At 68.8% G+C, this 109,957-nt stretch carries 112 protein-coding genes and 1 pseudogene (2 of these 113 running past the window's edge); 59 read left to right on the top strand and 54 right to left on the bottom strand.

Annotation, left to right across the window (positions count from 1 at the left end; genetic code table 11):
- From AC1DYP_RS03525 to AC1DYP_RS03505, 5 genes are all read left to right on the top strand, one after another.
- Nucleotides 1-90 carry the 3' end of a DUF4160 domain-containing protein gene (locus AC1DYP_RS03525; RefSeq protein WP_477045160.1) on the top strand. 150 nt of this gene lie to the left of the window's left edge, so 90 of the gene's 240 nt are visible here — the last part of the coding sequence; its start codon lies beyond the left edge, outside the window; it ends in the stop codon at nt 88-90.
- Nucleotides 83-490: a DUF2442 domain-containing protein gene (locus AC1DYP_RS03520; RefSeq protein WP_477045159.1), complete on the top strand. Its 408-nt coding sequence runs from the start codon at nt 83-85 to the stop codon at nt 488-490. The genes AC1DYP_RS03525 and AC1DYP_RS03520 overlap by 8 nt, the downstream gene beginning before the upstream one ends.
- Before the next feature lie 61 nt (nt 491-551).
- Nucleotides 552-1,592: an alpha/beta fold hydrolase gene (locus AC1DYP_RS03515; RefSeq protein WP_477045158.1), complete on the top strand. Its 1,041-nt coding sequence runs from the start codon at nt 552-554 to the stop codon at nt 1,590-1,592.
- A gap of 176 nt (nt 1,593-1,768) precedes the next feature.
- On the top strand, nt 1,769-4,441 hold the full coding sequence (gene topA / locus AC1DYP_RS03510; protein WP_477045157.1) for a type I DNA topoisomerase: 2,673 nt from the start codon (nt 1,769-1,771) through the stop codon (nt 4,439-4,441).
- Nucleotides 4,442-4,472: 31 nt separating this feature from the next.
- Nucleotides 4,473-4,835, top strand: coding sequence for a hypothetical protein (locus AC1DYP_RS03505; protein WP_477045156.1), 363 nt, complete (start codon nt 4,473-4,475; stop codon nt 4,833-4,835).
- Nucleotides 4,836-4,841: 6 nt separating this feature from the next.
- On the opposite strand, the gene AC1DYP_RS03500 is transcribed toward AC1DYP_RS03505, so the two are convergent.
- On the bottom strand, nt 4,842-5,192 hold the full coding sequence (locus tag AC1DYP_RS03500; protein ID WP_477045155.1) for an AraC family ligand binding domain-containing protein: 351 nt from the start codon (nt 5,190-5,192) through the stop codon (nt 4,842-4,844).
- Between the two features lie 181 nt (nt 5,193-5,373).
- Between AC1DYP_RS03500 and rnr the strand changes: the two genes are divergently transcribed.
- A complete protein-coding gene (rnr, locus tag AC1DYP_RS03495) occupies nt 5,374-7,707 on the top strand; it encodes a ribonuclease R (RefSeq protein WP_477045154.1) in 2,334 nt (777 codons plus the stop codon).
- Nucleotides 7,708-7,739: 32 nt separating this feature from the next.
- Here the strand turns inward: rnr and AC1DYP_RS03490 are convergent, their stop codons facing one another.
- Nucleotides 7,740-8,786, bottom strand: a complete 1,047-nt coding sequence (locus tag AC1DYP_RS03490) for an SGNH/GDSL hydrolase family protein (RefSeq protein WP_477045153.1) — start codon at nt 8,784-8,786, stop codon at nt 7,740-7,742.
- A gap of 27 nt (nt 8,787-8,813) precedes the next feature.
- A complete protein-coding gene (locus tag AC1DYP_RS03485; RefSeq protein ID WP_477045165.1) occupies nt 8,814-10,109 on the bottom strand; it encodes an amidohydrolase in 1,296 nt (431 codons plus the stop codon).
- Between the two features lie 172 nt (nt 10,110-10,281).
- On the opposite strand from AC1DYP_RS03485, the gene AC1DYP_RS03480 reads away from it, so the two are divergent.
- From AC1DYP_RS03480 to AC1DYP_RS03465, 4 genes are all read left to right on the top strand, one after another.
- Complete coding sequence (locus AC1DYP_RS03480; protein WP_477045152.1) at nt 10,282-11,010, top strand: NUDIX hydrolase; 729 nt, start codon at nt 10,282-10,284, stop codon at nt 11,008-11,010.
- A gap of 126 nt (nt 11,011-11,136) precedes the next feature.
- On the top strand, nt 11,137-11,583 hold the full coding sequence (locus AC1DYP_RS03475; RefSeq protein WP_477045151.1) for a DUF6265 family protein: 447 nt from the start codon (nt 11,137-11,139) through the stop codon (nt 11,581-11,583).
- Nucleotides 11,584-11,664: 81 nt separating this feature from the next.
- Nucleotides 11,665-11,832 carry a 50S ribosomal protein L33 gene (rpmG, locus tag AC1DYP_RS03470; protein WP_007673017.1) on the top strand — a complete coding sequence of 56 codons (168 nt, stop codon included), beginning with the start codon at nt 11,665-11,667 and terminating at the stop codon, nt 11,830-11,832.
- A 104-nt stretch (nt 11,833-11,936) separates the two neighbouring features.
- Entirely contained in the window at nt 11,937-12,716 is a 780-nt protein-coding gene (locus AC1DYP_RS03465; protein ID WP_477045150.1) for a glutaminyl-peptide cyclotransferase, read from the top strand.
- 88 nt (nt 12,717-12,804) lie between these two features.
- On the opposite strand, the gene AC1DYP_RS03460 is transcribed toward AC1DYP_RS03465, so the two are convergent.
- Together AC1DYP_RS03460 and AC1DYP_RS03455 are read right to left on the bottom strand one after the other, a co-directional pair.
- A complete protein-coding gene (locus tag AC1DYP_RS03460; RefSeq protein WP_477045149.1) occupies nt 12,805-14,169 on the bottom strand; it encodes a PleD family two-component system response regulator in 1,365 nt (454 codons plus the stop codon).
- 4 nt (nt 14,170-14,173) lie between these two features.
- Nucleotides 14,174-14,542, bottom strand: coding sequence for a response regulator (locus AC1DYP_RS03455; protein ID WP_028040271.1), 369 nt, complete (start codon nt 14,540-14,542; stop codon nt 14,174-14,176).
- A 122-nt stretch (nt 14,543-14,664) separates the two neighbouring features.
- Between AC1DYP_RS03455 and AC1DYP_RS03450 the strand changes: the two genes are divergently transcribed.
- Together AC1DYP_RS03450 and AC1DYP_RS03445 are read left to right on the top strand one after the other, a co-directional pair.
- Nucleotides 14,665-15,312 carry a hypothetical protein gene (locus AC1DYP_RS03450; RefSeq protein WP_477045148.1) on the top strand — a complete coding sequence of 216 codons (648 nt, stop codon included), beginning with the start codon at nt 14,665-14,667 and terminating at the stop codon, nt 15,310-15,312.
- A 178-nt stretch (nt 15,313-15,490) separates the two neighbouring features.
- Nucleotides 15,491-16,747, top strand: coding sequence for a DNA polymerase IV (locus AC1DYP_RS03445; RefSeq protein WP_477045147.1), 1,257 nt, complete (start codon nt 15,491-15,493; stop codon nt 16,745-16,747).
- A gap of 29 nt (nt 16,748-16,776) precedes the next feature.
- On the opposite strand, the gene rodA is transcribed toward AC1DYP_RS03445, so the two are convergent.
- The 7 genes from rodA to AC1DYP_RS03410 all read right to left on the bottom strand — a co-directional run bounded on the left by rodA (nt 16,777) and on the right by AC1DYP_RS03410 (nt 24,720).
- Nucleotides 16,777-17,934 (bottom strand): rod shape-determining protein RodA, encoded by a 1,158-nt coding sequence (gene rodA, locus AC1DYP_RS03440; protein WP_477045146.1) that lies wholly within the window; start codon nt 17,932-17,934, stop codon nt 16,777-16,779.
- Entirely contained in the window at nt 17,931-19,979 is a 2,049-nt protein-coding gene (mrdA, locus tag AC1DYP_RS03435; protein ID WP_477045145.1) for a penicillin-binding protein 2, read from the bottom strand. Before mrdA ends, rodA begins: the two co-directional genes overlap by 4 nt.
- Nucleotides 19,980-19,983: 4 nt before the next feature.
- On the bottom strand, nt 19,984-20,493 hold the full coding sequence (locus AC1DYP_RS03430) for a hypothetical protein (RefSeq protein WP_477033604.1): 510 nt from the start codon (nt 20,491-20,493) through the stop codon (nt 19,984-19,986).
- A 1-nt stretch (nt 20,494) separates the two neighbouring features.
- Complete coding sequence (gene mreC / locus AC1DYP_RS03425) at nt 20,495-21,583, bottom strand: rod shape-determining protein MreC (RefSeq protein WP_477045144.1); 1,089 nt, start codon at nt 21,581-21,583, stop codon at nt 20,495-20,497.
- A gap of 48 nt (nt 21,584-21,631) precedes the next feature.
- Nucleotides 21,632-22,675, bottom strand: a complete 1,044-nt coding sequence (locus AC1DYP_RS03420) for a rod shape-determining protein (RefSeq protein ID WP_004623009.1) — start codon at nt 22,673-22,675, stop codon at nt 21,632-21,634.
- A gap of 373 nt (nt 22,676-23,048) precedes the next feature.
- Nucleotides 23,049-23,945, bottom strand: coding sequence for an EamA family transporter (locus AC1DYP_RS03415; protein ID WP_477045143.1), 897 nt, complete (start codon nt 23,943-23,945; stop codon nt 23,049-23,051).
- A 151-nt stretch (nt 23,946-24,096) separates the two neighbouring features.
- Nucleotides 24,097-24,720: an FkbM family methyltransferase gene (locus AC1DYP_RS03410; protein ID WP_477045142.1), complete on the bottom strand. Its 624-nt coding sequence runs from the start codon at nt 24,718-24,720 to the stop codon at nt 24,097-24,099.
- Nucleotides 24,721-25,144: 424 nt separating this feature from the next.
- On the opposite strand from AC1DYP_RS03410, the gene AC1DYP_RS03405 reads away from it, so the two are divergent.
- The gene (locus AC1DYP_RS03405; RefSeq protein WP_477045141.1) at nt 25,145-25,618 is read left to right on the top strand and encodes a hypothetical protein; all 474 of its coding nucleotides are present in this window, start codon (nt 25,145-25,147) and stop codon (nt 25,616-25,618) included.
- Here the strand turns inward: AC1DYP_RS03405 and AC1DYP_RS03400 are convergent.
- On the bottom strand, nt 25,615-27,192 hold the full coding sequence (locus tag AC1DYP_RS03400; RefSeq protein WP_477045140.1) for a 2-isopropylmalate synthase: 1,578 nt from the start codon (nt 27,190-27,192) through the stop codon (nt 25,615-25,617). The two genes, AC1DYP_RS03405 and AC1DYP_RS03400, sit on opposite strands and share 4 nt — an antisense overlap.
- A 343-nt stretch (nt 27,193-27,535) precedes the next feature.
- On the bottom strand, nt 27,536-28,246 hold the full coding sequence (locus AC1DYP_RS03395; RefSeq protein WP_477045139.1) for a TVP38/TMEM64 family protein: 711 nt from the start codon (nt 28,244-28,246) through the stop codon (nt 27,536-27,538).
- 244 nt (nt 28,247-28,490) lie between these two features.
- On the opposite strand from AC1DYP_RS03395, the gene AC1DYP_RS03390 reads away from it, so the two are divergent.
- The 3 genes from AC1DYP_RS03390 to AC1DYP_RS03380 all read left to right on the top strand — a co-directional run bounded on the left by AC1DYP_RS03390 (nt 28,491) and on the right by AC1DYP_RS03380 (nt 30,607).
- On the top strand, nt 28,491-29,156 hold the full coding sequence (locus AC1DYP_RS03390) for an AAA family ATPase (protein ID WP_477033611.1): 666 nt from the start codon (nt 28,491-28,493) through the stop codon (nt 29,154-29,156).
- A gap of 193 nt (nt 29,157-29,349) precedes the next feature.
- Complete coding sequence (locus AC1DYP_RS03385; RefSeq protein ID WP_477045138.1) at nt 29,350-30,006, top strand: AAA family ATPase; 657 nt, start codon at nt 29,350-29,352, stop codon at nt 30,004-30,006.
- A 61-nt stretch (nt 30,007-30,067) separates the two neighbouring features.
- Nucleotides 30,068-30,607 carry an NADPH-dependent FMN reductase gene (locus AC1DYP_RS03380; protein ID WP_477033613.1) on the top strand — a complete coding sequence of 180 codons (540 nt, stop codon included), beginning with the start codon at nt 30,068-30,070 and terminating at the stop codon, nt 30,605-30,607.
- On the opposite strand, the gene AC1DYP_RS03375 is transcribed toward AC1DYP_RS03380, so the two are convergent.
- Together AC1DYP_RS03375 and AC1DYP_RS03370 are read right to left on the bottom strand one after the other, a co-directional pair.
- Nucleotides 30,604-31,011 carry a hypothetical protein gene (locus AC1DYP_RS03375; RefSeq protein WP_477045137.1) on the bottom strand — a complete coding sequence of 136 codons (408 nt, stop codon included), beginning with the start codon at nt 31,009-31,011 and terminating at the stop codon, nt 30,604-30,606. The genes AC1DYP_RS03380 and AC1DYP_RS03375 overlap by 4 nt on opposite strands.
- 45 nt (nt 31,012-31,056) lie before the next feature.
- Nucleotides 31,057-31,644 carry a hypothetical protein gene (locus tag AC1DYP_RS03370; RefSeq protein WP_477045136.1) on the bottom strand — a complete coding sequence of 196 codons (588 nt, stop codon included), beginning with the start codon at nt 31,642-31,644 and terminating at the stop codon, nt 31,057-31,059.
- A 259-nt stretch (nt 31,645-31,903) separates the two neighbouring features.
- Here AC1DYP_RS03370 and AC1DYP_RS03365 point away from each other — a divergent pair, with 259 nt between their 5' ends.
- From AC1DYP_RS03365 to AC1DYP_RS03330, 8 genes are all read left to right on the top strand, one after another.
- On the top strand, nt 31,904-33,106 hold the full coding sequence (locus tag AC1DYP_RS03365; protein ID WP_477045135.1) for a pyridoxal phosphate-dependent aminotransferase: 1,203 nt from the start codon (nt 31,904-31,906) through the stop codon (nt 33,104-33,106).
- A 117-nt stretch (nt 33,107-33,223) separates the two neighbouring features.
- A complete protein-coding gene (locus AC1DYP_RS03360; RefSeq protein ID WP_477033617.1) occupies nt 33,224-33,364 on the top strand; it encodes a hypothetical protein in 141 nt (46 codons plus the stop codon).
- Nucleotides 33,365-33,374: 10 nt separating this feature from the next.
- Nucleotides 33,375-33,635 carry a hypothetical protein gene (locus AC1DYP_RS03355; RefSeq protein ID WP_477033618.1) on the top strand — a complete coding sequence of 87 codons (261 nt, stop codon included), beginning with the start codon at nt 33,375-33,377 and terminating at the stop codon, nt 33,633-33,635.
- A gap of 74 nt (nt 33,636-33,709) precedes the next feature.
- Entirely contained in the window at nt 33,710-33,895 is a 186-nt protein-coding gene (locus tag AC1DYP_RS03350; protein ID WP_477045134.1) for a hypothetical protein, read from the top strand.
- A gap of 78 nt (nt 33,896-33,973) precedes the next feature.
- Complete coding sequence (locus tag AC1DYP_RS03345; protein WP_477045133.1) at nt 33,974-35,047, top strand: sensor histidine kinase; 1,074 nt, start codon at nt 33,974-33,976, stop codon at nt 35,045-35,047.
- 96 nt (nt 35,048-35,143) lie between these two features.
- Nucleotides 35,144-35,722 carry a CAP domain-containing protein gene (locus AC1DYP_RS03340; protein ID WP_477045132.1) on the top strand — a complete coding sequence of 193 codons (579 nt, stop codon included), beginning with the start codon at nt 35,144-35,146 and terminating at the stop codon, nt 35,720-35,722.
- A gap of 169 nt (nt 35,723-35,891) precedes the next feature.
- The gene (locus AC1DYP_RS03335; RefSeq protein WP_477045131.1) at nt 35,892-36,482 is read left to right on the top strand and encodes a hypothetical protein; all 591 of its coding nucleotides are present in this window, start codon (nt 35,892-35,894) and stop codon (nt 36,480-36,482) included.
- A 10-nt stretch (nt 36,483-36,492) separates the two neighbouring features.
- Entirely contained in the window at nt 36,493-38,013 is a 1,521-nt protein-coding gene (locus AC1DYP_RS03330; RefSeq protein ID WP_477045130.1) for a PepSY-associated TM helix domain-containing protein, read from the top strand.
- Here AC1DYP_RS03330 and AC1DYP_RS03325 read toward each other — a convergent pair.
- Both AC1DYP_RS03325 and AC1DYP_RS03320 read right to left on the bottom strand, forming a co-directional pair.
- Entirely contained in the window at nt 38,010-38,651 is a 642-nt protein-coding gene (locus AC1DYP_RS03325; RefSeq protein WP_477045129.1) for a glutathione S-transferase family protein, read from the bottom strand. The genes AC1DYP_RS03330 and AC1DYP_RS03325 overlap by 4 nt on opposite strands.
- 108 nt (nt 38,652-38,759) lie before the next feature.
- Nucleotides 38,760-38,996, bottom strand: coding sequence for a DUF2171 domain-containing protein (locus tag AC1DYP_RS03320; RefSeq protein WP_035081512.1), 237 nt, complete (start codon nt 38,994-38,996; stop codon nt 38,760-38,762).
- A 187-nt stretch (nt 38,997-39,183) separates the two neighbouring features.
- On the opposite strand from AC1DYP_RS03320, the gene AC1DYP_RS03315 reads away from it, so the two are divergent.
- The gene (locus tag AC1DYP_RS03315) at nt 39,184-40,188 is read left to right on the top strand and encodes a DUF6807 family protein (RefSeq protein WP_477045128.1); all 1,005 of its coding nucleotides are present in this window, start codon (nt 39,184-39,186) and stop codon (nt 40,186-40,188) included.
- A 3-nt stretch (nt 40,189-40,191) separates the two neighbouring features.
- The gene (locus tag AC1DYP_RS03310) at nt 40,192-40,368 is read left to right on the top strand and encodes a DUF4169 family protein (protein ID WP_477033626.1); all 177 of its coding nucleotides are present in this window, start codon (nt 40,192-40,194) and stop codon (nt 40,366-40,368) included.
- A gap of 13 nt (nt 40,369-40,381) precedes the next feature.
- Here the strand turns inward: AC1DYP_RS03310 and AC1DYP_RS03305 are convergent, their stop codons facing one another.
- Nucleotides 40,382-40,543, bottom strand: a complete 162-nt coding sequence (locus AC1DYP_RS03305) for a hypothetical protein (protein ID WP_477045127.1) — start codon at nt 40,541-40,543, stop codon at nt 40,382-40,384.
- A 95-nt stretch (nt 40,544-40,638) separates the two neighbouring features.
- Here AC1DYP_RS03305 and AC1DYP_RS03300 point away from each other — a divergent pair, with 95 nt between their 5' ends.
- A complete protein-coding gene (locus AC1DYP_RS03300) occupies nt 40,639-41,556 on the top strand; it encodes a LysR substrate-binding domain-containing protein (RefSeq protein ID WP_477045126.1) in 918 nt (305 codons plus the stop codon).
- A 6-nt stretch (nt 41,557-41,562) separates the two neighbouring features.
- On the opposite strand, the gene modA is transcribed toward AC1DYP_RS03300, so the two are convergent.
- The 3 genes from modA to AC1DYP_RS03285 form a co-directional block, all read right to left on the bottom strand.
- Complete coding sequence (modA, locus tag AC1DYP_RS03295) at nt 41,563-42,327, bottom strand: molybdate ABC transporter substrate-binding protein (RefSeq protein WP_477045125.1); 765 nt, start codon at nt 42,325-42,327, stop codon at nt 41,563-41,565.
- 93 nt (nt 42,328-42,420) lie between these two features.
- On the bottom strand, nt 42,421-42,813 hold the full coding sequence (locus AC1DYP_RS03290) for a nuclear transport factor 2 family protein (RefSeq protein ID WP_477045124.1): 393 nt from the start codon (nt 42,811-42,813) through the stop codon (nt 42,421-42,423).
- Nucleotides 42,810-43,544, bottom strand: a complete 735-nt coding sequence (locus AC1DYP_RS03285) for a Coq4 family protein (protein WP_477045123.1) — start codon at nt 43,542-43,544, stop codon at nt 42,810-42,812. The genes AC1DYP_RS03290 and AC1DYP_RS03285 overlap by 4 nt, the downstream gene beginning before the upstream one ends.
- 177 nt (nt 43,545-43,721) lie before the next feature.
- On the opposite strand from AC1DYP_RS03285, the gene AC1DYP_RS03280 reads away from it, so the two are divergent.
- Entirely contained in the window at nt 43,722-43,949 is a 228-nt protein-coding gene (locus tag AC1DYP_RS03280) for a ribbon-helix-helix domain-containing protein (RefSeq protein WP_477045122.1), read from the top strand.
- 13 nt (nt 43,950-43,962) lie between these two features.
- Here the strand turns inward: AC1DYP_RS03280 and AC1DYP_RS03275 are convergent, their stop codons facing one another.
- The 3 genes from AC1DYP_RS03275 to AC1DYP_RS03265 form a co-directional block, all read right to left on the bottom strand.
- Complete coding sequence (locus AC1DYP_RS03275; protein WP_477045121.1) at nt 43,963-44,439, bottom strand: DUF1801 domain-containing protein; 477 nt, start codon at nt 44,437-44,439, stop codon at nt 43,963-43,965.
- Nucleotides 44,440-44,613: 174 nt separating this feature from the next.
- A complete protein-coding gene (locus AC1DYP_RS03270; protein ID WP_477033634.1) occupies nt 44,614-44,850 on the bottom strand; it encodes a hypothetical protein in 237 nt (78 codons plus the stop codon).
- An 11-nt stretch (nt 44,851-44,861) separates the two neighbouring features.
- Entirely contained in the window at nt 44,862-45,062 is a 201-nt protein-coding gene (locus tag AC1DYP_RS03265; protein ID WP_477045120.1) for a hypothetical protein, read from the bottom strand.
- Nucleotides 45,063-45,186: 124 nt separating this feature from the next.
- On the opposite strand from AC1DYP_RS03265, the gene AC1DYP_RS03260 reads away from it, so the two are divergent.
- The 4 genes from AC1DYP_RS03260 to AC1DYP_RS03245 all read left to right on the top strand — a co-directional run bounded on the left by AC1DYP_RS03260 (nt 45,187) and on the right by AC1DYP_RS03245 (nt 49,916).
- Nucleotides 45,187-47,604: an ATP-dependent helicase gene (locus tag AC1DYP_RS03260; protein WP_477045119.1), complete on the top strand. Its 2,418-nt coding sequence runs from the start codon at nt 45,187-45,189 to the stop codon at nt 47,602-47,604.
- Nucleotides 47,605-47,689: 85 nt separating this feature from the next.
- Nucleotides 47,690-48,127: a hypothetical protein gene (locus AC1DYP_RS03255; protein WP_477045118.1), complete on the top strand. Its 438-nt coding sequence runs from the start codon at nt 47,690-47,692 to the stop codon at nt 48,125-48,127.
- Between the two features lie 110 nt (nt 48,128-48,237).
- On the top strand, nt 48,238-48,987 hold the full coding sequence (locus tag AC1DYP_RS03250) for a DNA polymerase III subunit epsilon (RefSeq protein WP_477045117.1): 750 nt from the start codon (nt 48,238-48,240) through the stop codon (nt 48,985-48,987).
- An 89-nt stretch (nt 48,988-49,076) separates the two neighbouring features.
- Nucleotides 49,077-49,916, top strand: a complete 840-nt coding sequence (locus AC1DYP_RS03245) for an AraC family transcriptional regulator (RefSeq protein ID WP_477045116.1) — start codon at nt 49,077-49,079, stop codon at nt 49,914-49,916.
- Here AC1DYP_RS03245 and AC1DYP_RS03240 read toward each other — a convergent pair.
- The 5 genes from AC1DYP_RS03240 to AC1DYP_RS03220 form a co-directional block, all read right to left on the bottom strand.
- On the bottom strand, nt 49,906-50,460 hold the full coding sequence (locus tag AC1DYP_RS03240) for a sugar O-acetyltransferase (RefSeq protein ID WP_477045115.1): 555 nt from the start codon (nt 50,458-50,460) through the stop codon (nt 49,906-49,908). The two genes, AC1DYP_RS03245 and AC1DYP_RS03240, sit on opposite strands and share 11 nt — an antisense overlap.
- A gap of 61 nt (nt 50,461-50,521) precedes the next feature.
- Nucleotides 50,522-50,788 carry a helix-turn-helix domain-containing protein gene (locus tag AC1DYP_RS03235; protein WP_477033641.1) on the bottom strand — a complete coding sequence of 89 codons (267 nt, stop codon included), beginning with the start codon at nt 50,786-50,788 and terminating at the stop codon, nt 50,522-50,524.
- Between the two features lie 93 nt (nt 50,789-50,881).
- On the bottom strand, nt 50,882-51,352 hold the full coding sequence (locus AC1DYP_RS03230) for a hypothetical protein (protein ID WP_477045114.1): 471 nt from the start codon (nt 51,350-51,352) through the stop codon (nt 50,882-50,884).
- Between the two features lie 93 nt (nt 51,353-51,445).
- Entirely contained in the window at nt 51,446-54,262 is a 2,817-nt protein-coding gene (locus tag AC1DYP_RS03225; protein WP_477045113.1) for an ATP-dependent DNA helicase, read from the bottom strand.
- Nucleotides 54,263-54,316: 54 nt separating this feature from the next.
- Complete coding sequence (locus tag AC1DYP_RS03220; protein WP_477045112.1) at nt 54,317-55,240, bottom strand: tetratricopeptide repeat protein; 924 nt, start codon at nt 55,238-55,240, stop codon at nt 54,317-54,319.
- Nucleotides 55,241-55,401: 161 nt separating this feature from the next.
- Between AC1DYP_RS03220 and AC1DYP_RS03215 the strand changes: the two genes are divergently transcribed.
- From AC1DYP_RS03215 to AC1DYP_RS03205, 3 genes are read left to right on the top strand one after another with little or no spacing between them, the layout of a single operon-like run.
- On the top strand, nt 55,402-57,972 hold the full coding sequence (locus AC1DYP_RS03215; RefSeq protein WP_477045111.1) for a ligase-associated DNA damage response DEXH box helicase: 2,571 nt from the start codon (nt 55,402-55,404) through the stop codon (nt 57,970-57,972).
- 52 nt (nt 57,973-58,024) lie between these two features.
- A complete protein-coding gene (gene pdeM / locus AC1DYP_RS03210) occupies nt 58,025-58,729 on the top strand; it encodes a ligase-associated DNA damage response endonuclease PdeM (RefSeq protein ID WP_477045164.1) in 705 nt (234 codons plus the stop codon).
- Between the two features lie 58 nt (nt 58,730-58,787).
- Nucleotides 58,788-59,285, top strand: coding sequence for a hypothetical protein (locus AC1DYP_RS03205; RefSeq protein WP_477033646.1), 498 nt, complete (start codon nt 58,788-58,790; stop codon nt 59,283-59,285).
- Nucleotides 59,286-59,291: 6 nt separating this feature from the next.
- On the opposite strand, the gene AC1DYP_RS03200 is transcribed toward AC1DYP_RS03205, so the two are convergent.
- A complete protein-coding gene (locus AC1DYP_RS03200) occupies nt 59,292-59,771 on the bottom strand; it encodes a DUF3429 domain-containing protein (RefSeq protein WP_477045110.1) in 480 nt (159 codons plus the stop codon).
- Nucleotides 59,772-59,962: 191 nt separating this feature from the next.
- The gene (locus AC1DYP_RS03195) at nt 59,963-62,947 is read right to left on the bottom strand and encodes a peptidoglycan-binding protein (protein ID WP_477045109.1); all 2,985 of its coding nucleotides are present in this window, start codon (nt 62,945-62,947) and stop codon (nt 59,963-59,965) included.
- A 213-nt stretch (nt 62,948-63,160) separates the two neighbouring features.
- Between AC1DYP_RS03195 and AC1DYP_RS03190 the strand changes: the two genes are divergently transcribed.
- The gene (locus AC1DYP_RS03190) at nt 63,161-63,373 is read left to right on the top strand and encodes a hypothetical protein (protein ID WP_477045108.1); all 213 of its coding nucleotides are present in this window, start codon (nt 63,161-63,163) and stop codon (nt 63,371-63,373) included.
- On the opposite strand, the gene AC1DYP_RS03185 is transcribed toward AC1DYP_RS03190, so the two are convergent.
- Nucleotides 63,333-65,006 (bottom strand): phosphatidylglycerol lysyltransferase domain-containing protein, encoded by a 1,674-nt coding sequence (locus tag AC1DYP_RS03185; protein ID WP_477045107.1) that lies wholly within the window; start codon nt 65,004-65,006, stop codon nt 63,333-63,335. The genes AC1DYP_RS03190 and AC1DYP_RS03185 overlap by 41 nt on opposite strands.
- A gap of 194 nt (nt 65,007-65,200) precedes the next feature.
- Here AC1DYP_RS03185 and AC1DYP_RS03180 point away from each other — a divergent pair, with 194 nt between their 5' ends.
- The 6 genes from AC1DYP_RS03180 (at nt 65,201) to AC1DYP_RS03155 (ending at nt 70,184) form a co-directional block, all read left to right on the top strand.
- Complete coding sequence (locus AC1DYP_RS03180; RefSeq protein ID WP_477045106.1) at nt 65,201-66,406, top strand: acyl-CoA dehydrogenase family protein; 1,206 nt, start codon at nt 65,201-65,203, stop codon at nt 66,404-66,406.
- A gap of 15 nt (nt 66,407-66,421) precedes the next feature.
- Nucleotides 66,422-67,033: a DsbA family protein gene (locus tag AC1DYP_RS03175; RefSeq protein WP_477045105.1), complete on the top strand. Its 612-nt coding sequence runs from the start codon at nt 66,422-66,424 to the stop codon at nt 67,031-67,033.
- 1 nt (nt 67,034) lies between these two features.
- The gene (locus AC1DYP_RS03170; RefSeq protein WP_477045104.1) at nt 67,035-68,183 is read left to right on the top strand and encodes an acyl-CoA dehydrogenase family protein; all 1,149 of its coding nucleotides are present in this window, start codon (nt 67,035-67,037) and stop codon (nt 68,181-68,183) included.
- A gap of 198 nt (nt 68,184-68,381) precedes the next feature.
- Nucleotides 68,382-68,882 (top strand): pyridoxamine 5'-phosphate oxidase family protein, encoded by a 501-nt coding sequence (locus tag AC1DYP_RS03165; RefSeq protein WP_477045103.1) that lies wholly within the window; start codon nt 68,382-68,384, stop codon nt 68,880-68,882.
- Between the two features lie 262 nt (nt 68,883-69,144).
- A complete protein-coding gene (locus AC1DYP_RS03160; protein ID WP_477045102.1) occupies nt 69,145-69,840 on the top strand; it encodes a Crp/Fnr family transcriptional regulator in 696 nt (231 codons plus the stop codon).
- A 41-nt stretch (nt 69,841-69,881) separates the two neighbouring features.
- Nucleotides 69,882-70,184 (top strand): antibiotic biosynthesis monooxygenase, encoded by a 303-nt coding sequence (locus AC1DYP_RS03155; protein ID WP_477045101.1) that lies wholly within the window; start codon nt 69,882-69,884, stop codon nt 70,182-70,184.
- Here the strand turns inward: AC1DYP_RS03155 and pyk are convergent, their stop codons facing one another.
- The 7 genes from pyk to AC1DYP_RS03120 all read right to left on the bottom strand — a co-directional run bounded on the left by pyk (nt 70,185) and on the right by AC1DYP_RS03120 (nt 78,570).
- On the bottom strand, nt 70,185-71,615 hold the full coding sequence (gene pyk, locus AC1DYP_RS03150) for a pyruvate kinase (RefSeq protein WP_477045100.1): 1,431 nt from the start codon (nt 71,613-71,615) through the stop codon (nt 70,185-70,187).
- Between the two features lie 256 nt (nt 71,616-71,871).
- A complete protein-coding gene (locus AC1DYP_RS03145; RefSeq protein WP_477045099.1) occupies nt 71,872-72,891 on the bottom strand; it encodes a LacI family DNA-binding transcriptional regulator in 1,020 nt (339 codons plus the stop codon).
- Between the two features lie 133 nt (nt 72,892-73,024).
- Nucleotides 73,025-74,014 carry a glucokinase gene (gene glk / locus AC1DYP_RS03140; RefSeq protein ID WP_477045098.1) on the bottom strand — a complete coding sequence of 330 codons (990 nt, stop codon included), beginning with the start codon at nt 74,012-74,014 and terminating at the stop codon, nt 73,025-73,027.
- 12 nt (nt 74,015-74,026) lie between these two features.
- Entirely contained in the window at nt 74,027-75,838 is a 1,812-nt protein-coding gene (gene edd / locus AC1DYP_RS03135) for a phosphogluconate dehydratase (RefSeq protein WP_477045097.1), read from the bottom strand.
- 4 nt (nt 75,839-75,842) lie between these two features.
- Nucleotides 75,843-76,535: a 6-phosphogluconolactonase gene (gene pgl / locus AC1DYP_RS03130; RefSeq protein WP_477045096.1), complete on the bottom strand. Its 693-nt coding sequence runs from the start codon at nt 76,533-76,535 to the stop codon at nt 75,843-75,845.
- A 10-nt stretch (nt 76,536-76,545) separates the two neighbouring features.
- A complete protein-coding gene (gene zwf, locus AC1DYP_RS03125) occupies nt 76,546-78,009 on the bottom strand; it encodes a glucose-6-phosphate dehydrogenase (RefSeq protein ID WP_477033662.1) in 1,464 nt (487 codons plus the stop codon).
- A gap of 258 nt (nt 78,010-78,267) precedes the next feature.
- On the bottom strand, nt 78,268-78,570 hold the full coding sequence (locus tag AC1DYP_RS03120; RefSeq protein WP_477045095.1) for a hypothetical protein: 303 nt from the start codon (nt 78,568-78,570) through the stop codon (nt 78,268-78,270).
- 174 nt (nt 78,571-78,744) lie between these two features.
- Between AC1DYP_RS03120 and AC1DYP_RS03115 the strand changes: the two genes are divergently transcribed.
- The gene (locus AC1DYP_RS03115; RefSeq protein WP_477045094.1) at nt 78,745-79,620 is read left to right on the top strand and encodes a sigma-70 family RNA polymerase sigma factor; all 876 of its coding nucleotides are present in this window, start codon (nt 78,745-78,747) and stop codon (nt 79,618-79,620) included.
- 81 nt (nt 79,621-79,701) lie between these two features.
- On the opposite strand, the gene AC1DYP_RS03110 is transcribed toward AC1DYP_RS03115, so the two are convergent.
- The 5 genes from AC1DYP_RS03110 to fliL are packed head-to-tail and all read right to left on the bottom strand — an operon-like array spanning nt 79,702 to nt 85,768.
- On the bottom strand, nt 79,702-82,626 hold the full coding sequence (locus AC1DYP_RS03110) for a tetratricopeptide repeat protein (protein ID WP_477045093.1): 2,925 nt from the start codon (nt 82,624-82,626) through the stop codon (nt 79,702-79,704).
- A gap of 21 nt (nt 82,627-82,647) precedes the next feature.
- Entirely contained in the window at nt 82,648-83,415 is a 768-nt protein-coding gene (locus tag AC1DYP_RS03105) for a MotE family protein (RefSeq protein ID WP_477045092.1), read from the bottom strand.
- Nucleotides 83,412-84,008: a DUF6468 domain-containing protein gene (locus tag AC1DYP_RS03100; RefSeq protein WP_477045091.1), complete on the bottom strand. Its 597-nt coding sequence runs from the start codon at nt 84,006-84,008 to the stop codon at nt 83,412-83,414. Before AC1DYP_RS03100 ends, AC1DYP_RS03105 begins: the two co-directional genes overlap by 4 nt.
- Nucleotides 84,005-85,129 (bottom strand): flagellar motor switch protein FliM, encoded by a 1,125-nt coding sequence (gene fliM / locus AC1DYP_RS03095; protein WP_477045090.1) that lies wholly within the window; start codon nt 85,127-85,129, stop codon nt 84,005-84,007. Before fliM ends, AC1DYP_RS03100 begins: the two co-directional genes overlap by 4 nt.
- 27 nt (nt 85,130-85,156) lie before the next feature.
- Entirely contained in the window at nt 85,157-85,768 is a 612-nt protein-coding gene (gene fliL, locus AC1DYP_RS03090; protein ID WP_477045089.1) for a flagellar basal body-associated protein FliL, read from the bottom strand.
- A 224-nt stretch (nt 85,769-85,992) separates the two neighbouring features.
- Here fliL and flgF point away from each other — a divergent pair, with 224 nt between their 5' ends.
- The 6 genes and pseudogenes from flgF to AC1DYP_RS03060 all read left to right on the top strand — a co-directional run.
- Nucleotides 85,993-86,730, top strand: coding sequence for a flagellar basal-body rod protein FlgF (flgF, locus tag AC1DYP_RS03085; protein WP_477033670.1), 738 nt, complete (start codon nt 85,993-85,995; stop codon nt 86,728-86,730).
- A 12-nt stretch (nt 86,731-86,742) separates the two neighbouring features.
- Entirely contained in the window at nt 86,743-87,531 is a 789-nt protein-coding gene (flgG, locus tag AC1DYP_RS03080; RefSeq protein ID WP_477033671.1) for a flagellar basal-body rod protein FlgG, read from the top strand.
- Nucleotides 87,532-87,535: 4 nt separating this feature from the next.
- A complete protein-coding gene (gene flgA / locus AC1DYP_RS03075; protein WP_477045088.1) occupies nt 87,536-88,279 on the top strand; it encodes a flagellar basal body P-ring formation chaperone FlgA in 744 nt (247 codons plus the stop codon).
- A 14-nt stretch (nt 88,280-88,293) separates the two neighbouring features.
- A complete protein-coding gene (flgH, locus tag AC1DYP_RS03070) occupies nt 88,294-89,010 on the top strand; it encodes a flagellar basal body L-ring protein FlgH (protein WP_477045087.1) in 717 nt (238 codons plus the stop codon).
- Nucleotides 89,011-89,128: 118 nt separating this feature from the next.
- Nucleotides 89,129-89,638, top strand: coding sequence for a hypothetical protein (locus tag AC1DYP_RS03065; RefSeq protein WP_477045086.1), 510 nt, complete (start codon nt 89,129-89,131; stop codon nt 89,636-89,638).
- Nucleotides 89,639-89,644: 6 nt separating this feature from the next.
- A pseudogene (locus AC1DYP_RS03060) lies at nt 89,645-89,748 on the top strand (hypothetical protein); the annotation flags it as partial.
- 13 nt (nt 89,749-89,761) lie between these two features.
- Here the strand turns inward: AC1DYP_RS03060 and AC1DYP_RS03055 are convergent.
- Together AC1DYP_RS03055 and manD are read right to left on the bottom strand one after the other, a co-directional pair.
- Complete coding sequence (locus tag AC1DYP_RS03055) at nt 89,762-91,651, bottom strand: hypothetical protein (RefSeq protein WP_477045085.1); 1,890 nt, start codon at nt 91,649-91,651, stop codon at nt 89,762-89,764.
- 187 nt (nt 91,652-91,838) lie between these two features.
- Nucleotides 91,839-93,050: a D-mannonate dehydratase ManD gene (gene manD / locus AC1DYP_RS03050; RefSeq protein WP_477045084.1), complete on the bottom strand. Its 1,212-nt coding sequence runs from the start codon at nt 93,048-93,050 to the stop codon at nt 91,839-91,841.
- A gap of 146 nt (nt 93,051-93,196) precedes the next feature.
- On the opposite strand from manD, the gene AC1DYP_RS03045 reads away from it, so the two are divergent.
- The 4 genes from AC1DYP_RS03045 to AC1DYP_RS03030 all read left to right on the top strand — a co-directional run bounded on the left by AC1DYP_RS03045 (nt 93,197) and on the right by AC1DYP_RS03030 (nt 97,341).
- A complete protein-coding gene (locus tag AC1DYP_RS03045) occupies nt 93,197-93,958 on the top strand; it encodes a FadR/GntR family transcriptional regulator (RefSeq protein WP_477045083.1) in 762 nt (253 codons plus the stop codon).
- Between the two features lie 318 nt (nt 93,959-94,276).
- A complete protein-coding gene (locus AC1DYP_RS03040; RefSeq protein WP_477045082.1) occupies nt 94,277-95,437 on the top strand; it encodes a glycoside hydrolase family 88/105 protein in 1,161 nt (386 codons plus the stop codon).
- A 33-nt stretch (nt 95,438-95,470) separates the two neighbouring features.
- The gene (gene trxC, locus AC1DYP_RS03035; RefSeq protein WP_477045081.1) at nt 95,471-95,911 is read left to right on the top strand and encodes a thioredoxin TrxC; all 441 of its coding nucleotides are present in this window, start codon (nt 95,471-95,473) and stop codon (nt 95,909-95,911) included.
- Nucleotides 95,912-95,982: 71 nt separating this feature from the next.
- Nucleotides 95,983-97,341: a PQQ-dependent sugar dehydrogenase gene (locus AC1DYP_RS03030; protein WP_477045080.1), complete on the top strand. Its 1,359-nt coding sequence runs from the start codon at nt 95,983-95,985 to the stop codon at nt 97,339-97,341.
- Here AC1DYP_RS03030 and AC1DYP_RS03025 read toward each other — a convergent pair.
- Nucleotides 97,338-98,702: a dicarboxylate/amino acid:cation symporter gene (locus AC1DYP_RS03025; RefSeq protein WP_477045079.1), complete on the bottom strand. Its 1,365-nt coding sequence runs from the start codon at nt 98,700-98,702 to the stop codon at nt 97,338-97,340. The genes AC1DYP_RS03030 and AC1DYP_RS03025 overlap by 4 nt on opposite strands.
- 536 nt (nt 98,703-99,238) lie before the next feature.
- Here AC1DYP_RS03025 and AC1DYP_RS03020 point away from each other — a divergent pair.
- Entirely contained in the window at nt 99,239-99,496 is a 258-nt protein-coding gene (locus AC1DYP_RS03020; RefSeq protein WP_028040338.1) for a GlsB/YeaQ/YmgE family stress response membrane protein, read from the top strand.
- A gap of 86 nt (nt 99,497-99,582) precedes the next feature.
- Here the strand turns inward: AC1DYP_RS03020 and AC1DYP_RS03015 are convergent, their stop codons facing one another.
- The 3 genes from AC1DYP_RS03015 to AC1DYP_RS03005 form a co-directional block, all read right to left on the bottom strand.
- The gene (locus tag AC1DYP_RS03015) at nt 99,583-100,095 is read right to left on the bottom strand and encodes a CinA family protein (RefSeq protein ID WP_477045078.1); all 513 of its coding nucleotides are present in this window, start codon (nt 100,093-100,095) and stop codon (nt 99,583-99,585) included.
- A 47-nt stretch (nt 100,096-100,142) separates the two neighbouring features.
- A complete protein-coding gene (locus AC1DYP_RS03010; protein ID WP_477045077.1) occupies nt 100,143-100,694 on the bottom strand; it encodes a hemerythrin domain-containing protein in 552 nt (183 codons plus the stop codon).
- A gap of 222 nt (nt 100,695-100,916) precedes the next feature.
- Nucleotides 100,917-102,335, bottom strand: a complete 1,419-nt coding sequence (locus AC1DYP_RS03005) for an MFS transporter (protein WP_477045076.1) — start codon at nt 102,333-102,335, stop codon at nt 100,917-100,919.
- 185 nt (nt 102,336-102,520) lie between these two features.
- Between AC1DYP_RS03005 and AC1DYP_RS03000 the strand changes: the two genes are divergently transcribed.
- Entirely contained in the window at nt 102,521-102,700 is a 180-nt protein-coding gene (locus AC1DYP_RS03000) for a hypothetical protein (protein ID WP_477033685.1), read from the top strand.
- Here AC1DYP_RS03000 and AC1DYP_RS02995 read toward each other — a convergent pair.
- The 3 genes from AC1DYP_RS02995 to AC1DYP_RS02985 all read right to left on the bottom strand — a co-directional run bounded on the left by AC1DYP_RS02995 (nt 102,697) and on the right by AC1DYP_RS02985 (nt 106,821).
- The gene (locus tag AC1DYP_RS02995; RefSeq protein WP_477045075.1) at nt 102,697-104,052 is read right to left on the bottom strand and encodes an FAD-dependent oxidoreductase; all 1,356 of its coding nucleotides are present in this window, start codon (nt 104,050-104,052) and stop codon (nt 102,697-102,699) included. The two genes, AC1DYP_RS03000 and AC1DYP_RS02995, sit on opposite strands and share 4 nt — an antisense overlap.
- 118 nt (nt 104,053-104,170) lie before the next feature.
- A complete protein-coding gene (locus AC1DYP_RS02990) occupies nt 104,171-106,354 on the bottom strand; it encodes a xanthine dehydrogenase family protein molybdopterin-binding subunit (RefSeq protein WP_477045074.1) in 2,184 nt (727 codons plus the stop codon).
- A gap of 2 nt (nt 106,355-106,356) precedes the next feature.
- Nucleotides 106,357-106,821: a (2Fe-2S)-binding protein gene (locus tag AC1DYP_RS02985; protein WP_477045073.1), complete on the bottom strand. Its 465-nt coding sequence runs from the start codon at nt 106,819-106,821 to the stop codon at nt 106,357-106,359.
- Between the two features lie 209 nt (nt 106,822-107,030).
- Between AC1DYP_RS02985 and AC1DYP_RS02980 the strand changes: the two genes are divergently transcribed.
- From AC1DYP_RS02980 to AC1DYP_RS02965, 4 genes are all read left to right on the top strand, one after another.
- On the top strand, nt 107,031-107,675 hold the full coding sequence (locus AC1DYP_RS02980; RefSeq protein WP_477045072.1) for a DUF47 domain-containing protein: 645 nt from the start codon (nt 107,031-107,033) through the stop codon (nt 107,673-107,675).
- Nucleotides 107,675-108,676 carry an inorganic phosphate transporter gene (locus tag AC1DYP_RS02975; protein ID WP_477033690.1) on the top strand — a complete coding sequence of 334 codons (1,002 nt, stop codon included), beginning with the start codon at nt 107,675-107,677 and terminating at the stop codon, nt 108,674-108,676. The genes AC1DYP_RS02980 and AC1DYP_RS02975 overlap by 1 nt, the downstream gene beginning before the upstream one ends.
- Nucleotides 108,673-109,245 carry an NUDIX hydrolase gene (locus AC1DYP_RS02970; protein ID WP_477045071.1) on the top strand — a complete coding sequence of 191 codons (573 nt, stop codon included), beginning with the start codon at nt 108,673-108,675 and terminating at the stop codon, nt 109,243-109,245. The genes AC1DYP_RS02975 and AC1DYP_RS02970 overlap by 4 nt, the downstream gene beginning before the upstream one ends.
- Nucleotides 109,246-109,331: 86 nt before the next feature.
- Nucleotides 109,332-109,957, top strand: partial view of an endonuclease III domain-containing protein gene (locus AC1DYP_RS02965; protein ID WP_477045070.1) — the 5' portion only. It continues 103 nt past the right edge of the window; 626 of the gene's 729 nt are visible here — the first part of the coding sequence; the start codon lies at nt 109,332-109,334; its stop codon lies beyond the right edge, outside the window.

Raw genomic sequence — 109,957 nt, 5'->3', positions numbered from 1 at the left:
ATGACCCGCGCCGACATCCGGCGCGCGATGGCCATCGTGACGGAACAACGCGATCGCCTGTTGGCGAGATGGAACGAGATCCATGGCTGAAATCACCGACGCCGAGATCGACAGAGCTGGCCGGCTGGGGACCGCGTTGTCCAAGAGCGAACCCAGGGCCGCCTCTGCTCGCTACGATCGGGCGACAGGGCGTATCCAGGTGGAACTGAAGAACGGGTCTGCGTTCGCCTTTCCCGCGCGCCAGGGCCAAGGCTTGGAGAACGCCACCGAAGAGGAGCTGGCGCAGGTCGTCGTCCGTGGTTCCGGCTACGGTCTGCATTGGGAGGCGCTGGACGTCGATCTGTCGATCCCCGGCCTTGCCGCGGGCATCTTCGGAACCAGGGCGCATATGGCGCGGCTGGCTGGCCAGGCCACCTCCCCCGCCAAGTCCGCCGCCGCCCGCGCCAACGGGGCCAAGGGCGGACGCCCACGCAAGACGGCGGGCGTCTGAACGCAGGCTTGACCGCGTCTCCATTCAACTACAACGTTGAATTGATTTCGGGGGAAGCGGCATGCGGCGTCTTGGACTGGTCTCGGCCCTGGCGTTGATCGCGCTGACGTCCTACGCCGCCGCCCAACCGGCGAGCAGGCCCTCTCCCAAGTCTCTAGGCCCCGACTTCTACGCCGCCACGCATCAGGCGGTGGAGGTCGAGCCAGGCCGTCACCTCAACCTCGTCTGCCTGGGCCAGGGCGCCCCGACCGTGATCCTCGAAGCCGGCATGGGCGATGACAGCCTGGCCTGGCGCAGGGTCCACGCCAGCCTCGCGACGATCACCCGCACTTGCGCCTACGACCGCGCGGGCTACGGGCTCAGCGACGCGGCGCGGCGGGCCTCGGACGCCGACAACACCGCGGCCGACCTGGCCCTGCTGCTCGACAAGGCGCCGATCCAGGGACGGGTCGTGATCGTCGCCCATTCGCTGGGCGGCCTCTACGCCACCCATTTCACCAACCTGCATCCGGGCCGGGTGGCCGGTCTGGTGCTGCTGGACCCGTCCCAACCCGGCGACGGCCGGGCCTATGGTTCGCTCTGGGATGCGGGTCGCAAGGCCTACGAGAAATCGCTCGCCGACAGCGAGACCTGCCTGGCCACCGCGCGCAAGGCCGACCTGACGCCGGCCAACAATCCCGCCGACTGCCTGGAGGATCCGCCCGGCCGCGACCCCGTCTTCCACGACGAGCTGAACCGGCGCTGGGGCAAGGCCAACTATATCGCCGCCAACATCTCGGAAATGCGCAGCATGCTGGCCGACGCCAACGGCGACAGCGTCGACGCCCGCCAGGCCGGGCCCAGGCAACGCGACTTCGGCGCCCTGCCGCTGGTCGTGCTGGTGTCCGACCCCGCCAAGCCGCCCAGCCCGCCTCCCGGCTGGGACGAAGGCACGGCGATCAAGCACCGCCTGAACCGCGAACTGGCGGCGCGTTCGACCCAGGGCGAGTTCCGACTGGTCCCGGGCTCCAGACATTATATCCAGGACGACGCGTCCCAGGTGGTGGTCGAAGCCGTCCGATCGGTGGTCGAAGCGGCCCGCGAGACGTCGCCGAAGCCCTAGGCGCCTGGACCCGGCGCGGGGCGAAATATTCCTCTCTCTATAGAGAGAGCCGGGAACCAAATGCGCCGTCCGCCACGGCCGCCGTTGACAGACCCCTGGCGCCGCCCCCACTTTCCGGCCCTCGTCGCCCTGGTTCGCCTGGGGGACGCACCCAATTCCCAGGCATCAAGGTCCTAATGATCGTCGTCGTCGTCGAGAGCCCGGCCAAGGCCAAGACCATCAACAAGTACCTCGGGTCCGGCTATACGGTTCTCGCCTCGTACGGCCACATCCGCGATCTGCCCTCGAAGGACGGTTCCGTCGAACCCGACAACGACTTCGCCATGAGCTGGGAAGTCGACGCCAAGGCCGCCAAGCGGATCGGCGACATCGTCGACGCCATGAAGGGCGCCGACGGCGTGATCCTGGCCACCGACCCCGACCGCGAAGGGGAGGCCATCAGCTGGCACGTGCTGGAGGTGCTGCAGAAGAAGAAGGCGATCAAGGACAAGACCGTCCAGCGCGTCACCTTCAACGCCATCACCAAGGCCTCGGTGCTCGAGGCCATGGCCCATCCGCGCGACATCGACATGGAGCTGGTCGAGGCCTATCTGGCCCGCCGCGCCCTGGACTATCTGGTCGGCTTCACCCTCTCGCCCGTCCTGTGGCGCAAGCTGCCGGGCAGCCGCTCGGCCGGCCGCGTGCAGTCGGTCTGCCTGCGCCTGATCGTCGACCGCGAGCTGGAGATCGAGCGCTTCAAGACCCAGGAATACTGGACCGTCGAGGCCGACGTCACGGCCGGCGCCGAGCCGTTCCTGGCCCGCCTGGTCAAGCACGAGAACAAGAAGCTCACCAAGTTCGACCTGGGCAACGAGGGTTCGGCCCTGGCCGCGCGGGCCGCCGTCCAGAAGGCGACCTTCAAGGTCGCCGCCGTCGAGAAGAAGCCCGGCAAGCGCTCGCCCGCCCCGCCCTTCACCACCTCGACCCTGCAGCAGGAAGCCTCGCGCAAGCTGGGCTTTTCCGCCCAGCGCACCATGCAGGCCGCCCAGAAGCTGTACGAAGGCATCGACATCGGCGGCGAGACCGTCGGCCTGATCACCTACATGCGGACCGACGGCGTGTCGGTCGAGCCGGAAGGCATCGCCGAGGCGCGCAGCGTGATCGGCAACGTCTACGGCGCGCCCTACGTCCCCGAGACCCCGCGCTACTACAAGGCCAAGGCCAAGAACGCCCAGGAGGCCCACGAAGCCATCCGTCCGACCAGCCTGGGCCGCAATCCCGGCTCGCTGCGCCTGGAGCCGGACCTGGGCCGCCTGTACGAGCTGATCTGGAAGCGGATGATCGCCTCGCAGATGGAGAGCGCCCGCATCGAGCGCACCACCGTCGACCTGGAGAGCGCCGACGGCCAGACCGGCATGCGCGCCACGGGCCAGGTCGTGCTCTTCCCCGGCTATCTGGCCGTCTACGAGGAAGGCCGCGACGACGAGGGCGACGAGGACAGCGCCCGCCTGCCGATGATCGAGGAAGGCGCCGCCGCCAAGGTGCTGGACGCCCGCGCCGACCAGCACTTCACCGAACCGCCCCCGCGCTATTCGGAAGCCAGCCTCGTCAAGAAGATGGAAGAGCTGGGCATCGGCCGCCCGTCGACCTACGCCTCGGTCCTGACCGTGCTGCGCGACCGCGCCTACGTGAAGATGGAGAAGCAGCGCTTCATCCCCGAGGACAAGGGCCGCCTGGTCACCGCGTTCCTGGAGCAGTTCTTCCGCCGCTACGTGGAGTACGACTTCACCGCCGCCCTGGAAGAGCAGCTGGACCTGGTGTCGGACGGCAAGCTGGACTGGAAACAGTTCCTGCGCGACTTCTGGAAGGACTTCGCGGCCGCGGTCGGCGAGATCGCCGAGCTGCGCACCACCAACGTCCTGGACGCCCTCAACGAGTCGCTGGGCCCGCACATCTTCCCGGACAAGGGCGACGGCTCCAATCCGCGTCTGTGCCCAACCTGCGGCACGGGCATGCTGTCGCTGAAGGTCGGCAAGTTCGGCGCCTTCATCGGCTGTTCGAACTATCCCGAATGCCGCTTCACCCGCCAGCTGGCCACCAGCGAGGGCGAAGGCGAAGCCGAGGCCGCCGACAAGGAGCTGGGGATCAACCCGGCGACCGGCCGCGCGGTGTGGCTGAAGAACGGCCGCTTCGGTCCCTATGTCGAGGAACTGGCGGCGGCCGACAGCGGCGACAAGCCCAAACGCTCCAGCCTGCCCAAGGGCTGGGTGGCGGCGGCGGTCGATCTGGAAAAGGCCCTGCGCCTGCTGTCCCTGCCCCGCGAGGTCGGCGCCCACCCGGACGACGGCAAGACCATCACCGCGGGCCTGGGCCGCTTCGGGCCGTTCGTGCTGCACGACGGCACCTACGCCAACCTCGAGAATCCGGAAGACGTCTTCGACATCGGCCTGAACCGCGCGGTGGCCCTGCTGGCCGACAAGCGGGCCGGCGGCGGGCGTCCGCAGCGCGGCCAGGCGGCGGCGCTGGCGGAACTGGGCAACCACCCCGAAGACGGCAAGCCGATCCGCGTGCTGTCGGGGCGCTTCGGCCCCTACATCAAGCACGGCGACACCAACGCCAACGTGCCCAAGGGCGCCGATCCGGCGGCCCTGACCCTGGAAGAAGCGGTGGCCCTGATCGCCGACCGCGTCGCCAAGGGCGGCGGCGGCAAGAAGCCGGCGAAGAAGGCGGCTCCCAAGAAAGCCCCGGCCAAGGCGAAGGCCGCGGCCGACGGCGCGGCTCCGGCGAAGAAGGCTCCGGCCAAGAAGCCGGCCGCCAAGAAACCGGCGGCGAAAAAGCCCGCCGCCAAGAAGGCCAAAGCCGAGGCGTGACGCGCCTCGGCGGTGGAGTTAGGCTAGGGTCATGACGACGCTCGAACGCCCTCTTCCGCTGCCTGTCGTGGTCGTGATCCTGTCGGCGATCAGCGTCGGCGGCTTCGCGTTCGGGCTCAAGAACGCCTTGGTGAAGACCGACCGGCAGGCGGTCTCGACCGCGCCGCTGGCCGAGGTGTCGGGCGTGCCGGTGCGCGACGCCGCCCCGATGGTCGCCGAGGTCGCCCCGCCCCCGCCGGTCGAGGCCCCCAAGCCCAAGCCGGTCGAAGAGGTCGAGGCGCAGCCCGCCGAGGAGGCCCCGGTCGTCGAGGCCCCGCCCGTCCCGACCGAGCCCGAAAAGAAGCCCGAACCGCCGCCGCAACCCACGCCGCAGCGGATCGAGGACCTGTACTAGGGCGACCTAAGCCTTCGCGGCTCGCCAATGGGGGTAGGTGACATAGGCGGTCAGCGCCCCATCCTCGTGCGAGCGGATGGTCACGGCCTCCCCCTTGGGCATGTAGACGATCTCGCCGGGGCCGGCGGTGAGCGTCTCCGCGCCCGTCGAAACCGACACCCGCCCCTCCAGGACGATCATGACGTCGTCGACGGCCATTGTCTCGGCGAGGCTCTGGTTCGGCGCGTACCGCCCGTAGCCGACGGTGATCGGGCCGCCGTGCCGTTCGTCGACCAGATTGCTGACGAAGATGTCGGCCTGCTGCCCCGGGGAGCGCTCCATCGGCGCGTCTTCGAGCGTGAACCTGCGGACCTTCATGGTCTTGCTCCCTGCGGATGCGGAGGGCCGCCCGGAAATCCCGGGCGCCTGGACGAAGTACACGCGGTCGGCCGGGAAGTTCCCGCCACAACCGGCCGAACCTTCAGCCACGGCCAGCGATCAGGGGCGGATTGTCCATTTCCCTTTCCCTTCGCCCCCCTCGCCGCGTTAGACGAGGAGCATGGCTAAACCGCGCTCGCCCAAGTCGTCCAAGTTCCCCGCCGCCTCGAAAGGCGTGAAGGCGCCCAAGCCGCCCGCGGGGCTGCCGGATCGCGAGACGCTGATCGCCTTCCTTCGCGACGCCGGCGAGAGCGGCAAAGCCGACATCGCCCGCCATTTCGGCCTGAAGGGCGCGGACCGTCGGGCCCTGCGCGAGATGCTGCGCGCCCTGGAAGCCGATGGCAGCCTGGGCAAGCGCGGCCGCCGGGGCTTCGCCGAAGCCGGTTCCCTGCCCCCGGTCGGGGTGGTGGACGTGGTCGAGCGCGACGCCGACGGCGACCTCTATGTCCGCCTGACCAAGGGCGGCGAGGACCTGCCGCAGGTGCGCCTGGCCCCGGGCAAGGGCGACGCCGCGGCCGGCGGCGCGCCGGGCATGGGCGACCGCCTGCTGGTCCGCTTCGAGCAACTGGAGAGCGGCGAGACCGAGGCCCGCCTGATTAAGCGCCTGGGCCAGAGCGCCCACAAGGTGCTGGGCGTCATCCGCAAGCATCGCCGCGAGACCCGCGTCGAGCCGGTCGATCGCAAGTCCAAGGAAAGCCTGCTGCTCAACGAGCAGGAGGCCAAGGACCTGAAGGACGGCGACCTGGTCCTGGCCCAGGTCGGCACGGCCTCGGCCCGCTACGGCCCCAAGTTCGGCAAGGTGCTGGAGGTGGTCGGCAGCGAGGACGATCCGCGCGCCGCCTCGCTGATCGCCATCCACAGCCACGGCATCCCGACCGGCTTCTCCGAAGAGGCCGAGGCGGAAGCCGCCGCCGCCAAGCCGCCGACGCTGGAAGGGCGGGATGACCTGCGCGACCTGCCGTTCGTGACCATCGACCCGGTGGACGCCCGCGACCACGACGACGCCGTCTACGCCCATCCCGATCCGGAACCCGGCAATGTGGGCGGCTGGGTGGTCTGGGTGGCGATCGCCGACGTCGCCGCCTATGTGCGCCCCGGCTCGGCCCTGGACCGCGACGCCCGCGAGAAGGGCAACAGCGTCTACTTCCCCGACCGGGTGGAGCCGATGCTGCCCGAGACCCTGTCCAACGGCCTGTGCAGCCTGCGCGAAGGCGAGAACCGCGCCACCCTGGCCGTGCGGATGGTGTTCGACGCTCAGGGCCGCAAGAAGAGCCACAAGTTCGTGCGCGGCCTGATGCGCAGCGCCGCCAAGCTGTCGTACGAGCAAGCCCAGGCCGCCATCGACGGCGTGGCTCCGCCCGACGGCCAGGACGCCGACAAGGCCGGCCCGCTGCTGGACCCGATCCTGCGCCCGCTGTGGGCCGCCTTCCGCCTGATGGGCAAGGGCCGCGAGCAGCGCTCGCCCCTGGCCATCGAGAGCGACGAGCGCCGCATCATCATCCGCGAGGGCGAGATCCAGTCGATCACCCGCCGCGCCAGCCTCGAGGCCCACAAGCTGATCGAGGAGATGATGATCCAGGCCAACGTCTCGGCCGCCGAGAGCCTGGAAGCCAAGCGCACGCCGCTGATCTACCGGGTGCACGACACGCCCAGCCAGGAAAAGGTCATGAGCCTGACCGAGTTCCTGCAGACGCTGGAGGTGAAGTGGTCGAAGGGCGAGGCCCCGACCACGGCGCGCTTCAACAAGCTGCTGGACGACACCCGCGAGAGCCCGCACGCGGCGATCATCAACGAGGTGGTCCTGCGCACCCAGATGCAGGCCCACTATTCCAGCGACAACCTGGGCCACTTCGGCCTGAACCTGGCCCGCTACGCCCACTTCACCAGCCCGATCCGCCGCTACGCCGACCTGATCGTGCACCGGGCGCTGATCCGGGCGCTGAACCTGGGCGACGACGGCCTGACCGACCAGGACATCAGCCAGATCAAGGACACCGCCGAGGTCATCACCCACGCCGAGCGCCGGGCCATGGCCGCCGAGCGCGACGCCACCGACCGCTACATCGCCGCCTTCCTGGCCGACCGGGTGGGCGCGACCTTCACCGGGCGGATCACGGGGGTCACGCGCTTTGGCCTGTTCGTGAAGCTGGACGAGACGGGCGCCGACGGCCTGGTGCCGGTCTCGACCCTGGGCGAGGAATATTTCGTCCACGACGACCGCATGCACGCCCTGGTCGGCGAGCGCACGGGCAAGCGCTTCCCGCTGGGCCTGGCGGTCGAGGTGAAGCTGCGTGAGGCCACGCCGGTGACCGGCGGGCTGTTGTTCGAGATGCTGACGGATGCGCTGCCGGTGGATCCGAAAGCTCCACGGCCGCGGCTGGGCATCCGGGGCAAGCCCGCCATCAAGCCGCGCGGCGGGCTGCCGAAGGGCGTGCGGCGCGGGAAGCGGCGGTAGGCTTAGAAACCCTCTCCCGTGGGAGAGGGTGATCAGGGCAGAACCGTCTTCGCCGCCGCCTCAAGCCGATCCGCCATCATCCGCTGATCCGCGATCGACGGGTGCCAGTCGCAGGCGCCCAGGTCCATGCCGGTGATCCGCACCGGGGTCGCCAGGCCCGGCGTCTCGGCGTCGACCGCTTTGACCACTTCATCGACATCGGCCGCGAAGCTGTCGCCCGCGATCAGCAGGAAGCGGGCCTGGGGCTGGCGCTTGGCCAGGTCCCGAACGAAACCGGCATAGGCCCGGCGATAGTCGGCGTGCAGGGCCGCCTCGTCGGCCCAGGCCTCGCCCGGCGCCACAGGCGTGGAGAAGTCGTTGGTGCCCAGGCCGATGACGATCAGGTCGGGTCGCCAGGAGTCCGCCGGATCCACGCTGGGCGCGGCCTGGCCGGGGATCATGCGCGAATAGAGCACCGGCAAGGTCTGGCCCGGCGCGCCGCCGCCGTAGTTGCGCACCACGCCCCGCCCGGAGAAGGCGACGATCCGGTAGTCGGCGTCCAGCCGCCCCGCCAGGGTCGGTCCGAAGGTCAGGCTGGTGTCGGTCAGGTCGTGGATCTCGGCCTGGGTGCAGGTGCGCTTGGTCGCGCGCACGCCATAGCCGACCGTGTGGGAGTCGCCGATGAACTCGATCCTGCGCGGACGGCTGGGCGGCGGAAGGGCCTGGCCGCCCCTGCCGACGGTGAAGCCCAGGAACCGCGCCGAGCCGGTCTGGCTCTCGGTCAGCTTGTCCACCCGCACGACATGCTCGCCCGGGCCCAGGTCGTCGAAACTCATGTGCGTGACGCCGGGCAGGTCCAGCTGGGTGCGGATCTTGTCGTCGATGCTGACCGCCAGATGCTCAAGCTGCGGATCGACCGCCACCTCGACCGCCCGCCCGGTGAAGCGCCCCTCGAAATAGACGCCGGGCCAGCCGAACGCGTAGCCCCCGTCGGGCAGAGCCACCGTCCGGCCGCCGATATTGGGCGTCAGGGCGGTCTGGGCCGCCGCCGGGCTCGACAGGGTCAGGGCCGCGACGGCGGCTAGAAACAGGGATCGCAAACGGGCCTCCTTCGACGCGGCGGAGCGCTACTTCTTGGCCAGATAATCCAGCGCCAGCAGCACCTCGGCCTTCACGCCGGTCTCCAGCACCGCCTCATCGATGTCGAAATAGGGCGAGTGGTTGGCCGGGGCCGTGGCGGCGGGCACGCTGGCCGGACGGCCGCCCAGCTGGATGAACACCGCCGGGACCTTCTCGCCGTAGCGCGAGAAGTCCTCGGCCCCGGTGACCAAGGCCGCCTGGTCGTCGACCTTGCCGGGCGAGGCCTGCTCCAGCACGGGCTTGACCCAGGCCGACAGGGCCGCGTCGTTGCGGGTGACCGGATAGGGCTGGGTGAACACCGCCTGGGCCCTGGCGCCGTAGCGGTCGCCGATGGCGGCCACGGTCTTCTGGACCTTGTCGATGACGTCGGTCCGGCGCTCGGCGTTGAAGGTGCGCAGGGTGCCGGTCATGGTCAGGTCTTCGGGGATGATGTTGTTGCGCACCCCCATGTTGATGGTCGCCACGGTCAGGACGGTGGGCGAGGCGCCGACGTCGATCTGGCGGGCCGACAGCTGGTTGAAGGCCTGGACGATGTCTGCCGCGACGCTGGCCATGTCGACGCCCGCCCAGGGCCGCGCCCCGTGGGTCTGCTTGCCCTTGACCGTGATCGTCAGACGGTCGGAGCCCGCATAGAAGCCGCCGGCCCGGTAGTTCAGGGCGTGGGCGTCGCCGGGGCCGATGTGCAGGCCGAAGATGGCGTCGACCTTGGGGCGGTCCAGGGCGCCGTCGCGGATCATCAGGCCCGCCCCGCCCTCCTCGCCGGCCTGGGAGCCCTCCTCGGCCGGCTGGAACAGCACCACGACCGTGCCGGGGATGTCGGCCTTCATGCCGGCCAGCACCGTCGCCGCGCCCAGCAGCATGGCCACGTGGGTGTCGTGGCCGCAGGCGTGCATGACCGGCAGGGTCCGCCCCTCCCACTGGGCGGTGACCTTGGAGGCGAACGGCAGGCCGGTCTTCTCCTCGACCGGCAGGGCGTCCATGTCGGCGCGCAGGGCCACGACCTTGCCGGGCTTGCCGCCCTTCAGCACCCCGACCACGCCGGTGCGGCCGACGCCCTCGCGGACCTCGAAGCCCAGGGCGCGCAGCTCCTTGGCCACGAGGGCGGCCGTGCGGACCTCCTGGTTGCCCAGTTCGGGATGCTGGTGGATGTCGCGCCGCCAGGCCACGACCTTGGGCTGGACGGCCTTGGCGGCGGCCTGGACCTGGGCGGCGGAAGGCGCGGCGAAGGCCGGTGCGCTAGCCAATCCGATGGCCAGCGCCAACGCCGAAACCCTTGCGAACATGGCCATCCCTCAATCCCCGAAATCCCTGGGCGGAGCTTGGACTGGGTTGGGGACACGCCGCAAGGGCATGTCCCCGTCGCGAGCTAGGGACATGCCCTCGCGGCGTGTCCCCAAACACTGTTGCCCCTACGGACGGATGGCGCTGACGTGAGTCGGGTCTAAGCTCGCGTCCATGGACGAGCCGATCGACGCCAAATTCGACACCCGCAACGACGGCGACGTCCGCGATCTAGGCGCCGGCGCGCTGAAGCCCCGCCATGCCGCCACCCTGATCGTCGTGCGTGACGACGGTCCCAAGCCCCAATTGCTGATGGGTCGCCGCAACCGGGGCCTGGCCTTCATGGCCGACAAGTGGGTGTTTCCCGGCGGCCGGGTCGACCGCGGCGACTACCTCGCGCCCTCGGCCAGCGAACTGGCGCCCGAGACCGCCGTGCGCCTGGCCCTGGAGCCGCGCCACGCCAATCCCCCTCGCCTGGCCCGCGCCCTGGCCCTGGCGGCGGTGCGCGAGACCTTCGAGGAGACCGGCCTGCTGCTGGCCCGGAAAGCGCCCGAGCGGCCCGGCGCGGGCGCCTGGCGGCCGTTCCTGGCCCAGGGCGCCCTGCCCGATCTGGCGCCGCTGGCCTTTGTGGCCCGGGCGATCACTCCGCCCTACCGCACCCGCCGCTTCGACGCCCGGTTCTTCATGGCCCCCGCCTCGGCCCTGCTGAGCCTGGAGCGCCAGCCCGACTGCGGCGAGCTGGACGAGATCGGCTGGTTCGACTTCGACGCCGCCCGCGAACTGGACCTGCCCAACATCACCCGCTTCGTCGTCCACGAGGTGGCCCAGCGCCTGGCCGACCCCGGACGCCCCGCGCCGTTCATGCGCTTCCTGCGCGGGGCGCGGCAGTTGAGTTATCTGTAGAGCGCCGTGGGACCGCCCTCGTCCTTCGACAGGCTCAGGATGAGGGCTATTGTTACGCTGAGCCAGCATTCGAAATCCTCATCCTGAGCCTGTCGAAGGACGAGGATTTCGCCACACGAGGTCGCCATGCTCGCCCTGATCCTCGCCGCCCAACTCGCCGGCCCGCCCGCCACCATAGACCGGATGGCCTGGCTGAAGGGCTGCTGGATCCAGACCAAGCCCAACGGCGTGGTCGAGGAGCTGTGGATGGGTCCCGGCGGCGGCGTGATGCTGGGCATGGGCCGCACCGTGCGCGACGGCAAGCTGCGCGACCATGAGTTCGTCCGCATCGTCGAGGCCGACGGCTCCCTGGCCTATGTCGCCGAACCTTCGGGCCAGGCCAAGGCCAGGTTCCCGCTCAAGAGCCTGACCGCCGACGAGGCGGTGTTCGAGGATCCGGCCCACGACTTTCCCCAGCGGGTGATCTATCGCCGAGTCGGACCCGACGCCGTGACCGGCCGGATCGAGGGCCAAATCGGCGGCCAGGCCAGGAGCGTCGATTTCCCCTACAAACGATGCGAGACCGGCAATTGACTTTGCGCCGCCGGTGAGTATGTTCCGCGCCTCTTATTTCGACCGCGTAGGGACCTGCGCGACCATCGCAGGGATTCGACCATGGCCAAACCGGCTTCCATCAAGATCCGCCTGAACTCGACGGCGGACACCGGCTTCTTCTACGTGACCAAGAAGAACGCCCGCACCAAGACCGAAAAGATGGTGCTGAAGAAGTACGATCCGGTCATCCGCAAGCACGTCGAATTCAAGGAAGGCAAGATCAAGTAGGTCTTGCCGCCCTTATCGATATGACAAGACGCCCGGCTGCGAAGCCGGGCGTTTTTCGTTTGGGGCGTCTTGTTTTCGCCGCCGAGGAAAGGCCTAGCTGGGCCATGCGCCGACTCCCGCTTCCGTCCCTCTGGCTGGCCTTGATTCTGTTGCTGGGCCTCGGTTTGCCGCTGGCCCAGGTTCAAGCCGCCATGCCGGTCTACGGCTATGAGGTGGTGCGCACCTACCCCCACGATCCCAACGCCTTCACCGAGGGCCTCTTCCTGCGCGACGGCTTCCTGTACGAGAGCACGGGGCTGGAGGGCGCCTCGTCGATCCGCAAGATCGTTCTGGAGACCGGCGCCGTCGAGAACGAGCGCTCGATCTCCAGCCAGTATTTCGGCGAGGGCATCATCGACTGGAAGGACCGGCTGATCCAGCTGACCTGGAAGACCCAGATCGGCTTCGTCTACGGCGTCGACGACTTCGAGACGCGCGGCGAGTTCAGCTATGCCGGCGAAGGCTGGGCCCTGACCCGCGACGACAAGCGCCTGATCATGAGCGACGGAACGTCGCGCCTGCGGTTCCTGGACCCCGAGACCCTGAAGGAGATCGGCGGGATCACCGTCACCGACGAAGGCAAGCCGGTGGACCAGCTGAACGAGCTGGAATGGGTCAAGGGCGAGATCCTGGCCAATATCTGGCAGACCGACCGCATCGCCCGCATCGACCCGGCCACGGGCAAGGTGAAGGGCTGGATCGACCTGACGGGGCTGCTGCCCGAGGCCGACCGCGACCGCGCCGACGTGCTGAACGGCATCGCCTACGACGCCAAGGCGGATCGGCTGATCGTGACGGGCAAGCTGTGGCCGCGGCTTTATGAGATCAGGCTAGTGAAGCGCTGAGCCGGGGACATGCCCTTGGGCGTGTCCCCATCGCTAGTCGCGGTGTCTGAAATTGGGGACACGCCCAAGGGCATGTCCCCGGCCGTAGTTAGGCCGCCTTGCCCACCACGGCGTTGCGGCCGGACTTCTTGGCCTCGTACACCGCCTCGTCGGCCCGTTTCATCAGGGTCTCGGGGGTGTCGTTGGGGCCGCTGGTGGCCGAGACGCCGATCGAGATGGTCACGGTCAGCAGCTCGCTGCCCTGGGCCACGCGGAACGGCGAGCCGGAGACGTGCATGCGGATCCGCTCGGCGATGCGCAGGGCGTCGACCAGCTGGGTGTCGGGCATGATCACCGTGAACTCCTCGCCGCCGTAGCGGCAAGGCAGGTCGATGGCGCGGACGTTCGAGGCCAGGCGCAGGGCGAACTCGCGCAGCACCTCGTCGCCGACGTCGTGACCGAAGCCGTCGTTGATCTTCTTGAAGTGGTCGATGTCGATCAGCAGGGCCGCGACCGGATCGCCGCCTAGCGCCGCGCGCTTGACCAGCGAGTCCAGCTGGCCGGCCATGTAGCGGCGGTTGTGCAGGCCGGTGAGCTGGTCGGTGACCGCCAGCTCCAGGCTGTGGTCGAGGTTCTGGCGCAGGTAGTCGGTGTAGCGCTTGCGCTGGATCTGGGTCTTGACCCGGGCCGACAGCTCCTGCGGATCGATCGGCCGCGGCAGGATGTCGTTGATGCCGATCTCCAGCGCCTTGACCAGGCGCTGGCGCTCGTCGGGATCGACCATGGCCAGGATCGGCAGGTGGCGGGTGCGCTCGTCCGACCGCAGCGAGGCGGCGAAGCGCAGGCCGTCGAAGCTCTTGGCGGCGGCGTTGATGATCACCAGGTCGACCGGTCCACCGGCGCTGATCTGGGCCTTCACGGGATCGGATTCGATGACCGGGCGATGCTCGATCGCCAGTTCGGCGGCGACGCGCTGGGCCTGGCGTTCGTTGTCGTCGACCACCAGCACCCGGCCGCCCAGGCCGTCCAGGCGCGAGGCGGCGCCGGCGATCACGCCCATGCGGCGGCCGGAGGCCTCGCGTTGGCGCAGCTCGTCGATCACCAGCTTGAAGCGGGTCAGGCTGCGCACGCGGGCGAACAGCATGACGTCGTCGATCGGCTTGGTCAGGAAGTCCGAGGCGCCGGCCTCCAGGCCCTGGATGCGGTCGGCGCGGCCGTCCAGCGCCGTGACCAGCACGATGGGGATATGGCGGGTGGTCGGGTCTTCCTTGAGCTTCTTGCAGACGGTGAAGCCGTCCATGCCGGGCATCATCACGTCCAGCAGGATCACGTCGGGCAGCTCGCTCGCCGCCAGGGTCAGGGCGGTGGGGCCGTCATAGGCGACCGAAACTTGATAGTACTCAGCCGACAGCTTGGCCTCGAGCAGGCGGACATTGGCCTCGATGTCGTCGACGACCAGGATGCGCGCGCTCACGGGCCTACCTCTCCAGCAACCGGGTAATGGTGTCGAGGAAGTGGGACACCGAGATGGGCTTGGAGATATAGGCCTCGCAGCCGCCCTCGCGAATGCGCTCCTCGTCGCCCTTCATGGCGAATGCCGTAACGGCGACGACGGGGATATGTGACAGATCGTCATCCTCCTTGAGCCACTTGGTGACTTCGAGGCCGGAGATCTCGGGCAGTTGGATGTCCATCAGGATCAGGTCGGGGCGATGCTCACGGGCGATCGACAGAGCCTGCAAGCCCTCGCGGGTTTGCAGGATCTCGTAACCCTGGGCTTCGAGCAGGTCATGAAAGAGTTTCATGTTCAGCTCGTTATCCTCGACGATGAGGACCTTCTTCGTCATCCTGACCCCGACCATTCCGGTCCGTGGCGATGCGTGAGGGATTCGCGTCGCTTCTGGATTCCAGATCGCACGAATATCCTTAAGCCCGCGCTAATCGCGTTTACCTCGACCTATCGTAGATCATGGAACCCTGTTTCTCCGACCTCCAAGCCTGCACCGTGCGCCCAGATACGCCGCTGGTCATCGTCGATGTGGACGAGGTCCTCGCGCGCTTCATGCATGGCTTCGGAACGTTCATCGGACGCCACGGATTCGAGCTGCGATTCGATCGCTACGCCCTGTTCCAGAACATCTATCGCCCCGGCGAGACCGAACACCTGGACCTGATCGCCGGGCGGGCGCTGTTCAACGACTTCTTCCGCGACGGGGCCGACGACCTGCTGCCGGCCGAGGGCGCGGCCGACGCCCTGGCCGACCTCTCGACCCGCGCCGACGTGGTGATCCTGACCAACGCCCCCGAGCACGGCCGCCAGTCCCGGGCCCGTTGGTTGAAGACCCACGGCTTCGACTATCCGCTGGTGATCAACAGCGGCCCCAAGGGCCCGTCGGCGGCCGACCTGTCCCAGCGCACGGCCTCGCCGTCGGTGTTCATCGACGACCTGCTGCCGCAGCTTGAGTCGGTGGCGGAAAGCGCGCCGTGGGTGAACCGCTTCCAGATGGTGGCCGACGAACGCCTGCGCCCCCTCGCGCCGGGCGATCCCGAGCGGCATCCCAGGTTCGACCTATGGCCGGACCTGAAGACGGCCATCGAACGCAAGCTGTTCCCATGAAGGCCAGGGCTGTCGCCTATAGCCCAAAACGGTTGTCATCCCGGACGAGCGCGCAGCGCGGAGATCCGGGACCGACGCGTGAACGCGTGCGCTTCCGGCGGTCCCGGATCTGCGCTTCGCTTGTCCGGGATGACAGCCGTTTTGGAGGCGATCGTCCGGGCGTGAAGGCCCCCTTCCTATGAAGGCCCTCTGCCGCGACTGCCTGGCGACGGGCGAGGCCAAGGTCTCGCGCTGCCCGTCCTGTGGGTCGCCCCGGGTGATCTTCCACGAAGAGCTGGGCCAGCTCAGCATGGCCCACATGGACTGCGACGCCTTCTACGCCTCGGTCGAGAAGCGCGACGACCCGACCCTGCGCGACAAGCCGGTGATCGTCGGCGGCGGCAAGCGGGGGGTGGTGACGACGGCCTGCTACATCGCCCGCATGAGCGGGCCGCGCTCGGCCATGCCGATGTACAAGGCGCTGAAGCTGTGCCCCGAGGCCGTGGTCATCAAGCCCAACTTCGCCAAGTACAAGCACGAGAGCCGGCGGATCATGGCCAAGCTGGAGGCCCTGACGCCCCTGGTGCAGCCGCTGTCGCTGGACGAGGCCTGGATCGACCTGTCGGGCACCGAGCGCCTGCACGGCGCCCCGCCGGCGGTGATGCTGGCCCGCGTGCAGAAGGAGATCGAGGCCGAGGTCCAGATCACCGTCTCGATCGGCCTGGCGCCCAACAAGTTCCTGGCCAAGATCGCCTCCGAGCTGGACAAGCCGCGCGGCTTCTCGGTGATCGGGGCGACGGGGATCGCCGAGTTCCTGGCCCCCAGGCCGGTGTCGATCCTGCCCGGCGTCGGCCCGGCCACCGTCACGACCTTGGCCTCGGAGGGCCTGCGCACGGTCGGCGACATCGCCAACGCCGACCTCAAATGGCTGGTCAAGGTCCTGGGCTCCAGCGGCCTGCGGCTGCATCACCTGGCCAACGGCCGCGACACCCGGCTGGTCGATCCCGATCAGGAGCGCAAGACGATCAGCGCCGAGACCACGTTCAACGACGACCTCTACAAGCGCGAGGAGCTCGAGGACGAGCTGTGGCCGCTGTGCGAGAAGGTCGCCCGCCAGGCCCGGGCCGGCGGGGTGGCGGGCCGGGTGGCGACGCTGAAGCTGCGCACGCCCGACTTCAAGATCCATACCCGCCGCCGCACCCTGCCCGTCCCGATCCAGACCGCCCGCACCCTGTTCCAGGTGGCGCGCGAACTGCTGGCGGCCGAGCCCGGCGGTCTGCACTACCGCCTGATCGGCGCGGGCCTGACCGACTTCGTCCCCGCCGAGGGCGCGGCCGACGACTTCTTCGCCGGCGACGAGCGCAAGGCGCTGAAGAGCGAGACGGTGATCGACGGACTGCGGGGGAAGTATGGGGCGGGAGCTGTGGTGACCGGGCGGGCGCTGAAGGGGAAGTAGGTGAGGCGACCACTTGCCCCCACTAGCCCCTACATCAGCGAACCCTTGCCGCTGGTGACTTCCGTATAGCGGTGCACCCTCACCGCCTGCACCAGCCCGAACCCGATCATGACCGTCAGCATGACGGTGCCGCCGTACGACAGCATCGGCATGGGCACGCCCACCACCGGAGCCATGCCCATGACCATCGCGCCGTTGATCAGCACGTAGAGGGCGAAGGTGGCGGTGACCCCAGCCGCCGACAGGCGTCCGAAGTGGCTGTGGCTGATCGAGGCGATGCGCAGGGCCATGAAGATCGCCACGCCGTACAGGAACAGCACGCTGAAGCAGCCGATGAAGCCGAACTCCTCGGCCAGGGTGGCGAAGATGAAGTCGGTCTGCTTCTCGGGCAGGAAGTTCAGCTGGCTCTGCGACCCCAGGCCGAAGCCCTTGCCCATCAGCCCGCCCGAGCCCAGGGCGATCTTCGACTGCATGATGTGGTAGCCGTTGCCCGACGGGTCCTTCTCCGGGTCCATGAAGGTCAGGATCCGGTTGCGTTGGTAGTCGTGCAGCACGAAGAAGATGAACGGCGGCAGGGCGGCCAGGCCGGCCACGATCCCGCCGATGATCAGCCGCAGCGACAGGCCGGCCAGCACCATGATCGACAGGCCCGGCAGGGCGATCAGCACGGCGGTGCCCAGGTCGGGCTGGTGGGCGACCAGCAAGGTCGGCGCGCCGATCAGGGCCAGCGGGATCAGCAGCTTCCAGGACAGCCGGGCGCTGTCGGCCGACAGGCCGTGATAGTAGCGGGCCAGGGCCAGGACGACGCCGATCTTCATGATCTCGGACGGCTGGAAGCGCAGTGGCCCGATGGCCAGCCAGCGCTGGGCCCCCAGCGACACGTCGCCGACCGCCTCCACCGCCACCAGCAGCAGCAGGGCCACGCCATAGACGGGATAGGCCATGGTGAACCAGACCCGCAGGTCGATCATCGCCAGGGCGATCATCATCACGAAATAGATGCCGAAGCGCAGCAGGTGCTTGTCGGCCCACGGCTCCCACGAGGCGCCGGCGATCGAGAACAGCATCAGGGCCCCGGTGCCGGCGATCAGGCACAGGACCAGACACAAGGTCCAGTCGATCTCCATGAACTTGATGATCGGCCGGTCGCGTTCGCCAGGCCGGCTGAGGCCGCCGCTGAGGGTCATCGGGGAGCTCCAGGAGCGGGAGACGCGGGAACAATGGGAGTCGTGGCGGCGGGAGCCGGGGGCGGCGCGCCCACGGTCGGATCTTCGGGCGCGGCGCCCTCGACCGAACCATCAGGCGTGGTCTCGACCGGTTCTTCGGGCAAAGGCATGGGCCGTTCGATGCGGGCGCGGACCTCGGGGTCCTTCAGCAGCGCCACGCGCATCACCTCGCGGGCCCGCGGGGCGCCGGCGGTGGCGCCGCCCAGGCCCCCGTGCTCGATGATGACCGCCACGGCGTAGCGCGGATCGTCATAGGGCGCGAAAGCCACGAACAGGTTGTGGTCCTTCAGCCGCCAGGCGACGCTGGTGCTCTTGCGGTTGGCGACATTGTCGTAGCTGCGCACCTGGGCCGTGCCGGTCTTGCCGGCCATCTTGACGTCGCCCAGGCCCAGCTGGCTCTGGCGGTAGGCGGTGCCGCGCACGTCGTTGGCCACCGCCTCCATGCCGCCGCGCACATAGGTCAGGTGCTCTTGGCTGAACGGCAGGTCGGGCACGGCGGCGCCGCTGGGCTGCTCGACGCCGCCGACCGACTTGATCAGGCGCGGATTGAGCGCCTTCTTGCCGTTGGCCAGGCGGGCGGTCATCACCGCCAGCTGCAGGGCGTTGACGCTCAGGGCCCCCTGCCCGATCCCGTAGCTGGGGGTCTCGCCCGGAAACCAGATCTGGTTGGCGGGATTCTTCTTGAAGGCCCGCTTCTTCCACGCCCGGTCCGGCACCAGGCCCTTCTTCTGGCCGGGAATGCCGATGTCGAAGGTCTCGCCGAAGCCCATCGCCCGGGCCGCGGCGGCGATCGCGTCGGGACCGATCTTCAGCGATGTCTGGTAGAAGTAGATGTCGCAGGAATTCTTGATGGCCTCGTGCAGGTTCTGCGAGCCGTGGCCGCCCTTCTCCCAGCACCGCCAGGTCCGCCCGCCGTAATACCAGCTGCCGCCGCAGTTCACGCGGACCTCGGGATCGATCCCGGCGGTCAGGGCGGCCAGGCCGACGGTGGGCTTGAAGGTCGAACCGGGCGGGAAGTTGCCGCTCAGCGCCTTGTCCAGCAGCGGCTTGCGCTCGTACTCGGCCAGCGCCTTGTACTCCGGGCCCGACAGGCCCTTCACGAAGCGGTTGGCGTCGAAGCTGGGGGCCGAGACCATGGCCAGCAGGTCGCCGTTGCGGATGTCCATCACGACGATGGCGCCGCTTTCGTCGCCCATCACTTCCAGGGCGCGGTTCTGGATGTCGGCGTCCAGCGTCAGACGCACTTCCTTGCCCGGGGTCGGCGGGATGTCGCCCTCGGGGTCCAGGCGCACGGTGCGGCCCTGGGCGTCGACCTCGGCCTTGGTGGCGCCGGGACGGCCGCGCAGCTCGCGGTCCAGGGCCTTTTCCACACCCTGCTTGCCGATCCGGAAGCCGGGATGGTGCAGCAGGTCCTGGTCGGGCTCGTCCTTGGCCTTCTCCAGGTCGCGGTCGGAAACCTTGGCGACGTAGCCGATCACATGGGCGAACGCCCCGCCGAACGGATAGACCCGCACCTCGCCCATGTCCGCCGTGACGCCCGGCAGCTCGGGCGCGCGGATGTTGACCCGTGAGAACTCCTCCCAGGTCATGTCCTCCATCACCGCCACCGGCGCCTTGCGGGGCGCGCGGGCGATGTCCTTGATCAGACGGGCGCGGCGCGTGCCGTCGATCGGCACCAGCAGGGCCAAGTCGTCCAGGGCGGCCTCGACGTCGAAGTCCTTGGATTCCTTGGTGATCATCAGCCGAAAGTTCGGCCGATTGGAGGCCAGGGCCACGCCGTTGCGGTCCAGGATCAGGCCACGCGGCGGCGGCGTCAGGCGGTAGTTGAACTGGTTGCCGGCCGAAAGCTTCTGGTAGCGCCGGGCCTCGACCAGTTGCAGCTGGGCCAGGCGTCCGCCCAGGGCCAGCAGGCCGCCGCCGGCCAGACCGCCCATCAGGAACGCGCGGCGGTGGAACACCCCCTGCCGCTCGTTGACCTCGAAGAAGAAGATTGACGGTTCGCTCATGGCGTCACCGGAACCGAACGTCCGCGTCCTCGAACCGGTCGATCAGCCGGTGGGCGAACGGGAACAACAGGGCCGTGACCAGGAACTGCCAGAAGACGGCCAGCAGGCTGGGCATGGCGAGGCTGTCCAGCATGCTGAACAGGAAGCCGGCGGCCATGGCCACGGCGCTGACCCCGGCGAACCAGGCCCACATCATCGGCCGGCTCTGGCCGGTCATCATGTTGCGGCCGGCCAAGGCGGTGGCGTAGGCGACCAGCAGCGACAGGCCCCACAGGCCGGTCGGCCCGCCCCAGAACATGTCCAGGAACAGGCCCAGCAGCAGCAGGGCGAACGGCGCCAGGATCGACGGCCGGATCAGGGCCCAGGCGAAGGCCGGGACCATGGCGAACACCGGCTCGGGCAGCTGCAGGCCGTAGATGCGGATCGGCGCGGCGAAGGCGATAGTCGCCAGCACGCAGAACAGCGCGGGTACGCCCAGCCAGCGGCCGGGATGCAGAGGCCGCGCGCCGCCCATCCTAGATCCCCCCGCCGGTCGGCTGACCGGCCGTCGGCGCGGAAGTCGCGGGCCTGGGCGGAGTCGGAGCCGCGGGCTTGGGAGCCGGCGTCGTGGGCGGCGGCTTGGCGGCGGCCGGCGGTGGCGTGGCGCCCGTCTGGGCCGGCGGCTTGGGCGCGGTGGCGGCGGGACCCAGGATCGAGACGTCGGGGTCCTCGGTCGTCACCGGCGGCAGGCTGCGGGTCAGCAGGGCCTTCTGGTCGGCCAGCTGCGAGAAGTCCTTGAACAGCAGGATGCGGACATAGTCGATGGCGCTGTCGTCGGCGAACAGCACCACGCGCCAGCGACCGTCCAGGCCCTTGACCGCCGCGCCCACCGGCAGGCCGCGCGGCACCACGCCGCCGTCGCCCGAGGTGACAACCCGGTCGCCCTCCTTGATCGGATCGACGCCGCGCAGGTATTCCAGCTTCGGATTGGGGCCGCCGTCGCCGGTCAGGATGGCGCGGGCGTTGGTGCGATCGATCATCACCGGCGTGCGCGAGGCGATGTCGGTCAGCAGCAGCACCCGGCTGGCCCCGTGGGCCACGCCGACCACCCGGCCGACCAGGCCGCGCTCGTTCATGACCGGATTGCCGACCACCACGCCCTTTTCCGCGCCGGCGTCGGCCAGGCGGGTGTTGGCGAAGGGGCCGCGGGTGTCGCTGACGACGCGGGCGGCGACCATCGGGATCGGGGGATCGGTGCGCAGGCCCAGCAGCGTGCGGTAGCTCTGGTTCTTATCCACCTCGGCCAGGTACTGGTCGCGATAGCCGCGCATCTCCTTCAGCTCGGCCTTCAGCCGGCGGTTCTCGGACGCGGTGAAGAAATAGCTGCTGATGAAGTCGACGCCCAGGCCGGTCCACCGCCCCGGGGCGGCGATCACGCCGCTGACCGGCTTGGACACCGTGTCGACCGTCTGGCGGGTGACGCCGTAGGCCTGCTGCTGAAGGGTCTCGCGACGATCGGCCAGCAGGAACGCCACCGCGATCACGATCGCGACGATCAACGCCACGGCCGCGGTCCAGGTAAGCGGCACTTTCAGGTCGCCGAGCGGACCTTCGCGAAAGGGCACGTACTAGTTCTCCCGACGCCCCCCGCGGCGTCCGACTTAGATTGGCGCCTAGGCGAGAGTCGATTCAAGGACGCCCTTCATCCACTTGGGATGCTCGAGCACCTTGCCGCAGCCCAGGGCCACGCATGACAGCGGATCGTCGGCCACGGTGACCGGCAGGCCGGTGTGATCGCGGATCTCGGCGTCCAGGCCGCGCAGCAGCGCGCCGCCGCCGGTCAGCATGATGCCCTTGTCGGCGATGTCCGACGCCAGTTCCGGCGGGGTGGCTTCCAGGGCCACCTTCACGGCTTCGACGATCTGCCCGACCGGTTCGGCCAGGGCGTCGGCGGCCTGCTTTTCGCTGATGCGGACTTCGCGCGGCACGCCCTGCATCAGGTCGCGGCCCTTGACGTCGATCGACAGGCCTTCGCCGTCGGCCGGCGCGCGGGCGGTGCCGATTTCCTTCTTGATGCGCTCGGCGGTGGTTTCGCCGATCAGCAGATTATGGTGGCGACGCATGTAGCTAATGATCGCCTCGTCCATCTTGTCGCCGCCGACGCGGACCGAGCGCGAATAGACGATGCCCGACAGCGACAGCACGGCCACCTCGGTGGTGCCGCCGCCGATGTCGACGACCATCGAACCGGTCGGCTCGTGGATCGGCAGGCCGGCGCCGATCGCGGCGGCCATCGGCTCGTCGATCAGGCCCACGCGGCGGGCCGAGGCGTTCAGGCAGCTGTCGTTGATGGCGCGGCGTTCCACGGCGGTGGCGCCCGACGGCACGCAGACGATGACCTTGGGGTTCACGAAGCCCTTGCGGTTGTGAACCTTGCGGATGAAGTACTTGATCATCTCTTCGGCGACTTCGAAGTCGGCGATGACCCCGTCTCGCATCGGGCGGATGGCTTCCATGTGGCCCGGCGTGCGGCCCAGCATCTGCTTGGCTTCGATCCCCACCGCGTGGACGATCTTGCGGCCGCCGACATTGCGCAGCGCGACCACCGACGGCTCGTTCAAGACGATGCCCTTGCCCTTCATGTAGATGAGGGTGTTGGCGGTGCCCAGGTCGATGGCGATGTCGTTGGAGATGACGCCGAAAAGGGAAGAAAACATTGAAAGCCCTGACTGAGGGGATAAGGGGCGAAGGCGATTGGGTCTTCAGAAAGAGAAGATGGCGGGTATGCGAAACGGAGCCATTTGCGCCGCCGAAGCGGCGAAGGCGAAGGGTAAAGATGGCTCCTACTTCAATTCCAAAGGAGGACAACATGATTCCCGCGAAATGCGGGGTTATGTCCCATTAGACGAGCGCCTGCCGCACGACGGGAGCGCTGGCCCCTGCCGCGCCGTCGTCTGACTGCCACAAAGCTGCCGACGAAGCCCGTTTGCCCTGCGAAAGCGTTGATTTCAAGGTCTATTACAGACCCCGGATCACCTGTTTTCGCAGAACGGCGGCGCGGGGGGTTTCATCTTAGAAACATGGCGTTTTCTAGCCGAGCGCCGCCATGGCGACTCCGGCCGCCGCGATCAGGCCGAAGATCACTTGCACGGGGGTCAAGCGTTCCGCGAACAGACGGCGTCCGACCAGGGCGGCGATCGGCGCCTCGACCACTCCCACCGCCCTCACCTGCCCGGCCGGAGCCAGGGCCAGGGCGATGAACCAGCCGGCCGAGGCCGCCGCCCCCCAGAACCCAGCCCCCAGCGACGGCCGCCAGGCCCGCGCCACGGCGACCAGGGCGGCGCGATTGGTGATCGCCAGGAACAGGCCCAGGGCCAGGGTCTGGGCGATCTGGACGGTCATCAGCGTGACCACCGCGGCGAAGATCGGGTGGTTGGGCTCCAGCGCGTGGCCCGCTTGCCGGAAAGCGTTGAGGCAGAAGCCGAACGCCAGGCCCGACAGCAGGGCGTAGACCGCGCCGCTGACCGGCTGCTGGCCCGACGCTCCCGTGCGCGGCCAGGTGACCACCAGCAGCGCCACGCTGGTCACGGCCACGCCCGCCCACCCGACCGAGCTCAGCCGCTCGCCATAGACCAGCAGGCCCAGCAGGGCGGCCAGGGGGATCGAGCTCTGCTGGACCGCCGTGGCCACCGCGAAGCCCGCGCGGCGCATGGCCACCAGGAGAGCGGCCGTGGCGGCGATCTGGCTGGCCCCACCCAGCAAGGCCGCCGCCCAGAAGGCCGGCGTCGCGTGCGGCTGCTCGCCCCGCGTCAGGGCCAAGGCGACGCCGACGAACACCGCGGTGAACGGCAGGCCGAACAGGAACCGCACCAAGGTCGCGCCCCACGGACCGGTCCCGCCGCCGTTGCCGTCCATGATCGAGCGCTGGGCGGCGTTGCGGGCGACCTGGGCGAACGAGGCGGCGATGGTGATGGGAATCCAGATCATGACTGTACTCGTAGCGACGAACAGGCCCGCGCCCAATCCAGGGTCGCTCGCCAGGTCGGTATGGGGATTGGGGACGCGCCGTCGGAACGTCGACGCACGCCGGCGGCGCGGCGGCTCGTTCAGCGCGAGGATGAGCGGTGTGCGCGGGCGCCTAGTCTCGTTCGAAGGCGAAGGCCCGACCAAGCGACTGATCGACCCTCAGCACGAAGCCTTGCTTGAAGAACGACTCGATGATCCGCGTGATGGCCGCATCGCCGACGATGTGCGGATGCATCTCGCCGCAGACCACCCGAACGGAGGCCGGCAGCGGGTCGGCGAAGATCTCCACCTCCCCGCCCTCGATGTCGAACACCACGACCGACGGCTTGATGTCCCGAAGGAGCCGGTCGAAGGCGAGGGTCTCGACGACCGTGGCCTGCGCGCCCAGACCGCGATCCAGCGTCGACGAAGAATGGAAATTGTTGGCGAAGAAGAACTCGGCGGAGCCGTCCCTGGCGCCGACGGCGCCCTGGAGCACCTTGAGCTTGAGGCCGTTCTGCGCGGCGACGGCTTCTATCGACGGCAGCAGGCGCGGGTTGGCTTCGACTGTCGTCAATTGCTCGGGCGAGTTCAGTCGCTTGGCGATGAACGTCGAAACGACGCCCAGGCCGGCGCCGAGTTCGAGAACCACGTCCTCCGGCTTGATCAGCTTCGCCAGCGCCTGCAGCTCATGCCCCTCGTACGCGCCGCGATACATCGAGCGCCGCACGGACTCGAATTCGGGCGTCGCGGCCAACGGGATGGTCAGGCCCCGGTATTCGAAGACCTTCGGGTGTCGGATCCGAGCCGACGTGTAGTGAACCAGATTGGCGAAGAGTGTTCTGATCACAGCCGATCTCCTCGTTCAAGATTTGATAACATCGGAATGTGACGCGGGGAAGTTGTCTTACAGTCAAGCTTCGTCGATTGCGCGTAGCTTGACCGTAGTTCGACGCCGTGGGTTCGAGACCCAGCCGTCGAAGAACTTCCGCGGAGCGTCGTGAGATCCGCCACCTCCAGGCCGTTGATGGACGGAATCTTCCGTCCTCCCGGATAGCGGAACGCTTATGCGGCCCTTATGCGGCGAACCCGTTTCCGAATGGAGGCTTTAGGCCCGTCTGCCGCATAACCTGGCGGTCGGCTCGTCCGGTGACGGGTTCGACAAGTCAGAGGTTTCGACCATGTCGTCCCATCCATTCCGTCAGGCCGCGCAGTTCCTGCTCGGCGTTCCGACCGACGGGATCCAACACACGCTCGGGCGCATGCTCGCCCTCGCCGAAGCCACCCCGCTGTGTTTCGTGGCGGTGACCGGACCCGAGGCGGGCGAGGCGATGAGCGTGCTGTGGCGCAAGGGTTACGACCGGGTGGAAGCCGCCCGCCGGGCCACCTGCCGCGCGGCCGACGAGCAGAGCGACGTGCTGCTGATCGTGGGCTGTTCGACGGTGACCGACGCGCGCGCCGCCGCGGCCTCGACCATGACCATGCTCCGCCCGGGCGGGGCGCTGGTCATCGACGCCGGCGCGTTCCTGGATCAGGAACCGCGCCGGGTGCTGTGCGAGGATCTGCGGGCGATGGGCCTGGAGGTCGAACCCCAGGCCTGCCTGTCGGCGGAGCTGCTGGCGACGCGGCCGTTCAGCAAACGGTCAGCGGCCTAGAAGCCGCTGGCGATCGCCGTGTCCGGCCGGCTCTTTTCCTTGCGCGCCATGAGGTTGTTCAGGGCGTTCACATAGGCCTTGGCCGAGGCGGTCAGGGTGTCGGTGTCGGCGGCCTGGCCGGTGGCGATGCGGCCGTCCTCTTCGAGGCGGACCGAGACCTGGGCCTGGGCGTCGGTGCCTTCGGTCACCGCGTGCACCTGGAACAGGCGCAGGGCGGCGTTGTGCGGCACGATCTGCTGGATGGCGTTGAACACGGCGTCCACCGGACCGTCGCCCGAGGCTTCCGAGGTCTTCACTTCGCCGTCGACTTCCAGCGTCAGCTCGGCCGACTGGCCGTCGGTGCCGGCCACCACGCGCAGGCGCTGGACGCGGATGCGTTCCGAGCCGCGCGCCAGGGCGTCGTCGACCAGGGCGATGATGTCGTCGTCGTAGACGTGCTTCTTGCGGTCGGCCAGGTCCTTGAAGCGGCCGAAGGCCTCCTTCAGGGCGTTCTGGCCCAGCTCGTAGCCCAGGTCCTTCAGCTTGGCGCGGAAGGCGTGGCTGCCCGAGTGCTTGCCCATGACCAGGCTGGACGGCGCCTGGCCGACCGATTCCGGGGTCATGATCTCGTAGGTCTCGCGGTTCTTCAGCATCCCGTCCTGGTGGATGCCGCTTTCATGCGCGAAGGCGTTCTTGCCGACGATGGCCTTGTTGTACTGCACCGGGAAACCGGTGATGGCCGAGACGTAGCGGCTGGCGCGGGTGATGTGGGTGGTGTCGATCTTGGTCTCGAAGGGCAGCTTGTCGCCGCGCACCTTCAGGGCCATCACGATCTCTTCCAGCGCCGCGTTGCCGGCGCGCTCGCCCAGGCCGTTGATCGCGCACTCGATCTGGCGCGCTCCGCCCTGCACGCCGGCCAGGCTGTTGGCCACGGCCAGGCCCAAGTCGTTGTGGCAGTGGGTCGAGAAGATCACCTTGTCGGCGCCGTCGACGTTCTTGGTCATCCAATCAAACAGGTCGGCGTACTCGGACGGATAGGTGTAGCCCACCGTGTCGGGCAGGTTGATCGTCGTGGCCCCGGCCTTGATGGCGGTCTCGATGGCGCGGCGCAGGAACTGGCGGTCGCTGCGGGTGGCGTCTTCGGCCGACCATTCGATGTCGTCGCGCAGGTTGCGGGCGTGGGTCACCGAACGGGCGATCACGTCGATCACCGCGTCGGGCTCCATCTGCAGCTTGTGCTTCATGTGCAGGTCGCTGGTGGCGATCACCACGTGGATGCGGCCGCGCTGCGTGCCCTTCAGGGCTTCGGCGCAACGGTCGATGTCGACCTGGTGGGCGCGGCACAGGCCGGCGATGGTGCTGTTCTTGACGATCTTGGCGATCTCGCGGACCGCCTCGAAGTCGCCGTTCGAGGCGATCGGGAAGCCGGCCTCGATGACGTCGACCCCCATCTCCTCGAGGATCTTGGCCAGTTCCAGCTTCTCGTCATGCGACATCGAGGCGCCGGGCGATTGCTCGCCGTCGCGCATGGTGGTGTCGAAAATGACGACGTTGTCGCGCTTGTCGAAAGCGGCGGGAGATACGGGGGCGGTCATGGAGCTACTCGTCGGAAAGTGTCTGCGTGGGGGCGGCGGCGGGTTCAGTCATCCCCTGCGCGCCCGGCCACGACGAAGCGCGGCCCCTAGAGCGCCCAGGGGGTGGTAAGCCGAAGCAGAAGCAGTTGGCGCGCGACGTTCATGGTTGCTTTCTACACAGCAGCCCAAAAACCGGCAAGCATTTTGCTTTAATCGAGCAATTCGCCGCACACAGAGCAATTTTCGACCTCGGCGTGCGGAAAACGAGGTCGACCGTGTCGCGAGATCATGGGCTTGGCGCGTCAAACGCCCCGGAGACGACGCCGATCGGGCGTGAAACCGCCCTCTCCCAGCCCGCCTTCTCCTAGTCCGCGGCGGCTTCGCGCTTCTTGAGCCAGGCGCGGGCGACCAGGCCGGCGACGATCCAGACCGCCACCGCGACGACCAGCATGACGATGTGCCGTTGGCCGCCGCCCTTCAGCGCCTGGACGATGGAATTGCCGGCGAAGGCGGTCAGGGCGATCTTCGGGATGATGCCGATGGCGGTGCCGGCCGCGAAGTCGCGCAGCTTCATCGGCGTGACGCCCGCCGCCATGTTGACGACGATGAACGGCGCGGAGGGCACCAGCCGGACGATCAGGCTGGCCAGGAAGCCGTTCTTGCCGATCAGCTTCATGAACTTGGCCACGCCGTCGCCGGCCAGGTCCTGCAACAGCCGGCCGCCGAACGTCCGCCCCAGCCAGAACCCCACCAGGGACGACACCAGGGTGCCGATCCAGCTGTAGGCGAAGCCGGTCCAGGGGCCGAAGGCGACCACCGCCGCGGCGATCAGCACGAACTGCGGCACGCCGATGAAGGCCAGGGCCGCGAAGGCGCCGACCGCGACCGGCAGGGCCCAGGGCCCGTGCGCCGCGCTGAGCCACTGCTCGACCGTGACCTCGCCGTTCAGGCCCAGCAGCTGGGCCCCGAACAGGAAGACCACCCCCACCCCGCCGAACAGCACGAACGACACCGCGACCGTGCGCCAGGCCCGGGCGTCCATGTTGGTGAAGAAGTCGATGAGGCGACGAAGCATCCGTCTGCCTCGCCCATGCCCCAAGCGCGGTCAAGGGGGCGCGGTGAGCACGGCGCGAATGCAAATCGCGCGTCGGCCGCTCATTTTGTCGTCACGCTTCCCGTGGCGCGGGCCGCGCCATGGTTAAGTTTCTCCCAACGCGACATTCCCGTTGCGAAGCTGTCGTAAGGCGCGGCTAAGTTATCCACAGGACCCTGCCCTGGCGGAAAGCGCTTTGGACGGGGCGCGTTAGGGAGCGTCGGACGTGAAGACCCTGGCTTTGATCTCCCGCAAGGGCGGGGCCGGCAAGACGACCCTGGCGATCAACCTGACCCTCACCGCCCATCTGGCGGGATGGAAGACCCTGCTGGCCGACATCGACCCGCAGCGCTCGGCCTCGGACGCCTTGCGGGCGCGCGGCGAGCCCGGTCCCAGCCTGGCCGAGATCAACGCCGGCAAGCTGTTCCAGACCCGCTCGCAGGCCGTGCACGACGCCTATGACGTGATGCTGATCGACACGCCCGCCGCGCCGGACGCCGACGTGGCCGTGGCGGTCAATTCCGCCGACCTGTGCGTGCTGGTCTGCCGCCCGACCTTCCTGGACATCGCCTCGGTGGCGCGTTCGGCCGAGATGGTCCGGCGACTGGGCAAGGCGGGGCTGATCGTCCTGAACCAGGCGCCGTCCAAGCGCGGCGGGCTGGAGCCGGCCAGCGTGCAGCAGGCCATCGAGGCGCTGCGCTTCTGCGGCCTGCCCATCGCCCCCGTCGGCCTGCGCTCGCGCGCCATCTACCAGCAGTCCATCGCCCGGGGCCGATCGGTCGGCGAATGGGACGCCGAAGCGCCGGCCGCCCAGGAGATCGAGCGCCTGTGGAGCCATGTCGCCGCCCTGCTGGCCCTGGACGGCCAAGGACGCGACGCCCGCGCCGTCTGAGCAATCCACCGGACCGCGTTTCCCTGGCGGGCCAACGGGTTGCGACGAATTTTCGCTCAGGCGTCAAATAATCCACAGGTTGAAGTTCTGTTCATACCTTCGCCATAACAGTTACGCACCTTGGGGAACCTTGCGGCCGGGGAAACCGGTCGGACGGTTTGGGCAAAGAGTGCAAGTCGTGAAGACAATTACTGTGCTTTCCCGAAAGGGCGGATCGGGCAAGACGACCCTCGCCGTGAACCTGGCGCTGATGGCGTTCCTGCAGGGCCACAAGGTGTTGCTGGCCGACATGGACCCCCAGCGGTCCGCATGGGACGCCCTGCGATCGCGCAGCGAACCTGGCCCCGCCCTCGCCGACATCACCGCCGGCAAGCTTTTCCTGACCAAATCCAATGCGATGCGGGAAGGCTTCGACTACCTTTTCATCGACACCCCCGCCGCGCCCGAGGCCGACGTCGCCCAAGCGGTGAACATCGCCGACTTCTGCCTGGTGGCGGGCCGGCCCTCGTTCCTGGACCTGGCCCCCATCGTGCGCTCGGCCGAAGCGGTCCGGCGCCTGGGCAAGAGCGGCCTGGTGGTGCTGAACCAGGCCCACACCAACAAGCCGGAAGTCGCCCCGGTGGCCTTCCCCGAGATCATGGAAGCCCTGCGGTTCTGCGGCCTGCCGCTGGCCCCGCACGGCCTGCGCTCGCGCGAAGCCTTCCAGAAGGCGATGGCCCAAGGCCGCTGCGTCGCCGAACACGAGCCGGGCAGCCCGGCCGCCCGCGACCTGGAACGCCTGTGGGCGCATGTCGAGGCGCAATTGGGCGGGGTGAGCGAAACGCCCATGAAGGCCGTCCTCACCGCCTGATCCGGCTTTCGCCGAGGGGCGACGCTCTCTAGGTTCGCCGCATCATGGCGGAGCCTTTTGCATGAAACTTCTCGGCGTCTCCGGCAGCCTGCGGGCCGCCTCGTTCAACACCGCCCTGCTGCGCGCCGCCCAGGAGTGCGCGCCCGACGGCGTGACGATCGAGATCTTTCGCCTGCACGACCTGCCGCTGTTCAACCAGGACGTCGAGGACCAGGGCGACCCGGCGCCGGTCAAGGCCTGGAAGGACGCCGTGCGCGACGCCGACGCCCTGCTGCTGGCCTGTCCCGAATACAACGGCGGGGTCACCGGCGTGTTGAAGAACGCCATCGACTGGGCCTCGCGCGGCTCGCCCTCGGCCCTGTCGGGCAAGACCGCCTGCATCGTCGGCGCCTCGCCGGGCGTCACCGGCACGGTCCGCGCCCAGGACGGCCTGCGCCAGTCGCTGCGCAAGGTCTCGGCCGAATACTGGCCGCTCAGCGAGATGCTGGTCGGCCAGGCCCACACCAAGATCGAGAACGGCCAGGTGATCGACGAGAAGACCCTGGCCTATCTGGGAAAGCACCTGACGGCGTTCATCCAGCACATGCGCGAGGCCGCCTAGGACCGATTGGCGGCCTTGAACAGGACGATGACGATCGCCACCAAGACGACCCCGGCCGCGGCGAGCCCGCAGGCAATCAGACGGTATGTCGGGTAATCGGGGATCTCGGCCTGGTTCTGGGACATGAAGAGAAAGCCCGCGATCCCGACCGTGACCAGCATCATGGCGAACTGAAGCGCCCAGGCGAACGGGCCGCTGCGGATCGCCGGCTGGGTCTTGGCCGCTTCAAGGTTCGGCGCGGCGACATGCTTTGAAAAGTAGCGGACCGCGATTGTCGTCGCCACGCCGGCGACGATAATCGCGACGATCGCCAGCCATGGATTGCGGATGGCGTGCGCGTAGACGCCCGCCGCCAGACAAGCCGCCAGGCCGAGGATCGCGAACAGATGTCTAAGCCGCTGCATGATCCTGTTTTCGCATGAACGGCGCGACTGTCGAGCTTCCCGACCCTACTTCATCGTCGCCGGGTCGTAGTTGGCGCCGAAATCCAGCACGAACAACGGACCCAGCACCACGGTCTGCTTGGCGCCCCCCAGGTGCAGGGCCACGCCCGCCCCGCCCTTGTCGGCGTCCATGCTGGCGCGGCCGCTGACGGTGTAGATCTGCCAGTCGCCGCTGGTCACGGCGACCTTGCCCTCGACGATGCCGCCCCAGGGCTCGGCCGCCTGCTGGACGCGCACCGAGGTGATGTTGGCCGTCGCCGGCCCGCCGTCGACCGGCTCGGCCTTGGCCCAGAAGGCGATGGTGATGACGTCGCCCTTGGTGATCTTGCCGCCCACCGCCTGGCCGGCGCTGCTGTCCCAGGGCTTGTCCGGCGTCGGCCCGGTGACCTGCACGCGGACGCCGCCCCCGCCGATCACGCCCTTGTCCTTGACCGGCGCGTTGGTCTGGCCCGGCCCGTAGACGTTCCAGGCCGTGGACGGCTTGTTGATGGCGTATTTCATGATGCCTTGGGCCGCCGGTTCGGCGGCGTGGATCGTAAGCGGCGCGGCGAGGCCAAGCGCGGCCACGGCGGCCAGGATCGCGATCTTCGTCATGTTTCCCCCTTCAAGAGACGTCGTTGCGTCAATCGTCCGCCGTCGGCGGCCGGTATGGTCGTTTCCTCCTGGACCGCCCGCCATGCGGCGCGGCCTCTCGTGCTTATGATGATAGCGGTACCGCGCGCTGCGAATTGGCGCAAGAACCGCGCGCCAAGCGGCCTTTGTTGCGTTGCACCGCGGCAAGCGCGGGCGTAAAGACCGCCGCAATCCTGAAACGGACTTCCGAGTCCACGTCCTCCCAGGGGAGCCCTGAACCATGTCGCTCGAGTCCGCCGCCCTGCGGCGCATCGCCCCGTCCGCCACCATCGCCATCAGCGCCAAGGCCCGCGCCCTGAAAGCGACCGGCCGGGACGTGATCGCCCTTTCCGCCGGCGAACCGGACTTCGACACCCCCGACAACATCAAGGACGCCGCGATCGCCGCGATCAAGGCGGGCAAGACCAAGTACACCGACCCCGACGGCATGCCCGAGCTAAAGGCCGCGATCTGCGCCAAGTTCAAGCGCGAGAACGGCCTGGAGTACAAGCCGAGCCAGGTGCACGTCGCCCCGGGCGGCAAGCCGGTGATCTACAACGCCCTGGTCGCCACCCTGAACCCGGGCGACGAAGTCATCATCCCCGCCCCGTACTGGGTGTCGTATCCCGACATGACCCTGCTGGCCGGCGGCACGCCCGTGTCGGTCGAGACCACCGCCGAGAGCGGCTTCAAGATCACGCCGCAAGCCCTGGAAGCGGCGATCACGCCCAAGTCCAAGTGGCTGATCATCAACAGCCCGTCCAACCCGTCGGGCGGCGCCTATACGCGCGCCGAGCTGCAGGCCATCGCCGACGTCCTGCTGCGCCACCCGCAGGTCTGGGTGCTGACCGACGACATGTACGAGCACCTGGTGTTCGACGACTTCGAATTCACCACCATCGCCCAGGTCGAGCCCAGGCTCTATGACCGTACGCTGACGATGAACGGCGTCTCCAAGGGCTATTCGATGACCGGCTGGCGGATCGGCTACGCGGCCGGTCCCGAGGCGCTGATCAAGGCCATGGGCAAGATGATCAGCCAGACGACGTCCAACCCCTGCTCGATCTCGCAGTGGGCGGCGCTGGAGGCCCTGAACGGTCCGCAGGACTTCATCAAGCCGAACGCCAAGCTGTTCCAGGAACGCCGCGACCTGGTCGTGTCGATGCTGAACCAGGCCAGCGGCCTGCACTGCCCGACCCCGGAAGGCGCGTTCTACGTCTATCCGTCGTGCGCCGGCCTGATCGGCAAGACCGCGCCCAGCGGCAAGGTCATCGAGACCGACGAGGACTTCGCCGTCGAACTGCTGGAGACCGAGGGCGTGGCCGTGGTGCACGGCGCGGCGTTCGGCCTGTCGCCGTTCTTCCGCATCAGCTACGCCACCGCCAACGACGTTCTGGAGGACGCCTGCGCGCGCATCCAGCGCTTCTGCGGCAACGTGAAGTAGCCTTTCTTCTCCACTTTGGCCGTCATTCTCGCCCTTTCGGTGAGGATGACGGCTGTAAGTCGGCGCCGAACCGCGCTAGGGCTCCTTTTTGCCGCCTCCCGCGGCCAGGAGATCGTCATGGCGCGCACCCCGAACTACTCCTTCGAACGCCAGGAACGCGAGCGTCTCAAGGCGAAGAAGGCCGAACAGAAGGCCGCTGAGAAAGCCGCCGCCAAGGCCGCCGAAAATCCGACCAAGCCCCCGACCGACGATCAGTGAAAGACGGCGCATGCCCAGCTCGACGAACTACAACCATGAAACCGTCTCGCTGGACGGCGAACATTTCTCCGACTGCGAGTTCCGAGACTGCCGCCTGACCTTCGCCGGCGGCCAGGCTCCGGTGTTCCAGAACTGCAAGATCGTCGACTGCGAGTGGAAGTTCGAAGGCGCCGCCGAGCAGACCCTGGCCCACTTGAAGGCCGTGTGGAACGCCGGCGGCAAGGCCCCGGTCCAGGCGATGATCAAGGAAATCACCGGCGGCGGCCGCTAGGGTCCTTCGGAGCCTTGTGCGCCGCGCGGGGTTAGTACCCCTGCGGCAATGCACTGGATCGAAGGGATCGGCACATGCTCAGCGCCAAGAGCTGCCTGGCGCGGGCTCACGAAATGGAACGATGGGCCGGGTCGTGCGGCGCGACGGGTCTGAAGGCGGACATGCTGTCGATGGCCGAGACCTGGCGCTATCTGGCGCAACAGGCGCTGTGGCAAGACTCGTTCGCGGCTCAAACCGTTCAGGACTCCGGCCAGGATTGAGCCTAGGGTGAAGCTATCGGCGCCCATCCGTCGCCGTCCGCGAGCGTCCCTGCGCCTAGGATCGGATTCCCATTTCGCATGAAGCGTCCGATCCCCGGGATTGAAGACGCACAGACGCTGGCCCAGGCCATCGTGGACACCATCCACGAGCCGCTGCTGGTGCTCGACTCCGCGTTTTCCGTACTGGCGGCCAGCCGGTCCTTCTACGAAATCTTCCAGGTCGATCCCGAACAGACGATGGGCTGCCTGCTCTACGCCCTAGGCGACGGCCAGTGGGACATCCCCGCCCTGCGCGTGCTGCTGGAGACCATCATTCCCGAGCAGGTGGTCATGAACGGCTTCGAGGTCCGTCATGATTTTCCGGGCTTGGGCCCTCGGGTCATGCTGCTGAACGCCCGCAAGGTGATCTATGAGACCAGCACCAACTCGACGATCCTGCTGGCCTTCACCGACATCACGGCGCGAAGGGCGATCGAGCGCGAGAAGGAAAGCCTGCTGGACCGCACGCGCGACCTGCTGGGCCAGAAACAGGTGCTGCTGCAGGAAATGCAGCACCGCGTCGCCAACAGCCTGCAGATCATCGCCAGCATCCTGCTGCTCAAGGCCCGGGCCGTCACCTCCGAGGAGACCCGCTTCCATCTGAAGGACGCCCATCAGCGGGTGATCTCGGTGGCCGAGGTGCAGTCGCACCTGCACGCCTCGGGCGGCGTCGACCAGATCGAGGTCGGCCCCTATCTGACCAAGCTGTGCGCCAGCCTGGCCGCCTCGATGATCGGCGACAGCCAGCCGATCACCCTGAAGGTCGTCGCCGATCACGGCACGATCGGTTCGGACAAGGCCGTCAGCATCGGCCTGATCGTCACCGAGCTGCTGATCAACGCCGTCAAGTACGCCTTCCCGGCCTTGAAGAAGGACGCCCGGGTCACCGTCACCTTCGCCAGTGACGACGACGCCTGGACCCTGACGGTCGCCGACAACGGCGTCGGCAAGGCCGCCAACGCCGCGTCGGACAAGCACGGCGGCCTGGGCACGGTGATCGTCGACGCTCTGGTCAAGCAGCTCAACGGCCACATGACGGTGGTCAACACCGACGGCATGACGGTGACGATCCGGCATGAACATGTCGTGGTCCTGACGCCCGCCGCGGCCTGAACGCGGCAGGTCGGACCGCGACATTCCGCGCGACTGCACACATCACCGGAGCATGCTAGGTCAGGCCTGGGGCGTCTGATTCACGGGAGCGCGCGCATGCGCATTTCCGGCCGCAAGGCCTTGGTTCCGGCGGTCGCCGGACTGCTGTTGCTCGCCCTGGCGCCCGCCGCCCACGCCGCGCGCCTCGACGAAGCCGTCCTCGACGAGTTGAACTTCGCGCGCGCCCGGCCGGCCGAGTACGCGCGCGAACTGCGCCGCGACCTCCATCGCAGCGACGATCCCGCCGCCGTCGAGGAGGCGATCCGCTTCCTGGAACGCCAGGACTCGCTGCCGCCCCTGGAGTCCGACCGCCGCATCGCCGCCGCCGCCCGCCAGTACGCCCAGGTCCAGGGCGCGCGCGGCGACGTCGGTCACGGCGCGGCCGGGGGCCTCGGCCAACGGCTGCGCGGCCAGGGCGTCTGGGCCGGCCTTTCCGCCGAGAACATCTCGTACGGCTTCGACGACGCCCGCGACGTCGTCCGTCAACTGATCATCGACAGCGGCGTTCCCGGCCGGGGCCACCGCCGCAACATCTTCGCCGCCGGCTACCAGCTGGCCGGCGTGGCCTGCGGCCCGCATCGCGCCTACGGCTCGATGTGCGTGATCGACTTCGCGGGCGCCCTGCCCCCGCGCTAGGCGGCCCGACGCCGAGGCGCCGGCTCCGGCAACGCCCCCTCATATCGCGCTTGATTATGAGAGTGACTTGCAGTTGCGTCACGCGCGGCCTAATCAACGCCTCTGTCCCCGCTTGCCCGTCGAGACCGATCGTGAACACCGCCATGCCGCCGAAGTCCGGGTCGCTCGCGTGACCGCGACCGTCGAGACCCCGCTGGCCCTGGCCGCGACCGTGATGGTCGCCGTCGGCGTCTGGCTGCTGTGGCTGGCCTGGAAGCGCAATCCCAAGCCGCGCGGCGGGCTGATCGCGGGCGGCTGGGCCCTGCTGGTCGCCGCCGCCGTCCTGCTGGCCCCCTGGGCCGGCGGCGATCGGGGCGTGGCGATCTCGACCCTGCTGGTCGCGCTGGCCGCCACCGTGTTCATCGTCGTCAGCGGACGCTGGACCGCGCCGCACGGCAAGAAGGCCAAGCCGATCCGCGCCACCGCGGGCGGGGCCGATCCCGCCACCGGCCCGGCCACGACCTGGCCGCGCACGCTCGCGGCCGTGCTGCTGGCCCTGCCGATCTCGACCGCCGCCAGCGTCGCCGCCGGCGTCGCCATGGTCGTCTGGACGCCGGGCTCCCAGGCCGACAAGCTGGTCACCGCCGCCTTCGGCGCGCCGCTGATCCTGGCCGGAGCCATGGTCTGGACCTGCGCCGACCGCAAGCTGCTGCGCACCACGATCGGCCTGGTCGCCCTCACCGCCGTCTGCGCCCTCGCCGTCGTCCTGCGGCCCCGATAGGAGCCCCGCCATGGACGCCGCCACGCCTCCTGAAGCCGCCAACGCCGCCGCCAAAAACAGGAATGGGGCCGAACCGGCCAACCGCCCTTCGATCTGGCCCAAGGTCCCGCCGACCTTCGTGCGCACCGTGTTGTCGGGCCACTCGGGCCTGGGCCTGGTCGCCGCCGCCCTGATCTACATCGTCTGCCTGTCGGGCACGGTCGCGGTGTTCCTCAACGAACTGAAGCTGTGGGAAGAGCCGGCCGCGCCGACCTTGACCCACGCCAGCCCGCAAGCCGTCCAGGCCTTCGCCGAAGCGATCACCAAGGCCCACCCCAAGGCCGGCGTCGTCTATATGGGCCTGCCGACCGCCGACATGCCGCGCCTCTACGCCTTCGTCGGCGAGCAGGTGTTCGTCGCCGACGCCCAAGGCCGGATAGCCGGCGAGGCCAGCTCGCCCTGGGTGCACTTCCTCGAGCACCTGCACATCTATCTGCACCTGCCCGAGACCCTGGGCCTGATCGTCGTGGGCCTGATCGGCGCGGCCCTGACCGGCCTGATCGTCTCCGGCTTCCTGGCCCATCCGAAGATCTTCCGCGACGCCTTCGCCTTCCGCTGGGCCGGCGCCAAGCGGCTGTCGCAGGCCGACCTGCACAACCGGCTCAGCGTCTGGGGCGCGCCGTTCCACTTCGTGGTCGCCTGGACCGGCGCCTATATCGGCCTGGCCAGCCTGCTGCTGTTCGCGGTGGCCGGGGTGACGACCAAGGGCGACATCGCCAAGGTCACCGCCCCGATCTACGGCACGGTCCCCAAGGCCGACCCGACGCCCGCCCCCTTCCCCGACCTGGTCAAGGCCCTGGCCTGGTTCGACGACAAGCCGGAGTTGCAGCCGACCCTGATCTCCCTGACCGCCCTGGGCACCAAGGGCCAGATGGTCGAGGTCAACGCCCTGATGCCCAAGCGCCTGATCTATGCCGAGCGCTACACCTTCGACGTCCAGGGCCGCATGACCCACAAGCTGGGCCTGTCGGACGACGGCCTGGGCAAGCAGGTCTTCGCCTCGTCCTATCCGCTGCACTTCGGCTCGTTCGGCGGCCTGCCGGTCAAGATCGCCTACGGCCTGCTGGGCGTCGCCCTGTGCGTGGTGACCAGCAGCGGCGTGACCATCTGGCTGACCCGTCGCCGCGATCGCGGACGTCCCGCACCGCGGCTGGAGAAGGCCTGGGCGGCCGTCGTCTGGGGCTCGACCGCGACCCTGGCCCTGTCGGCCGCCCTGTGGCTGGCGCTCAAGGTTCCGCCGGTCTGGGTGTTCTGGGCGCCCCTGGCCGTGCTGGTCGCCGCCGCCGTGGCCGTGAAGGACACGCGGTTCTGGATCGTCAGCCTACGGATCGCCACCAGCGCGGCCCTGGCGGCGGCCGTCGTGGTCCAGACCGTGAAGTTCGGCGGCCTGGCGTTCGGCGGCGTGGCCCTGGGCGTGAACCTGACCCTGCTGGTCCTGGCCGCCCTGATCGCGCCGTGGCGCAAGCCGATGGCGCGGGCGGAAGCGGCCTAGCCGTCGATCCAGTCGGTCAGTCCCTCGCGGGCATGGACCTCGCGCAGCGACGGCATGGCGCGCATGCGGGCCAGGTAGCGGGCGATGTTCGGCCAGGCGGTCGCGGGCTTGGGCATGTTCCGCGACCAGCGCGTCAGCATGGTCGCCAGGAAATCGACGGTCGAGAGCCGCTCGCCCAGCATGTAGGGACCGGCCTGGGCGGCCAGATGGGCGTCGACACGGTCCCAGATCCCTTCCAGCCGGGCCTGCGCCACGGCCGTGGCTGCCTCGGTTCCTGCCTCTCCCGCCGGTTCATGCGGATAGAACCAGGCCCGGAAGGCCGGCATCACGGTGTTGGTCAGATAGACCATCCACTGCAGCCAGGCCGCCCGCTCGGGCGCGCCGACCGCCGGGGCAAGGCCCTTCTCCGCATGGCGTTCGGCCAGCAGCATCAGGATCGCCGCCACCTCGCAGACCGGCGCGCCGTCGACGATCAGGGTCGGCACCACGCCGCTGGGATTGAGCTTGAGGTATTCCGGGGCCTTCTGGGCGCCGGTCGCGGTGTCGGTCAGGACCAGCTCGAACGGGGCGCCGATCTCGATCAGCATCCAGTGCGCCGCCAGGCTGGCCGTGCTGGGGCTGTAATAGAGCTGGTACATGCGCGATCCCTCACCCGTTGGCGGGCGAGGGATCGGCCAGCACGGCGAAGCTGTCAATCACAGAGCGACGAACGCCGACCGGGACGCGGCCCGGTGCTTCTCGCACCCCTAGTGCTTCTCGCGCCAACGCGCCTTGGCGTCGTCCTTGGTCAGGTTCAGGTGCACGCCGTCGTCGTCGACATGGTCGACCCAGGTGACCGGGATCAGGTGGTGCTTGAGGCCGCCGCCCAGGTCCAGCTTGGCCAGCTCGATCTCGCCGCCGACCACGTGATCCACCCGGCCGACGTGACCGCCGTCCGATCCGACCACTTCCAGATGTTCGCGGATTTGCGAGGCGTCGATCATGGTGTTCCTCCTTTGATGCACGTCAGGCAGGGCAAACGGGCGAGGTCGCGGCGCAGTTTCCAACTGGCTTGCCGATAAGGATTGTTCGCGTTATGTTCCTGTCAAGGTTGTAACTTTGAAGCGCCACCCGTTCTGGCTATCACTTGCGCCGGGACACGAACGCGCTGGCTTTTCCCGGGACACGCTGATGATCAGATCGCTCGCCGCCTTGCTCGTGCTGACCAGCGCGACGGCCTGGACAGGAACGGCCGGGGCACAGACGGCGGAAGCCGCGTCCGCGACGGCCGCGCCGACGGCCGCCGAAACCCCGCCGCCAGCGCCCGCCGCGCCCCCACCCGTCACGCCCCTGCCCCGGGTCGACGCGGTGTTCGCGGCCGACGGCGTCACGATCACCGACGCCGGCAAGAGCGTCCTGTTCTACCGCACCGCTCCGGCGGATCCGCGCGAGCCCGGCCGGCTGAATTACGTCCATCCGATCTATGCGCCCGATGGAACGGTGCTGACCGAGGACCGGCCCGTCGACCACCTGCACCAGCGCGGCGCGTTCTGGAGCTGGCACCAGGTGCTGGTCGACGGCAAGAACGTCGCCGACGGCTGGTTCATGAAGGGCCTGACCTTCCATGTCCGCGAGAAACGCTTCAAGGGCGACAGCGCCGGCGGCGGGACCCTGGTGGTCAACGCCGACTGGATCGTCAATTCGACGCCCGAGGTGAACTATGTGGCGCGCGAAACCACCAAGGTCCGGGTCTATCCGCTGAAGGACGGCGCGCGGCGCATCGACTTCGACACGGTGATCACCGCCCGCAGCGACACCCTGGCCCTGGGCGGCAGCGACGACGTGAAAGGCTATGGCGGCTTCTCGGTGCGGCTGATCAAGCCCGACCGCCTGACCTTCGGCTCGGGCGGCAAGACCGTGACCCCGGCGGTCGGTCCGGTCGAGGCCGGCAAGGCCATGGGTTTCGCCTGGACGCCCGGCGGCGGCTCGCCGGCCTGGACCGTCGGCCTGGCGTGCAAGGCCAACGGCGCGCCGATCACCCGCTGGATCCTGCGCAAGGAACTGTCGATGCAGAACTGCGTCTTCCCGGGCCGTGCGCCGTTTATCCTGAAGAAGGGCGAGACGCTGCGCCTGCAGTCGACGTTGATCCTGCGGCCGGCCACGCCCCCGAAGCCGGTCGCGGCCAAGAAGGGCTAGGCCATGGCCGAGATCCTCAACCTGAACCAGGCCCGCAAGGCCAAGGCCAAGACCGACGCCAAGACCAAGGCCGTCGAGAACCGCGCCAAGTTCGGCCGCGCCAAGGCCGACAAGGCCCTGGACGCGGCGCGGGCCGACAAGCTGAAGCGCGACCTGGACGGCGCCAAGAGAGAGGACTGAGGCTGGGCCGCCCCTAGCGCGGCGCGAGGTGACGCCGGGGCGCGGCCTTGGCCGCCTCGGCCGCCTGCTCACGCGCCAGACGGGCCAGCCGGGCGCGATAGGCCGCGATCAACTCCTGGACCGCCAGCACCCAGCCGAACGTGGTTTCCTTATGGGTCTTGACCGCTTCGTCCATCACCGTCACCTCCTGTGCGTTGCGATGACGGGAATTTCGCGCCTCGGACGCCGCGTGACAAACGCGGCTTCCTTGCGTAATCATAAGCACCACTTATGCCAGACATCCTCGCCAGCCTGCCGCTCAGCGCCATCCGGATCTTCGAAGCCGCCGCGCGCCTGAAGAGCTTCACCCGCGCCGCCGACGAGCTGGGCGTAAGCCAGGCCGCCGTCAGCTGGCAGGTGAAGGCCCTGGAACAGCGCCTGGACCAGCCGCTGTTCACCCGCCTGCCCCGCGAGGTGACCCTGACCCCGGCCGGCGAGCGCCTGTCGCGCGCCGCCAGCGAGGCGATGAGCCTCCTGCGTACGGCGGTGTCCGACCTGGTCGACACCGAGGAAGGCGTGCTGTCGATCACCACGGTCCAGAGCATCGGCGGCCATTGGCTGGCGCCGCGCCTGGGCGGCTTCCAGATCGCCCATCCCCGCATCGCCGTGCGGCTGGACGCCTCCAGCCGGGTCGTCGACCTGCAGCGCGAGCCGTTCGACCTGGCCCTGCGCGCCGGTTCCGGCGAGTGGCCCGGGATGGAAGCGCACTTCCTGATCCCCTCGGCCCAGACCGTGCTGTGCACGCCGGACCTGTTGGCCCAGCTCGGCGGCCTGGCGGCGCCGGCCGATCTGCTGGGGGCTCCGCGCATCGGCGCGCCGGAGTTCTGGGCGGCCTGGTTCGAGGCGGCCGGCGTCGACGCCCGCGGAGACCACCCGCCGCCGCGCCTGTCGGCCGACGCCCAGGCGCTGGAAGTGGCCACGGCCCTGGCCGGGCAAGGCGTGGCGCTGGGCTCGCCGATCTTCTTCGCCCAGGAGATCGCCCAGGGCCGGCTGGTCGCGCCGTTCGACATCACCGCCAGCTACGGCGGCGGCTACTGGCTGGCCTATCCGGCCGAACGCCGCCGGGTGCGCAAGATCATCGCCTTCCGCGACTGGATCCTGGCCCAGGCGGCCGCGGACCCGCTGGTCGCGCGCTACCGCCGGTCCTAGTCCCGCCTAGCGACGGACCTCGTAGCCGTAGCGCTTGATGATGGCGATGGCGGCGGGCGACTTCAGGAAGGTCACGAACGCCCGGGCGGCGGGGTTCTTCTCGCCGGTCTTCAGCAGCACCGCCTGCTGCTCGATCGGCGCATGGTCGGCGGCCGGAACCACCCAGCGCGAACCGCCCGGCTCGTCGATCACCTGGGACAGGGCGACGAAGCCCAGCTCGGCGTTGCCCGTAGCGACATACTGGTAGGCCTGGGTGATCGACGAGCCCCTGACGATCCTGGACGCCAGGGCGTCGTAGACCCCGAGCTTCCGCATCGTCTGGATCGCGGCCGCGCCGTAGGGGGCGGCGGTGGGGTCGGCGACGGCCAGCTTGGCGAACCTGTCCGACTTCAGCACCGCGCCCTTGACGTCAACCAGACCCGGCGTCTTGGAATACAGCACCAGCCGGCCGAAAGCGTAGGTGTAGCGCGTGCCCTTGACGGCCAGGCCCTCGTCCTCGGCCTTCTTGGGACGCTCGGCGTCGGCCGACAGGAACACCTCGTACGGCGCCCCGTGCGCCATCTGGGTGTAGAACTGCCCGGAGGCGCCGAAGCTGAGGGTGGCGGTGTGGCCGGTCTTGGCCTTGAAGGCCGCGGCGATCTCCTTGGCCGGCTCGGTGAAGTTGGCGGCGACCGCCACCTGGGCGTCGGCGGCCAGGGCGGGCGCGGCGGCCAGGGTCACGGCCGCCCCGAACAGGGTCAGACCGATCAGCTTGAAGCGACGGGTGATCATGAAAGATTCTCTGCAATCCGACGCTTCGCGCGTTGTGCAGTTGAACTACCGAACGCCGAAGCGGGTCAAGAGCCGCCGGCCCGTTCCGCGCGCCTAGCCGCGCAGGAACCCGTCCACCAGCGCCTGGTCGCCGTCATAGACCCAGCATTCGGCCAGCAGGTCGTCCTGGATGCGGTAGACCAGCACGCGGTCCAGCTCGGTGACGACGCCGTCGCGCTCGAAGGCCTCGCGGGCGATCACCACCGCCCGCTCCGGTCCGGCCGTCACGTCGACGATGCGGACCAGCTTGCGGCGGGTTCGGCGGCTGACCTCGGCCAGGGTCGCCAGGGCGGCGGCCAGGCCGACATGATCGCCGCTCAGCGGATGGTCGCCGAAATAGTGCAGGGTGAAGCCGGGGTGATAGCAGGCGCGCAGGGCCGTCAGGTCGCCGGCCCGCCACGCCTGGGCGTAGCGCTCGGCGACCGCGCGGTTGGCGGCCTCGCTCACGCGGCTTCTTTGAAGTTATCGCGGTACTGGGCTGGAATGGCGAGATAGGCGGTGTTGGGCGCGACCTTGTAGGTCCGGCGAGCCTCTTCCAACGACATGGCGAACAGGGCCGGATAGTCGACCGCCGGCAGCCAGGCGGCCGAGCGGCCGTTGCGCCAGGCCTCGCGCACCGCCCTGCCATAGGGCTGGCCTAGCCGGGCCCTCTGGAACTCGCGCGCCCCGGCCAGGGCGATGACCGCGAAGCCCAGGCTGCGGGTCTGGGCGTACGAGAAGGCCACCACGCAGACCTCACCCAGGGCGTCGGTGCCGTAGCCGGTCAGCACGTGCCAGACGTCGTGCACGTCGCGCATGCGGCGCGCGTACCAGGCCAGCGGGTGGGCGGCGTCGACGTCGGACTCGGGGATCTTGCGGCTTTCCTCGGCCAGCCCCTCGGCGGACAGGCCGCGCGGGGCGATGAAGTCGCGATAGGCCGCGCCGACCGTGCCGGGACCGAACCGCGCCAGCCAGGCCGGGTCCGACAGCCGCTCGGCGAACTCGTCGCGCTCGTAGGCGATGCGGCCGCCCTCGGGCGTGCTCAGCAAGCGGCGATAGCCCTTGGGGATCGCGTTGCCCGCCAGGGCGCGCATGATCTCGAACACCTGGGCGGTGTCCTCCTTGTCGGCGATCAGGCGCCGGACGGCCCGAAGCGCCCGCAAAGGCTGCAGGTTGAAGGACTGACGCCCCCGTTGCATCGGTTGACGCGCCTTTGGCTCACCGAGCACTTGCGTGGCTGCAATCATAAGGCATGCTCCTGCTGAACCCGATAAAGATGACATGGCGTCATTTTTATTCAAGTGGGTTCAGCGACCCCCGATCTGGGACCTTGGCCGGACGTTGATCGGCCAGGCGGCAAAATGGGGACGGGCGAGATGGGCAGTCTGAAGAAGCGTTCGATCAATCTGGCCGGCCACGCGACCTCTCTGGCCCTGGAGCCTGAGTTCTGGGCCGTGCTGCAACTGGCCGCGAGCACCGACAAGATCAGCATAGCCAGCCTGATCCAGCGCATCGACGCTGGACGGGGCGAGCGCCCCCTGGCCTCGGCCTGCCGCGTGTTCGCCCTGCAACACGCCCAGGCGGGCGAGGCGGGAACGGTCTAGAGCGGATCGACCGTCAACGCGGCCCCAAGGCCTCCGCGACGACCTCTTCGAGCACGCCGAGGTCCACGTCCTTCACGGACCTGAAGCTGATGCAATATCCGGTGACCTTGGCCTTCCCGAGTCGCGATCCATAGGTCTCGGACAGGTGTTTCTTGTCCTTGAGACCCATCACGTAGACCGACAGTCCGGACGTATTGGCGCTCAGACCGATCTTGTAGAACGCTCTCGAATTGCCGGCGGCATAGCTGAGCGTCTCCGATCCATATCCAATATTCGGGTTGGAAACGACCTTGCCGTCGCCGTCGCGGCCATCCAGGAACCAGAGCTCGGCGTCGGGCGAGATCGCCAGGATGCGCCGGTGCAGATCCCGCAATTCCTCGCTCTTCGCTGGAGACTGAGCATCGATGTAGCCGTCGATCTGCTCGCGCACGCCCATGCCTAAGGTCTCCCTTTCCATCTTCGCCCGGCCGCCAAGCCGGATCGCGAACATCAACCTCCTCAGGACGATGGAACCTGTCTGAAACCGACAGGGTCCGCTGACTTTCTTCAGCGGTCGACGACGCTCCCGCCTCCCCCTTTCCCGGATGCGGGGCGTCGTGAGAAAGGCGGGAGGTCGCGGGAATGACGGCAAAACTTGGCGATCACGCCCCAAGGCCGGCCAAGCCTAGCCTTGCTGGACGCCCGGACCAGGCTTGGGCAGCGGAATGGGCTCCGGCGTCGGCGTTCGCCTGGGCAGGGGCGGAGGCTTCGGCATCTGCATCGACAGGTCTGCCGAACGTACGGTCAGCAGGCCGGAGCGCCAGCCGCCGATCACCAGGGCGGCGATCAGCAGCAGCACCCCCAGCAACGCCAGACCGGCCACGCCCAGATGCTGGGGCCGGATGTCGTCGTGACGGGCCATGACGCCCTCCCCTAACCCGCGGGCTTGGGCGCGTCCGGAACCTTGGGCGCGTCGAGCTGCGGCGCGGAAACGTTGATGTCGACCTTCTTCTTCTGGGTCATGCCGCCCGTGAAGACAAAATAGGCGATCACCGCCACGACCACGACCAGGGCGCCGATGATGAACGCCATGCCGGTCCCGCCACCGCCGCTCGAGTTGGTTTCTTCAGCCACGTCAGTCTCCTGTGATTTCCATCCCCGCCGAACAAACGAGAGGTGGCGGTCGAGGTTCCGATCAAGAGCGCGGCGGATGGGCGCGAGGGCTTAAGTCGGGCGATGTTTGTGCTACATATGTTCCATGTCTCAAGGCTTCGACTCGTCCGACTTCCCCGGCGACTTTCCCGGCGATCTCCCCGCGCCACGCATCTCCGACCTGGCCCGTGCTCGCGGACCGGACGGCCCAAGCTCGCTTGAGCGGCCGAACTATCTGGAGGGACTGAACCCCGAACAGCGGGCGGCCGTCGAGGCGACCGAGGGCCCCGTGCTGGTGCTGGCCGGCGCGGGCACGGGCAAGACGCGGGTGCTGACCACCCGCCTGGCCCACATTCTCGCCACCGGCCGCGCCCGGCCGTGGGAGCTGCTGGTCGTCACCTTCACCAACAAGGCCGCGCGGGAGATGCGGGAACGCATCACCCACATCATCGGCGACGAGGCCGAGGGCCTGCGCTGGCTGGGCACCTTCCACTCGGTGGCCGCCCAGATCCTGCGCCGCCACGCCGAGCTGGTGGGACTGAAGTCCAGCTACACGATCATCGACACCGACGACCAGGAACGGCTGCTGAAGCAGCTGATCGAGGCCGCCGACATCGACGCCAAGCGCTGGACGCCGCGCGCCCTGGCCGGCCTGATCGACACTTGGAAGAACCGCGGCTGGACGCCCGACCGCGTGCCGCAGAGCGAGGCCGGCGAGTTCGCCAACGGCCGCGGCATCACCCTCTACCGCCAGTACCAGGAGCGGCTGCGCATCCTGAACGCCTGCGACTTCGGCGACCTGCTGCTGCACAACATCACCATCTTCACGGCCAATCCGGACGTGCTGGCCGACTTCCAGCGGCGCTTCCAGTACGTGATGGTCGACGAGTACCAGGACACCAACGTCGCCCAGTACCTGTGGCTGCGCCTGCTGGCCCAGGGTCGCCAGAACGTCTGCTGCGTGGGCGACGACGACCAGTCGATCTACGGCTGGCGCGGGGCCGAGGTCGACAACATCCTGCGCTTCGAGCGCGACTTCCCGGGCGCCAAGGTCATCAAGCTGGAGCGCAACTACCGCTCCACCGAGCACATCCTGGCCGCCGCCTCGGGCCTGATCGACGCCAACAAGAGCCGGCTGGGCAAGACACTGTGGACCGAGGCCTCGGGCGGCGAGAAGGTCAAGGTTTCGGGCGTCTGGGACGGCGAGGCCGAGAGCCGGATGGTCGCCGACGAGATCGAGAAGGCCAAGCGGGCCGGCCGCAAGTACAGCCACATGGCCATCCTGGTCCGCGCCTCGTTCCAGATGCGGGCCTTCGAAGAGCGGTTCGTGATGCTGCAGATCCCCTACAAGGTGGTCGGCGGCCCGCGCTTCTTCGAGCGCGCCGAGATTCGCGACGCCCACGCCTATCTGCGCCTGATCCAGTCGCCCGACGACGACCTGGCCTTCGAGCGCATCGTCAACACGCCCAAGCGCGGCATCGGCGACACCTCGGTGGCGAAGCTACTGCAGATCGCCCGGCTGGAGGGGATCTCCACGGTCGACGCGGCGAGGGTGATCATCGGCGGCGACGACCTGCCCGCCCGCACCCGCACGGCGCTGAGCAACTTCCTGCGCGACCTGGACCGCTGGCGCGCGCTGGCCGCCAACACCCCGCACCAGCGGGTGATGGAGGCGGTGCTGGAGGAGAGCGGCTATACCGACGCCCTGCGCCTGGACAAGGGTCCCACCAGCCAGACGCGGCTGGAGAACCTGAAGGAACTGGTCCAGTCGATGAGCGCCTTCGACACGCTTGAGGGCTATCTGGAGCACGTGTCGCTGGTCATGGACCTGGACAAGGGCGCCGGCGACGACGCGGTCTGGATCATGACCCTGCACTCGGCCAAGGGGCTGGAGTTCCCGCTGGTCTTCCTGCCCGGCTGGGAGGAAGGCGTGTTCCCCAGCCAGCGCAGCATGGACGACAAGGGCGAGAAGGGCCTCGAGGAAGAGCGCCGGCTGGCTTACGTGGGCATCACCCGGGCCCGCGAGGAAGCGCGGATCAGCTTCGTGGCCAACCGGCAGGTCTATGGCCGCTGGACGTCGCAGCTGCCCAGCCGCTTCGTCGACGAACTGCCCCTGGCCCACGTCGATGCGGCGTCGGAGACCGGCTACTACGGCGGCGGTCCCGGCATGCAGCAGACGGTGTCGTCGCGCTGGGACGATCCCGGGACCAGCACCTTCACGGCCGGCAGCTATGACAGCCCGGGCTGGAAGCGGGCCCAAGAGCGCACCTCCGGTTTCGGCGAGCGCGGAGCCACCTGGCGCAGCGGCGGCTCGGCCGCCCGCTCGGCCCCGATCGAGGGCGAGGGCCGGCTGGTGGCGGTCTCGGCCAGCTCGGCGGCCAGCGCCTATACGCGCGGTGACCGGGTGTTCCACGTCAAGTTCGGCTACGGCAAGGTCACCGGCGTCGAGGGCAACAAGCTGTCGGTGTCGTTCGACAAGGCCGGCGACAAGAAGGTGATCGACAGCTTCGTCGAGAAGGCGTGAGCGGAACTTTCACATAACGTCGGTTGACGAAACCGCGCCCCGGGCGGAAGCTCGCCAAATGAGAGCATGGCTCGGGGAAATCACCTTGAAGAAGATTGCATTGATCGCCGCGCTCGGCGTCGTTCTGACGCCCTGCCTGGCCCAGGCCGCCGGCGCCTGCGACGGGTTCAAGAACGTTACCTACGCCGGGGTCATTCGCGGCAAGTTCGACAACTTCCCGGACGCTTTCGGGGCGATGAGCTTGAGGTTCGACGCCAACGGCGTCGGCGCCGGACGAGGCTTGATCGCCGTCGATCCCGCCAGCACGGCGGCGGTTCAGACCCCCTATGCCGGGGTGACCTGCCAACCCAACGCCGACGGCAAGTCGGGTCTCCTGAATTTCGGCCCCAGCCTGGGTTCGAGCAGCTTCACGATCTTCGACGGCGGGTCTCGCATCTGGACGCGTCACGAGATTCCGGGACGACCGGTAGCCGGTTGGCTGTTCCGCCAGCCGCCGGCCCCGATCGCCACCCCCACGAAATGACGCCCTGCTTTCGGCCGGGCGCTCGACCTCACGGCGCGATAGCCATCAAATGAGCCTCGCGAACAGGCGCTATCCAGGCGTCACGTTTCGTGAGAGCCCATATTCAACCGATGCTCATGCCCCGCGTCCGCGTCATCGATCTGGAGACCGCCGGAAACGGGCCGCACGACGTCTGTGAGATCGGCTGGCAGGACGTCACGCTCGGCCCCGACGGCCTGTGGCGCGTCGACGAGGATCGAGGATCGCGGCTGGTCAATCCCGGCCGCCCGATCACTCCGGAGACCATGGCGGTCCACCACATCCTCGACGCCGAGGTCGCCGGCGCGCCGTTCTGGAAGGACGTGGCGGGCGGCGTGCTGAAGCCCGAGAACGGCGTCCAGGCGCTGGCCGCCCACCGCGCGGCGTTCGAGCAGCGCTATTGCACGCCGAGGTTCACGGGCGGCGCGCCTTGGATCTGCACGTGGAAATGCGCCCTGCGGCTCTGGCCGCATCTGGCCAGCTTCTCCAACCAGATGCTGCGATACCAGCGCATGCCGGAGGGTCTGGTCCATGAACTGGGCCTGCCGGCGCATCGGGCCCTGCCGGACGCCTACGTCACCGCCCACCACCTGCGCGACATGCTGAACGCGGCCTCGCTGGAGCAGCTTCTGGTCTGGAGCCGCGAGCCGGGCTTGCTGCCGCGCGTGCCGGTCGGCCCCGACCGCGGCAAGTCCTGGGACCGGCTCGGCGCCGACGCGCTGGGGGCGCTGGCGCGGGACCGCGACCCGAACCTGCGCTTCAGCGCCGAGACCGAACTGCGACGCCGGGGCGAGGCTCCCCCGCCCGAAGCGGCGGAGCCGGCGCAGCGCTCCCTGCTCTGACGGGCTTGCGGCCGCCGCCGCAATCCCGATCAAATGCCGCTCGGACCGACGCGCTATCCGTTCCGCACGCTTCGTCACGAGACCCGTTCATGAACCCCGTCGAACAAGCCATCTGGTTCATCGAAAGCCATTTCGCCCAGCCTCTGGACCTGGACGACGTCGCCCGGAGCGGCGGGGTCTCGCGCTTCCACATGTCCCGCGCCTTCGTGGTCGCCACCGGTCGTCCGGTGATCGGCTATCTGCGCGCGCGGCGGCTGACGGAGGCGGCGCGACAGCTGGCCGATGGGGCTCCCGACATCCTGTCGGTGGCCCTGGAGGCCGGCTACGGCTCGCACGAGGCGTTCACCCGCGCGTTCCGCGACCAGTTCGGGATCACCCCCGAGCAGGTGCGGGCGGCGCGCGATCTGGAACCCCTGAACCTCGTGGAGCCCATCGTGCTGGACAGCAGTCTTCGAACCGACCTTTCCCCGCCGCGCATCGAACAGGGCCGCGCCCTGCTGATCGCCGGCCTTGGCGGCCGCTATGGCTGCGAAGGCCCCGGCGGCATCCCCGCCCAGTGGCAGCGCTTCGGCGAGCACATCGGCCACATCCCGGGCGAGATGGGCGATGTGGCCTACGGCGTCGTGCTGAACAGCGACGACCTGGGCAATTTCGACTATGTCAGCGGCGTCGAGGTGGCCGACTTCTCCGACCTGCCCGAGGGCTTCGTCTCGGTGCGGATTCCGGCCCAGCTCTATGCGGTGTTCCACCACGCCGAACATGTCTCGACCATCCGCCGGACCATGCACACCATCTACACCCAGTGGCTGCCGGAGTCGGACTACGAGCCCGAGGACGCGCCGTTCTTCGAACGCTACGGACCGGAGTTCAATCCACGGACCGGCGACGGCGGGCTGGAGGCGTGGATCCCGGTGAAGCCTAAGGCCTGACCCGGGCTGGATTGCCGACGACAGTGGCGCCCGCGGGCACGTCGCGGGTGACCACGCTGCCGGCGCCGATGATCGCGTCGTCACCGATCGTCACGCCGGGCAGGATGATCGCGCCGCCGCCGATCCAGACGTTCTCGCCGATCACGACGGGCTGCGAATACTCGATGCCCGTACGGCGCTCGACCGGATCACGCGGATGCTCGGCGGTGTAGATCTGGACGTTTGGCCCGATCGTCGTGGCCGCGCCGATGGTCACCTTGGTGACGTCCAGGATCACGCAGTTGAAGTTGAGGAACGCCCCCTCGCCGATCGAGATGTTGTAGCCGTAGTCGCAGTGGAACGGCGGCCGGATGCTGACCCGGTCGCCGACCTGGGCGAACAGCTCGCGCAGCAGGGCGTGCCGCTCGGACGGCGGCAGGTCCAGGGCGTTGTAGCGCCCCATCCAGGCCACCGCCGCCTCGTGGTCGGCCATAATCTCCGGATCGATGGGGCTGTAGAGGTCGCCGGCCAGCATGCGCTGCTTCTGGGTGCGGACGTCGGTCACGAGGCGAAAGCTCCTTACTCGCCTCCTCCATGCCAGACGGTGGGCTCGACGACAAATCCGGCTACGCGCGCTCCAGCGCCTCGCGGACGACGTCCGGCGCGTGGTCGATGACCCTCAGATAGGCCGTCAGGGCCGCGTCGGGGCGAGCCTGGCCCAGCTCAAGCGCCGCCAACTGGGCCAACGGGATGCAGAAGGCCCGCGCGAACTCGTCCTGCGAAAGACCGCTGCGCCAGCGCACGCCCTGCACCAGGGCCCGGGCCGAGCGGACATGACCGGGGTCGGCCTGTTCGTCGACGGCCATGTCGGCGGTGATCTGGGATCTGGTCATGCAAACGCTCCTGGCACTTCCCCCCGACGCGGAGGTGTGTAGGCGCGTTCCGTTGCAGGAATTCGACGCCTTTGCGTCGGACAGGCGACTCTATCAGGGCTTTTTGGGCGTGAGGACCTTCACCGGCTGGGCGGTCATGGCCCGGGCCTTGGCGTCGACGGCCTCGACGCCCTTCAGCGGATCGCCGGCCGCCTCGAGCATGCTGTTGAACACCTTCAGGTCCTTGGTGCTGATCTTCTGGATGTCCTTGTCCTTGGCCCATTCCAGGCCGATCAGCTGGCCCAGGCGACAGGCCTTGGGCAGCAGGGTCGGCTGCTCGGTCGGCCCGCCCTTGACCAGCAGCTTGCCGACGATGTCGTTCCAGTTGGGCGAACCGGAGAAGCAGAACGACAGGTGGTCGCAGGTCCCGGTCCAGAACCGCTTGTACCAGCGCAGGTGCTCGTCGGTGTCGAAGCGGATGGCGTCGGTCGGCTTGACCAGGGCGCGGCAGTCGGCGCGCACGAACTCGCCGGCCTGGGCGACCGGCGCGATCCCCAGCAATGCAACGGCCGAAAGGGCCGCCAAACCTCTAGCCAACGCCAAACTTCAACATCCCAACCGACAAACGCCCCCGCATATAGGCGGGGCGAGCTTCACCGAAACCCTTCAGGGTGCTGATTAAGAGCGATCTTCCGACAAAAATGCGGCGGTCGCCTCGATCGCCTCGACCAGGCCGACGCGCTCGATGGTCACGCCTTCCGGCAAGCTGGAGAACAGGCGGGTCGGGGCGGCGGCGTCCAGCATCACGAACACGCCCTTGTCGTCGGCCCGGCGGATCAGGCGGCCAAAGGCCTGGCTGATGCGGGCGCGGGCGGTGGAGTCGTCATAGCCCTTGCCGCCGAACCTGGCGCGGCGGGCCTTGTGCAGCACGTCGGGACGTGGCCAGGGCACGCGGTCGAAGACCAGCAGGCGCAAGCTGCGGCCCGGCACGTCGATGCCGTCGCGGATGGCGTCGGTGCCCAGCAGGCAGGCGTCCTCCTCGGCCCGGAAGATGTCGACCAGCGCCCCGGCCTCCAGCGGATCGACGTGCTGGGCGTAGAGGGCCAGGCCCTGGTCGGCCAGGGGCGCGGCGATCCGCTCGTGCACGGCCTTCAGCCGGCGGATGGCGGTGAACAGGCCAAGCCCGCCGCCGCCGGCCGCCAGGAACAGCTCGCGCATCGCCGCCGAAACCTGGCGCGGATCGTCCTTGCCGACGTCGGTGACCACGAAGGCCCGGGCGTTCTTCTCGTAGTCGAACGGCGAGACCAGGCGCAGCACCTTGGGGCTCTGCGGCAGGCGCGCGGCGCCGGTGCGCATCTCGGCCAGGGCGAACGGGTCTTCCAGGGCCGGATCGGTCAGGGTGGCGCTGGTCACCAGCACGCCGTGGGCGGGGCTGAGCACGGCGGCGCGCAGCGGCTCGGTCGGGTCCACCCAGTGGCGGCGGCAGGCGGCGTCGACGACGCGGCCGTACAGGAAGGTGGCCTCGAACCAGTCGACGAATTCCGGATCGTCCTCGGCGTCCTCGTCGATGGCCTTCAGGATCGAGCGCCAGGCCGGCAGGGTCATGCGGGCCCGGCGGTCCAGACCGCGCAGCGCGCCCTCGATCCGCGCCCGCTCCGACGTCGGCAGGGTGTCGGTCTCCTCGTCCAGCACGTCTTCCAGATGTCGGGCCAAGGCCAGCAGCGGGGCCTCGATGGCGGCCAGGGCCCTGGACGCCTCACCGGCCCGTTCGCGGACCAGGTCGATGGCCGGCCGGGCGGAGCATTGCAGCCCCTGCTCGGCCGCGCCGGGACGGTCGGTGACTCGAGCCCGCAGCTGTTCAATCACCGAGACCAAGTATGTTTCGATAGGCCCGATCGGATTGACCTGGCCGTCGGGCGGGGCGATGCGGCCCGACCAGCCCTCGCCCGGCAAGGCGGCGGCGGCTTGCAGGGCGGCGTTCAGGGCCGCGCGGGCGCCTTCACGCTCTCCGATGATATCCAGGAGCCGGGCCTCCAGCCCCCTGCCCCGCCGGCCGCGCCCCTCGGGCCCGCGCAACCAGCGCCGCAGTTCGGCCGCCTCGGCCCCGGACAGGGCGGCCGAGAAGGCGCTGTCGGCGGCGTCGAACAGGTGGTGGCCCTCGTCGAAGACGATGCGCTTGAGCGAGGTGGTCTCGTTGTCGCCTTTCAGGCCGCGCGCCGCCCGGGCCCCGTCGAAGGCCGCCTGGCTCAGCACCAGAGCGTGGTTGGCGATGACGATGTCGGCCCGCTTGGAGGCCCGCACGGCCTTCTCGATGAAGCAGACGCGATAGTGCTGGCAGCCGGCGTGGATGCACTCGCCGCGCCGATCGACCAGATTGGCCGGCCCGGCCTGGACCGAGGGCGGGATGGCGAACAGGGTCGGCAGCCAAGCTGGGAAGTCGCCGCCGGTCATGTCGCCGTCGCGGCTGATGCGCGCCCAGCGGGCCGCCAGCGCCAAGCCGATCAGGTCGCCGTTGCCCAGCTGGGCGGTGTTGACCTGCTCCTGGAAGTTCAGGAGGCAGATGTAGTTCTCGCGCCCCTTGCGGACCACCGCCTTGCGGGCCCGGACCAGCGGATCGGGATAGATCGAATGGCTCTCGCGCTCGATCTGGCGCTGCAGGGCGCGGGTGTAGGTGCTGATCCACACCGCCGGCCCGTTCATCTCGGCCCAGATCGAGGCCGGGGCCAGATAGCCCAGGGTCTTGCCGACGCCGGTGCCGGCCTCGGCGAGCATCATCTGCGGCTCGCCCTCGCGTTCGCGCGGGGCGAAGGCGTAGGCGGCCTCGCGGGCGAAAGTGTCCTGGGCCTCGCGCACCTCGTCCAGGCCCGAGCGATGCAGCAATTCGCGCAGGCGTTCGCTGGCCCGTTCGGGATCGACGGGACGCGAGCCGGGCTCGCCGGGCGGCGCCTGGTCTTCCCACTCGACCGCGCGGGCCCAGACGTCGAGGCCGGAGCTGCGGAACTGGTTGCCGACCGGGGCCGAGCGCAGGGCTCCGACCACCGCTGGTCCCCAGGCCCAGCCGGCCCGGGCCAGGGTCTCGGCCACCGCCAGGGCCTCCTCGCGAGACGGCCGGGGCGTCATGGACAGCTCGTGCAGCAAGGCCGCGGCGGCGTCGCGCAGGGTCTGGGCCTGGGCGGCCGCGCCCTTGGGCTCGGACAGCCCCAGGGCCGTCGCCAGCCCCACGGCCGACGGGGCGCAGAAGGTGGCGGGCCGGGTGAAGGCGTAGAGCTCCAGCACATCGAACACCCCGCGCCCGCGCGTCGGAGCCTGCAGGTTCAACCGCTTGGCGGTCATCGAGGCGTGGGCGACCAGCACCGGTCCGTATTCGAACAGGTCGCGGGCGTCGGGCGTGCGCAGCACCCGTCCCTCGCCCGAGCCATCGGCGACGCCGGCGCGCGGGCCGGGCAGAACCACCAGGGCGGGAGCGAGATCGAGGGCGGGAATCTGTGCGGTCACCGCCCTGATTTAGCAGGTCGGCCGCCGAAACAAAATGCGAACGAAGACTTTACGCTAGGCGATCGGCGTTTCCGACGAACCGCCTTCCAGGCGTTCGACGGCGTCCTCGGCCATCTCGGCCACCTCGTCGTCGTCGCTCTCGGCGGCCACGCGATAGAACTGCACCGCCTTGGCCCGGCTGGCCTTCACGCCTTCGCCGTCCTCGTACATCTGGCCCAGGTCGTAATAGGCCGTCAGGTTGCCGGCGCTGGCTGACAGGGCGAACAGGCGCACGGCCTTCTCCAGGTCGACCTCGACGCCCTCGCCGTTGTGATAGGCGGTGGCGACGTTGGCCAGGGCGACCGCCGAGCCCCGCTGGGCCGCGTCCACATAGAGCCTCAGCGCCTGGGCCGCGTCGACCGGCACGCCGTAGCCTTGCAGATAGTACGAACCCAGGTCGTTGATCGCGTCGACCGAGCCGGCGTCCGCGGCCTTGCGCATCCAGACAACGGCCTTGGCCTCGTCGGCGGGCACGCCCTGTCCCAGCTGATAGGCCAGGGCCAGCTTGTACATCCCGCCTTCGTCGCCGCCGGTCGCGGCGCGCCAGTACCAGCTCAGGGCCTGGGTGAGGTCCTCGGCGCTGGTCTCGTAGACCAGGCCGGCGTTGTAGGCGCCCAGGGCGTCGCCCTCGGCGGCGGCGGCCTTGTAAAGCGACAGGGCCTTGGCCTCGTCCTGATCCAGGTCCACGCCCGCGAAATAAAGATTGCCCAGGGCGATCATGCAGTCGGTGTCGCCGGCCTTGACGCCCGCATTGAGCCAGCGCACCGCGGCCTCGACATCGCGCTTGTCGCCCTTGGCGTTCAGGTAGCTGTTGGCCAGAAGGTCGTAGGCGCTGACGTCGCCGGCCTGGGCGCGGCGCAGCAGCTCGGTCCGCGCGGGCGCGTTCGGCGCGGCGGGCGCCGCCAGGGACGGCGCGCCGAACGCCAGCGTCGTCGCCAAGGCCAAGCCTGCAAGGCAGTTCCGAGCCATCCGTGCCATCTGCTTCACGCCCCTCGCGATCCCATCCTTCGGGTAGACTCGCGTACCACCCTTGATCAAACACCGGAAAGCGGCAGGTAGCCGCATGGAAACGGAACGGGAACATGCTATAGGCGTGGGCAATGCTCGCGGCGACCGCCCTTCCTCCACGCTTTCAAGAGTGGTTCGCCTCGCGCGGCTGGGCGCCCAGGCCGCATCAGCTGGCCATGGTCGACAAGGGCCGGCAGGGCCGCGACGCCCTGCTGATCGCCCCCACCGGCGGCGGCAAGACCCTGGCGGGCTTCCTGCCCAGCCTGATCGAACTGGCCGAGCGCGCCCCGCGCAACACCCCGGCCGGCGTCCACACCCTTTATATTTCCCCGCTCAAGGCCCTGGCGGTCGACATCGAGCGCAACCTGGCCACGCCGATCCGCGAGATGGGCCTGAACATCGTCGCCGAGAGCCGCACCGGCGACACCGGCGAGGCCCGCAAGCAGCGCCAGCGCCTGCGGCCGCCCGACATCCTGCTGACCACGCCCGAACAGCTGGCCCTGTTCTGCGCCTGGGAAGGGGCGCGGAACTACTTCGCCGACCTGTCCTGCGTGATCATCGACGAGGCCCACGCCATCTGGCCGTCCAAGCGCGGCGACCTTCTGTCGCTGGGCCTGGCGCGGCTGCAGCTGTTCGCGCCGAACCTGCGGCGGGTCGGGCTGTCGGCGACGGTGGACGATCCGGACCTGGTGCGGCGGTGGCTGGGCTGGAACGGCCCAAGTCCTCCCCCTCTGGGGGAGGCGACGCGAAGCGTCGGTGGGGGGAGCCTTGATGCGCCCACCACTCCCCCCTCCGTCGATCTTCGATCGACACCTCCCCCACAGGGGGAGGACCTGCACACCGTCGACCTCGTCCTCGGCTCCGGCGGCGCCCAGCCGATCGTCGAGGTGCTGGTCTCCGGCGGCAAGGTGCCGTGGGCCGGACATACGGCCCAGCACGCCATGGCCGAGATCTACGAGATCATCAAAGGCGCCAAGACGGCCCTGGTCTTCGTCAACACGCGCTTTCAGGCCGAGTTCGCGTTCCAGGAGCTGTGGAAGCTGAACGACGACGGCCTGGCCATCGCCCTGCACCACGGCAGCCTGGCGGCGGAGCAGCGGCGCAAGGTCGAGGCGGCCATGGCGCGCGGCGAGATCCGGGCCGTGGTCTGCACCTCTACCCTGGACATGGGCATCGACTGGGGCGACGTCGACCTGGTCATCCAGCTGGCCGCGCCGAAGGGCGCCTCGCGGATGGTCCAGCGGATCGGCCGCGCCAACCACCGCCTGGACGAGCCCTCGCGCGCCATCCTGGCCCCGGCCAACCGCTTCGAATATCTGGAGTGCCGCGCCGCCGCCGACGCCATCCTGGGCGGCCACCTGGACGGCGAACCGGCCCGCACCGGCACGCTGGACACCCTGGCCCAGCACATCATGGGCTGCGCCTGCTCCGAGCCGTTCGCCTTGACCGATCTCTATGACGAGATCCGCACGTCAGGCCCCTATGCCGACCTGTCGTGGGAAGATTTCGAGATTGTCGTCGATTTCGTCTCGACCGGCGGTTACGCCCTGCGCACCTACGACAAGTTCCGCCGCATCGTGCCGGGCCAGGACGGTCTCTGGCGCGCGCGCAACGCCCAGGCGGTGCTGGCCCACCGCATGAACGTGGGGGCCATCGTCTCGCCGGCGATGATCAATGTGCGGATCGGCGGCGGCAAACGCCCAATGGGCGGACGCAAGGTGGGCGAGGCCGAGGAAGGCTTCTTCGAGGCGATGAAGCCGGGCGACACCTTCATCTTCGCCGGCCAGGTCTGGCGCTTCAACAGCCTGGTCGGGGCCGACGCCTTCGTCACCCCCGCGCCGGACAAGGACCCGATGATGCCCAGCTGGGGCGGGTCGAAGTTCCCGCTGTCGACCTATCTGGCCGGCCGCGTGCGGGCGATGATGCACGACGAGCGCGAATGGCCCGCCCTGCCACCGGACGTGCAGGAGTGGCTGAACTACCAGAAGGTCCGCTCGATCATGCCCGAGCAGGACGAGATGCTGCTGGAGACCTTCCCGCATGGGAAGCGCTTCCACCTGGTCTGCTATCCGTTCGAGGGCCGCCTGGCCCACACCACCCTGGCCATGCTGCTGACCCGGCGGCTGGACCGGCTGGGCATCGGGCCGCTGGGCTTCGTGGCCAACGACTACGCGGTCGCCATCTGGTCGCTGAAGCCGATGGACACGCTGGATCTGGACGAGCTGTTCGCCCAGGACATGCTGGGCGACGACCTGGAGGCCTGGCTGGACGAGAGCTTCCTGATGAAGCGCGCCTTCAAGGCCTGCGCCCTGATCTCGGGCCTGATCGAGCGCCGCCATCCCGGCCAGGAGAAGTCCGGCCGCCAGGTGACCTTCTCGACCGACCTGATCTATGACGTCCTGCGCCGCCACCAGCCCGACCACCTGCTGCTGCGCTGCGCCCGCGCCGACGCGGCGACCGGGTCTCTGGACGTGGCGCGGCTGGGCGACCTGCTGGCGCGGATCGGCGGCGGACGCATCCGCCACGCGGCGCTGGACCACGTGTCGCCGTTCGCCGTGCCGATCATGCTTGAGATCGGCCGCGAACGCGCCCCGGGCGACGCGGCCGGCGAAATGATCCTGGCCGAGGCCGAGGAAGACCTGATCGCCGAGGCGATGGCTTAGTGCCTGATCGCGGAGCGATAAACTTAGTGAGAGTATGTGCGGCGTGACCAGTCTGGCGTTCCAAATCGGCGATTGCGGCGGCCTGCGGCTCGAGATCGCGGGGACGCGGGCCGTGCTGCGCCACTCAGGGGCGCTGTGGCTGGAGGCCGAGCGCACGATGGTCGTGGCCGACCTGCACTTCGAGAAGGGCAGCAGCTACGCCGCGCGCTTCGGCCAGATGCTGCCGCCCTACGACACGCGCGAGACCCTGGACCGGCTGGAGCGCGAACTGGCCTCGCTGTCGCCGGCCACTCTGGTCTTCCTGGGCGACAGCTTCCATGACGGAGCTGGCGAGGATCGCCTCCCCGAGGAAGACCGGGTCCGCATCGCCGCTCTGGCCCTGGGTCGACAACTGGTCTGGGCCGTCGGCAACCACGATGAAGACGGTCCCCGCGCCCTGCCCGGCGACATCGTCGATGAAGCGCAGATCGCCGGCCTGACCTTCCGCCACGAGCCCCTGCCCGGCGCCCAGCCCGGCGAGGTGGCCGGTCACCTGCATCCGGCGGCCAAGGTGACCAGCGGCCGGGCCACGATCCGCCGGCGCTGTTTCGTCACCGACGGCGCGCGCTTGGTGCTGCCCGCCTTCGGGGCGTTCACGGGCGGCCTGAACATTCTGGATCAGGCCTTCGCCCCATTGTTCGGCGGTCCGCCCCTGGCCGCAGCCCTGGGCCCCCGCCGGGTGCACGCGGTCGGCTGGAAATCGCTGCGCCCTGATTAGACGGATCACCCTCCGCGTCCGGGCGTTTGATCCCCGGGACGTTGGAAGGAGTATCGTTATGCGACCGATCCTGATCGGCATCGGCGCCGTTCTAGCCCTGTCAGTGTCGCCGCCGGCCGCCATGGCCGGCGAAGCCCCGGTCAAGACCGTGGCCAAGCTCGACGCCAAGGACCCGAAATACGACACCGAAGCCTGCAAGGCGTTGCGCGCCAAGGCGATCGACTACGAAAAGCCCGGCCTGCTCAACAAGGCGCTAAGCATGGGCGGCAACGCCGTCGTGCCTTTCGCCGGCACCGTGGCCTCGGCCGCCCTGGGCATGCAGCAGGGCAGCAAGGAAGAAAAGCTGAGCAAGCAGGTGGCCGCGGCCTGCGTGTCCGACCCTCTGAACGAGGAAACGCCGTTGATCAATGCGCCGAAGGCCGAGGTCGTCTCGGTGGTCGACGCCCCGAAGGCCAAGGCGGCCTCGGTGGTCGTGGTCGCCGCGCCGGTGGCCGATGTCGCCACGGCCGGAGCGGTGAACGCGGCGGCGACCGAAACCGTGGCCACCACGCAGTAGTCGTTTCTAGAGGTGGAGAGCCTGTTCCAGGGCGAAGGCCAGGGAAATGGCCGCGCCCGAGGTCAGCAGGGTGCGCAGGCGCGGACGCCAGGCCGGACCGTCATGATTGGTCACGTCCCACAGCCATTGCAGGATGAAGACCAGCAGGAAGCCGGAGAGCTGCCAGGCGGGCTCGAACTTCAGGCCGCCCAGCAGAAGGCCGAAACCGGCCAGGGGGAACAGCAGGGACAGGCCCAGGGTCATCCAGCGCGGGCTGGGGCGCTCGATCTCGAGACCGCAACGCACGCCGCCCAGGTACGACATCATGGCGCTGGAATAGGCCAGCAGGCTGATCAGCGCGACCTGGCGCATGTCGATGGGGCCGTAGCAGAACAGCGCCGAGCAGACGACGAAGGGAACCAGCGTGGCCAGACCGCAAACCCATACGGCCGGGGGTACCGGCACGCGATCCTGCGTGTGATCGGCCGCTGCTGCTTCGAACGCCATGTCTACTCCTTCGGGCGCGAGCTCCGACGCGCGCCCTTCCCCCCGGAAGGGACCGACTATTACCGAGGTCTGCCCATAGGTCCACGGACGATATTTGGCCACAGGACACAGCCTGTGGACGAGCGTCGCGGGGCGTTCGCCTAAAAAGGTCCGAAGAGCTTGGCTTTAGAGGCCGGACGGGCCGTTTCGACTCAGCGGGCCCAGGTCGACAGGCGGCTGAGGGTTTCGCCGTCCAGGGCGCCGGAGGTCTGCAGGTTCTGGTCGCGCTGGTAGGCGGCGATGGCCATCTGCAGGGCCGGCGAGGTGACGCCGTCCTGGGGTCCTTGATAGTAGCCCAGCTTGGACAGCGCGCGCTGGGCGGTGGCCAGGCCGGCGCTGGGCGCGGCGGCCGAGGCGACGGCTTGCACGGGCGCGGCGGCGGCCTGCGAGCGGAAGCCGCTGGCCGAGCGCTCGGCGATCCGCTGGCCTTCGGCGGTCAGCTGGGCGCGCAGCGCCGTGGCCCGGGCGCGCGAGGCGGTGTCGCCCGACCGCGCCGCGATCAGGTACCACTTGTAGGCCTCGGTCGGGTTCTGGCTGACGCCCCAACCGCCTTCATAGAGCTGGGCCAGGTTGAACTGGCTGTCGACCAGGCCCAGGTCCGAAGCCTTGCGGAACCAGCTGGCGGCCTTGGTCGAGTTCCGTTCGCCGCCTTCGCCCTTGTAGTAGTAGAGGGCCAGGTTGTGCATGGCGCGGGCTTCGCCGGCCGTGGCGGCGCGCTCGGTCCAGCGACGGGCTTCGACGAGGTCCTTCTTCACCCCGCCCTCGCCGACCTCGTACATCTTGGCCAGGTAGAACTGGGCGCGCGGCAGGCCGAGGTTGGCGGCCTTGCGCAGGCTTTCCAGACCCGTGCGGTCCTTGGCTTCGATGCGGCGCACGCCCTCGTCGTAGAGAGCCTGGGCGTTCTCGCCGGCAGGCGCGACGGCGGCGGGCGCGATCTCGACCTGGGACGCTTCGACGGGCGTCGCGGAGGTCAGCGCCACGGCGGCGCGGGCCGGGCTGGTGTCGGTTTCGGCGGTGCGGATCTCGCCGGTCGCCTTGCTGGCCGTGCCTTGGGCCACGCGGTCGGGCACCGGGCCGGTGCCCTGAGCCATGCTCATGATCACGCCGGCCGAGCCGACGCCCAGGCAGGCGGCGGTGGCCGAGACCATCAGCGCGGTCTTCAGGCCGCCCTTCTTGGCCTTCTTCTCGGACTTCTTGGCGCCGAAGCCGGCGAACAGCGAGGTCCCCGCCTTCTTGGCCTTGGGTTGCTTGTCCTTGCCCTTGGCGTCGCCGACCAGGGCGGCTTGGCGAGCCGCGGCCCGGGCCTGCTCGATCACTTCGCGCGTCGACAGCGGGCGTCCGGGCGCGGCCGGCTCCGCCGGAGCCGAGAATTCCGTGGCGGCGAACTCGGGGGCCGAGAAGTCGTTGTCGTAGTCGGCCTCCGGCTCGAACGCGGTTTCCGGCTCCAGGGCCGAGGTGAAGCCGTCGGCGGCCTCGAAGTCCTCGTCGCCGAATTCCAGCTCGGGCGGTTCGCTGGTCGGGAAGGCCGTGGGTTCGAAGGCCGGGGCGATCGGCGCGGCGGTGCGGGCGGGCGTGGAGGCCTGGGCCGGCATGAACGCGGCCGGCTGGTCGAAAACGTCTTCCGGGACGGCCTCGCCGCCGAACGAAAAGCGCTCGCCGTCGTCGAACGGCGACGGGGCGGGACGCGCGGGCGGCGCTGCTGCGGCCGCCTGGTCGGCCAGACGGCGCTGGGCTTCGGCCAGCTTGGTGTCGATCTTCTCGCGCGCTTCCTCCAGCAGGCGCGCGGTGCGCTCCTCGCTCTGGCGGATGCGGTCGACCAGTTCCTGCGACGTGCGCTCGTGGCGCTGGTTCAGGCGGTCGGTGACGCGGGTGACCTGGTCGCCGACGTCGTCGATGGCCAGGGCGTTGCGGCGCTCGGCGTTGCCGATGCGCTCGGCCAGCTTCTCGGTGATCCGGGCGATTTCCGTGCCCAGCTTCTCGAGGGCCTGGGCCTGGACGCTGTCGGCGCGGTTCAGCTTCTGGTCGATGCTGGCGGCGACCTGCTCGATGGCGGCGGTGTTGCGGGCTTCCGAGGTCTGGACGCGGCGGTTCAGCGCGTCGGCCATGCCGACGACTTCGCGGCCCATGCGCTCGATGGCCTGGGCCGAGCGCTGCTCGGCGGCCTGCACGTGGGCCGTCATTTCGCCGAGCTTGAGCTCCATGCGGTCGAAGCGGCCGTCGGCGGACTGGCGCAGCTTGGCGGCCATCTCCATCCGGGCGGCTTCCATGCGCTGGGTCAGGCTGCCGGTCAGGTCGTCCAGGCGCTTCTGCACGCCTTCGGCCGGGTTGCTGCTCTCGACGGTCTGGAGACGGCCGTCCAGGGCGCTGAACGAGGCGTTCAGGGCCTGCAGGGCCTCGGCCGTGCGGGCCTCGGCGGCTTCCAGGCGCTGGCCCAGACGGGCCACGACCTCTTCGACCAGGGCCGACGGATCACCGGCCCCGACGCCGGCCTGGTTGTCCAGGCGTTGTTCCAGATGGGCGATGGTCTCGCGGGTGCGGGCTTCGCCTTCATAGAGGTGGCCGGCGACCTTGCCCAAGGCCCCTTCCAGGGCGCGCAGGGCTTCGGCCGAGCGCGGGCCGGCGGCCTCGTTCTCGACGCGGCGCAGGCGCTCGGCGGCGCGGGTCTGATCGGTCTTGATCTCGTCCACCACGCCTTCGAAACGGGCGGCCACGGCGACCTGCTCGCGCTCGGCGGCGACCAGGCGCTGGAGGGCGCCGCGCACGGACTCGTCGATGCCGGTGATGGCCTGGGCCGAACGCTTCTCGGCCGCCTCGATGCGGTCGGTCAGGCGGTCCAGGGCGACGGCCACGCGGCCGACTTCATCGGCGGGATGCTCGCGGGCTTCGATGCGCGACGGCGCGCCGCCGCGGGCGGTCTCGTAATAGGAGGGATTGGTGCGGGCGTTGTCGACGGCCAGCGAAGGACGGCTGGGCTCACCGAAAGCTTCCAGGGCGGAGGCGTCGAACCCCTCGCCCTCGATGATCATTCGGTTGAGCCATTCACCCAGCGTCATGCCGGAGCGACGCGCGAGGTCCTTAGCGACCTCCCGTGCCTTGGGGTCTATCCCCTTAACGCTCCATGGCGCCGCGGCCGTCATCCGAATCGTTCCCTATGCACCTGGGAACCAACGCTAGACACCGATTCCTAGCGTGTAAACGCGACCTCAACCGCTACATATAGCAATGGTCAAGATTAACTGTGGATGGTTAACAGGCACACCTTCTCAACGTGTGTACCTAAGATTCGGCTGCACGTGGTTAACGGGCGTTAACGATTTGCATGGCCGATTGTCGCAGGCCATGAGAGGCGAATGGACCTTCAAACGACCATCGCCATCGCCGTCGCCGCCCTGCTGTTCGCTGTCTTCTGCGGCTGGCGCGGGGCCCGTCCGATCAATGTTTTAAAGGGTCCGCGCATGATGCCGTGGCGCCCGCTGATGGTGGCCGGCGCCGTCGTGACGATCCTGATGGCGGCCCATATCCTCAATCTGCTGGGGATGAAGACGGGCGACCCGCGCTACTAGGTCGCGGCCTTTTCGTCAGGCCGGAGACCCCGCCGGACGAGAGCAGGCCGATGTCCGCAAGCAAAAAGGGTATGGCCCACTTGTGAGGCGCGGCAATGTAGCGCGGCTGCCAGACCGGATCGTACTTGTCCTTGTACCGTCGCACGCCCTGGAAATTGTAGATTTCCTCGCCGCGCTCGTAGAGCAGGCGGCCCACGCGCGACATGATCGGGGCCAGCGGACGATCGTCCAGGCCGGCCAGCGGAGCCACCCCGAACTCGAACGCCTGGTAGCCCTGCTCCTTGCCCCAGCCCAGCAGCTCGACGAACAGGTAGTCCATGACGTTCTTGGGCGCTTCGTCGGAGTAGCGCATCAGGTCCATCGAGAACGAGACCTTGCCCGCCGTGGGCCACAAGGTGGCGAAGGCGACGATCTTGTCCTCGACCCGCACCAGGGCGACCGGGAACTCGGCGACGTAACGCTCCTCGAAGCCGCCCATCGAGAAGCCCTTCTCGCCGCCGGCGTGGTGGCCCAGCCAGGCGTCGGAGATCTGCTTCAGCTCCGGCATGATCGTGTGGACCTGCTCGGCCGGGATGACCTCGAAGGCCGCCCCGCCCTCGCCCGCCTTACGCCAGTTGCGGCGCAGGACCTCGCGGCGGCGGCCCGACAGTGAGAACGCCTCCAGCGGCACCGCGGCGCTCTCGCCGGTCTTCTGGATGGCCAGGCCCAGGTCGACGCTGTCGGGCAGGTCGGTCGGGCCCAGGGCGTAGAAGCCGACGCGCGCGGCGTGGGCGTCGGCCTGTTCGCGGAACCGCCAGAACAGCTCCATCCGCTCGTCCTCGCGTCCGACCGGCGGTCCCATGGCGATCCACGAGCGGCCGCGCACGCCGAACATCAGGAAGCTCTCGCCCGAGGCCGAGAACAGGAAGCGCTTGTCGCCCAGCAGGGCCAGGTTCGAGGACGGTTCGGCGTCTTCTGCCTTGGCCAGGATGGCGCGGACGCGATCGAACTCGGGGTCGGTGTCGTCGACCACCGGCGGCGTGGCCGGCGTCGCGATCAGCCGCCAGACGCCGATGGCCATCAGCACAATGGCGGCGGCGGCCGACGAGCGGATGGCCCGGGCCACTTCCCGGTCGCCGATGGTCTTCATCACCGACTGGTCGGCGTATTCGGTGTGGGCGAAGGTCCACCAGCCGCACAGGGCCACCCCGATCAGGGCGGCGGCGGCCGAGAGCAACCAGCCGGGCGTGATCTCCATCCGCGACAGGGCCGCCTTGCGCGGGAAGGCCTCGTGGAACGGCAGCATGGCCAGCAGGATCGCCGTCAGGATGACGGTCTCTTCCCAGTTCAGGCCCTTGAACAGGGCCAGGACCGCGCCGCCGGCAAGCGCGCACAGCGCCGCCCACCAGGCCGCGTCCAGGCGCGAACGCAGGCCGAAGGCCAGCAGGATCAGCACCAGCCCCAGGATGGACGAGACGAAGTGGCTGACCTCGATCAGCGGTCCGGGGGCCACGGCCAGCCAGATCGCGAAGCGGGTCGGCTCGGACGGCGTCGCGCCCGAGGCCAGCAGCAGGATCCCGGCGCAGGCCGCCAGGATGGCCGACAGCGTCGGCGCGACGGCGAGGAAGGCAGGCCTCAGTTGCGGCGCGGACATCAAGACCCCTGATCGGCGAATCCCGGCGGGACACGTCATCGTCTCCCTCTATAGCGCGGCTCGCCCCCGGCGGTCGCCCACCGCATGACGAACACCTGTTTGAATAAGCTTGCCCCCGCCGTTTCATGGCGTAGTCTGCGCGCCGACGACGCGGAAAAGCGCCGCGAACACGACCAAGACGAGGGAGAACGGCCATGGCGGATTTCGGCGGCGGCGAACTGGACACCTTCCGCGCCGAGACGCGGGCCTGGCTGGAGGCCAACTACCCTTCGTCCCTGAACGCTCCGATGGGCGAGGACGACGCGCCCTGGGGCGGCAAGACGTTCAAGTGGAAGAACCCCGACGCCAAGCTGTGGCTGGACCGCATGGCCGAGCGCGGCTGGACCGCCCCGATGTGGCCCAGGGAATACGGCGGCGGCGGCCTGTCCAAGGCCGAGAACAAGGTGCTGGAGCAGGAGCTGCGTCGCCTCAAGGCCCGCCCGGCCCTGATGAGCTTCGGCATCTGGATGCTGGGCCCGGTGCTGTTGGAATACGCCACCGAGGAGCAGAAGCAGCGCTTCCTGCCGCAGATCGTGCGCGGCGAGACCCGCTGGTGCCAGGGCTATAGCGAACCCGGCGCGGGCTCGGACCTCGCCTCGCTGCAAACCAAGTGCGAAGACAAGGGCGACCACTGGCTGATCAACGGCCAGAAGGTGTGGACCAGCTACGCCGACCAGGCCGACTGGATCTTCTGCCTGGTGCGCACCGACACCACCAAGAAGCACGAGGGCATCTCGTTCGTGCTGTTCGACATGACCTCGCCCGGCGTCGAGGCCCGGCCGATCAAGCTGATCAGCGGCAACTCGCCGTTCTGCGAGACCTTCTTCGACAATGTGAAGGTCCCCAAGGAGCAGTTGGTCGGCAAGGTCAATGGCGGCTGGGACATCGCCAAGCGCCTCCTCCAATACGAGCGCCAGAACATCTCGGCCTCGGGCTTCGGGGGCGGCGGCGGGCTGGACGTGGTCGAGGCGGCCAAGAAGGAGATCGGGGTCGACGCGTGGGGCAAGCTGGCCGACGGCGACCTGCGGGCCCGCATCGCCAATCACCGCATGGACGCCCACGCCTTCATGCTGACCGTGCGCCGCGCCGAGACGGAGTCCAAACAGGGCTCGGGCCCCAGCGCCGCCGTGTCGATCATCAAGTACGCCGCCGCCAAGATGAACCAGGAGCGCACCGAGCTGCTGGTCGAGGCCTTGGGCCTGCAGGGCCTGGGCTGGGAAGGCGAAGGCTTCTCCAAGGACGAACTGGCCGCGCCCCGCGCCATGCTGCGCGCCAAGGGCAACTCGATCGAGGGCGGCACCAGCGAGGTGAACCTCAACGTCGTGGCCAAGCGGGTGCTAGGCTTGCTGGATCACCAGTAGCGACGGCGCGAGACCATGATCGAGTTCTGGTACGAGTTCGGCAGCACCTACAGCTATCCCGCCGCCATGCGCATCGAGCGCCTGGCGCAGCAGGCCGGCGTGGTCGTGGCCTGGCGGCCGTTCCTGCTGGGGCCGCTGATGCACGACCAGCAGGGCCTGAACGACAGCCCGTTCAACGCCTTCCCGGTCAAGGGCGACTACATGTGGCGCGACCTGCAGCGGGTTTGTGACATGGAGGGCCTGCCCCTGGTCCATCCCAGCCAGTTCCCGCGCAACGGGCTGCTCGCCGCCCGCGTCGCCATCGTCGGGCTGGAAGACGGCTGGACGCCGGCCTTCAGCCGCGCGGTCTACCAGGCCAATTTCGTCGACGACCAGGACATCTCGAAACCCGAGGTGCTGGCGCCGCTGATCGCCGGGGTCGGCGCCGGGCCTGACGCGGTGCTGGCCGCCGCTGGCGCCGATCCCATCAAGACCCGCCTGAAGGACCATGTCCGCCAGGCCCAGGAGCGCGGCCTGTTCGGTGCCCCCTCCTTCGTCACCGCCGACGGCGAGCTCTTCTGGGGCAACGACCGTCTCGAACAGGCCCTCGACTGGGCCGTCCGCCATCAGAACCTGGAGCAAGCCTGACATGGCCGTCCTGACCGAAGAACAGACCATGCTGCGCGACGCCGCCAAAGGCTGGACGCAGGACAGCGCGCCCGTCGCCGCCCTGCGCAAGCTGCGCGACGGCGGCTCGAAGGCCAGCTTCGATCCCGCCGCCTGGAGTGAGATGGGGGCCATGGGCTGGGCCGGGGTGATCGTGCCCGAGGACTTCGACGGCTCGGCCTTCGGCTATCTGGGCCTGGGGCTGATCCTGGAAGAGACCGGCCGCAACCTGGTGGCCTCTCCCCTGCTCTCCACGGCCCTGGTCGCCGCCTCGGCCCTGGTGCTGGGCGGATCCGACGCCCAGAAGGCCGCCTGGCTGCCGAAGATCGCCGCCGGCGAGGCCGTCGCGACCCTGGCCGTCGACGAGGGCTCGCACCACGCGCCGCTGAACGTCGCCTTGTCGGGCGGTCAGTCGGGCAGCGGCTTCGTCCTGAACGGGTCCAAGACCTTCGTGCTCGACGGCGAGGCCGCCGACCTGCTGATCGTCGCCGCCCGCACCTCGGGCGCGCCGGGCGACAGCGACGGGATCACCCTGTTCCTCGTGCCGGGCGACGCCAAGGGCGTGACCCGCACGCACCTGGCCCTGATCGACAGCCGCGGCGCGGCCCGGATCGACTTCGACAAGGTCGAGGTCGGCGCCGAGGCGGTGCTGGGCGAGGTCGGCAAGGGCTGGGCGATCCTGGAGCCGGTGCTGGACCGCGCCTATGCGGGCCTCGCCGCCGAGATGCTGGGCACGGCCACGGCCGCCTTCGAGATCACCCTGGACTACATCAAGACCCGCACCCAGTTCGGCCAGGTGATCGGCACCTTCCAGGCCCTGCAACACCGCGCGGCCAAGCTGTTCACTGACCTTGAGACCACCCGCTCGTGCGTCGAGGCCGCCCTGGAAGCCGCCGACGCCCATTCTTCCTCAGGGGCCGGGGACACGCGCCTGCTGGCCTCGCTGGCCAAGGCCAAGGCGTCCGAAGTCCTGCACCTGGCGTCCAACGAGATGGTCCAGATGCACGGCGGCATCGGCATGACCGACGCCCACGACGCCGGCCTCTACATGAAACGCGCCCGCGTCGCCGAGGCGCTGTTCGGCTCGGCGTCGTTCCACCGCGACCGCTACGCCAAACTGTCGGGTTTCTGATCCAATCCAGTGTTGTCATCCCGGGCGTAGCGAAGCGAAGGCCCGGGACCGCCGGAAGCGCTGAGTTCACGCGTCGGTCCCGGATCGGCGCGCTGCGCGCTTGTCCGGGATGACAAGCAATAGTGCGAACTAGGCCTTAGGAACTGGCGCGCGTCGGATCAGTTCTCCCCTCCTCCCCCGCGAGCAGGAAGAACCGTCATGAGCACCGATCCCAACGACAAGGCCGCCGTCGAGCAGCGCCTCTGGAAGGAGCTGGACCACGCCCGGTTCGGCATGCTGGGCCTGATGGGCGGCCATCAGCACTTCCAGCCGATGACCGCCTTCGCCGAGCCCGAGAGCGGCCAGATCTGGTTCTTCACCAAGGACGACACCGACCTGGCCAAGAGCGCGGGCGGCGGGGCCGAGGCGATGTTCATTGTCCAATCCAAGGACCAGGACTTCCAGGCCTGCATCGGCGGCGTGCTGTCCACCGTCCGCGACACCGCGCGCATCGACAAGTACTGGAATCCGATGGTCGCGGCCTGGTTTCCGGACGGCAAGGACGACCCGTCCCTGACCCTGCTGCGGCTGGACGCCAAGGACGCCGAACTGTGGATCTCCAAGGGCGGCGCGATCCGCTTCGCCTGGGAAGTGGCCAAGGCCAACCTGACCGACAGCCCGCCCGACCTGGGCGACAAGGCCCACATCAGCCTGGGATAGGCGCCCGTCCTCGAGAAGCAAATTCGCTTTCGACATTCGCTGGCGAAAGTTCACTTAGGACGTGCGCTTCACGCAAAGCGACAGCGTTATCAACTGTTCCTGTAATGTCGGGTTCCCGACGCAATCAATAGCGCGTTCTGAACCCTATCAGGTGTTCTGCATTTGTGTCGACTACTCGACAGCACCGAGGCGAGTTCCAACCTATAGCTTCAAACTTTACCGCATACCGGTGATCGATTCGCTCGACGGGACCGTCGCACCTTTGAAAAATCGTCTGCTCGCCGCCCTGCCGTCCGAGGATTTCGGGCTGATCGCGCCCCATCTCACCCAACATGAGCTGGAAAAGGGCCGACATCTCTGCGAGCCGGGCGATCCGGTCGACGTCATCTATTTCCCGCACGACTGCGTCATCTCGCTGATGACGTTGATGGAGAACGGCGCGGCGATCGAGTCGGCGACAGTGGGCCGCGAGGGCGCCCTGGGCCTGATGGCCGCCGTGGCGCCGCGCCAGTCGCTGGTGCGGGCCATCGTCCAGGCGCCCGGCGTCGCCTCGCGGATCAGCGCCACGGCCCTGCACGACGCCTGGACCCGCAGCCCCGCCCTGCGCGACCTGGTCGACCGTCACAACGAGGCGCTGTTCGGCCATGCGATCCAGTCGGTGGCCTGCAACGCCCTGCACGGGGTCGAGGCCCGCTTCTGCCGCTGGCTGTTGTCGTGCCGCGACCGCATCGACGGCGACACCATCAGCCTGACCCAGGAATTCCTGGCCGACATGCTGGGCGTCCAGCGCACCACGGTCACCGCCGTGGCTGGTTCGCTGCAGGCCAAGGGCCTGATCCGCTATCGCCGCGGGGTGGTCGACATCCTCGACCGCGCGGGCCTGGAGGCGATCACCTGCGAGTGCTACGCCGCCGTGCGGCGCGGCTACGAGCGCCTGCTGCCGCTTCCCTTCGGCTGAAGCCTCCCCATCTCCAACGACGCGTTGGAGAGGAGGCCCGCATGATCGTCCGCAATTGGCATGGCCGGGTGCCGGCCGCCCTGGCCGACCGCTATCTGGCCCTGATGCGCGAAGTGGCCCTGCCCGACTACAAGTCGACGCCCGGCAACCTCGGCGCCTGGTGCCTGACCCGGCGCGAGGGCGAGATCACGCACTTCGAGATGCTGACCTTCTGGACCGATCTGGACGCCGTCAGACGCTTCGCCGGCGAGGATTTCGAGCGGGCCAAGTACTACGACTTCGACGCCGAGTTCCTGATCGAACAGGAACCCCACGTGCGGCACTACGAGGCCGTCAGCGAATAGCTACCGCTTGCGGGTCGGGAACGGCGCGTGGGCCAGGCGCAGCAGGTTGGCCGCGCCGGGGGCGCCGAACGGCGTGCCGGCGACGATCAGCACGCGCTCGCCCGGACCGACCAGCTTCAGCTCGATGGCCTTGGCGACGGCGTCCGAGGTGACCACCTCCAGGCTGTCGGGCTGGGTCGAGACGCGAGCCTCCACGCCCCAGACCAGGCACATGCGGCGCACCGCGTTGATCTGGGGCGACAGGGCCAGCACCGGCTGCAGCGGCCGCTCGCGCGACAGGCGGCGGGCGGTGGCGCCGGTGGTGGTGAAGGCCACCAGGCACTTGGTCGAGCCGGCCTTGGCGGCCTGGGCGGCGGCGACCACCAGGACATCGGCGTCCTCGTCGTTGTGCGGCTGTTCGGCCTGCATCAGCTCGGGCCAGCGCGGATCGCGCTCCACCCGCTCGATGATGCGGCTCATCATCGCCACGGACTCTTCGGGATAGTCGCCCGCCGCGCTTTCCGCGGAAAGCATGACCGCGTCCGCGCCCTCGTAGACGGCGTTGGCGACGTCCGAGGCCTCGGCCCGGGTTGGGGTCGGCGAGCTGGTCATCGACTCCAGCATCTGGGTGGCGACGATCACCGGAATGCCGCGCTCACGAGCGGCGCGCAGGATGACCTTCTGGGCCACCGGCACCTCTTCGGGGGCCATCTCGACGCCCAGGTCGCCGCGGGCCACCATCACGCCGTCGCAGAGGTCCAGGATCGGGCCCAGCACTTCCAGGGCCTGGGGCTTCTCAATCTTGGCCAGCACGGCGGCGCGGCCTTCGACGATGCGGCGCAGCTCGGCCATGTCTTCCGGCGCCTGGACGAACGACAGAGCGATCCAGTCCACGCCCAGCCGCAAGGCGAAGGCCAGGTCTTCGCGGTCCTTCGGCGTCAGCGGCGACATCGGGATCACGACGTCCGGCACGGCCACGCCCTTGCGTTCCGACAGCTTGCCGCCGTTGACGACCGTGGTGTTGGCGTAGCCGGGACCCGCGTCGGTCACCGTCATCCGCAGCTTGCCGTCGTCCAGCAGCAGGGTCGCGCCGGGGCGCATGGCCACCAGGATCTCGGGGTGCGGCAGGTGCACGCGCGTCTCGTCGCCCGGCGTCGGGTCGTTGTCGAACCGGAAGGCCTGGCCGGCCTTCAGCGTCACCGGACCGTCGGCGAACTTGCCCACGCGCAGCTTGGGGCCCTGCAGGTCGGCCAGGATGCCCAGCGGGCGGCCGACGACCTTTTCGGCGTCACGAATAAACTTGTACGAGGCGGCGTGGTTGTCGTGGCTGCCGTGGCTGAAGTTCAGGCGGAACACGTCCGCCCCGGCCTTGGCCAGGGTGATGATCATCTCCGGCGAGCTGCTGGCCGGACCGATGGTGGCGACAATGCGGGAGCGGCGCGCGCGGATCATGAACCTGCTCCGGAGAGGCTAGAAAATGCTGCAATGCGGCAGAAAATACCGCAGAGCGGAAAGGATTTGCTTTGGGCGAACGTCATTCTCGAATTTCGCACCTGACAACGTTGTCTAGCGGTCCGAGCCTGGATTCGCCATCGCTGACTTAGCGTCAACTCCAAAGGCTTTCCACCTCCATAAGAAAATATGGGGGACGGCAAGCTTGGAGAGATCAACGCTCAAAGCGGGCTCCGGTCGCTCGCGTCCCCGAACCCTATCCCACCGGGCCGGTGGATTCCCGGACGACCAGCTCGAAATCCAGCAGGCGCGAAGGCGGCGGCGCGTCGCCCTCGGCTCGGGTCGCGCCGGTCAGCAGCAGGTCGGCGGCGGCGGCGGCCATGGCCTGAATCGGCTGGCGCACGGTGGTCAGCTGCGGCCAGACGACCTTGGCGCCGGGCGTGTCGTCGAAGCCGGCCACCGACAGGGTCTGGGGCACCTCCAGGCGCAGGCGGTTGGCCACCGCCATCACGCCCAGGGCCATATCGTCGTTCGAGGCGAAGATCGCCGTGGGGCGGTCGGTCCGGTTCAGCAGCCGCTCGGCCGCCTCGAAGCCCGAGCGGAACGAGAACCAGCCCTGCTCGACATGCTCCTCGCGCACGGCGTGGCCGTGCTCCTTCATCGCCGCGACATAGCCCTCGTAGCGCAGGTGCGAGGCGCCGTGTTCGGGGTGGCCCTTGATGAAGCCGATGTCGGTATGGCCCAGGCCGATCAGGTGGGCGGTCATCTCGTAGGCGGCGCGCACGTCGTCCATGCGCACGTGGGCCGAGCGGTCCAGGTCTTGGTCGGGCGAGAGCCGAACATAGGGCACGCCTTCGGCTTCCAGCACGTCCAGCACCGCGACGTTGTCGCAGACCGGCGGGGTCAGGATCACCCCGTCCATCCGCAGGGTGTGCAGCATCGGCTCCACCTGGGCGGCCACGTCGCCGGTCGAGTCCAGCGGCTCGACGATCAGGTGGTAACCCTCTTCCCGGCAGCGGGCGATCGCGCCCAGCTGCACGTCGGTGACATAGGCCGGGCTCGGGTTGTCGAAAAACACGCCGATCAGATAGGCCTTCGAACCGGCCAGGCTGCGGGCCGAGATGTTGGGCCGGTAGTTCAGGGCCGAGACGGCTTCCTGCACCCGTACGCGCGTGTCGTTCTTCACGTTCGGCTCGCGGTTCAGCACCCGCGAAACGGTCTTGATCGATACGCCCGACATGCGGGCGACCTCGTGGATCGTAACCTTGGAACTCAAGACCGGCCTCGCGAAGCGTCGGAAAATCGACAAGCGACGCAATAAAGGCATGACAGCCTTGTCAAGGCGAGCCCACTTCAAGCGGAAATCTCGCCTTGAGGGATCGGAAACGGGCCCGACCGGACGAAAAGCCTTATGAAATGGCCGCGCGACCGTCCGGCGTCATGGCCACGGCCGCCCCGATCAGGGCGGTGTGGGGGTTCATGACGACATGCGTGGGGATGTCCTTGGTGTAGCCGCTGAGCCGGCCCTTCGACTCGAATCGCTCGCGGAACTGGCCGTGCTCCAGCAGGTCGATGATCCGCGGCGCGATGCCGCCGGCGATGAACACCCCGCCCCGCGCGCCCAGCGCCAGGGCCAGGTCGCCGGCCGCCGAACCCAGGATGGCGCAGAAGCGGTCGATCGTGACCTTGCAGCAGGCGTCGCCGGCCACGGCGTGCTCGGTGATCTGCTTGGCGGTCAGGGCCTCGGCTTCGCGGCCTTCGATCCGGGCCAGGATCACGTGCAGGTCCTCGATGCCGGGGCCCGACAGGATGCGCTCGATCGAGCAGCGGCCGTGCTCCTTGGTCAGGGCGCGGAGGATCTCGATCTCGGTGTCGTCGAACGGGGCGAAGGCGATGTGGCCGCCTTCGGTGGTCAGCGGCGTCTCGACGCCGTGCCGGCGCACCATGCCCGCCGCGCCGAAGCCGGTGCCCGGGCCGAGGATCGCCAGGTCGCCCTCGCCCGAGGTCTGCAGCGGGCCGATCTGGCGCAGGTCCTTGGGGGTCAGGCGCGGGGCCGCCAGGGCCTGGGCGGTGAAGTCGTTGATCAGCTTGGCCGTGCGGAAACCGCCGGCCCGGCGCAGGCCGTCTTCCGACAGCTTCCAGTCGCTGTTGGTGAAGTGCACGGCGCCGTGCTCGATCGGGCCGGCGACGGCGACGACCGCCTGGTCGGGGTGCTTGAGCCCCATCTTGGCCAGATAGGCTTCGACCGCGTCCTCGGCCTGTTCGTAGTCCTCGCCCTTGTAGGACGTCGGTTCGATCAGCTGGGGATCGGCCCCATCGAAATCGACCAGGGCGAACCGCGCGTTGGTTCCGCCGATGTCGCCGACCAGGCCAAGCCCGATGGAGTTCAAACCGCTCATAGTCTTCACGTCCTAAGCAAACAGCACGGAGCCGCCGTGGTCGGCCGCGCCGACCCCCGCCCGCATCCAGCCGAAGAGTTCCCGCCCAAAGCCCGGCTTGGACGCCGGGACGCTCGCCGGCGTGCGAGCGCGAAGAACCGCCTCGTCCACCAGGATTTTCAGTTCGCCCGTGTGGGCGTTCAGAGAGATCACGTCGCCGTCCTGGACATAGGCCAGGGCCCCGCCCTTGGCCGCTTCCGGCGTGACGTGGATGGCCGCCGGGGTCTTGCCCGAGGCGCCCGACATCCGGCCGTCGGTGACCAGGGCCACCTTGAAGCCGCGGTCCAGCAGCACCGAGATCGACGGCGACAGGTTGTGCAGTTCGGGCATGCCGTTGGCCGACGGGCCTTGGAAGCGCACCACCACCACGACGTCGCGGTCGAGCTCGCCGCGCTTGAAGGCGGCGATGAAGTCTTCCTGCTCCTGGAACACCGCCGCCGGGGCGGTGATCACCTGGTGCTCGGGCTTCACGGCCGAGACCTTGATCACGCCGCGACCGAGGTTTCCGGTCAGCAGGCGCAGGCCGCCTTCCGGGCTGAACGGGTCGGAGGCCGGACGCAGGATGTTGAGGTCCAGCGACTCTTCGGCCCCCTCGCGCCAGGCCAACTCGCCATCGACCAGGATCGGCTCCTGGGTGTAGCGCGACAGGCCCTGTCCAACGACCGTCAGCACATCCTCGTGGGCTAGGCCGGCCTTGAGCAGTTCCTTGACCACGAAGTGGATGCCGCCGGCGGCGTGGAACTGGTTCACGTCGGCCGAACCGTTCGGATAGACCTTGGCCAGCAGCGGCGTGTTCTTGGAGATGTCGTCCAGGTCTTCGAGCGTCAGGATGATGCCGGCCGCATGGGCCATGGCCACCAGGTGCAGGGCCAGGTTGGTCGAGCCACCGGTGGCCATCAGGCCGACCACGCCGTTGACCACGGCCTTCTCGTCGATCATTCGCCCGACCGGGATCCAGTCGTTGCCCTTGTGGGTGATGGCGGCCACGCGCTTGGCGGCTTCCTTCACCAGAGCCGTGCGCAGCGGGGTGTGCGGATGGACGAAGGCCGAGCCCGGCAGGTGCAGGCCCATCAGCTCCATCAGCATCTGATTGGTGTTGGCCGTGCCGTAGAAGGTGCAAGTGCCGGGGCCGTGGTAGCTGGCGCTCTCGGCGGCCAGCAGTTCCTCGCGGCCGACCTTGCCCTCGGCGTAGAGGGCGCGGATGCGGGCCTTTTCCGAATTGGGCAGGCCCGAGGTCATCGGGCCGGCCGGCACGAACATCGCCGGCAGGTGGCTGAAGGTCAGGGCGCCGATCAGCAGGCCCGGCACGATCTTGTCGCAAACGCCCAGGTACAGCGCGCCGTCGAAGGCGTCGTGGGTCAGGGCGATGCCCGTGGCCATGGCGATCACGTCGCGCGAGAACAGCGACAGCTCCATGCCCGGACGGCCCTGGGTGACGCCGTCGCACATGGCCGGCACGCCGCCGGCGAACTGGGCGGTGGCCCCGACCTCGCGCGCGGCGTCCTTGATCAGCGCCGGATATTCTTCCAGCGGCTGGTGGGCCGACAGCATGTCGTTATAGGCCGAGACGATGCCCAGGTTGGGGGCGTTGACGTCCAGGGCGCGGATCTTGTCCACCGCCGGCGAGGCGGCGAAGGCGTGGGCCCAGTTGGCGCAGCTGAGCTTGGCGCGGCCCGGCTGGGCCGCCGCCGCGGCGTCGAGATTGGCCAGATAGGTCGCGCGGGTGTCGCGGCTGCGCTCGATGATCCGCGCGGTGACTTCGGCGATTACGGGATGCATGGCCATGGTGCTACTCCGCCCACAGGATACGGACCGGGGCGCGGTCCTGGTTCAGAATCGCGGCGATCGGCAAGGCTTGATCGACCGGACCTTCGAGCAACGACTTCTTGGCGGCGCCGGTGATCAGCAGGACGATCAGCGACGACTGGATCAACGCCTGGAAGGTCAGGCTGATCCGGGGCAGGTCGGGGGCCGGCTGGCCGGGCGGCACGGCGATCACGGTGCGCTCGGACTTGGGGTCCAGCCCTTCCGCCAGTTTCGGATTGCCGGGGAACAACGACGCGAAGTGGCCGTCCGGGCCAACGCCCAGCAGGGTGACGCCGAACGGCAGCGCCTTGGCGACGCCGGCCTCGGCCTTGGCCGCGACCTCGTCCTGGGCCACGCCGTCGAAGAACAGCGGCGCGAAGCCGGCCTTGGCCGCCTCGCCCTGCAGCAGGTGCCGGCGGACCAGCCCCTCATTGCTGCTGGGATCGGACGGCGGCACGAAGCGCTCGTCGGTCAGGGTGACCACGACCTTGTCCCAGGGGACCGTCATCGTCGCCAGGCGGTCATAGACCGGGGCCGGCGTCGAGCCGCCGGTGGCGGCGAACCCGGCCTGGCCGCGCTTGGCCACGGCCTCGGTCAGGGCCGAGGCCACGACCGAGGCGGCGGCGTCGTACAGCGCCTCGCGCGACGGGAAGGCCTCGATCTTGGGGAGGGTCATTACGCTCACCCTATTCGTTCCAGGCCCGGCCTTGCGGCGAGATCAGCGCCGAGGCGCTGTGCGGACCCCAGGTGCCGGCGGCGTAGGGCGCGGGCTCGATCTTGGCCTCGGCCCAGGCGGCCGACACGCCGTCCACGAACTTCCAGGCCTGTTCGACCTCGTCACGCCGCACGAACAGGGTGCGGTCGCCGCGGAACACGTCCAGCAGCAGCTTCTCGTAGGCGATCCGGCGACGGCTGCCGGCCGCGCTCATGGCCAGGGACAGCGGCAGCGACTGCAGGCGCATGCCCTCTTCCGACAGGCCCGGGCGCTTGGTCATCACGGTCAGCGAGATGTCCTCGTCCGGCTGCAGGTCGATGACCAGGCGATTGGCCTTGGTCTCGGCCTGGGCGGCCACGCCGAAGATGTTGTGCGGCACGGGCTTGAACTGCACGACGATCTGGGTGCGGCGGTCGGGCAGGTTCTTGCCGGTGCGCAGGAAGAACGGCACGCCGGCCCAGCGCCAGTTGTCGATGTCGACCTTCAGGGCCACGAAGGTCTCGGTCTTGGAGCCCTTGCCCACCTCGTCCAGATAGCCCTCGCGCGCCGTGCCTTCGACCACGCCGCCCACATATTGGCCGCGCACGGTGTCATGGGCGACATTGGCCTTGGTGAAGGGGCGCAGGCTGCGCAGCACCTTGACCTTCTCGTCGCGGACGGCGTCCGGATCGAAGCCCGACGGGGCCTCCATGGCGACCAGGCACAGCAGCTGAAGCAGGTGGTTCTGCAGCATGTCGCGCAGGGCGCCGTACTCGTCGTAATAGGGCCAGCGCTCGCCGACCTTCTCGGTCTCGGCGATGGTGATCTGCACGTGGTCGATGTGCTTGTTGTCCCACAGGGGCTCGAACAGCACGTTGCCGAAGCGCAGGGCGGTCAGGTTCTGGACCGTCTCCTTGCCCAGATAGTGGTCGATGCGGAAGATCTGGCTCTCGTCGACCACCGCGCCCACCGCGCCGTTGATGACGCACGAGCTGGCGAAGTCCTTGCCGATCGGCTTTTCCAGCACCAGGCGCGTCTGGGGACCGGTCAGGCCGGCCGACTGCAGGGCGGTGCAGACCGAGCCGTAGAGGCTGGGCGACAGGGCGAAGTAGATGACCAGGTCGCCGTGCTTGCCGACCTTTTCGGCCAGCGCCTTGGCGCCCTCTTCCTTGGTGATGTCGACCGACAGGTAATCCAGGCGGGCGGCCAGGCGGTTCCACGCCGATTCCTCGACGGCGGCGCGCTTGCCCAACTGCTCGCGCACCAGCTTGCGATAGCTGTCGGCGTCGTGGTCGTGACGGGCCAGGCCGATGATCCGCAGATCGTGCGGCAGCAGGCGATCGACTTCGAGAAAATACAGCGAAGGCAGCAGCATGCGCAGGGCCAGGTCGCCCGCGCCACCCAGCAGGACCAGCACTTCCCGGCCGGTCTGATCGGCGTTCGTCTCTTTGGTCAATGTTTCCACCCTATGACAACGTTGTCATGACACGCCCGTCGGAGCAATGCAAGCGGCCCCCTAGGACGTCCCATGTCGACGTCCCGACAGGACCGCGCGCGCGGCGTCTAACTAAGGGGTTTGGAGCGGCGCCGCCAGAAGACCAATCGCTTTTCGCGCGCGAAGGTTCACCTCTGGGCAGGCAAAACGCGGCCGCCTCCGCAAGAGGCGACCGCGTGGGCAGGGTGAAAAGGTGGAATCGTTCTCTAGAGGCCGCCCCTAGAGCCCATAGGAGGCCAGCAGCTTCAGACTCAGTCGCGTGGCCTCCGGCGGCGCTTCGCTGCGGTCGTTCACGTCCTTGGCGAAGGCCTGGAACGCGGGCAGGTCGGTCAGCACGCCGGCGTCGTCGTCGCGCAGATTGACGAACAGATGGACGAAGTCGACGCCGTCGCGAAACAGCGCATAGGCGATGTTGTCGGGCCGGACGGCCTTCAGCTCGTCGAACACCTCCAGCGACAGCGCCTGATTCTCGTCGGCGCGATCCGGCTTGGCGGCGTAGCGCACCAGTGTAACCCTCTGCATGGTCTTGGATCCTTTGGATTGCGACGGCGCGGAATGCGGCCGTCATGACCAAGGACGCGGCCGCCGATGCGAAGGATTCGGTCGGAGAAATATTCCCGGACCGCGAATCCTTTCTGGGTCGCGCGTCGTCATGAAGACGGGACCGTCGTTCGGGCGGCGCGAAGAGGACGGCACATGGCGGACGGCAACCTGGCTCCGGAGGCGTTCAGCCAGCTGATGGCGGAACTGCGCCCCAGCCTGCATCGCTATTGCGCGCGCATGGTCGGTTCGGCCTTCGACGGCGAGGACGTGGTGCAGGAGGCCCTGGCCAAGGCGGCGCTCGCCTATCCCGCCGCCGAGCCGATCGAGCATCCCGACCGCTGGTTGTTCCGCATCGCCCACAACACCGCGCTCGACGCCCTGCGCGGCCGCAAGCGCCAGCCCCTCCTCGACGAGACGTTCAGCGAAATCGTCGATCCGGTCGCGGCCGCCGACGCCCGGGTGGCGGCGACGGCCAGCCTGGCCGTGCTGCTGCGCCTGCCGGTAGCCCAGCGTTCGTGCGTGGTGCTGATCGACGTGCTGGGCCACTCGCTGGACGAAACCGCCCAACTCCTGGATTTCACCCTGGCGGCCGCCAAGGCCGCCCTGCATCGCGGCCGCGTGCGCCTGAAGGACCTGGCCGAGGAACCGGACGTCGCCCCTCCCCGCCTGGACGCCGCCGAACGCGCGCGGCTGCGCGCCTATGCCGACCGCTTCAACGCCCGCGACTTCAACGCCCTGCGCGCCCTGCTCAGCGAGGACGTCCGGCTGGACCTGGCCAATCGGCGGCGGATCGAAGGGCGCAAGGACGTCTCGGTCTATTTCACCCACTACGCCTCGACCTCGGGCTGGCGGTTCGAGGCGGGCATGGCCGAGGGCCGCCTGGCCCTGCTGGTCAGCGATCCGGCCGATCCTACGGCCGCCGTGCGCTACGTGGTGCTGCTGGACTGGGACAACGGCGAGATCGCCGCGATCCACGACTACTTCTACGCGCCGTACGTCATGGACAGCCTGGCGATAGCGCGAACCTAGAGCGTGACAGCCGAAAGTGGATGCCGGTTTCGGCGTCTGTCACGCTCTAAATGTTTGAAGTAGAGCCTGCTAAGGCAGGCTCTAAACGCCTCGGTTGCTCGCCTGGGCCCGGAAGCGGTCCTTCATCTTGGCCACCCAGCCGTTGAAGGCCTCGTTGTCGGCGGTGACCTTGCTGAAGTCGGTGCTGGACAGGGCGCCCGGATCGGCGCCGGCCAGGGCCACGCGCAGGCCGTCGGGATTGCGCGCGCCGTCGACGAAGCCGCCGTAGCGCTGGCGCAGGCGGCCCAGCGAGGCGTCGTCGTCGGCCAGGCTGAAGGCCACGGCCGAGCGCAGCAGCTTGGACTCGTCGGCCGGGCTCAGCAGCCCCGGCGTCTTCCAGCGGTCGGCCAGGGCGCGTTCGTACAGGGCGCCGGCCTGGGGCCAGGTGTGCTGCTTCCAGGCGATCTCGGCGCGGACATCCTCGGCGTCGCGGCTCTTGTCGCTCTCGATCACCTCCAGCGCCGCGTCGTAGCGGCCAAGGCCCATCAGGGCGCGGGCGGTGGCTAGGCGGCGCTCGGCGTTCAGGGCCGGCGGCAAAATCGTTGTGCGGGTGGCGTTGATGGTGTCCAGCGCGCTCTCGGGCTGGCGGTCCATCAGGTAGATCCAGGCCAGGTCCGTGGCGACCTGGGCCTTGGGCACGCCGTTCAGCCGGTTGTCGACCTGGTACTTCAGGAGCTTGGCGGCTTCGTCCAGCAGGTCGACGTCGACCAGGCGGCGCACCAGGTTGCGGACCATCTGGTCGCCGTCGGCGCCGATCGGGGTCAGGTCCTGGAAGTCGTAGAACAGGCCCACCGCCTGGATCGGCTGCATGCCGTCGGCCAGGCCGTCCAGGAACAGGGTCCGGAAGGTGGTGTTGAGGTCGTTGCGCAGGGCCACGGCCTGCGGCAGGTCGGACTGCACGTTGCTGGCCGAGTGCAGCACCTCCAGCGCCTCGCGATAGCGGCCCTGCTTGATCTGCAGCTGACCCAGCGCGCGGATGGTGTCCAGTTCGACCCCGTCGCCGCGCCAGCGGAAGCGCAGGGCGTCCAGGCCCTTGGCGGCGATGTCGGCGCTAATCTGGTTCTTGGCCAGGCGCAGCTGGATGGCGTGCAGGGTGGCGGGCGCGGCCAGGCGGTCGATGCCCGAGCGGGAGATCGCCTGGAACACCGGCAGGGCGCGGGAGTCGTTCTTGGCCTCGAAGGCCTTGGCCAGGGTCAGCCGCAGCTCCAGCTGATCCTCGACCGGGATGTTGGGCAGTTTCAGGGCTTGGTTGATCAGGCGGATGGCGGTCTCGGGCGCGCCGACGCCGACCGCGGCCTCGGCCTGGGCGCCGAGGAACCGGGCCTGCCACAGGGCGGGGAACATGTTGAGCGCGCGCGCGCCTTCGGCGAACCGCTGGTTGGCGTCGGTCCACTGGCCGGTCTTGCTGGCGATGTAGCCGCGCCACATCGCGGCCGAGGGATCATCGTTCAGGACCGGCGAGGCGAAGTCGGTCTCGGCCTCGGCGTAGCGATGCGCCATCACCTTGGCCACGCCGCGCAGGCCGCGGAACTCGCCGTCGCCCATCAGGGTCTGGTGGGCGCGTCCGGCGGCGTTGAGCACGCCGATCGCCTCGAACGACAGGTTGGAGCCGACCAGGAAGCGGGCCAGGGCCATGCGGGCGGCGGTGTCGTCGCCCTTGCCTTCGGGGCCGCCCGCCGCGGGGACCGCGCCGAGCAAGGCGTCGTAGCGGGCCATGAACCCGCCAGATCCGGTTTTGGCCCAGTGCTCGGGATCGATCAGGGCCGGCATCGCCATCGCCTGGGGCGCGCCGGCCCCGGCGTCGGCCAGGGCCTGGCCGCTGGAGGTCGACGACAGCAGCAGGCCCTTGGGCCGGCCGATGCGGACGATGTCGCCGTCCGAGGTCATCTGCAGGTCGCCGGAATAGCTTTCGACCGCCAGACCGGTGGCCGACTGCAGCAGGGCCATCTCGACATAGTCGCGGCGCGACGGCAGGCCCTTGGACGGCGCGAGAGCCGTGACCACGCCGAGGCGGTCGCCGACCGCCGGGTCCGAGACCCAGGCGATCCTGGTCGCGCCGGCCACGTTGGCGGTCAGGGTGGCGGGGGTGGCGTTGTCGTCCCGGGCCACGCGGACCAGGTCGGGCGAGTCCTGGTTTCCCGCGCCCAGGGCGATCGTCCAGTTGGAGCCGACGCCGTCGGCGTAGAACGGCGCGCCTTGCGGCGTGCTGATGCGCAGCGCCGCGTAGTCGGGCCCCTTGAAGGCCTGGATGTTGCGGTACTGCGGCGTGCTCAGGGGCAGCTTGCCGATGTCCAGCCGGGCGGGAGCGTCGAACACCACCCAGACCGCCTCGCCGCGACGGAACACGGCCGCGCCGGCCGGATTGGCCCAGTCGAAGCTGAGCTGGATCTGGCCCGAGACCTTCTCCAGCTTGACCGGCACGACGCCGCCGGCCGGCATCGGATTGGGACGTTGCGACACCACGGTCGCCGCCGGGACCGGGGCCGCGGCGGCGGTTTCCTGGCGGATGAACAGGTTGATGAAGTCGTCGCCGTCGGCGTTGCCGGCCCGGAAGTCGGCGTTCTCGCTCAGCGCGACCACGATCTCGACCACGCCGCCGACATGGCGCGCCTGGGCGCCCTTCACCAGGCGGGGCGGGCCGACGTTGAGGGACGAGAGATTGGGATTGGCGTCGCGCGGGAAGCGCAGGACGACGGCCGTCCCCTCGCGCCGGGCCTGCATGCCGCGCGAACCGGGGAACTCCAGCCGCGTGAAGTCGGGAGCCTGGGCGATCCGAACCTGCAGACCGGCCGGCGCGGCGGCCTTGCGAGGCGCGGCTTTACGGGGCGCGGGCTTGGGTTGAGCAGACCTGTTTGAAGCAGATGGAGAGGCGTGACGCGGCTCGGCCGAGATCGACATCGACGGGGTCGCGACCCCGAGGATGCAGATCGCCGCGACGGTCGATCTCAGAAACGCCCCCAGCTTCATGCCCCCGCTTTCGCTCCTGTCCTAGCCGGCCTTCTTGGCCGGGCTGGCGCCGGCCAGCGGCGCGGCCGCGGCTTGCGCGGAAGCGTCGGCGGCGGGCTTGTCGGCGGCGGCCAGGGCGGCGCGTTGCTTGGCGATGGCTTCGGACGACAGGCGGTTGGCCAGGCGCTCGGTCAGGATCTTGGCGTCGTTCGGCGACATGTTGGCCAGGATCATGCTGAGCGTGCGCTCCTTCATCTTGGAAGCGATCGGCAGGCGCACGCTGTCGTCCAGCACGCTCATGCGGGCGGCGGCGTCCTTGGGCTTCATGGCCGAATAGACCGTCACCATGCGCTGGGACTCGGCTTCCTTCTGGGCGTCGGCCTGGCCCAGCAGGCCCTGGATCTCGCCCTTCATGCCGTTCAGCGCCTTCATCTTGGCGTCCAGCTTGCCCTCGGCGGCGGCCAGCAGCTGCAGCTGGACGTCGATGTCCTGCTCGCGCTGGTCCAGCTGGCCGCGACGTTGACCCAGGCTTTGCAGCACGCGCAGTTCGGCCGGCGACAGACCGGCTTCCTTCGCAAGGTCGCTGGCCGAGGGCGCGCAGATCGGCGGCGGCGTCCTGGCGGCGGCGTCCTTGCCGGCGTCGGCGGCCGAGGTCGCCTTTTCGCCGTCAGCCTTGGCCGTGCCCTCGGCGAACGCCTTGGCGCCGCTCAGCATGTCCGGGATGGACTTCGCGCCCGCCAGGGCGTTGACGGCGAGCACGCCGACAGCGGTGACCCCGATGATCGGCAGGATGCGCGGAATATTTTTCATCGACGGCCCCTAAAGGTCGAACCGGGGCGCGGCGGATCTTCCGGGCCCTCGAACAGGTCATCATCTATCCGCGCCCGTGAACGCGGAGTTTCCTTTGGCGCGGAAGAGCGCGCGGCGGAAGGCGGCGGGGCGTCGCGGGGGATGCGGGCCTCGCGGTCCAGCAGCTTCTCGAAGTCCTCGGCCCGCAGGCGCCGCGAGGTTTCCGGCGGAAGCTCGGGTTCCGGTGCGCGCATCGGACGCGGCGCGGCGGCGCGAGGTTCGCTGGAGCGCGGCTCGACGGCGGCGCGGGTCGTTGCCGGCGGCGGGGTGACCATCGGCCGGTTCAGGCGCTCGTCCAGCTGCACGGCCAGGGCCTGGGCCTTGGTGATGCGATCGGACAGGGTGTCGGCGGCCTCGTCGGTGGCGGCGCGCAGGTCGGCCAGGCCCTGCTCGGCGCGCATGGCGGCGCGGTCGAGGTCGGCCACGGCCTTGGCGAAGCCCTCATGGCTGTCGCGCAGGGCTTTCAGGCGGCGCTCGAGGCGCACGCCGAAGGCCAGGGCGATCAGCAGCAGGATCGCCAGCAGACCGTTGAGGGCGATGGCCGTCAGACTCATTTGAGCTTCTGAACCGCCTTCTTGGCCGCCGGGGTCAGGGGCGCGTCGGCCCGCACGGCGATCGAGTGGTTGCGGCGGCCCATGCGCCCGCGGGTCAGCGGGATGGAGCCCGCGCGCAGCTCCACCGGGCTGTCGGGCGTGGCGTTCAGCATCAGGGTGTCGCCCACCTTCAGGTCCAGGACCTTGGAGAGCGGCAGCTGCTGCTCGTCGAGCACGGCGCGCACCTCCATCTGGGTCGTCCAGAGTTCGGTGGCCAAGTGGCCTTCCCAGATGTTGTCGCGACCGAACTTCTCGCCCATGAACTGCTGCAGCAGCATCTTCCGGATGGGTTCGAGGGTGGCATAGGGCAGCAGAAGCTCGATTCTGCCGCCGCGGTCTTCCATGTCGATCCGAAGCTTCACAAGAATAGCGGCGTTGGCCGGCCGGGCGATGGCGGCGAAGCGCGGGTTGGTCTCCAGGCGGTCCAGGCTGAACGACACCGGATGCAGGGGCTCGAAGGCCGCCTTGGCGTCGTGCAGCACCACCTCGACCATCCGCTGCACCAGCACCCGCTCGATGGTGGTGTAGGGACGGCCTTCGATGCGCATGGCCGCGGTGCCGCGACGGCCGCCCAGCAGCACGTCGACGATCGAGTAGATCAGGTTGGAGTCGACCGTCAGCAGGCCGTAGTTGTCCAGCTCCTCGGCCCGGAACACCGCCAGGATGGCCGGCAGCGGGATCGAGTTCAGATAGTCGCCGAAGCGGATCGAGCTGATGTTGTCGAGGCTGACCTCGACGTTGTCGGAGGTGAAGTTCCGCAGGGACGTCGTCATCAACCGCACCAGGCGGTCGAAGACGATTTCCAGCATCGGCAGGCGCTCGTACGAGACCAGGGCCGAGTTGATGATGGCGCGGATGCCGGTGCGGTCGTCATTGCCGTCGCCGGACATGTCGAAGCCCAGCAGGCTGTCGATCTCGTCCTGGTTCAGGATGCGCTCGGCGCCCATGCCGTCGCCGCCGCCGTCGTCCCAGCCGCCCATGCCGCCGCTGAAGTCGCCGAACTCGTTGCCGCCGGCGTCCGCCGGCGGGTTTTCCGAAGCCCATTGGGCCATCGCGGCCTGATCGTCGATTTCGTCAGCCATGTCGGTTCGCCTCAACCAGCCCGAGGGCTAGTTGATCAGCATCTCCTCGATCAGCACCGCGTTCACCTTGGAGGGCGCGGCGACCAGATTAACGCGACGCAGCAGCTCGGCGCGCAGCTGATAGCTGCCCTGGCTGCCGTTGAGGTCTTCCGGGCGCAGTTCGCGCAGGAAGGTCTGGAACATGTCCTGCAGACGCGGGAGGTTCGGCGTCAGGTGCTCGGCCGTCTCCTCGTCGGGCAGTTCGAAGGTCAGCTTCAGCTTCAGGAAGGTCGAGCGGCCGTCGGCGGCCTGCATGTTCACGACGATGTCCGGCAGGGTGTAGAACACCACGCCGTCGGGGCCTTCCTTGATCACCGGCGCGCCGGCCACCGGCGCGGCCTCGCCGCCGCCGCCATGGCCGCCCTTCTCTTCCTTCTTCTTTTCCTTCTTCTTCGGCTTTTCGTGGCCCGCCTCGCCGTGCGCTTCGGGCTTGGGCTTCAGAAGCAGGAACGTGGTCACGCCGCCGCCGACCAGCACCACGGCCGCCGCGGCCGCGATGAGGATCATCATCGGCGGCTTCTTCTTCGCCGGAGCTTCGCCCTCGACAGCACCCTCTTCGCCTTCTGGGGCGGGAGCATCCTTGGGGGGTTTGTTGGCCACGCGCGCGGTTCCTTGGAATCTATGGATCTACTCATGCGTGGAGCATGGTTAACGATGTCTTTTGAAGGCCATTTCGCCGCAGGCTGAATCTGCCCGGCAGACTCCGTCCCAGAGGTCGCGTTAACCTTCATTATCGTTGAAATTACTGAGCTTTTCGAATTGGCACGAGGGTTGCTTGCAGACTTGCGGCGCATTTGTCGCGCCAGCCGTCTCGGTAACCGGTCATGGACAACGCACTGTATGTGGGACTTTCGCGGCAGATGACCCTGCGCCGCGAACTCGACATCGTCGCGAACAACATCGCCAACGCGAACACGACCGGCTTCAAGGTCGAGGAGCTGATGGTCCGCACGGAGCCGGCCAAGCCGGCCCGCACCAACGGCGGCTCGTACCCCGTGAAGTTCGTGCTGGACGACGGCGTGGCGCGTGATTTCGGCCAGGGCGCCCTGACCCAGACGGGCGGCGACTTCGACCTGGCCATCGAGGGCCAGGGCTTCTTCAAGGTCTCCACCGCCGGCGGCGAGCGCTACACCCGCGACGGCCGCTTCACCATGGCTCCCGACGGCAAGCTGGTCACCCAGAACGGCGCGGCCGTGCTGGACGAAGGCGGCGGCGAGATCCTGATCGATCCGCTGAAGGGCCCGGTCACCGTCGGCAAGAACGGCACGGTCAGCCAGGGCGCCGAGCAGCTCGGCAAGATCGCCATTGTACGCCCCACCGACCTGGCGACGTTCCGCAAGGACGGCGACAACCTCTATCGCAACACCACCAACGACACGCCCCAGGCCGCCCCGGACGCCAAGGTCCATCAGGGCATGCTGGAAGCCTCAAACGTCCAGTCGATCACCCAGATCACCAAGCTGATCGAAGTCAGCCGCGCCTACGAGAGCGTGGCCAAGATGATGGATCAAACCTCGGAACTGTCCCGGAGCGCCGTCGAGCGCCTGGGCAAGCCGCAGTAAGGACAACCAACGATGCAAGCTCTTCGCACCGCCGCGACCGGCATGTCGGCCCAACAGCTGAACGTCGAAGTCATCTCGAACAACATCGCCAACATGAACACCGTGGGCTTCAAGCGCCAACGGGCCGAGTTCCAGGACCTGATCTATCAAACCATCGAGCGGGCCGGCTCGCAGTCGTCGGGCGACGGCAACGTGGTCCCCACGGGCGTGCAGATCGGCGGCGGCGTGAAGGCCGGCTCGGTCTACCGCATCCACGAGCAGGGCACGCCGTCCATGACGAACAACGAGTTCGACGTGGCCATCCAGGGCAAGGGCTTCCTGCAGATCCTGCTGCCCTCGGGCGAGACCGCCTACACCCGGGCCGGCAACTTCTCGACCAACGACCAGGGCCAGATCGTCACCGAGGACGGCTACACCGTCCAGCCGGGCATCACGATCCCGCAGAACGCCACCGCCACCACCATCAGCAAGACCGGCCTCGTGCAGGTGAAGATGGAAGGCGACCCCGCGCCCCAGACCGTGGGTCAGCTGGAACTGGCCAACTTCATGAACGAAGGCGGCCTAGAAGCCATCGGCGACAACCTGTTCATGGAAACCGCCGCCTCGGGCGCCGCCAACATCGCCGCCCCCGGCCAGCCCGGTTTCGGCACCCTGCTGCAGAACTACACCGAAGCCTCGAACGTGGACTCGGTCAGCGAAATCACCGCCCTGATCGTCGCCCAGCGCGCTTACGAGATGAACTCCAAGGTCATCACCACGGCCGACCAGATGCTCCAGGCAACCTCGAACCTGAGGTCGTAAGCTCATGAAAGCCCTCGCCTTCTCTGTCGCCGCCCTGCTGGTCGCCACCCCGGCCCTGGCCGGCACGACCGTCTCGCTGCGGCCCGACACCACCGACGCCGACGGCCGCATCACCCTGGGCGAGCTGTTCGACGGGGCCGGCGCGGCCTCGGACGTGGTGGTCGCCAACCGCATGGGCCCGTCGGCCGTGCTGGACGCCGGCGCGGTGCAGATCGCCGCCCGCCGGGCCGGCCTGGACTGGGCCAACAGCAACGGCGTGCGCCGGATCATCGTCCGCCAGGGTTCGGACGCCGGTTTGGCCGGCGCCCCACGCGGCAACGTGGAAGTTCTTGCCTACGCCCGCAGCCTGGCGACCGGCGAGATGGTCCAGCCGGAAGACCTGGTCTGGGTGAAGATGGCCGCCAGCCCTTCGGACGCCCCCCGCGACGCCGACGCGGTGATCGGCATGACCGTCAAACGCCCGCTGCGCCAGGGTTCGGCCGCCAGCCTGCGCGACGTCTCGACCCCGCAGGTCATCAAGGCGGGCGATATCGTCGCAGTCACCTACGAGGACGCCGGCGTGGCGCTCACCTTGCAAGGGAAAGCCATGGCGGCCGCGGCCATCGGCGAAAGCCTGATGGTCCAGAACACCGCCAGCAAGAAGATCATCGAGACCGTGGTCACCGGACCCGGCTCGACCGCCGTCGGCCCCCAGGCGATGCGCCTGAAGGCCAACCGTAACAACACGCTGCGCTACGCCGCTCGCTGAGAAGGTCACACACGATGCGCCCCGCCCTCGCCGCTCTCCTGCTGCTCGCCCCGCTCGCCGCCTGCTCGACCGTCACCGAAGCGGTGAAGGGTCCGGAACTGGCTCCCGTCGGCTATCCGGCCCAGCTGGCCCCGATGACCCAGCAATACGCCGCCCAGCCCCAGGCCGCCTCGGCCAACTCGCTGTGGCGCACGGGCGCGCGCACCTTCTTCAACGACCAGCGCGCCAGCAAGGTCGGCGACATCGTGACCGTCAACATCGACATCGACGACAGCGCCAACACCAAGAACCAGACCTCGTCCTCGCGCACCTCCGGCAGCTCGCTGGGCGTGCCGAACTTCCTGGGCCTGGAGTCGAGCCTGGGCAAGGTCCTGCCGGGCGCCTTCGACCCGGCCAACATGGTCAACACCAAGTCGACCAACTCCAACGCCGGCGCCGGCGCGGTGAACCGTTCGGAAAAGATCAGCCTGACCATCGCCGCCGTCGTCTCGGGCGTGCTGCCCAACGGCAACCTGGTGATCCAGGGCACCCAGGAGGTGCGCACCAACGCCGAGCTGCGTCAGCTGACCGTGGCCGGCATCGTGCGCCCCGAGGACATCTCCTCGGCCAACACCATCAAACACACCCAGATCGCCGAAGCCCGCATCAGCTACGGCGGCCGCGGCGACATCAGCCGCGTCCAGAAGACCCCGGGCGGCCAGGCGCTGGTCGAGAAATTCTCGCCGTTCTAAGGACTTGGTTCTGGACCGACTTGGGCGGGCTCCTTGATCGGGCGAGCGTGCGGGGCCAGATTACCCTGCGTAACAACGCTCGCCCGGACTCGTCGGGCCTGATTCCGGAGCCGACCTCATGAACAAGCGCATTCGCGCCCTTTCCGCTTTGGTCGGCGCCGCCCTGTTGACGACCGCCCTGCCTGCCGCCGCCAGCGCTCAGCCCTTCAGCGGCCCGATGGGCGTGACCGGGCGCTGGGCGATCGACCTGCCGCGCTCGAAGTTCAACACCGCCCTGACCGGCCCCGCGCCGCTCAGCGGCGAACTGGACGTCACCGTCGACGACGGCAAGAACCTGGCCTGGACCCTGGTGGAGGTGGACGAGGCCGGCGTCGCCGCCCTGCAGTTCGCCCATGCCGTGCTCGACGGTCCGACCACCCAGGCCGTGGTCAATCTGAACCTGGTGACCATCAGCGTGCAGCGCGTCGGCCAGGCCGCCGTGACCGTGACCACCCACGGCGCTCAGGGCTCGCGCCATCAGTCGATGAAGGTCACCCGCACCGATCCCGACACCCTGCTGGTCGAGCAGGACATCGACGGCAAGGACGGCCCGCCGGACCAGACGCTGATTTTGGTTCGGGTGAAGTAAGGCTCTGCGTCCTTTGAGGCTCGGCTTCGCCTCGCACCTCAGGATGAGGGATTCAGTGCAACAATGCTCCTCATCCTGAGGCGCCTGCGAAGCAGGCCTCGAAGGACGCACGGGGTTTTCGCTCTAGCGGTAGCTCAAGCTCCAGCTCACCGTCAGCGGTCCCGACAGCGCCCGCGCTCCGCCCGCGCATTCGGTCAGGCTCTGGAACGCGCCGGTCGGCGTGCGGTAGGCCTTTTCGTCCGCCAGCGAACGCGAGCGGCAGCTCAGCCCCGTCACCTTGAAGCTCCGGACGTCGCCCTGGCCGTAGGTCGTGGCGCCGCCCTTGGTGCTGGGCGCGGCCGAAAACGCGGCGAAGGACAGGTCCACGGCCTTGATCCGCTGGCCGCCCTTGGGCGTGAACACGTCCGTGCGGCTGATTTTGCCGGGCTCCAGGACGTAGGTGGTCTTGACGCTGAACCGGTCGTCGGCGATCGGCGCGCTGGTTCCGAGCTTGTCCAGCTGGGTCTGTTCATAGGTGACGACGGTGCGCGCGCCCTGCTCGGTCACCTTGACGTTCCGGGCGTAGGCCAGCGGGGTCAGGCGCGAGCCGTCGGCCAGGGTCAGGCGCGGCAGCAGCTGCGGGAACTCGCCGTCGGCCACGCCGGCCAGCATGCCGGGCGAGAACGGGATCGGGTAGTAGGGCGTGTTCTCGTGCTGGCTCTTGCCGCCGTTGATGATCGGCAGGCCGATGACGCGGCCTCTATCGCGCAGCGTCACCACCAGCCGGTCGTGTTCGCCGCGCGCGAACCAGGTGACCCGGCGCTTGGGCAGGGTGTCGAGCCAGGCGGCATAGCCGGCGTCCGGCGTCTTGTCCTTGAAGCCCAGCTCGTTCCAGATCGCGCTGGTGTAGATGTGCTGGCGCGCCAGGCTGAGGTTCTCGCCCAGGATCCGATGCTTGCCGCGATACTCGTCGGTGCGCCGGCCGTGCTCCCACAGGTTCACCGAACCCATCTTGGGGTCGAACCAGAAGTCCATGTAGCGCGCGGTGACGCGTGACGAGAAGGCGTAGGCCATCGTCTTTTCCCGGGGCGTCAGCACGTCCAGCTTGGCCGCCGCGGTCAGCACCTCCAGGAACGCCGTCTCGCCGTACGTGCCGATGCTTCGGCCGTATTCGAAGCCCTCGCCCTGCATGTTCAGGCGCGGCAGCATCAGGTCGACCGACTTGCGCAGCCAGCCCTTGACCTCTGGCGTCGCCGGCATGCCGGCCTCGATCAGGCGATGGCTGATCTCGCCGATCAGCAGCACGCTGTAGCGGTCGAACCGCCCTTCCCCGTCGGTCTCGTCGGCGAAGCCGTATTCGCCCGAATATTTGCGATAGTGGTCCAGCGTGCGTTCCAGCAGGGCCTCGCTGGCCGACGCGTCCTCCCAGCCCAGCTGGTAGCGCAGCCGAGCGACGCTGAAGGCCACGCCGTAGTAGTTGTTGGGCAGGTCGATCAGGGTCAGGTCGTCCGTGCGGACGAACTTGCGCCAGTCCAGCTTGGCTTTCAGCTTGGCCAGGGTTTCCGGCGACACCGCCTGCTCCAGCAGGCCGGCCTCCTGCAGCATGTGAAGGGCCTGGATGTAGTAATAGATGCCCCAGGTGTTGTTGGTGTCGTCCACCGTCATGTCGGCGATCTGGCGATAGCCGGCCAGGTAGGTCGCGAACTTCGGATCGTCGCGCGGCGTGTCGATCAGCAGATAGGCCAGGCCGATCGCCACCTTGCCGGGCAGGAACTTGTCGTCGGCGTCGAACACCCGGACGCCGTCCAGCGTCATGTCGCGCTTCTCGACCATCAGCTTGTCGAGCAGCACCGCCATCTGCGGCAGCAGGCGCGTCTCGACCGTGCGGTTCATCGGCGCGACCGTCGCATAGGCCTGGCCGCGCCCGCCCGGATCGGCGGCCGTGGCGGAGGGCGTGGCGGCCAGGGCCGGCGACGCGACCGCGCCCAGGGCGGCGGTCAGCAACAGGCGCTTGCGGATGGACTTGAACGACATGGTTTCCCCGCCCTCGTCAGCCCTTGGCGGAGACGATTTCTTATGTGGCCTGGCCATCTGCTACCGGTGTCACCGGTATTGTCAAGCCAATTGGCTCGCATAAGGAGCTTAGGTCAGACCAATTATCAAGGAATTGGAAACCTAGAAATCCGGCCTCCGCGCCGCCGCGAGACGGCGCGGAAAGGCTTCACCAGTTGTACATGGTCCCGTCCTCCAGCCGGTTCACCGGCAGGTAGGCGCGCTTGTACGGATATTGCTCGGCCAGGGTCTCGTCGATGTCGACGCCCAGGCCCGGCTGCTCGCCCGGATGCAGCATGCCGTCCTTGAAGCTGTAGGCGTGCGGGAACACCGCGTCGGTCTCGGGCGTGTGGCGCATGTATTCCTGCAGCCCGAAGTTCGGGATCGACATGTCGAAGTGCAGGGCCGCGGCCATGGTCACCGGCGACAGGTCGGTGGCGCCGTGACAGCCGGTGCGCACGTGGTGCAGGTCGCAGAAGGCGGCGATCTTGCGCAGGTTGGTGATGCCGCCGGCGTGCAGGACCGTGGCCCGCAGATAGTCGATCAGCTGTTCCTGGATCAGGATGTTGGCGTCCCAGACGTGGCTGAAGATCTCGCCCACGGCCAGCGGGGTGGTGGTGTGCTGGCGGATCAGGCGGAAGCCGGCCTGGTTCTCGGCGGGCACCGCGTCCTCCAGCCAGAACAGGCGATAGGGCTCCAGATCCTTGCCCAGTCGGCCCGCCTCGATCGGCGTCAGGCGGTGATGGACGTCGTGCAGCAGGTGGACGTCGTCGCCCAGCGCCTCGCGCGCGGCCTCGAACAGCTTGGGGGCGTGCTTGAGGTACCGGGCCGTCGACCAGACGTTCTCGGTGGGCAGGTTCCCGTCGGCCGGCTCGTAGAACATCTTGTCGCCCGACACGCCGTAGGTGCTGGCCAGGCCGGGCACGCCGGTCTGCAGGCGGATGGCCTTGTAGCCCAGGCCCTTGTACTTCACCGCCTCGGCGATGGTGTCCTCGATGGTCTCGCCGTTGGCGTGGCCATAGACGGTGACGCCCTCGCGGCAGGCGCCGCCCAGCAGCTGGTACAGCGGCAGGCCGGCCACCTTGGCCTTGATGTCCCACAGCGCCATGTCCACCGCCGCCAGGGCGGTCATGCCCACCGGGCCGCCGCGCCAGTACGAGCCGCGATAGAAGAACTGCCAGATGTCCTCGATGCGATGGGCGTCGCGGCCGATCAGGCAGGGGATCATGTGGTCGCGAAGATAGCTGACCACCGCCAGCTCGCGCCCGTTCAGCGTCGCGTCGCCGACGCCGGCGACGCCGTCCGAGGTGGTGATCTTCAAGGTGACGAAGTTGCGTCCCGGGCAGGTGACGATAACCTTGGCGTCGATAATCTTGAGCATGGAGTGTTGGTCTACCTGGGTCGCTTAAGTGGCCTGACCAATCCATAGACAACATATTACAATTGCGCCAGAGCGACGTGGCGTCTTTCGCGACCATGCTCTAGGCTGCCGTCGGCCCGGCGATGCGCGCTGGGCGGGAAAGTCGCATGACCACGTCGACCGCAGAAACTCGTAAGCTTTACCAGCAGGTCGCCAACGCGATCGCCGAATCGATCCGCGAAGGCGCCTACCAGCCCGGGCATCGCCTGCCCTCGGAGCGGGACCTCGCCGAGGAATACAAAGTCAGCCGCCCCACGGTGCGCGAGGCGATGATCGCCTTGGAGATCCGCGGGCTGGTCGAGGCCCGCCACGGTTCGGGCGTCTATGTCACCGAGGCCCCCGCCCCCGAGGTTCCCGCTCCCGAGTTGGACATCGGCGCCTTCGAGCTGACCGAGGCCCGCCGCCTGATCGAGGGCGAGTCCTGCGCCCTAGCCGCCACCACCATCACCGACCAGGAACTGATCGACCTGGAAAAGATCCTCGACGACATGGTCGCGGAGAACGAACACGACGTGCGCGGCGACCTGGCCGACCGTCGGTTCCACGTCACCATCGCTCGCGCCACCCGCAACGCCGCCCTGGTCTCGGTGATCGAGAACCTGTGGGACCTGCGCTACAAGTCGCCGCTGTGCCGGGCGATGCTGGAACGCGGTCGCCAGGTGGGCGTGCGCCCGCTGATCGACGACCACCAGGAAATCCTCAGCGCCCTGAAGGCCCGCGACCCCAAGGAAGCCCGCAACGCCATGCGCGAGCACCTGGGCCGGGTGATCGACAACCTGCTGACCGCCACCGAGATCGACGCCATGCAGCAGGCCCGCAGCGAAGTCGCCGCCCGCCGCAACGAGTTGGCCCGCCGCTCGCTGATCTAGCGATTCAAGAGCTGTAGGATGGGCGGCTGGAGGGAAGGCTCCAGCCGCCCGTCGCCGGCCGGCCCCGGGAGGAGGATGCGATGAAGGACAAGTTCATCGCGTAGGCCGACGAGGTTCGTCGAAGCCAGAATAGCTCAGCCGTGGCCCGATGCAAGACAATTGGCCTGACCATTAATCGTACAAGAACGTTATTTGGCCAGACCGATCTGGCCGGCTCGGCGGAAACCCCCTCTATTGACTTGACCAGCGGCCAAACCGACTTAGCACTGGCCGGCGACGTGGCGGCATAGGTCACGCGCTTCGGGGAAGAACAACGTCATGCGCGCCAGCCTGATCATCGCCCTGTCCGCCCTGTCGTTGTCCGCCCTGGCACTGACCTCCGGCGTCGCCACGGCCGCCCCCGCCCAGCCCAAGCCCGCGGCGGCGCGGACGGCGATGGCCACCCAGGCCGCGACGCTGGGCCGCGAGGTGGCCGCCTGGCAACTGAGCCACATGGACAATTTCGACTACACCCACGGCCACCGGGCCACGCCCGATCCGCGCGGCTGGGTGCAGGGCGCGCTGTTCGTCGGCCTGGCGGCCTTCGCCGAGCGCACCGGCGATCCCGCCTTGGTCCAGGCCGTCCGCGACCACGGCGTCCAGCAAGGCTGGGGCCTTGGCCGGCGGCCGCTGCACGCCGACGACCACGTGATCGGCCAGGCCTGGCTGTGGGCCTATGGCCGCGACCACGACAAGGCCCAGATCGCCCCGCTGCAGGCGCGCTTCGACGCCATCCTGGCCGCCCCGCCCAAGGCCGACCTGACCTTCATCGACGGCACAGAGGACCAGCCCTGCCAGGCCCGCTGGTGCTGGAGCGACGCCCTGTTCATGGCCCCCGCCGCCTGGACCGGCCTGTCCCAGGCCACCGGCGACCCCCGCTACGCCGCCTACGGCGACCAGGAGTTCTGGGCCGCCACCGACTGGCTGCTCGACAAGCAGGAAGGCCTCTACTACCGCGACAGCCGCTATTTCGACCGCCGCGACGACAAGGGCCGCAAGATCTTCTGGAGCCGCGGCAACGGCTGGGCCTATGCCGGGATCGTCGACGTCCTGAAGACCCTGCCCGCCGACCATCCCTCGCGACCGCGCTACGAGGCGCTGTTCCGGCGGATGTCGGACCGGCTGGTGACCCTGCAGAAGCCCGACGGCTACTGGCCCCCTTCCCTGCTGGCGCCCGAGAACACCCCGCCCGAGACCAGCGGCACCGGCTTCTTCGTCTACGGCCTGGCCTATGGCCTGAACCACGGGCTGCTGAAGGGGCCGAAGTACGAGACCGCCATGACCAAGGGCTGGAACGCCCTGGCCGTCGCCGTCCAGCCCGACGGCAAGCTGGGCTGGGTGCAGCAGATCGGCTACGCCCCCGACCATGTCGAGGCGGACAACACCCAGCTGTACGGGGTCGGCGCCTTCCTTCTCGCGGCGTCGGAAGTCGGCCGATAGAACCGAAGCGCCCGCCGCGTCGTTCAGGACACCATGGCCGAGACCGTCAACATCGTCTGCCCGCACTGCGACGCCACCAACCGCCTGCCGGCCGAGCGCGACGCCAAGGCGGCCAAGTGCGGCCGCTGCGGGCAGCCGTTGTTCACTGGCCAGCCCGTCGACCTGACCACCGCTCGGTTCCGCAAGCACGTGGCCAACAGCCAGATCCCGATCGTCGCCGACTTCTGGGCGGCCTGGTGCGGCCCCTGCAAGGCCATCGCCCCGATCTTCGCCCGCTCGACCACCGAACTGGAGCCGCGCGCCCGGTTCGTGAAGGTCGACGTCGACGCCGAACCCGCCCTGGCCCAGACCTATGGCGTGCGCGGCATCCCGGCCTTGTTCCTGTTCAAGGACGGCAAGGTCGCCGCGAACCAGGCCGGCCTGCCCGATCCCGGCTTTTTCCGCCGCTGGCTGGACGAGCACGCTCCGGCCTAGGATGGTCAAGCTGGACCCCCGGGCGGCATTTCGCGTTTAGCCTGAAGGCGATCGAGGTAGGGAGGCCGACGATGCCCAAAGCTCACCATGCCCTGTTGGCCCTGGGGCCCGCCGCCCTGCTGCTGTCGGCCTGCGGCGCCGGACCGGCCTTGCCGCCCGAGCAAGGCTACGGCCCCAACCCCGTCCTGCCCGCCGCCAAGAAGCAGACGATCCCGGTGATGAAGATCGCCCCGGCGGTTCGCTGGGCCGACGGCCAGACCCCGGACGCCGCGCCCGGCTTCGTCGCCACCGCCCTGGTCCGCGACCTCGACCATCCGCGCTGGCTGTACGTGCTGCCCAACGGCGACGTGCTGATCGCCGAGACCAACGCCCCGCCCAAGCCGGACGACAGCAAGGGGATCAAGGGCTGGTTCGAGAAGCAGATCATGGGCCGGGCCGGCGCCACCGTGCCCTCGGCCAACCGCATCACCCTGGTGCGCGACGCCGACAATGACGGGACGCTGGAGGTCCGCACCACCTTCCTGTCGGGCCTGAACTCGCCGTTCGGCATGGCCCTGGTGGGCGACACCTTCTATGTCGCCGACAGCGACGCCCTCCTGGCCTTCCCCTACCAGGCCGGCCAGACCCGGATCACCGCCGCGCCCCGCAAGGTGGCCGACCTGCCCGCCGGGCCGATCAACCACCACTGGACCAAGAACGTCATCGCCAGCCCGGACGGCTCGAAGCTGTACGTGACCGTCGGCTCCAACAGCAATGTGGGCGAGAACGGCATGGCCGCCGAGGAGCGCCGCGCCGCGATCCTCCAGATCGATCCGGCCACCGGCGCCAGCCGCGTCTTCGCCTCGGGCCTGCGCAACCCCAACGGCATGGACTGGCAGCCCGCCAGCGGCGCCCTGTGGACCAGCGTCAACGAGCGCGACGAGATCGGCAACGACCTGGTCCCCGACTACATGACCTCGGTCAGGGACGGCGGCTTCTACGGCTGGCCCTACAGCTACTACGGCCAGACGGTGGACGCCCGGGTGAAGCCGCAACGGCCCGACCTGGTGGCCAAGGCGATCAAGCCGGACTACGCCCTGGGCGCCCATACCGCCTCGCTGGGCCTGACCTTCTACAAGGCCGACGCCTTCCCGGCCCGCTATCGAGGCGGCGCCTTCATCGGCCAGCACGGCTCGTGGAACCGCAAGCCGGTCAACGGCTATCGCGTGGCGTTCGTGCCGTTCTCGGGCGGCGCGCCGTCCGGCCCGGCCGAGCCGTTCCTGACCGGCTTCCTCGATCCCAAGGGCCAGGCCCTGGGCCGTCCGGTCGGGGTGGCGGTCGACAAGTTCGGCGCCCTGCTGGTGGCCGACGACGTCGGCAACGCCGTGTGGCGCGTGGCGGCCAATGCGCCGGCGCCCGTTCCGAAGGCCGCGCCCGCGCCCGCGCCTTAGGCCGGCAAGGCCTCGTCCGTCCCCACTTCGCGCGGCGGGGCGTTGAAGACCGCCTCGTCCAATATGCCTTCGCGCTTGGCGACGATGGTCGGCACCAGGGCCTGGCCGGCGACGTTCACCGCCGTGCGGCCCATGTCGAGGATAGGGTCGATGGCCAGCAGCAGGCCCACGCCTTCCAGCGGCAGGCCCAGGGTCGACAGGGTCAGGGTCAGCATGACCACCGCCCCGGTCAGTCCCGCCGTCGCCGCCGAGCCCAGCACCGAGACGAAGACGATCAGGCCGTAGTCGGTCAGTTGCAGCGGCAGGTGATAGAATTGGGCGATGAAGATCGCCGCCACGGCCGGATAGATCGCCGCGCAGCCGTCCATCTTGGTGGTCGCGCCCAGCGGCACGGCGAAGGCGGCGTAGGCGCGCGGCACGCCCAGGCGGGTCTCGGTCAGGGCCTCGGTCACCGGCAAGGTCCCGATCGACGAGCGCGAGACGAAGCCCAGCTGGATGGCCGGCCAGGCGCCGGCGAAGAACCGCAGCGGGTTCAGGCCGTTCAGCGCCAGGATGGCCGGATAGACCACGAACAGCACCAGGCCGAGACCGATATAGATCGCGCCCGCGAAGGCGCCCAGCTGGCCCAGGGTGGTCCAGCCGTACTGGGCCACGGCGTTGCCCAGCAGGCCGATGGTGCCGATCGGCGTCAGGCGGATCACCCACCACAGCACCTTGCGCACCACGGCCAGGGCCGAGGCGTTGAAGGCCAGGAAGCCCTCGCCGGCCGGCCCGACCTTGATCGCCGCCACGCCGGCCACCAGGGCCAGGACCAGGATCTGCAGCACGTTGAACGAGGTGGTGGTCGTGGCCGCCCCCTCGACGATCTTGGTCGAGGCCTGCAGGCCCAGGATGTTGGACGGCACCAGGCCGGTCAGGAAGTCGAGCCACGAGCCGGTCGTGCGCGGGGCGTGGGCGGCGGCCAGGTCGACCACGGCGTGCTCGCCCGGGCGAAGCAGCAGACCCAGGGCGATGCCGATGGCCACGGCGATCAGGGCGGTGATCGCGAACCACAGCAGGGTGCGCCAGACCAGCCGGGCGGCGTTCTGCAGCTCGCGCAGATTGGCGATGCTGGCGACGATGGCGGTGAACACCAGCGGCGGCACCAGGACCCGCAGCAGCTGGACGAAGATCGCCCCGACCTGATGCAGGGTCTCGGCCAGGCCGTAGCCGGGCTGTCCCTCGGCCGGCCCCAGCGACCGGGCCAGCAGGCCCAGCCCCAGGCCCACGATCATGGCGACCAGCACCTGGACGCCGAAGCTTCCGATGAACCGGCCCTTGGGCTTGGCGGCCGAAGACGGAGAAGTCTGGGTCTGAGCCATCTGATCCTCTCGAAGACCCGGTCCGGGCCCTCCAGCATAACGGTGACAAGGCCAGCGAGGATCACGCCGCGCGGGCCTTCTTGCCCGTGCTTCTGACGCCTTCGGGTGGAAACGCCCAACCAGAATTCATCGACGCCGCCTCAATGCATCTGGATCGAGCCGATCGCGCAAGACGGCGCCCGGCGTCGGCGTGTCACATGGTCAACGATGAGGCGCTCGCTCTAAAAAGAGGGCAGTCGCAGCTTCCAGTACCCCAGGGATTCCCATGAGCCTGACCTTCCTCATCGGCGCCATCATCGGCTCCGGCGCCTTCATCCTGCTGGGTCGCGCGCCGGCGCAGAAGCTTGTCGAGGCCGTGCAGGCTCGCATCGGCAAGCCGCGCTGATCGCGATCGGAAGCAACGCGCGAACTGTCCAAAAGTCTTCGCGGCGCTTTCCCGCCTGAACACGCACGCGTGTCGGAACGAAAGTCTTGGCGACGCCTTTAATTCGCATCGGCGCGCGGTTCGCACGCCTTTTGATGCCAAGGAGGCGTACATGTCTATTCTTGCGTGGATCGTGCTCGGCCTCGTGGCCGGCTTCATCGCCAGCAAACTTGTCAGCCGTACGGGCGGCAGCCTGGTGGTGGACCTGGTGCTCGGGATCGTCGGCGCCGTGGTGGGCGGGTTCCTGTTCAATCAATTCGGTTCCGCCGGCGTCACCGGCCTGAATCTCTACAGCCTGCTGGTCGCCGTGATCGGCGCGGTCGTCGTCCTGGCGATCTACCACGCCTTCACCGGTCGCCGAGCGCTCTAGCGCTCAAGCCGACCGAAACAGAAATAGCGCCTTCGGCCCAGCCGGAGGCGCTTTTTCATGTCCGCTTTTCCTGGAAGGCCAAGGCGTCAGAGCGCCACGGCCTGCTGCAGCATCTTCAGCGCCACCCGCAGGCATTCGATCCGGAACGGGCCGCGACCGATGTCGCCCAGCCGGACCTGACGATGGTGGGTATAGCCGCCGCGCCGGGCGCAGGCGAAATGAACCAGGCCGCCGGGCCTCTCCGGATCGCCGACATCCTCGGCCCAGCCGGTGATCGACACCGCCACGTCGGCGTTCGACCGCTTGATCGCGCCGTCGGCCATGGCGATGGCCGTCGGCTGCGAAACCGCCCCGCCGTGCGCCAGGAACGACGACGGCACGTCCAGGAGCTCGATCTTGGCGGCGTCGGTGTAGACCACGAAGCCGCGATCGAAGGCGTGCGAGCATCCCGGCATGTCCGTGAGCAGGGACGCCAGCAGGCCGCCGGTGCAGCTCTCCGCCGTCGCCAGGGTCAGTTCGCGCGAACAGGCGGCCTCAAGGACCGCCCGCGTCAGTTCATCGATGTCCGACGGCAAGATCGGATCAAGCGCCTCGGCCATGGGCCCTCCGGAAGAGAGAGGAAGGCCCGGAGGCCTTCCTCACAACATCAGTTCGGCTGTTTGCCGCCCATTTCGGCCATCAGCTCGTCCTTGCGGGCCTTCATGCGTTCGCCCATGGCTTCAAGATCCTCGTCGCCCTTCTTGGCCTGGGCGAAGATGCCGCCGGGCTGCTCTTCTTCCTTGACGTGGTGCTTGATGTATTCGCCCAGCACCTTGACCTTGGCGTCGTAATATTCGTCGCTCGGCTTCATCGCCTCGATCTCGGCGATCAGCTTCTTGGCGCCGTCGTGCTCGACATAAGCCTCGTCCAGCATGTCGTCCTCGACCTCGCCGCGTTCCTCCGGATAGAAGATCTCCTCCTCGATCCGGGTATGGACCTTGAGGGCCAGGGCGATCTTGTTGAACAGTGCCAGCTTTTCGGCGTCGGCCTCCAGCTGTTCGTACTCGTCGAACCAGCCTTCGACCTCGCGGTGATCCTTCTTGAGCAGCGTGATCGCCAGCGGGTCGCGACGGCCGGTGCGGCGGGTGCGGCGGGGCTTGGCGGTCTTGGCCTTGGCGGAGGTGGCCTTGGTCGATGAGCTCTTGGCGGCGGTCGCCATGGTGTCTCTCCCTGAATGCTTGGTCGCCGAAGTCGGCGGATCACAAACACTTCAATTCAGGGGTCGTTCCCAATCCGGGATCTGCACCGACAAGTATTACAAAGCGTGTCGACTTCTCGACAAACAGTATTCGCGAATCCCTCGCAGCAAGGCGACCTCGCGACATGAAAAAGCCCGGGCGCGAAACGCCCGGGCTTTCCCGTCTCGGCTTGGAGGCGAGGCCTAGTGGCCGCCGGCCACCGCGTCTTCCTGGATCTGGTGGACCTTCGCGCCCCTGGCCGCGAACGCGAACCACAGGACGTAGAGGTAGCAGACCAGCGGCACGATGAAGGCCAGCGAGCGGGCCCCGATCGGGAAGTTGTGGATGAACTGGTCGACCGTGAAGCCGTACAGGATCGAGATGAACCCGCCGCCGCAGATGGCCATGCACATCAGGCCCGAGGTCGCCGAGGCCGGGGCCGACGAGCGTTCCAGGGTGATCGTGAAGATAGTCGGGAACATGATCGAGTTGAACAGGCCGATCAGGATCGCCGCGACGCCCGGGATGAAGCCCATGGTCAGCGGCGCGACATAGTCGCCCGGCAGGTGGACGCTGCCGGCCAGCGGCGTGGCGGGCATGTGGTAGGTGGCGATGACCAGGGTGCAGAGACCCGCGGCGCAGGCTCCCACGAAGGCGAGCATCGTCGTGGCCTTGACGTAGCGCAGCAGCACCGAGCCGCCGAACCGGCCGAACATCGCGAACAGCATGAAGATCGGGCCGACATAGCCGGCAACCTGCGAGGGCAGGTTCATGATCTGCTTCTGCTCGAGGAAGAAGATCATGCCCGAGATCACGCAGACCTCGGCGCCCACATAGAGGAAGATCCCCAGCGAGCCGAGATTGGCCCACTTGGACTGCAAGGCCTTGAACGGCGACTCGGCGTGCTCGGCCATCTTCGGAGCGTGGTGGGTGATGGTGTTGCGCACCATGAACACCGCCAGGGTGAACACCGCCAGGACCACCGCGATCAGCAGGTAGACGTTGGTCACGAAGCCCAGGCCCATGACCTTCATGCTCTCGGTGACCACCACGTCCTTTTCGAACAGCGGGCCTTGCAGCAGGAACTTCGCGCCGAAGATGCCGCCGACATAGGCGCCCATCGAGTTGAAGGCCTGGGACAGGTTCAGGCGGAAGTGCGAGTTCTTGGCCTCGCCCATCGAGGCGATCAGCGGGTTGGCCGCCACCTGCAGCAGGGTGATGCCCGAAGCGGCCACGAACAGGCCCAGCAGCACGGTGATGAAGTTGTGCGAGAAGGTCGTCGACCAGGCGATCAGGCAGCCGGCGACGATGCCGGTCAGGCCCAGTACGATCGACTTGGCGTAGCCGTTCTTGGCCAGATAGGCCGCCGAGGGGATCGACATGATCCCGTAGGCGATGAAGAACGCGAACTGGTTCAGCTGCGTCTCGAAGTCCGTCAGCGTGTAGATGACCTTCATGCTCTTCACGAGCGGGTCGATCAGATTGGTGACGAACGCCCAGATGAAGAAGAGCGCCGTGACGTAGACGACGGCCAGGATCAGGCCGCCTCCTCCCGACTTGCCCTCTCCAGACTTGGGGGCCGCTCCGTTCGTCGGAGCCTGCGCCGCACCCATACCTGCCATGTTGTTTACTCCCCTGTCCGACGTTGCGGGACGCGACATCCACCCCAACGGTGACAACGTTGTCAAGCGTCGAGGGCGAAAACCGCCCGCTATGAGATCCCGTCGAGACACCTATGGGAACCGATCACCCGATTCGACGGTTAGTCGGAAAACTCCGACAAATCCCCGTCGATGGGAAGACCGTGATGTCGATGATCGCAATTCTGCTGATGTCGGGCCTGGTGACCGTGATCGCCGTGATCGGTCTGGCCGACGCGTTCACGCACCTGCTGTGCTGGTCCGCGCGCTCGCTCAGGGAGCCGGAAGCGATGCGCGCCGCCAGCCCCTCCGCCGACGCCGCGCGCCGGGAACGCTTCGTCGCTTAAGCCGCCTTGCGGCTCGGGCTGGGAGCCGTCGGAACGTCCCACACGTCGTGAGCGGCTTCGCCCGCCAGGATGTTCTGGGCGGTCAGCAAGCCGCTGAGCGTGGCGTGGTCGCGCTCGCCGTCGCGGTGCAGGCCGTTGCGGCCGGCCAGGTGCAGGCTGGGGAACTGCATCTTCAGGTCCAGGCGGATCATCGCCCGGTGCTCGGCGCAATCCTCGTCCTCGATCGGCAGCACCTTGCGCTGGCGCACGACGCGGGCGTCGCTGACGGCGGTCGGGTCCATCAGGCCCATGACCGCGGCCTCGCGCCAGGCCAGGGCCACAAGGTCGGCGTCGCTGGCCGACCACAGGCCGTCGCCCTCGAAGCAGAAATAGTCCAGGCCCAGGCAGCTGGCCGCCTCGCCTTCCGGCGCCATGGCCGGCGACCAGGCGCGGTAGTTCTGCACCCGGCCGACCTGCAGGTCGGTGTCGTGGACGTCGATCGCGGTCTCGCGCAGCGGCTTGCGGGTACGGCCCACCAGGGCGACGGTGATCTGGTCGCGGTACATCAGCTCGCCGGCGTGGAACAGGCTGATCGGCGTCGGACGCAACATGCTCATCAGCTCGCGCAGCGGCGCGGTCGAGACCACGTGGTCGGCGGTGCGGACTTCATGGGCGCCGTCCTCGCGCAGGACCGTCACGGTCCACAGCTTGGCGGCGTCGTCGAACTTCAGGGTCTCCACGCGGCGGCCCAGAGCGACTTCACCCCCGAGCGTCGCGATCCTGTCGGCGCAGGCCCGCCATACCGCGCCGGCGCCCTCGCGGGGATAGCGCAGGCTGGCCGTGGGCTTGGCGGCGTTGGCGCGGCCGGCGGGCATCTGGTCGCTGATCAGGCCCGACACCTTCTCGGCGAAGGGACGGAACAGCATGGTCGACAAGCGCTCGCCGACCCGGTTGCGGATCTCGTCGGCGAAGGTCCGGGGCGCCTTGATCGGGCGCATCTTGGCCAGGCCGAACGAAGCCAAACAGGACGCGGCGCCGCGCAGCCCGAGATGAGCCAGGGTCTCCAGGGTCTTCAGCGGATAGGCGTAGAAGCGCTCGCGGTGATAGATCCGCGCCGTGCGCGGCCGCTCGACGAAGCCGTCGGGCAGCAGTTCGGACCACAGCGCCAGCACGCTGGGCGAGGCCGAGGCGTAGGCCCCGCCGTTCAGGTCGATCTTGAAGCCGTTGTGGTCGATCGTGCGGCTCGAGCCACCGACCTGGCCGGGGTCCATCTCCAGCACGGCGACGTCGCGCCCCGCCTTGGCCAGGACATAGGCGGCGGTCAGGCCGGCGGGCCCGGCCCCGATCACCAAGGTTTCGACGTGCTGCCCCATGACGCGATGGTCCCCGTTCGAGGATCACCCTGGCGCAATAAGGTTAAGACCAGCCCGCCGGACGTGGTGAACCAGCCCCTAAACTTGAGCGTGGGACGCTATGCCGCGCCCGCCTCGCCTAGGCCAGTTGGTCGCCGATCGGCAGGCTCCGGATCCGCTTGCCGGTCGCCGCGAAGATCGCGTTGACCAGGGCGGCCGGGGCCGGCGGCAGGGCCGGTTCGCCCAGGCCGGTCGGCGGGTTGTCGCTGGTGACGAAGTGCACCTCGACATCCGGCGCGTCGGCCAGGCGCAGCATCGGGAAGTCGCCGAAATTGCTCTGGGTCACCGCGCCGTTCTCGATGGTGATCGCCTGGCCCAGGCTGCTGCCGATCCCGTCCAGGACCGAGCCCTGCACCTGCTGTTCGGCGCCGTTCGGATTGACGATCTGCCGGCCGACGTCGACCGCCGCCCAGGCCTTGCGGACCTCGACCTGGCCGTCTGCCACGGCGACCTCGACGACCACCGCAACATAGCCGCGGTGGCTGTAGTGGCAGGCGACGCCCAGGCCGACGCCCTTGGCGGTCTTGCGGCCCCAGCCGGACGCCTCGGCGGCCTTGTCGAGCACGGCGCGCATGCGGCCGGTGTGGAAGCTGTCGCCCTTGTCCGGCTCGCCGATCAGCCGGGGCTCGCCCAGCAGCTTGCGGCGGAACGCGACCGGATCGGCGCCGGCCGCGTGGGCGACCTCGTCGGTGAAGCCCTGCAGCACGAAGCCATAGGCGTTGTTGCCCGGGGCCCGCAGCCAGCCGGTCGGCACGCCTAGCGCCATGACCGAGACGTCCAGGGCGTAGCTCTCGACCGCGCCGAACGGGAACTGCGTGGCGTTCATGCCGGCGGCCCGGGCGAACTTCTGCCCCTCGCCGAAGGTCACGAAGTGGTTGCGCCAGGCCGTCAGCCCGCCCTGGGCGTCCAGCCCCGCCGTCAGCCGGTGGRAGCCGGCGGGACGGTAGAAGTCGTGCTGGATGTCGTCCTCGCGGGTCCACAGCAGCTTGACCGGCGCCCCGACCGTCTTGGAGATCCACGCCGCCTCGACCATGAAGTCGTTCATCAGCCGCCGGCCGAAGCCGCCGCCGCTGCGGGTGAAGTGGATGGTGATGTCCTCGGGCTTGATCCCCAGGGTCTTGGCCACCAGCTCGCGGCCGTCCTCGGGGTTCTGGGCCGGGGCCCAGATCTCGACCTTGCCGTCCTTGAAGCTGGCCGTGCAGTTCTGCGGCTCCAGCGTGGCGTGGGCGTTGAACGGATAGCTGTAGTCGGCCTTGACCACCTTCGCCGCGCCCTTCAGGGCGGTGTCGACGTCGCCGACCGTCTTGACGTTCCGGTGCGGCGGCTGGCCATGCAGTTCGGCGGCCTTGGCGATGAATCCGGCGCTGCTCTGGGCGCTGGTCGGGTGGTCGGCCCAGGTGACTTCCAGCGCGTTGCGGCCCTTGCGCGCCGCCCACCAGGTGTCGGCGACCACGACCACGCCGGCCAGCAGGCCTTCCAGCTCGGCCCCGCCGTCGACCACCAAGGCGTGGCGCACGCCCTTGACCGCCTTGGCCGGCGCCAGGTCGACCTTGGCCACCTTGGCGGCGAACACCGGGGCCTTGAGGAAGGTGGCGTACAGCATGCCCGGCACGCGCACGTCGATCCCGTACAGCGGCTTGCCCACGACGATGTCCGGGGTGTCCGACTGCGGCTGGGACTTGCCGATGATGCGGTAGGTCTTGGGGTCCTTCAGCGTCAGGGTCTTGGGGTCGGGCGCGGTCAGGCCGGCGGCGGCCTGGGCCAACTCGCCGTACGACGCGCGGCGCTTGCCGGCCTTGTCGACGACGAAGCCCGGTTCGGTGGCCAGGCCGGCGGCGGGGACGCTCCAGCGCTGGGCGGCGGCCTGGATCAGCAGGCCCCGGCCCACCGCGCCGACCTGGCGCATCGGCTCCCAGTCGTCGGGCGTGGAGGTGCTGCCGCCGGCCGACTGCTCGCCGAACACCTTGGCGTCGACCGGGGACTGCTCGATGCGGACGGCCGACCAGTCGACGTCCAGCTCCTCGGCGATCAGCATCGGCATCGAGGTCTTGATCCCCTGCCCGATCTCCGGCCGCTTGGCGGCGATGGTCACCACGCCGTCGGGGGCGATGCGGACGAAGGCGCTGAACGGGTTGGCGGCAGTCTCGTCCTGCGCCCGAACCAGGCCCGGCAGGCTGAACGACAGCAGCAGGCCGCCGCCGGCCGCGGCGCCGGTCTTCAGGAACAGACGGCGGGAAGGATTGTCGAGAACGGTCGCGGTCATGCTCACGCCTCCACCTGGCCCGAGGCGGTCTTGATGGCCTTGCGGATGCGGATGTAGGTGGCGCAGCGGCAGAGGTTGCCGTTCATCGCCGCGTCGATCTCGTCGTCGGTCGGCTTGGGCGCGGCGGCCAGCAGGGCCGTGGCCGACATGATCTGGCCGGCCTGGCAGTAACCGCACTGCGGCACGTCGACGGCCTTCCAGGCCTCCTGCACCTTGGCCCCGACCGAGCTAGCGCCGACGCCCTCGATGGTGGTCACCGATTTGGAGCCCACCCGGGCCAGGGAGGTGACGCACGAGCGCATGGCCACGCCGTCGATGTGCACGGTGCAGGCCCCGCACTGGGCCACGCCGCAGCCGTACTTGGTTCCCACCAGGCCCAGCACGTCGCGCAGCACCCACAGCAGGGGCGTATCGGGTTCGGCGTCCACGGTATGGACCTGGCCGTTGACCTTGAGGCTTGCCGACATCTCGCTGCTCCCGAACCGACGCCGCGCCAGAGTGCCAAAGGCTTGGGGCCGCGACCAGAGGGCGCGCGCCCACAAAAGCTGTCATAAAACCGTCACGTAGGACTTGAACGCGGCCGGCTTCCGTGGTTCCGCTCCGCCGCGCCGGGCGTTCTTCCGTACAAGGACGTCCGCGAAACTCTCCACGCTTCGAAATAGAGGATGAAGCGACCATGCTGGGCTTGTTCCGGGCTGTCATGCCCAAGGAAGACCGCTTCTTCGATCTGTTCGCGCAGCACGCCGCCACCCTGGTCGCCGGGGCCAAGGCCTTGCAGGACTTGATGGAAGGCGGCGATGGCGTCGAGGCCGCCAGCGCCCGCGTCTACCAGCACGAGGAAGAGGCCGACGAGATCACCCGCCAGGTGATGGGCGCGGTCCGCCGCAGCTTCATCACCCCGTTCGACCGCAGCGACATCCAGGACCTGACCACGTCGCTGGACGACGCCATCGACCAGATGCGCAAGACCGCCAAGGTCGTCAGCCTGTTCGAGGTCAAGACCTTCGAGCCGCAGATGCGCGAGATGGCCAAGATCATCGTCCAGGCCGCCGAACTGACGGTCCAGGCCGTGGCCCTGCTGCCCGACATGCGCAAGAACGCCCAGCGCCTGACCGAGCTGGCCGTCCGCGTGACCCAGATCGAGGAACAGGCCGACCAGATGTACGACCAGGGCCGCAAGGCGCTGTTCCTGGCCCACCGGGGCGGCGACCCGATGACCTTCATCGTCGGCGTCGACATCTACAGCCACCTGGAAAAGGTGGTCGACCGCTTCGAGGACGTCGCCAACCGCATCAGCGGCATCGTGGTCGAGCAGGTCTAGTGGACCCCACCTTCCTCATCCTGGTGGTTCTGATCATCGTCGCCCTGGGCTTCGACTTCCTGAACGGCCTGCACGACGCGGCCAATTCGATCGCCACCATCGTCTCGACGCGCGTGCTGTCGGCGAAATGGGCGGTGCTGTGGGCGGCGTTCTTCAACTTCATCGCCTTCGCGGTGTTCGGCACCAGCGTGGCCAAGATGGTCGGCTCCGGGATCATCGATCCGCACGTGATTACCGACCGGCTGATCTTCGGCGCCCTGATGGGCGCGATCAGCTGGAACCTGATCACCTGGTGGGCCGGCATCCCCTCGTCCAGCTCGCACGCCCTGATCGGCGGCCTGGTGGGGGCCTCGGTCGCCAAGGTCGGCGGCCTGGGCGCGGTGCAGTGGGCAGGCCTGGGCAAGACCGCCGCGGCGATCGTGGTCTCGCCGACCCTGGGCTTCCTGCTGGCCCTGCTGCTGGTGCTGATCGTCTCCTGGACCTTCCTGAAGAGCTCGCCGTTCTTCGCCGACCGGATCTTCCGCAAGGCCCAGTTCGTCTCGGCCGCCCTCTATTCGCTGGGCCACGGCGGCAACGACGCCCAGAAGACCATGGGCATCATCGCCGCCCTGCTGTTCGCGCACGGCATCAGCGACCAGCCGGGACACATCCCGTTCTGGGTGGTGATCTCGTGCCAGACCGCCATGGCGCTGGGCACGCTGTTCGGCGGCTGGCGGATCGTCCACACCATGGGCAGCAAGATCACCCGCCTGACGCCCATGCAGGGCTTCTGCGCTGAAACTGGCGGCGCCATCACATTGTTCTTCTTTACGCATCTGGGCGTTCCGGTCTCGACGACTCACACGATCACGGGCGCTATTGTCGGAGTCGGCGCTTCGCGCCGGGTTTCGGCCGTCCGTTGGGGCGTGGCCAAGAGCATCGTGACCGCCTGGATCGTCACCCTGCCCGCGGCCGGCCTGGTCGCGGCGGCGTTCTACTATCTCGGGTTCTGGATGAAGTGACGGATACGGCGGGCGGCAAGCAGGGGGGCAAGTCTGGACAGCGGCGACGTCAGGTCGCCGCCCTGCCCTGGCGCTCGGCCGCCGACTCCGCCGATCTCCAGATCCTGCTGGTCTCGTCCCGCGAAACGCGCCGCTGGGTGATCCCCAAGGGCTGGCAGATGAAGGGCAAGCTGGATCACCAGGCGGCCGCCCAGGAGGCCTACGAGGAAGCCGGGCTCGATGGGCGCATCGTCGAGCGCCCGATCGGCGACTATCCCTATCTGAAGCGCCTGAAGAGCGGCGCCGCGCGTCCCGTGACGGTCGACGTCTATCCGCTGGAAGTCACCGGCGAGCACGCCACCTGGCCGGAAAAGGGCCAGCGCACCCTGCAGTGGATGTCGCCGGTCGAGGCGGCGCTGGCGGTGCAGGAGCCGGAGCTGCGCGACCTGATCGCGCGTTTCGCCAAGGTAGAACTGCCCGCCGAGGAACGCCCGGCCCCCACCCAGGCCCCGACGCCGGTGCGCGTGGCCCTGACGCGCCTGCGGCGGCGGATCACCGTGATGTGGGGCCGCCGGCGCCGCTGGCTCTGACCCCAAGCCCGGGAACAAACTGGGGATAACTCGACAAGCCACTTCGCATTCACTATGTTCTCGTTACGTTCCGAACGAGAATCGCCATGCAGCTGTCCCTCGATCTGTCGACCTCGCCGCTCGAAGCCATGCGCGACGGGCTGCTCAAGACCTTCGGGCCGCAGCGGCCGACCAAGCGGCTGGATCCGGTGTCGCAACTGATCAAGTCATCGATCAGCGGCCGGACCAAGGACGCCGTCTCCTGGGCCGTCTACCACCGCCTGAAGGAGCGTTTCGCCGCCTGGGAGGATCTGGCCGAAGCGCCCGACGCCGAGGTCCAGGAACTGATCAAGGACGTCACCTTCCCCGAGGAGAAGGCCCGCCACCTGCCGCACGCCCTGCGGCTGATCCAGGTGCGCAGCGGCTGGAAGCTGTCGCTGGACCACCTGGCCGAGCTGGAGCTGGACAGCGCCCGTTGGTGGCTGCAGGGCCTGCCCGGCGTCGGGGTCAAGGTCGCCGCCTCGGTGCTGAACTTCAGCCCCCTGAACATGCGGGCCCTGGTGGTCGACACCCACGTCCACCGCGTCGCGGCCCGTCTGGGCCTGATCCCCGCCAGCTACGACACCGCGCACGCCTATCGCGCCCTGATGGACATGGTCCCCGACAGCTGGACGGCCGAGGATCTCTACGAGCTGCACTGGCTGATGAAGGGCCTGGGCCAGCTGCTGTGCTC

The sequence above is a fragment of the Caulobacter sp. P1_D6 genome, assembly GCF_056406095.1.
This window is presented reverse-complemented; position numbering and strand designations above follow the sequence as displayed.

Excerpts from the sequence above, each read along its gene's own strand:
- AC1DYP_RS03250 (WP_477045117.1), top strand. The coding sequence starts at position 48,238 with ATGCTCATGCCCCGCGTCCGCGTCATCGATCTGGAGACCGCCGGAAAC.
- AC1DYP_RS03350 (WP_477045134.1), top strand. The coding sequence starts at position 33,710 with ATGCTCAGCGCCAAGAGCTGCCTGGCGCGGGCTCACGAAATGGAACGA.
- AC1DYP_RS03105 (WP_477045092.1), bottom strand. The coding sequence starts at position 83,415 with ATGAAAAATATTCCGCGCATCCTGCCGATCATCGGGGTCACCGCTGTC.
- AC1DYP_RS03455 (WP_028040271.1), bottom strand. The coding sequence starts at position 14,542 with ATGACGAAGAAGGTCCTCATCGTCGAGGATAACGAGCTGAACATGAAA.
- AC1DYP_RS03270 (WP_477033634.1), bottom strand. The coding sequence starts at position 44,850 with ATGGCCCGTCACGACGACATCCGGCCCCAGCATCTGGGCGTGGCCGGT.
- AC1DYP_RS03065 (WP_477045086.1), top strand. The coding sequence starts at position 89,129 with ATGAACAAGCGCATTCGCGCCCTTTCCGCTTTGGTCGGCGCCGCCCTG.
- AC1DYP_RS03360 (WP_477033617.1), top strand. The coding sequence starts at position 33,224 with ATGGCGCGCACCCCGAACTACTCCTTCGAACGCCAGGAACGCGAGCGT.
- rodA (WP_477045146.1), bottom strand. The coding sequence starts at position 17,934 with ATGACCCTCAGCGGCGGCCTCAGCCGGCCTGGCGAACGCGACCGGCCG.
- AC1DYP_RS03030 (WP_477045080.1), top strand. The coding sequence starts at position 95,983 with ATGCCCAAAGCTCACCATGCCCTGTTGGCCCTGGGGCCCGCCGCCCTG.
- AC1DYP_RS03055 (WP_477045085.1), bottom strand. The coding sequence starts at position 91,651 with ATGTCGTTCAAGTCCATCCGCAAGCGCCTGTTGCTGACCGCCGCCCTG.
- AC1DYP_RS03340 (WP_477045132.1), top strand. The coding sequence starts at position 35,144 with ATGCGCATTTCCGGCCGCAAGGCCTTGGTTCCGGCGGTCGCCGGACTG.
- rpmG (WP_007673017.1), top strand. The coding sequence starts at position 11,665 with ATGGCCAAACCGGCTTCCATCAAGATCCGCCTGAACTCGACGGCGGAC.
- AC1DYP_RS03365 (WP_477045135.1), top strand. The coding sequence starts at position 31,904 with ATGTCGCTCGAGTCCGCCGCCCTGCGGCGCATCGCCCCGTCCGCCACC.
- AC1DYP_RS03310 (WP_477033626.1), top strand. The coding sequence starts at position 40,192 with ATGGCCGAGATCCTCAACCTGAACCAGGCCCGCAAGGCCAAGGCCAAG.
- AC1DYP_RS03245 (WP_477045116.1), top strand. The coding sequence starts at position 49,077 with ATGAACCCCGTCGAACAAGCCATCTGGTTCATCGAAAGCCATTTCGCC.
- AC1DYP_RS03175 (WP_477045105.1), top strand. The coding sequence starts at position 66,422 with ATGATCGAGTTCTGGTACGAGTTCGGCAGCACCTACAGCTATCCCGCC.
- AC1DYP_RS03325 (WP_477045129.1), bottom strand. The coding sequence starts at position 38,651 with ATGTACCAGCTCTATTACAGCCCCAGCACGGCCAGCCTGGCGGCGCAC.
- AC1DYP_RS03380 (WP_477033613.1), top strand. The coding sequence starts at position 30,068 with ATGAAACTTCTCGGCGTCTCCGGCAGCCTGCGGGCCGCCTCGTTCAAC.
- AC1DYP_RS03475 (WP_477045151.1), top strand. The coding sequence starts at position 11,137 with ATGCTCGCCCTGATCCTCGCCGCCCAACTCGCCGGCCCGCCCGCCACC.
- flgG (WP_477033671.1), top strand. The coding sequence starts at position 86,743 with ATGCAAGCTCTTCGCACCGCCGCGACCGGCATGTCGGCCCAACAGCTG.
- AC1DYP_RS03195 (WP_477045109.1), bottom strand. The coding sequence starts at position 62,947 with ATGACGGCCGCGGCGCCATGGAGCGTTAAGGGGATAGACCCCAAGGCA.
- AC1DYP_RS03300 (WP_477045126.1), top strand. The coding sequence starts at position 40,639 with ATGCCAGACATCCTCGCCAGCCTGCCGCTCAGCGCCATCCGGATCTTC.
- manD (WP_477045084.1), bottom strand. The coding sequence starts at position 93,050 with ATGCTCAAGATTATCGACGCCAAGGTTATCGTCACCTGCCCGGGACGC.
- AC1DYP_RS03355 (WP_477033618.1), top strand. The coding sequence starts at position 33,375 with ATGCCCAGCTCGACGAACTACAACCATGAAACCGTCTCGCTGGACGGC.
- AC1DYP_RS03275 (WP_477045121.1), bottom strand. The coding sequence starts at position 44,439 with ATGTTCGCGATCCGGCTTGGCGGCCGGGCGAAGATGGAAAGGGAGACC.
- glk (WP_477045098.1), bottom strand. The coding sequence starts at position 74,014 with ATGAGCGGTTTGAACTCCATCGGGCTTGGCCTGGTCGGCGACATCGGC.
- AC1DYP_RS03430 (WP_477033604.1), bottom strand. The coding sequence starts at position 20,493 with ATGGGCGGCGCGCGGCCTCTGCATCCCGGCCGCTGGCTGGGCGTACCC.
- AC1DYP_RS03485 (WP_477045165.1), bottom strand. The coding sequence starts at position 10,109 with ATGTTCGCAAGGGTTTCGGCGTTGGCGCTGGCCATCGGATTGGCTAGC.
- edd (WP_477045097.1), bottom strand. The coding sequence starts at position 75,838 with ATGGCCATGCATCCCGTAATCGCCGAAGTCACCGCGCGGATCATCGAG.
- AC1DYP_RS03000 (WP_477033685.1), top strand. The coding sequence starts at position 102,521 with ATGTCGATGATCGCAATTCTGCTGATGTCGGGCCTGGTGACCGTGATC.
- AC1DYP_RS03420 (WP_004623009.1), bottom strand. The coding sequence starts at position 22,675 with ATGTTTTCTTCCCTTTTCGGCGTCATCTCCAACGACATCGCCATCGAC.
- AC1DYP_RS02995 (WP_477045075.1), bottom strand. The coding sequence starts at position 104,052 with ATGGGGCAGCACGTCGAAACCTTGGTGATCGGGGCCGGGCCCGCCGGC.
- AC1DYP_RS03450 (WP_477045148.1), top strand. The coding sequence starts at position 14,665 with ATGGAACCCTGTTTCTCCGACCTCCAAGCCTGCACCGTGCGCCCAGAT.
- AC1DYP_RS03180 (WP_477045106.1), top strand. The coding sequence starts at position 65,201 with ATGGCGGATTTCGGCGGCGGCGAACTGGACACCTTCCGCGCCGAGACG.
- AC1DYP_RS03445 (WP_477045147.1), top strand. The coding sequence starts at position 15,491 with ATGAAGGCCCTCTGCCGCGACTGCCTGGCGACGGGCGAGGCCAAGGTC.
- AC1DYP_RS03205 (WP_477033646.1), top strand. The coding sequence starts at position 58,788 with ATGCGACCGATCCTGATCGGCATCGGCGCCGTTCTAGCCCTGTCAGTG.
- trxC (WP_477045081.1), top strand. The coding sequence starts at position 95,471 with ATGGCCGAGACCGTCAACATCGTCTGCCCGCACTGCGACGCCACCAAC.
- AC1DYP_RS03520 (WP_477045159.1), top strand. The coding sequence starts at position 83 with ATGGCTGAAATCACCGACGCCGAGATCGACAGAGCTGGCCGGCTGGGG.
- AC1DYP_RS03280 (WP_477045122.1), top strand. The coding sequence starts at position 43,722 with ATGGGCAGTCTGAAGAAGCGTTCGATCAATCTGGCCGGCCACGCGACC.
- AC1DYP_RS03260 (WP_477045119.1), top strand. The coding sequence starts at position 45,187 with ATGTCTCAAGGCTTCGACTCGTCCGACTTCCCCGGCGACTTTCCCGGC.
- flgA (WP_477045088.1), top strand. The coding sequence starts at position 87,536 with ATGAAAGCCCTCGCCTTCTCTGTCGCCGCCCTGCTGGTCGCCACCCCG.
- flgH (WP_477045087.1), top strand. The coding sequence starts at position 88,294 with ATGCGCCCCGCCCTCGCCGCTCTCCTGCTGCTCGCCCCGCTCGCCGCC.
- AC1DYP_RS03155 (WP_477045101.1), top strand. The coding sequence starts at position 69,882 with ATGATCGTCCGCAATTGGCATGGCCGGGTGCCGGCCGCCCTGGCCGAC.
- AC1DYP_RS03100 (WP_477045091.1), bottom strand. The coding sequence starts at position 84,008 with ATGAGTCTGACGGCCATCGCCCTCAACGGTCTGCTGGCGATCCTGCTG.
- AC1DYP_RS03465 (WP_477045150.1), top strand. The coding sequence starts at position 11,937 with ATGCGCCGACTCCCGCTTCCGTCCCTCTGGCTGGCCTTGATTCTGTTG.
- AC1DYP_RS03025 (WP_477045079.1), bottom strand. The coding sequence starts at position 98,702 with ATGGCTCAGACCCAGACTTCTCCGTCTTCGGCCGCCAAGCCCAAGGGC.
- AC1DYP_RS03415 (WP_477045143.1), bottom strand. The coding sequence starts at position 23,945 with ATGATCTGGATTCCCATCACCATCGCCGCCTCGTTCGCCCAGGTCGCC.
- pyk (WP_477045100.1), bottom strand. The coding sequence starts at position 71,615 with ATGATCCGCGCGCGCCGCTCCCGCATTGTCGCCACCATCGGTCCGGCC.
- AC1DYP_RS03200 (WP_477045110.1), bottom strand. The coding sequence starts at position 59,771 with ATGGCGTTCGAAGCAGCAGCGGCCGATCACACGCAGGATCGCGTGCCG.
- AC1DYP_RS03405 (WP_477045141.1), top strand. The coding sequence starts at position 25,145 with ATGTCGTCCCATCCATTCCGTCAGGCCGCGCAGTTCCTGCTCGGCGTT.
- AC1DYP_RS03515 (WP_477045158.1), top strand. The coding sequence starts at position 552 with ATGCGGCGTCTTGGACTGGTCTCGGCCCTGGCGTTGATCGCGCTGACG.
- AC1DYP_RS03505 (WP_477045156.1), top strand. The coding sequence starts at position 4,473 with ATGACGACGCTCGAACGCCCTCTTCCGCTGCCTGTCGTGGTCGTGATC.
- AC1DYP_RS03115 (WP_477045094.1), top strand. The coding sequence starts at position 78,745 with ATGGCGGACGGCAACCTGGCTCCGGAGGCGTTCAGCCAGCTGATGGCG.
- AC1DYP_RS03040 (WP_477045082.1), top strand. The coding sequence starts at position 94,277 with ATGCGCGCCAGCCTGATCATCGCCCTGTCCGCCCTGTCGTTGTCCGCC.
- AC1DYP_RS03110 (WP_477045093.1), bottom strand. The coding sequence starts at position 82,626 with ATGAAGCTGGGGGCGTTTCTGAGATCGACCGTCGCGGCGATCTGCATC.
- AC1DYP_RS03315 (WP_477045128.1), top strand. The coding sequence starts at position 39,184 with ATGATCAGATCGCTCGCCGCCTTGCTCGTGCTGACCAGCGCGACGGCC.
- AC1DYP_RS03345 (WP_477045133.1), top strand. The coding sequence starts at position 33,974 with ATGAAGCGTCCGATCCCCGGGATTGAAGACGCACAGACGCTGGCCCAG.
- AC1DYP_RS03005 (WP_477045076.1), bottom strand. The coding sequence starts at position 102,335 with ATGGCAGGTATGGGTGCGGCGCAGGCTCCGACGAACGGAGCGGCCCCC.
- mrdA (WP_477045145.1), bottom strand. The coding sequence starts at position 19,979 with ATGAGCGAACCGTCAATCTTCTTCTTCGAGGTCAACGAGCGGCAGGGG.
- AC1DYP_RS03215 (WP_477045111.1), top strand. The coding sequence starts at position 55,402 with ATGCTCGCGGCGACCGCCCTTCCTCCACGCTTTCAAGAGTGGTTCGCC.
- AC1DYP_RS03375 (WP_477045137.1), bottom strand. The coding sequence starts at position 31,011 with ATGCAGCGGCTTAGACATCTGTTCGCGATCCTCGGCCTGGCGGCTTGT.
- AC1DYP_RS03120 (WP_477045095.1), bottom strand. The coding sequence starts at position 78,570 with ATGCAGAGGGTTACACTGGTGCGCTACGCCGCCAAGCCGGATCGCGCC.
- AC1DYP_RS03185 (WP_477045107.1), bottom strand. The coding sequence starts at position 65,006 with ATGTCCGCGCCGCAACTGAGGCCTGCCTTCCTCGCCGTCGCGCCGACG.
- AC1DYP_RS03370 (WP_477045136.1), bottom strand. The coding sequence starts at position 31,644 with ATGACGAAGATCGCGATCCTGGCCGCCGTGGCCGCGCTTGGCCTCGCC.
- AC1DYP_RS03500 (WP_477045155.1), bottom strand. The coding sequence starts at position 5,192 with ATGAAGGTCCGCAGGTTCACGCTCGAAGACGCGCCGATGGAGCGCTCC.
- AC1DYP_RS03305 (WP_477045127.1), bottom strand. The coding sequence starts at position 40,543 with ATGGACGAAGCGGTCAAGACCCATAAGGAAACCACGTTCGGCTGGGTG.
- AC1DYP_RS03235 (WP_477033641.1), bottom strand. The coding sequence starts at position 50,788 with ATGACCAGATCCCAGATCACCGCCGACATGGCCGTCGACGAACAGGCC.
- AC1DYP_RS03400 (WP_477045140.1), bottom strand. The coding sequence starts at position 27,192 with ATGACCGCCCCCGTATCTCCCGCCGCTTTCGACAAGCGCGACAACGTC.
- AC1DYP_RS02980 (WP_477045072.1), top strand. The coding sequence starts at position 107,031 with ATGCTGGGCTTGTTCCGGGCTGTCATGCCCAAGGAAGACCGCTTCTTC.
- AC1DYP_RS03320 (WP_035081512.1), bottom strand. The coding sequence starts at position 38,996 with ATGATCGACGCCTCGCAAATCCGCGAACATCTGGAAGTGGTCGGATCG.
- AC1DYP_RS03165 (WP_477045103.1), top strand. The coding sequence starts at position 68,382 with ATGAGCACCGATCCCAACGACAAGGCCGCCGTCGAGCAGCGCCTCTGG.
- AC1DYP_RS03015 (WP_477045078.1), bottom strand. The coding sequence starts at position 100,095 with ATGGCCGAGGCGCTTGATCCGATCTTGCCGTCGGACATCGATGAACTG.
- topA (WP_477045157.1), top strand. The coding sequence starts at position 1,769 with ATGATCGTCGTCGTCGTCGAGAGCCCGGCCAAGGCCAAGACCATCAAC.
- fliM (WP_477045090.1), bottom strand. The coding sequence starts at position 85,129 with ATGGCTGACGAAATCGACGATCAGGCCGCGATGGCCCAATGGGCTTCG.
- pgl (WP_477045096.1), bottom strand. The coding sequence starts at position 76,535 with ATGACCCTCCCCAAGATCGAGGCCTTCCCGTCGCGCGAGGCGCTGTAC.
- AC1DYP_RS03170 (WP_477045104.1), top strand. The coding sequence starts at position 67,035 with ATGGCCGTCCTGACCGAAGAACAGACCATGCTGCGCGACGCCGCCAAA.
- AC1DYP_RS02985 (WP_477045073.1), bottom strand. The coding sequence starts at position 106,821 with ATGTCGGCAAGCCTCAAGGTCAACGGCCAGGTCCATACCGTGGACGCC.
- AC1DYP_RS03190 (WP_477045108.1), top strand. The coding sequence starts at position 63,161 with ATGGACCTTCAAACGACCATCGCCATCGCCGTCGCCGCCCTGCTGTTC.
- AC1DYP_RS03330 (WP_477045130.1), top strand. The coding sequence starts at position 36,493 with ATGGACGCCGCCACGCCTCCTGAAGCCGCCAACGCCGCCGCCAAAAAC.
- AC1DYP_RS03045 (WP_477045083.1), top strand. The coding sequence starts at position 93,197 with ATGACCACGTCGACCGCAGAAACTCGTAAGCTTTACCAGCAGGTCGCC.
- AC1DYP_RS03285 (WP_477045123.1), bottom strand. The coding sequence starts at position 43,544 with ATGCAACGGGGGCGTCAGTCCTTCAACCTGCAGCCTTTGCGGGCGCTT.
- AC1DYP_RS03480 (WP_477045152.1), top strand. The coding sequence starts at position 10,282 with ATGGACGAGCCGATCGACGCCAAATTCGACACCCGCAACGACGGCGAC.
- modA (WP_477045125.1), bottom strand. The coding sequence starts at position 42,327 with ATGATCACCCGTCGCTTCAAGCTGATCGGTCTGACCCTGTTCGGGGCG.
- AC1DYP_RS03010 (WP_477045077.1), bottom strand. The coding sequence starts at position 100,694 with ATGGCGACCGCCGCCAAGAGCTCATCGACCAAGGCCACCTCCGCCAAG.
- rnr (WP_477045154.1), top strand. The coding sequence starts at position 5,374 with ATGGCTAAACCGCGCTCGCCCAAGTCGTCCAAGTTCCCCGCCGCCTCG.
- flgF (WP_477033670.1), top strand. The coding sequence starts at position 85,993 with ATGGACAACGCACTGTATGTGGGACTTTCGCGGCAGATGACCCTGCGC.
- AC1DYP_RS03020 (WP_028040338.1), top strand. The coding sequence starts at position 99,239 with ATGTCTATTCTTGCGTGGATCGTGCTCGGCCTCGTGGCCGGCTTCATC.
- AC1DYP_RS03395 (WP_477045139.1), bottom strand. The coding sequence starts at position 28,246 with ATGCTTCGTCGCCTCATCGACTTCTTCACCAACATGGACGCCCGGGCC.